The sequence below is a fragment of the Herbaspirillum sp. VT-16-41 genome (genome assembly GCF_001994935.1).
Lineage (GTDB): Bacteria > Pseudomonadota > Gammaproteobacteria > Burkholderiales > Burkholderiaceae_D > Herbaspirillum > Herbaspirillum frisingense.
In genome coordinates this window covers 56,400-171,742 of record NZ_MUXB01000168.1, presented here as the reverse complement: position 1 = coordinate 171,742, position 115,343 = coordinate 56,400, and the positions used below count along the sequence as shown (strand labels likewise).

General features: G+C 63.9%; 92 protein-coding genes and 2 tRNA genes (1 of these 94 only partly in view). 47 read left to right on the top strand and 47 right to left on the bottom strand.

Going from position 1 to position 115,343, the window contains the following annotated elements; genetic code table 11:
* Nucleotides 1-38 precede the first annotated feature (38 nt).
* Together BTM36_RS25195 and BTM36_RS25190 are read right to left on the bottom strand one after the other, a co-directional pair.
* Nucleotides 39-114, bottom strand: a tRNA-Thr gene (locus BTM36_RS25195).
* 111 nt (nt 115-225) lie between these two features.
* The gene (locus BTM36_RS25190) at nt 226-732 is read right to left on the bottom strand and encodes a hypothetical protein (RefSeq protein WP_006464390.1); all 507 of its coding nucleotides are present in this window, start codon (nt 730-732) and stop codon (nt 226-228) included.
* 320 nt (nt 733-1,052) lie between these two features.
* Here BTM36_RS25190 and BTM36_RS25185 point away from each other — a divergent pair, with 320 nt between their 5' ends.
* Nucleotides 1,053-1,376 carry a plasmid stabilization protein gene (locus BTM36_RS25185; RefSeq protein ID WP_077238396.1) on the top strand — a complete coding sequence of 108 codons (324 nt, stop codon included), beginning with the start codon at nt 1,053-1,055 and terminating at the stop codon, nt 1,374-1,376.
* 181 nt (nt 1,377-1,557) lie between these two features.
* Here the strand turns inward: BTM36_RS25185 and BTM36_RS25180 are convergent, their stop codons facing one another.
* Nucleotides 1,558-2,700, bottom strand: coding sequence for a branched-chain amino acid ABC transporter substrate-binding protein (locus BTM36_RS25180; protein ID WP_006464388.1), 1,143 nt, complete (start codon nt 2,698-2,700; stop codon nt 1,558-1,560).
* Between the two features lie 204 nt (nt 2,701-2,904).
* On the opposite strand from BTM36_RS25180, the gene BTM36_RS25175 reads away from it, so the two are divergent.
* The 3 genes from BTM36_RS25175 to rpiA all read left to right on the top strand — a co-directional run bounded on the left by BTM36_RS25175 (nt 2,905) and on the right by rpiA (nt 6,441).
* Nucleotides 2,905-3,417 carry an Lrp/AsnC family transcriptional regulator gene (locus BTM36_RS25175; protein ID WP_006464387.1) on the top strand — a complete coding sequence of 171 codons (513 nt, stop codon included), beginning with the start codon at nt 2,905-2,907 and terminating at the stop codon, nt 3,415-3,417.
* A gap of 498 nt (nt 3,418-3,915) precedes the next feature.
* Nucleotides 3,916-5,679 carry a cation:proton antiporter gene (locus BTM36_RS25170; RefSeq protein ID WP_077238395.1) on the top strand — a complete coding sequence of 588 codons (1,764 nt, stop codon included), beginning with the start codon at nt 3,916-3,918 and terminating at the stop codon, nt 5,677-5,679.
* Between the two features lie 81 nt (nt 5,680-5,760).
* Nucleotides 5,761-6,441, top strand: coding sequence for a ribose-5-phosphate isomerase RpiA (gene rpiA / locus BTM36_RS25165; protein WP_006464385.1), 681 nt, complete (start codon nt 5,761-5,763; stop codon nt 6,439-6,441).
* Nucleotides 6,442-6,562: 121 nt separating this feature from the next.
* Here rpiA and BTM36_RS25160 read toward each other — a convergent pair whose 3' ends face one another.
* From BTM36_RS25160 to argA, 3 genes are all read right to left on the bottom strand, one after another.
* Entirely contained in the window at nt 6,563-9,358 is a 2,796-nt protein-coding gene (locus tag BTM36_RS25160) for a pitrilysin family protein (protein ID WP_077238394.1), read from the bottom strand.
* Nucleotides 9,359-9,527: 169 nt separating this feature from the next.
* Nucleotides 9,528-9,800, bottom strand: a complete 273-nt coding sequence (locus BTM36_RS25155) for an oxidative damage protection protein (protein ID WP_006464383.1) — start codon at nt 9,798-9,800, stop codon at nt 9,528-9,530.
* A gap of 95 nt (nt 9,801-9,895) precedes the next feature.
* A complete protein-coding gene (argA, locus tag BTM36_RS25150; protein WP_006464382.1) occupies nt 9,896-11,209 on the bottom strand; it encodes an amino-acid N-acetyltransferase in 1,314 nt (437 codons plus the stop codon).
* Nucleotides 11,210-11,416: 207 nt separating this feature from the next.
* On the opposite strand from argA, the gene hrpA reads away from it, so the two are divergent.
* Both hrpA and dcd read left to right on the top strand, forming a co-directional pair.
* A complete protein-coding gene (gene hrpA / locus BTM36_RS25145) occupies nt 11,417-15,499 on the top strand; it encodes an ATP-dependent RNA helicase HrpA (protein WP_077238393.1) in 4,083 nt (1,360 codons plus the stop codon).
* A 120-nt stretch (nt 15,500-15,619) separates the two neighbouring features.
* Nucleotides 15,620-16,189, top strand: coding sequence for a dCTP deaminase (gene dcd / locus BTM36_RS25140; protein WP_006464380.1), 570 nt, complete (start codon nt 15,620-15,622; stop codon nt 16,187-16,189).
* A 99-nt stretch (nt 16,190-16,288) separates the two neighbouring features.
* On the opposite strand, the gene BTM36_RS25135 is transcribed toward dcd, so the two are convergent.
* Nucleotides 16,289-17,215, bottom strand: coding sequence for a LysR family transcriptional regulator (locus BTM36_RS25135; protein WP_006464379.1), 927 nt, complete (start codon nt 17,213-17,215; stop codon nt 16,289-16,291).
* A 106-nt stretch (nt 17,216-17,321) separates the two neighbouring features.
* On the opposite strand from BTM36_RS25135, the gene BTM36_RS25130 reads away from it, so the two are divergent.
* Together BTM36_RS25130 and BTM36_RS25125 are read left to right on the top strand one after the other, a co-directional pair.
* The gene (locus tag BTM36_RS25130) at nt 17,322-17,960 is read left to right on the top strand and encodes a chromate transporter (RefSeq protein ID WP_077238392.1); all 639 of its coding nucleotides are present in this window, start codon (nt 17,322-17,324) and stop codon (nt 17,958-17,960) included.
* Complete coding sequence (locus BTM36_RS25125; protein WP_077238391.1) at nt 17,957-18,487, top strand: chromate transporter; 531 nt, start codon at nt 17,957-17,959, stop codon at nt 18,485-18,487. Before BTM36_RS25130 ends, BTM36_RS25125 begins: the two co-directional genes overlap by 4 nt.
* A 147-nt stretch (nt 18,488-18,634) precedes the next feature.
* Here the strand turns inward: BTM36_RS25125 and BTM36_RS25120 are convergent, their stop codons facing one another.
* Nucleotides 18,635-20,887 carry an arginine/lysine/ornithine decarboxylase gene (locus BTM36_RS25120; RefSeq protein WP_006464376.1) on the bottom strand — a complete coding sequence of 751 codons (2,253 nt, stop codon included), beginning with the start codon at nt 20,885-20,887 and terminating at the stop codon, nt 18,635-18,637.
* A gap of 192 nt (nt 20,888-21,079) precedes the next feature.
* A complete protein-coding gene (locus BTM36_RS25115; protein WP_077238390.1) occupies nt 21,080-21,574 on the bottom strand; it encodes a dihydrofolate reductase in 495 nt (164 codons plus the stop codon).
* Between the two features lie 415 nt (nt 21,575-21,989).
* Between BTM36_RS25115 and BTM36_RS25110 the strand changes: the two genes are divergently transcribed.
* The 4 genes from BTM36_RS25110 (at nt 21,990) to BTM36_RS25095 (ending at nt 29,087) form a co-directional block, all read left to right on the top strand.
* Nucleotides 21,990-23,615, top strand: coding sequence for a glucan biosynthesis protein G (locus BTM36_RS25110; RefSeq protein WP_039876015.1), 1,626 nt, complete (start codon nt 21,990-21,992; stop codon nt 23,613-23,615).
* The gene (gene mdoH / locus BTM36_RS25105; RefSeq protein ID WP_077238389.1) at nt 23,588-26,236 is read left to right on the top strand and encodes a glucans biosynthesis glucosyltransferase MdoH; all 2,649 of its coding nucleotides are present in this window, start codon (nt 23,588-23,590) and stop codon (nt 26,234-26,236) included. Before BTM36_RS25110 ends, mdoH begins: the two co-directional genes overlap by 28 nt.
* An 85-nt stretch (nt 26,237-26,321) precedes the next feature.
* Nucleotides 26,322-27,533: an efflux RND transporter periplasmic adaptor subunit gene (locus tag BTM36_RS25100; RefSeq protein WP_174616917.1), complete on the top strand. Its 1,212-nt coding sequence runs from the start codon at nt 26,322-26,324 to the stop codon at nt 27,531-27,533.
* Nucleotides 27,534-27,608: 75 nt separating this feature from the next.
* Entirely contained in the window at nt 27,609-29,087 is a 1,479-nt protein-coding gene (locus BTM36_RS25095; RefSeq protein ID WP_039876010.1) for an efflux transporter outer membrane subunit, read from the top strand.
* Between the two features lie 10 nt (nt 29,088-29,097).
* Here BTM36_RS25095 and BTM36_RS25090 read toward each other — a convergent pair whose 3' ends face one another.
* The 8 genes from BTM36_RS25090 to BTM36_RS25055 all read right to left on the bottom strand — a co-directional run bounded on the left by BTM36_RS25090 (nt 29,098) and on the right by BTM36_RS25055 (nt 39,331).
* A complete protein-coding gene (locus BTM36_RS25090; protein WP_077238387.1) occupies nt 29,098-30,159 on the bottom strand; it encodes a nitronate monooxygenase family protein in 1,062 nt (353 codons plus the stop codon).
* 60 nt (nt 30,160-30,219) lie between these two features.
* Entirely contained in the window at nt 30,220-31,191 is a 972-nt protein-coding gene (locus tag BTM36_RS25085) for a thymidylate synthase (RefSeq protein ID WP_077238386.1), read from the bottom strand.
* Between the two features lie 140 nt (nt 31,192-31,331).
* Entirely contained in the window at nt 31,332-32,264 is a 933-nt protein-coding gene (locus BTM36_RS25080; RefSeq protein WP_006464368.1) for a 3-keto-5-aminohexanoate cleavage protein, read from the bottom strand.
* Between the two features lie 460 nt (nt 32,265-32,724).
* On the bottom strand, nt 32,725-33,654 hold the full coding sequence (locus BTM36_RS25075; protein ID WP_077238385.1) for a 3-hydroxyacyl-CoA dehydrogenase: 930 nt from the start codon (nt 33,652-33,654) through the stop codon (nt 32,725-32,727).
* 9 nt (nt 33,655-33,663) lie between these two features.
* On the bottom strand, nt 33,664-34,449 hold the full coding sequence (locus BTM36_RS25070; RefSeq protein WP_077238384.1) for an SDR family oxidoreductase: 786 nt from the start codon (nt 34,447-34,449) through the stop codon (nt 33,664-33,666).
* A gap of 38 nt (nt 34,450-34,487) precedes the next feature.
* Nucleotides 34,488-37,010 carry a branched-chain amino acid ABC transporter ATP-binding protein/permease gene (locus BTM36_RS25065; RefSeq protein ID WP_077238406.1) on the bottom strand — a complete coding sequence of 841 codons (2,523 nt, stop codon included), beginning with the start codon at nt 37,008-37,010 and terminating at the stop codon, nt 34,488-34,490.
* 28 nt (nt 37,011-37,038) lie between these two features.
* Nucleotides 37,039-37,914, bottom strand: a complete 876-nt coding sequence (locus BTM36_RS25060) for a branched-chain amino acid ABC transporter permease (protein WP_006464364.1) — start codon at nt 37,912-37,914, stop codon at nt 37,039-37,041.
* A gap of 94 nt (nt 37,915-38,008) precedes the next feature.
* On the bottom strand, nt 38,009-39,331 hold the full coding sequence (locus BTM36_RS25055; RefSeq protein ID WP_077238383.1) for an ABC transporter substrate-binding protein: 1,323 nt from the start codon (nt 39,329-39,331) through the stop codon (nt 38,009-38,011).
* Nucleotides 39,332-39,962: 631 nt separating this feature from the next.
* On the opposite strand from BTM36_RS25055, the gene BTM36_RS25050 reads away from it, so the two are divergent.
* Nucleotides 39,963-40,667, top strand: a complete 705-nt coding sequence (locus BTM36_RS25050) for a GntR family transcriptional regulator (RefSeq protein WP_077238382.1) — start codon at nt 39,963-39,965, stop codon at nt 40,665-40,667.
* 121 nt (nt 40,668-40,788) lie between these two features.
* A complete protein-coding gene (locus BTM36_RS25045) occupies nt 40,789-41,430 on the top strand; it encodes a DedA family protein (protein ID WP_039876006.1) in 642 nt (213 codons plus the stop codon).
* A 96-nt stretch (nt 41,431-41,526) separates the two neighbouring features.
* Here BTM36_RS25045 and BTM36_RS25040 read toward each other — a convergent pair whose 3' ends face one another.
* A complete protein-coding gene (locus BTM36_RS25040) occupies nt 41,527-42,645 on the bottom strand; it encodes an NADH:flavin oxidoreductase/NADH oxidase (protein WP_077238381.1) in 1,119 nt (372 codons plus the stop codon).
* 82 nt (nt 42,646-42,727) lie between these two features.
* Nucleotides 42,728-44,632 (bottom strand): ABC transporter transmembrane domain-containing protein, encoded by a 1,905-nt coding sequence (locus BTM36_RS25035; protein ID WP_077238380.1) that lies wholly within the window; start codon nt 44,630-44,632, stop codon nt 42,728-42,730.
* Nucleotides 44,633-45,093: 461 nt separating this feature from the next.
* Here BTM36_RS25035 and egtD point away from each other — a divergent pair, with 461 nt between their 5' ends.
* Together egtD and egtB are read left to right on the top strand one after the other, a co-directional pair.
* The gene (gene egtD / locus BTM36_RS25030) at nt 45,094-45,993 is read left to right on the top strand and encodes an L-histidine N(alpha)-methyltransferase (RefSeq protein ID WP_254427091.1); all 900 of its coding nucleotides are present in this window, start codon (nt 45,094-45,096) and stop codon (nt 45,991-45,993) included.
* 85 nt (nt 45,994-46,078) lie between these two features.
* Entirely contained in the window at nt 46,079-47,404 is a 1,326-nt protein-coding gene (egtB, locus tag BTM36_RS25025; RefSeq protein ID WP_077238405.1) for an ergothioneine biosynthesis protein EgtB, read from the top strand.
* A gap of 20 nt (nt 47,405-47,424) precedes the next feature.
* Here the strand turns inward: egtB and BTM36_RS25020 are convergent, their stop codons facing one another.
* The 3 genes from BTM36_RS25020 to leuA all read right to left on the bottom strand — a co-directional run bounded on the left by BTM36_RS25020 (nt 47,425) and on the right by leuA (nt 52,580).
* Complete coding sequence (locus BTM36_RS25020; RefSeq protein ID WP_077238378.1) at nt 47,425-49,176, bottom strand: methyl-accepting chemotaxis protein; 1,752 nt, start codon at nt 49,174-49,176, stop codon at nt 47,425-47,427.
* 223 nt (nt 49,177-49,399) lie between these two features.
* A complete protein-coding gene (locus BTM36_RS25015) occupies nt 49,400-50,608 on the bottom strand; it encodes an NnrS family protein (protein WP_077238377.1) in 1,209 nt (402 codons plus the stop codon).
* Between the two features lie 268 nt (nt 50,609-50,876).
* Nucleotides 50,877-52,580, bottom strand: a complete 1,704-nt coding sequence (gene leuA / locus BTM36_RS25010; protein WP_039876004.1) for a 2-isopropylmalate synthase — start codon at nt 52,578-52,580, stop codon at nt 50,877-50,879.
* Nucleotides 52,581-53,303: 723 nt separating this feature from the next.
* Here leuA and BTM36_RS25005 point away from each other — a divergent pair.
* Genes BTM36_RS25005 through BTM36_RS24990 form a run of 4 tightly spaced genes read left to right on the top strand, consistent with a single transcriptional unit; the run spans nt 53,304 to nt 56,896 of the window.
* Complete coding sequence (locus BTM36_RS25005) at nt 53,304-53,945, top strand: paraquat-inducible protein A (RefSeq protein ID WP_006464353.1); 642 nt, start codon at nt 53,304-53,306, stop codon at nt 53,943-53,945.
* A complete protein-coding gene (locus BTM36_RS25000) occupies nt 53,942-54,646 on the top strand; it encodes a paraquat-inducible protein A (protein WP_077238376.1) in 705 nt (234 codons plus the stop codon). Before BTM36_RS25005 ends, BTM36_RS25000 begins: the two co-directional genes overlap by 4 nt.
* Complete coding sequence (locus BTM36_RS24995) at nt 54,633-56,261, top strand: intermembrane transport protein PqiB (RefSeq protein WP_077238375.1); 1,629 nt, start codon at nt 54,633-54,635, stop codon at nt 56,259-56,261. Before BTM36_RS25000 ends, BTM36_RS24995 begins: the two co-directional genes overlap by 14 nt.
* Complete coding sequence (locus BTM36_RS24990; protein WP_174616916.1) at nt 56,261-56,896, top strand: membrane integrity-associated transporter subunit PqiC; 636 nt, start codon at nt 56,261-56,263, stop codon at nt 56,894-56,896. The genes BTM36_RS24995 and BTM36_RS24990 overlap by 1 nt, the downstream gene beginning before the upstream one ends.
* 91 nt (nt 56,897-56,987) lie before the next feature.
* Here the strand turns inward: BTM36_RS24990 and BTM36_RS24985 are convergent, their stop codons facing one another.
* Together BTM36_RS24985 and fabI are read right to left on the bottom strand one after the other, a co-directional pair.
* Nucleotides 56,988-58,532 (bottom strand): DEAD/DEAH box helicase, encoded by a 1,545-nt coding sequence (locus BTM36_RS24985; RefSeq protein ID WP_077238373.1) that lies wholly within the window; start codon nt 58,530-58,532, stop codon nt 56,988-56,990.
* Between the two features lie 389 nt (nt 58,533-58,921).
* Entirely contained in the window at nt 58,922-59,704 is a 783-nt protein-coding gene (gene fabI, locus BTM36_RS24980) for an enoyl-ACP reductase FabI (protein WP_077238372.1), read from the bottom strand.
* 325 nt (nt 59,705-60,029) lie between these two features.
* On the opposite strand from fabI, the gene BTM36_RS24975 reads away from it, so the two are divergent.
* From BTM36_RS24975 to BTM36_RS24960, 4 genes are read left to right on the top strand one after another with little or no spacing between them, the layout of a single operon-like run.
* Nucleotides 60,030-61,856: an extracellular solute-binding protein gene (locus BTM36_RS24975; protein ID WP_077238371.1), complete on the top strand. Its 1,827-nt coding sequence runs from the start codon at nt 60,030-60,032 to the stop codon at nt 61,854-61,856.
* A 58-nt stretch (nt 61,857-61,914) separates the two neighbouring features.
* Complete coding sequence (locus BTM36_RS24970; protein ID WP_077238404.1) at nt 61,915-62,985, top strand: microcin C ABC transporter permease YejB; 1,071 nt, start codon at nt 61,915-61,917, stop codon at nt 62,983-62,985.
* Nucleotides 62,982-64,028, top strand: coding sequence for an ABC transporter permease (locus tag BTM36_RS24965; protein ID WP_077238370.1), 1,047 nt, complete (start codon nt 62,982-62,984; stop codon nt 64,026-64,028). The genes BTM36_RS24970 and BTM36_RS24965 overlap by 4 nt, the downstream gene beginning before the upstream one ends.
* Nucleotides 64,025-65,614: an ABC transporter ATP-binding protein gene (locus tag BTM36_RS24960; RefSeq protein WP_006464344.1), complete on the top strand. Its 1,590-nt coding sequence runs from the start codon at nt 64,025-64,027 to the stop codon at nt 65,612-65,614. The genes BTM36_RS24965 and BTM36_RS24960 overlap by 4 nt, the downstream gene beginning before the upstream one ends.
* A 158-nt stretch (nt 65,615-65,772) precedes the next feature.
* Here BTM36_RS24960 and BTM36_RS24955 read toward each other — a convergent pair whose 3' ends face one another.
* Together BTM36_RS24955 and gloB are read right to left on the bottom strand one after the other, a co-directional pair.
* Nucleotides 65,773-67,305, bottom strand: a complete 1,533-nt coding sequence (locus tag BTM36_RS24955) for a transglycosylase SLT domain-containing protein (RefSeq protein WP_006464343.1) — start codon at nt 67,303-67,305, stop codon at nt 65,773-65,775.
* Between the two features lie 342 nt (nt 67,306-67,647).
* Nucleotides 67,648-68,442, bottom strand: coding sequence for a hydroxyacylglutathione hydrolase (gene gloB / locus BTM36_RS24950; protein WP_077238369.1), 795 nt, complete (start codon nt 68,440-68,442; stop codon nt 67,648-67,650).
* Between the two features lie 62 nt (nt 68,443-68,504).
* Here gloB and BTM36_RS24945 point away from each other — a divergent pair, with 62 nt between their 5' ends.
* From BTM36_RS24945 to BTM36_RS24925, 5 genes are all read left to right on the top strand, one after another.
* The gene (locus BTM36_RS24945; RefSeq protein WP_077238368.1) at nt 68,505-69,299 is read left to right on the top strand and encodes a class I SAM-dependent methyltransferase; all 795 of its coding nucleotides are present in this window, start codon (nt 68,505-68,507) and stop codon (nt 69,297-69,299) included.
* 76 nt (nt 69,300-69,375) lie between these two features.
* Entirely contained in the window at nt 69,376-69,810 is a 435-nt protein-coding gene (gene rnhA / locus BTM36_RS24940; RefSeq protein WP_077238367.1) for a ribonuclease HI, read from the top strand.
* Between the two features lie 59 nt (nt 69,811-69,869).
* Nucleotides 69,870-70,604, top strand: a complete 735-nt coding sequence (dnaQ, locus tag BTM36_RS24935) for a DNA polymerase III subunit epsilon (protein ID WP_006464339.1) — start codon at nt 69,870-69,872, stop codon at nt 70,602-70,604.
* A gap of 157 nt (nt 70,605-70,761) precedes the next feature.
* A tRNA-Val gene (locus BTM36_RS24930) sits at nt 70,762-70,836 on the top strand.
* Between the two features lie 129 nt (nt 70,837-70,965).
* On the top strand, nt 70,966-72,375 hold the full coding sequence (locus BTM36_RS24925; protein ID WP_077238366.1) for a DUF2130 domain-containing protein: 1,410 nt from the start codon (nt 70,966-70,968) through the stop codon (nt 72,373-72,375).
* Nucleotides 72,376-72,414: 39 nt separating this feature from the next.
* Here BTM36_RS24925 and xylB read toward each other — a convergent pair whose 3' ends face one another.
* From xylB to BTM36_RS24880, 9 genes are all read right to left on the bottom strand, one after another.
* Nucleotides 72,415-73,902: a xylulokinase gene (xylB, locus tag BTM36_RS24920; protein WP_077238365.1), complete on the bottom strand. Its 1,488-nt coding sequence runs from the start codon at nt 73,900-73,902 to the stop codon at nt 72,415-72,417.
* 29 nt (nt 73,903-73,931) lie between these two features.
* Nucleotides 73,932-74,813 (bottom strand): AraC family transcriptional regulator, encoded by an 882-nt coding sequence (locus BTM36_RS24915; protein ID WP_077238364.1) that lies wholly within the window; start codon nt 74,811-74,813, stop codon nt 73,932-73,934.
* The gene (locus BTM36_RS24910) at nt 74,749-75,969 is read right to left on the bottom strand and encodes an ABC transporter ATP-binding protein (protein ID WP_077238363.1); all 1,221 of its coding nucleotides are present in this window, start codon (nt 75,967-75,969) and stop codon (nt 74,749-74,751) included. Before BTM36_RS24910 ends, BTM36_RS24915 begins: the two co-directional genes overlap by 65 nt.
* A gap of 2 nt (nt 75,970-75,971) precedes the next feature.
* The gene (locus BTM36_RS24905) at nt 75,972-77,009 is read right to left on the bottom strand and encodes an NAD(P)-dependent alcohol dehydrogenase (RefSeq protein ID WP_077238362.1); all 1,038 of its coding nucleotides are present in this window, start codon (nt 77,007-77,009) and stop codon (nt 75,972-75,974) included.
* An 8-nt stretch (nt 77,010-77,017) separates the two neighbouring features.
* The gene (locus tag BTM36_RS24900) at nt 77,018-77,830 is read right to left on the bottom strand and encodes a carbohydrate ABC transporter permease (RefSeq protein ID WP_077238361.1); all 813 of its coding nucleotides are present in this window, start codon (nt 77,828-77,830) and stop codon (nt 77,018-77,020) included.
* Nucleotides 77,818-78,696 (bottom strand): carbohydrate ABC transporter permease, encoded by an 879-nt coding sequence (locus BTM36_RS24895; RefSeq protein WP_077238360.1) that lies wholly within the window; start codon nt 78,694-78,696, stop codon nt 77,818-77,820. The genes BTM36_RS24900 and BTM36_RS24895 overlap by 13 nt, the downstream gene beginning before the upstream one ends.
* Before the next feature lie 279 nt (nt 78,697-78,975).
* Nucleotides 78,976-80,247, bottom strand: coding sequence for a sugar ABC transporter substrate-binding protein (locus BTM36_RS24890; RefSeq protein WP_077238359.1), 1,272 nt, complete (start codon nt 80,245-80,247; stop codon nt 78,976-78,978).
* A 221-nt stretch (nt 80,248-80,468) separates the two neighbouring features.
* Nucleotides 80,469-81,863 (bottom strand): sensor histidine kinase, encoded by a 1,395-nt coding sequence (locus tag BTM36_RS24885; protein ID WP_077238358.1) that lies wholly within the window; start codon nt 81,861-81,863, stop codon nt 80,469-80,471.
* On the bottom strand, nt 81,856-82,527 hold the full coding sequence (locus BTM36_RS24880; RefSeq protein ID WP_006462850.1) for a response regulator: 672 nt from the start codon (nt 82,525-82,527) through the stop codon (nt 81,856-81,858). The genes BTM36_RS24885 and BTM36_RS24880 overlap by 8 nt, the downstream gene beginning before the upstream one ends.
* Before the next feature lie 166 nt (nt 82,528-82,693).
* Between BTM36_RS24880 and BTM36_RS24875 the strand changes: the two genes are divergently transcribed.
* The 5 genes from BTM36_RS24875 (at nt 82,694) to mdtD (ending at nt 88,328) form a co-directional block, all read left to right on the top strand.
* Nucleotides 82,694-83,749, top strand: coding sequence for an ABC transporter substrate-binding protein (locus BTM36_RS24875; protein ID WP_077238357.1), 1,056 nt, complete (start codon nt 82,694-82,696; stop codon nt 83,747-83,749).
* An 88-nt stretch (nt 83,750-83,837) separates the two neighbouring features.
* On the top strand, nt 83,838-84,851 hold the full coding sequence (locus tag BTM36_RS24870) for an ABC transporter substrate-binding protein (RefSeq protein WP_077238356.1): 1,014 nt from the start codon (nt 83,838-83,840) through the stop codon (nt 84,849-84,851).
* A gap of 125 nt (nt 84,852-84,976) precedes the next feature.
* Nucleotides 84,977-85,804: an ABC transporter ATP-binding protein gene (locus tag BTM36_RS24865; protein ID WP_006462847.1), complete on the top strand. Its 828-nt coding sequence runs from the start codon at nt 84,977-84,979 to the stop codon at nt 85,802-85,804.
* Nucleotides 85,805-85,891: 87 nt separating this feature from the next.
* Nucleotides 85,892-86,746, top strand: coding sequence for an ABC transporter permease (locus tag BTM36_RS24860; RefSeq protein WP_077238355.1), 855 nt, complete (start codon nt 85,892-85,894; stop codon nt 86,744-86,746).
* A gap of 142 nt (nt 86,747-86,888) precedes the next feature.
* The gene (gene mdtD / locus BTM36_RS24855) at nt 86,889-88,328 is read left to right on the top strand and encodes a multidrug transporter subunit MdtD (RefSeq protein WP_256385256.1); all 1,440 of its coding nucleotides are present in this window, start codon (nt 86,889-86,891) and stop codon (nt 88,326-88,328) included.
* Between the two features lie 30 nt (nt 88,329-88,358).
* Here mdtD and BTM36_RS24850 read toward each other — a convergent pair whose 3' ends face one another.
* Nucleotides 88,359-89,045 carry a Fe2+-dependent dioxygenase gene (locus BTM36_RS24850; RefSeq protein ID WP_077238354.1) on the bottom strand — a complete coding sequence of 229 codons (687 nt, stop codon included), beginning with the start codon at nt 89,043-89,045 and terminating at the stop codon, nt 88,359-88,361.
* A gap of 17 nt (nt 89,046-89,062) precedes the next feature.
* Nucleotides 89,063-91,303 carry a TonB-dependent siderophore receptor gene (locus BTM36_RS24845; RefSeq protein ID WP_077238353.1) on the bottom strand — a complete coding sequence of 747 codons (2,241 nt, stop codon included), beginning with the start codon at nt 91,301-91,303 and terminating at the stop codon, nt 89,063-89,065.
* Between the two features lie 360 nt (nt 91,304-91,663).
* Here BTM36_RS24845 and BTM36_RS24840 point away from each other — a divergent pair, with 360 nt between their 5' ends.
* The 9 genes from BTM36_RS24840 (at nt 91,664) to BTM36_RS24800 (ending at nt 101,686) form a co-directional block, all read left to right on the top strand.
* Nucleotides 91,664-92,326, top strand: coding sequence for a response regulator transcription factor (locus BTM36_RS24840; RefSeq protein ID WP_006462842.1), 663 nt, complete (start codon nt 91,664-91,666; stop codon nt 92,324-92,326).
* Between the two features lie 16 nt (nt 92,327-92,342).
* Entirely contained in the window at nt 92,343-93,737 is a 1,395-nt protein-coding gene (locus BTM36_RS24835) for a sensor histidine kinase (RefSeq protein WP_077238352.1), read from the top strand.
* A gap of 84 nt (nt 93,738-93,821) precedes the next feature.
* A complete protein-coding gene (locus BTM36_RS24830) occupies nt 93,822-94,040 on the top strand; it encodes a hypothetical protein (RefSeq protein WP_006462840.1) in 219 nt (72 codons plus the stop codon).
* The gene (locus tag BTM36_RS24825) at nt 94,037-94,570 is read left to right on the top strand and encodes a hypothetical protein (RefSeq protein WP_006462839.1); all 534 of its coding nucleotides are present in this window, start codon (nt 94,037-94,039) and stop codon (nt 94,568-94,570) included. The genes BTM36_RS24830 and BTM36_RS24825 overlap by 4 nt, the downstream gene beginning before the upstream one ends.
* Before the next feature lie 100 nt (nt 94,571-94,670).
* Nucleotides 94,671-95,330, top strand: coding sequence for a DUF1345 domain-containing protein (locus tag BTM36_RS24820; RefSeq protein ID WP_077238351.1), 660 nt, complete (start codon nt 94,671-94,673; stop codon nt 95,328-95,330).
* Nucleotides 95,331-95,602: 272 nt separating this feature from the next.
* Entirely contained in the window at nt 95,603-99,103 is a 3,501-nt protein-coding gene (locus BTM36_RS24815) for a response regulator (RefSeq protein ID WP_174616915.1), read from the top strand.
* On the top strand, nt 99,088-99,939 hold the full coding sequence (locus tag BTM36_RS24810) for a protein-glutamate O-methyltransferase CheR (RefSeq protein ID WP_006462836.1): 852 nt from the start codon (nt 99,088-99,090) through the stop codon (nt 99,937-99,939). Before BTM36_RS24815 ends, BTM36_RS24810 begins: the two co-directional genes overlap by 16 nt.
* Nucleotides 99,936-100,571 (top strand): chemotaxis protein CheB, encoded by a 636-nt coding sequence (locus BTM36_RS24805; RefSeq protein ID WP_077238349.1) that lies wholly within the window; start codon nt 99,936-99,938, stop codon nt 100,569-100,571. The genes BTM36_RS24810 and BTM36_RS24805 overlap by 4 nt, the downstream gene beginning before the upstream one ends.
* Nucleotides 100,568-101,686, top strand: coding sequence for a HAMP domain-containing sensor histidine kinase (locus tag BTM36_RS24800; RefSeq protein WP_077238348.1), 1,119 nt, complete (start codon nt 100,568-100,570; stop codon nt 101,684-101,686). Before BTM36_RS24805 ends, BTM36_RS24800 begins: the two co-directional genes overlap by 4 nt.
* Before the next feature lie 121 nt (nt 101,687-101,807).
* Here the strand turns inward: BTM36_RS24800 and BTM36_RS24795 are convergent, their stop codons facing one another.
* Together BTM36_RS24795 and BTM36_RS24790 are read right to left on the bottom strand one after the other, a co-directional pair.
* On the bottom strand, nt 101,808-102,047 hold the full coding sequence (locus BTM36_RS24795; RefSeq protein ID WP_077238347.1) for a 4-oxalocrotonate tautomerase family protein: 240 nt from the start codon (nt 102,045-102,047) through the stop codon (nt 101,808-101,810).
* Between the two features lie 30 nt (nt 102,048-102,077).
* Complete coding sequence (locus BTM36_RS24790) at nt 102,078-102,788, bottom strand: SDR family NAD(P)-dependent oxidoreductase (RefSeq protein WP_077238346.1); 711 nt, start codon at nt 102,786-102,788, stop codon at nt 102,078-102,080.
* 126 nt (nt 102,789-102,914) lie between these two features.
* Here BTM36_RS24790 and BTM36_RS24785 point away from each other — a divergent pair, with 126 nt between their 5' ends.
* Nucleotides 102,915-103,808: a LysR family transcriptional regulator gene (locus BTM36_RS24785; protein ID WP_077238345.1), complete on the top strand. Its 894-nt coding sequence runs from the start codon at nt 102,915-102,917 to the stop codon at nt 103,806-103,808.
* Between the two features lie 66 nt (nt 103,809-103,874).
* On the opposite strand, the gene mgtA is transcribed toward BTM36_RS24785, so the two are convergent.
* Nucleotides 103,875-106,637, bottom strand: coding sequence for a magnesium-translocating P-type ATPase (mgtA, locus tag BTM36_RS24780; RefSeq protein WP_077238344.1), 2,763 nt, complete (start codon nt 106,635-106,637; stop codon nt 103,875-103,877).
* Between the two features lie 863 nt (nt 106,638-107,500).
* Between mgtA and BTM36_RS24775 the strand changes: the two genes are divergently transcribed.
* The gene (locus BTM36_RS24775; protein ID WP_006462830.1) at nt 107,501-107,683 is read left to right on the top strand and encodes a hypothetical protein; all 183 of its coding nucleotides are present in this window, start codon (nt 107,501-107,503) and stop codon (nt 107,681-107,683) included.
* 272 nt (nt 107,684-107,955) lie between these two features.
* On the opposite strand, the gene BTM36_RS24770 is transcribed toward BTM36_RS24775, so the two are convergent.
* Complete coding sequence (locus BTM36_RS24770) at nt 107,956-109,161, bottom strand: diguanylate cyclase (RefSeq protein ID WP_077238343.1); 1,206 nt, start codon at nt 109,159-109,161, stop codon at nt 107,956-107,958.
* Nucleotides 109,162-109,504: 343 nt separating this feature from the next.
* On the opposite strand from BTM36_RS24770, the gene dacB reads away from it, so the two are divergent.
* The gene (dacB, locus tag BTM36_RS24765) at nt 109,505-110,950 is read left to right on the top strand and encodes a D-alanyl-D-alanine carboxypeptidase/D-alanyl-D-alanine-endopeptidase (RefSeq protein WP_077238342.1); all 1,446 of its coding nucleotides are present in this window, start codon (nt 109,505-109,507) and stop codon (nt 110,948-110,950) included.
* Between the two features lie 24 nt (nt 110,951-110,974).
* On the opposite strand, the gene BTM36_RS24760 is transcribed toward dacB, so the two are convergent.
* Genes BTM36_RS24760 through BTM36_RS24750 form a run of 3 tightly spaced genes read right to left on the bottom strand, consistent with a single transcriptional unit; the run spans nt 110,975 to nt 112,984 of the window.
* Nucleotides 110,975-111,502 (bottom strand): TPM domain-containing protein, encoded by a 528-nt coding sequence (locus tag BTM36_RS24760; protein ID WP_077238341.1) that lies wholly within the window; start codon nt 111,500-111,502, stop codon nt 110,975-110,977.
* Nucleotide 111,503: 1 nt separating this feature from the next.
* Complete coding sequence (locus tag BTM36_RS24755; RefSeq protein ID WP_077238340.1) at nt 111,504-112,370, bottom strand: YgcG family protein; 867 nt, start codon at nt 112,368-112,370, stop codon at nt 111,504-111,506.
* Nucleotides 112,371-112,390: 20 nt separating this feature from the next.
* On the bottom strand, nt 112,391-112,984 hold the full coding sequence (locus tag BTM36_RS24750) for a LemA family protein (protein WP_006462825.1): 594 nt from the start codon (nt 112,982-112,984) through the stop codon (nt 112,391-112,393).
* Nucleotides 112,985-113,149: 165 nt separating this feature from the next.
* Here BTM36_RS24750 and pyrF point away from each other — a divergent pair, with 165 nt between their 5' ends.
* Nucleotides 113,150-113,968, top strand: a complete 819-nt coding sequence (pyrF, locus tag BTM36_RS24745) for an orotidine-5'-phosphate decarboxylase (protein WP_006462824.1) — start codon at nt 113,150-113,152, stop codon at nt 113,966-113,968.
* Between the two features lie 88 nt (nt 113,969-114,056).
* Here pyrF and BTM36_RS24740 read toward each other — a convergent pair whose 3' ends face one another.
* From BTM36_RS24740 to thiL, 3 genes are all read right to left on the bottom strand, one after another.
* Nucleotides 114,057-114,539, bottom strand: a complete 483-nt coding sequence (locus BTM36_RS24740; protein WP_006462823.1) for a CinA family protein — start codon at nt 114,537-114,539, stop codon at nt 114,057-114,059.
* 132 nt (nt 114,540-114,671) lie between these two features.
* Nucleotides 114,672-115,217, bottom strand: a complete 546-nt coding sequence (locus tag BTM36_RS24735) for a phosphatidylglycerophosphatase A (protein ID WP_039874945.1) — start codon at nt 115,215-115,217, stop codon at nt 114,672-114,674.
* Nucleotides 115,214-115,343, bottom strand: partial view of a thiamine-phosphate kinase gene (gene thiL / locus BTM36_RS24730; protein WP_077238339.1) — the 3' end only. It continues 848 nt past the right edge of the window; the window shows 130 of its 978 coding nt (coding positions 849-978); its start codon lies beyond the right edge, outside the window — the gene reads right to left on this strand; the stop codon is at nt 115,214-115,216. Before thiL ends, BTM36_RS24735 begins: the two co-directional genes overlap by 4 nt.

Sequence of the window (115,343 nt, the reverse complement as noted above, 5' to 3'; positions counted from 1 at the left end):
AAAAAAGCGGCCTGCATCGCTGCAAGCCGCTTCTGTTCTGGTGCTGATGGGCGGAATCGAACCGTCGACCTACTGATTACGAATCAGTTGCTCTACCAACTGAGCTACATCAGCAAAAGTCCGCGATTATAGCGGTTTCTTTCCGCCAATTCCACTCCCCAAGGAAAATTCCCGCCCCTTCGCCCCAAGGGGCAGGACCGGCTATTTAGGGCGGGGAGTCAAGGATCAACCATCGATCTTCCGATCCTCTTCCTTGGCTTCTTTCATGGCATCCGGCTCCAGTTCTTCGGCGGAACGGTTGCAATAAATGAAATATCCCCATGCCGCCAGCAGTACGCCCGTGCCTGCCAACAGGGCTGCGGCGTAGACCAGGTCGGCGGCTTCTTCGTGTACCGCGCGGAAGGTCATGACCAGGCCTTCGATGGCCAGGGCGACGATCACCACCACGAAAAACCGCGACAGGAAGCGCCTTACGCGCGTAGGGGCGCTGATGTTGGCATCACGGACGACTTCTTCCTCGGTGATGGTCTCGGCGATCTGGAAGGCGACGACCGCGGCCGCCAGGATACCGATGGCCTCGATCAATGCCTGGGCTTGCGACAAGCCCATCCCCTCGACCACCGCCTCGTAGCCCATGCGGGCGGCAATGATGATGAGCGCCAGCGCGCCTAGCGCAAAAAGCACGGCAATCGTGCCGTGTACAACGCCAAATACTGCCGTGATCCGTTTCATCGCTTCTTCCCCTTCATCTTGTCATTGAGAGCGATTGGACTGATCAGGTGCGGAAAGGTTGTCTGCCTGTGAACGGTCTCAGAACAGGGGGCATGACTCGCGCAATGCAGGCGGCGCGGCGATATGGGCAAGGAAAATTGTTTCCTTGCAGCACCATCTGCCCGCACCGAAGGCTGGCTTCCAGATGTCTTACAGCGGGTTCAGTCGTTGTGGCATGGCTGGTGCGCGGGCCGGGGTCCTATCCTGACGTTGTCAGCTTCGGTCATGTTCAACTCGCCGGCGAGGTACTTTACTCGCGGGCCAGCGTCAAGGAGGTCATCATGCCCCAGTCAGCATGGAGCAATAAGCGGGAACGTCAGTATGAACACATCAAGTCGGGCGTCCTCAAGCGCGGCGCGAGTACCAGCCGTGCAGAGGAAATCGCCGCCCGTACGGTCAACAAGGAGCGCGCTCAGCACGGGGAATCCCGTTCTGCCAGTGCCAGCTCTCTGCACGATATGCCCGCCTCGCGCCGGGGCGGTCTGCGGTCGCACAAGGGTAGCGGTGGTCGCACTTTCAAGCAGCTTTATGCCGAGGCGGCGGCGCGCAACATCAAGGGGCGTTCGGGAATGAACAAAGCCCAACTGGAAAAGGCACTGGCCTAGCGCGGTATCCGATTTCCGCCCACGGCTCACGTACCGTTCGCGCTTGCGCCGGCATGCGCCGGCAGGAAGGACAACGCCCCCGATGTATCTCGGGGGCGTTGCTTATTGCGTGCTGCTGTTTTGCCCTGCAGTCTGCGGCCGTATCAGCGCTTCAGGCGGCAGGGCGGTGCAGCGATCTGGCTTACTTGGTCACTGCCAGCAGGGTACGTTGACCACCCTTGTAGGTGTACAGGGTCAGGGAGCCGTCCTTGATGTCACCCTTGGCGTCGAACGCGATCACACCGGTCACGCCCTTGTGGCTGATCTTGGCCAGTTCGGGCAGGTACTTCTTGGGATCGGCGGAGCCGGCCTTGGCCATGGCATCAGCCACGGTCATGGTGGCGTCGTAGGCATAGGCGGCGTTATAGACGACGTCGATGCCGAACTTCTTCTTGTAGGCCGCGCGGAAATCATCCATGCCCTTCTTGCCGGAATCATCCACGCCACCTGCTTCGGCGCAGACCACCTGGTCTTCGCCCAGGCCATCACCGGCCAGGCTGGGCAGGGAGCCGGTACAGATACCGTCGCCACCCATGAACTTGGCGTTGATACCCAGCTGCTTCATCTGACGCAGCATCGGACCACCGACCGCATCCATGCCGCCGAAGAAGACCACGTCCGGCTTCTTGCCCTTGAGCGAGGTCAGGATGGCGTTGAAGTCGGTGGCCTTGTCGTTGGTGAACTGGGTGCCGACGATGGTGCCACCGGCAGCCTTGGCGCCCTTGGCAAATTCTTCAGCCACGCCTTGACCGTAGGCGGTACGGTCGTCGATCACGGCGATATGCTTGGTACCCAGCTTCTGCACCGCATACTTGCCCAGTGCTGCGCCCAGTTGCGCATCGTTGGCTACCACGCGGAAGGTGGTCTTGAAGCCTTGTTGCGTGTACTTGGGGTTGGTGGCCGACGGCGAGACCTGCGGAATGCCGGCGTCGCTGTAGATCTTGGATGCCGGGATGGTGGTGCCGGAGTTGAGGTGGCCGATCACCGCGGCGACCTTCTGGTCGACCAGCTTGGTGGCCACTGCAGTCGCTTGCTTGGGGTCCGACGCGTCGTCTTCACCGACCAGTTCGAACTTGACCTTCTTGCCGCCGATGGTGAAGCCCTTGGCGTTCAATTCTTCGACTGCCATGCGGGCGCCGTTCTCGTTATCCTTGCCCATGTGGGCGTTAGGACCGGACAGCGGGCCGACGTGAGCGATCTTGACCACTTCCTGGGCATGCGCGGCGCCTGCGAATGCCAGACCGATAGCAGCAGTTAATGGAATAATGGCGCTCTTGAGTTTCATAGATTTCCTCTGTAGATTGGATTGACCACTTTTAATGTTTTGTCTCACTACACAGCTTTATTCAGATCCCTGTTGCGGTGACCTGGCGTCCCGCTTTGCTTTCGTCCCCGACTTTCTGAATAATGCAGACGGTACAACATAAGAATCGGCTAAGCCAAGTTTTTTTTGAGCGGCCTACCTGTAAATCATCCTCATATTTGTCCCATGCCTGCCAAACTTCATACGCTCGATAAGGTGGATCGCAAACTGCTCAACATGCTGCAGAAGGACAACCAGATTTCCACGCGCGTACTGGCGGAAAAACTGCACATCTCGCAACCCACCTGTCTGCGCCGCATCCGTGACCTGCGCGAGGCCGGCATCATCAGCGCCGAGGTGGCGATGGTCGATCCATTTGCGCTCGGCTACGGCATGCTGGCCTTCCTCGAAATCTCGCTGAACAACCAGTCGGACCAGCACATGCAGGACTTCGAGCAGCGCATGGCCAAGGAGGCCGAGGTCATGCAGTGCTACTTCGTCTCTGGCGAATATGATTACTTCCTGGCGGTGCATGTGATCGACATGGATGCCTACTATCAGTTCGTCAGACGTGTGATCTCTGGCTCCGGCAACGTGCGTCACTTCCAGTCGCGCTTCCCGATGAAGCGCGCCAAATTCACCACTCGCATCAGCTTCGATGAGAAGGCGGCCGAGGTGCAGGTGCGCGTGCCGGGCTGATCGGGCCTGGAGGCAGTAGGGGTGCAGCGGCGTTTCGTTAGGCCCGGCGAGCCGTCTTCATAGCATCCTGGCCTCACATTTACTAAGTTTACTTAGTTTCACCATTCCCTTCTTCGTCCCGCAGAATGGGTCTTGCCGTCAGGCTGGCACGCAGTTTGCATTGCGTGGCGGTTGTCAGTTGTGTTATTTTTGGGATATCCAGTGGTGTGCGTTGAAGATGGCCGCCCGCCGCTGCATCCTCGCCAAGGTGGCATCGCGGTCACAGGCAGCAAGAGCGGACACAGATCAGCATCCAGCGTCGGCGCGCGCCAGGCCGGCCACTCGGCAATACCCAGCAACCCCTATCATCCACCGTCTGCGGCCTGAGTCTGCAGGGCGCCGCATTGCCTGACCTGCCGTCTTTGTTGCCGGCCGCAGCAGATTGGCAGCCTGACTTGCCGCCGGATTGGGCTCAAGCCACCACTTCCGTCACACAGAACAGAAAGGAAAACCCGCACGATGCACGAAGTCGAGTTATTCATCCAGGACATGGCGATCATCATGCTGATCGCCGGCATCGTCACCGTTGTCTTCAACAAGTTGAAACAGCCGGTGGTGCTGGGCTATATCGTCGCGGGCGTGATCATCGGCCCGCATACCCCGCCGTACGACCTGATCCAGGATGAGAAGACCGTGCACATCCTTTCGGAGCTGGGCGTGATCTTCCTGCTGTTCTCGCTGGGGCTGGAGTTCAGTCTCAAGAAACTGGCCAAGGTCGGAGCCACCGCCTTCATTGCCGCCGCCGCAGAAATCCTGCTGATGATCTGGATCGGCTACGAGATCGGCCTGTATTTCGGCTGGAAGCGGATGGACGCCATCTTCCTGGGCGCCATGCTGGCCGTGTCCTCCACCACCATCATCGTCAAGGCCCTGAATGAGCTGGGCATGAAGAACGAGAAGTTCGCCCAGATCATCTTCGGCATCCTGATCGTGGAAGACATCCTGGCCATCGGCATGATCGCCTTGCTCTCCGGGGTGGCCACCAGTGGTTCGGTCGATTCCACCGAAGTCTTCACCACCGTGGGCAAGCTGGTGCTGTTCATGACCGTCTCGCTGGTGGTGGGCATTCTCGCGGTGCCGCGCCTGCTGAGCTTCATCGCCCGCTTCAAGAGCCAGGAGATGCTGCTGGTGGCGGTGCTGGGCATCCTCTTCGGCTTCTGCCTGCTGGTGATGAAGCTGCAATACAGTGTGGCGCTGGGGGCCTTCCTGGTGGGGGCAGTGATGGCCGAGTCGCGCCATCTGCATCGTATCGAACGCCTGGTCGAGCCGATTCGCGACATGTTCTCCGCCATCTTCTTCGTGGCCATCGGCCTGCTGTTCGATCCCAACGTGCTGGTCAAGTACTGGATGCCGATCACCGTCATCACCCTGGCCGTGGTCTTCGGCAAGCTCATCAGCTGCGGCCTGGGGACCTTCGTGGCCGGGCAGGGCGGGCGTACGCCGATGCGCGTGGGCATGGGCCTGGCGCAGATCGGCGAGTTCTCCTTCATCATCGCCGCACTGGGCCAGAGCCTCAAGGTCACCAGCGACTTCCTCTATCCCATCGTGGTGGCGGTGTCGGCGGTGACTGCATTGCTCACGCCCTACCTGATCAAGGCTGCCGACCCGCTCTCGGCCAAGGCGGTCACGCTGGTGCCGGCACGGGTATCCGCGCTGATGGGCATGTACTCCAACTGGCTGGAAAGCCTGCAACCGACCGGCGACCGTGCCGAACTCACGCGCATCATCCGCCGCATCCTGATGCAGGTGATGGTGAACCTGGCGCTGGTGATCGCCATCTTCATCGGCGGTGCCTTCTTCGTCGATGGCCTCTCGCGCCAGCTGTCGGCCTGGACGCCGGATTCCGACGTGCAGAAAGCCATCATCTGGGGTGGTGCGCTGGTGCTTTCCCTGCCGTTCCTGATCGCCACCTATCGCAAGCTGCAGGCCCTGTCGATGTTGCTGGCCGAGGTCAGCGTCAAGCCCGAGTTCGCGGGAGCGTATACTTCCGGCGTGCGCAAGGTGGTGTCGGAAGTCTTGCCCATCATGTCCATCGTCGGCATCATGCTGCTGATCTTCGTGTTGAGCGCCAGTATCCTGCCGCCGCTGAACCTGCTGGCCTTCGTGCTGGCAGCCGCAGCCGGGCTGCTGTGGTTACTCTGGAGCAAGCTTGTCAAGCTGCATTCACGGTTGCAGATCGCGCTGTTCGAGACGCTGGACGAGAAGCCGGATGATGTGCACTGAGCGGCAATCATCCCGCCATATAGGAATTTAGGGCTTCCGGAAACCGGATCCCAGGGTTTTATTTACGTTGGACGAAAGAAAATGACTCAAGACGAACTCAAGCTGGCTGTGGCCAAGGCCGCCATCGACTACGTGGTCGATGGCGAAATCATCGGTGTGGGTACCGGCTCCACCGCCAATTTCTTCATCGATGAACTGGGCAAGATCAAGCATCGCATCAAGGGCGCGGTAGCGTCTTCCGAGGCGACGGCCGAGCGCCTGCGGTCGCACGGCATCACGGTGTTCGATCTCAATGAGGTCGAGACCATGCCTGTGTATATCGACGGCGCCGATGAGATCAACGCCGGTGGCGCCATGATCAAGGGCGGTGGTGCAGCGCTGACCCGCGAAAAGATCGTGGCCTCGGTCGCGCAGAAGTTTGTCTGCATCGCCGATGGTTCCAAGCTGGTCGACGTGCTGGGCAAATTCCCGCTGCCGGTGGAGGTGATTCCCATGTCGCACGCCGTGGTGGCCCGCAAGCTGGCTGCGCTGGGCGGTGAGCCGCGTCTGCGCCTGAACAAGAATGGCGACGGCCAGCCGCTGGTGACCGACAACGGTTGCTACATCATCGACGTGCTGGGCCTGGCCATCACCGATCCGGCCGATATCGAAGACAAGATCAACAATATCGTCGGCGTGGTCACCAATGGTCTGTTTGCCCGCCAGGGTGCCAATGTCTGCCTGCTGGGCACCGCCGACGGCGTCAAGAAGCTGGAGTTCTGAGGCACCCGTTCTGAAGGACGAGCAGCAGTTTCTGCGCTCCTGCAAGACGCAAGAAAAAATGGCCGTGTCGCGAGACACGGCCATTTTCGTTGCTGCCAGTGCTGTGGATCAGTGCTGTGGATCAGGGCTGTACGGCCTTGGCCTTGACCTCGTCTCGCGCAATGACCACGGTCATGCGCGCCGGATCAAGATACTTGCGTACCGCCGCATTGAGTTGCGCCAGTGTCAGGTCGGCCAGTTTCAAATCCAGCTGCTGCTGCCACAGGAAGCTGCGGTCCAGGTTCATCAGCGCCGTCCAGCTGGTGGCGATGCCGCCATCACCGGCGCGCTGCTGGTTGCGTTGCTGCAGGATGCCGGACTTGGCGCGCAGCAGTTCTTCGTCCGTGAAGCCGTCCTTGATGAGGCGGGTGATTTCTTCGCGCACGGCGGCATCGACCTTGTCCAGGTTCTGCGGGGCCGCGATGGCGCGCACGCTGAAGTAGCCCGCATCACTGATGGCGCCCACCTGCAGCCCGCTGTTGATGCCGTAGGACAGCCCATCCTGCTGGCGGATGCGGTCGGCCAGGCGCGACTTGAGGCTGGAGCCGCCCAGCAGGTAATTGGCCACCGCCAGCGCCGGATAGTCGGGATCGTCATCGCGCAGGCGGATGTTCTGGCGCGCCAGATAGACGCCGTTTTCCTTGTCGGGAGTATCGATGACGATACGCTTGGCCGGAATATCGGCCCAGGTGTGCAAGACCCGTGCATAGGGGGCCGGGCTGGCCCAGCCGGCGAAGGCCTGGTCGATGGCGGCACGGGTGGCCTGGACGTCGAAGTCACCGACGATGGCCAGCTCGCCATGGGAAGCGCCATAGAAGCGCTGGTGGAAGGCCTTGACCTGTTCCAGCGTGACCGCCTGCACGGCGGCAATGCGCTGCTCCAGCGTTTGCGCGGCACGCCAGTCGCCGCTGGGGTAGTGGTCGAAGTGCAGTTGCAGGGCCTCGGCGGCGCGGGCGTCCGGCTCCTTGCGGGTGGCTTCCAGTGCCGCCAGCGTTTCATTCTTCAGTTGCGTGAATTCGGCCGGATCCATGCGCGGATGGCGCAGCACCTCGCCGGCCAGCGCCAGTGCCGGGACCAGATTGTCGCGGGTGGTCTGGAAGCGATAGACGTTGCCATTGATCTTCAGGCGCGTGAATTCATCGGCCAGCTGACGACGATCCAGTTTCTCCGTGCCGCGCAGGAGCATGGCAGCCGTCAACTGGGCCACGGCACGCTGGCCGAACAGACCCTGGGCATCGCCGAATTCCAGGTTCATGCTCACCGATACCGTCTGCCCACGCGACTTCTTGGGCAGCAGTGCCAGGTTCAGAGAAGCGTGCGGCGGCTGTTCCGGTGCGATGCGGGTGGTGCGCTGTTCGATGTTGCCGGGCGCCGGGTCGAAGGCTTCCCCGGAGGCGATGGCCGGGCGCGGCTGGTATTGGGCCAGCAGTGCCTCCACGCTGGGCGCGGCGGGGACCTCGCTGCGTTGCGGGTGATCTTCCGGCAGGTACAGGCCCACGGTGCGATTGTCGCGGCGGAAATACCTGGCGGCAGCTGCAGCGATGTCGGCACTGCCCAGGCGCTGCTCCAGGTCGCGGTCGATGAATACCAGCCGCCAGTCACCACGTGCAATCGCATTGGACATGGCCACGGCCATCTGTTGCGGATTGTTCTGCAGGGTCTCGAAGTTGTTCCCGCTCTCGCGATGCAGGCGCGCCACTTCCTCGGCCGTCGGCGGCGTGGTGCTGAAGGATTCTACGGCCGCGATCATGGCCTGCTTGACGGGTTCGATGTCGACTCCGGCCTTGAGCTGCGCCACGATCATCTGCAGCCCCGGTGCGAAGCCGCTGAGCTGCATCGAATAGACCGCCGTCGCCAGTCCGGTCTCCACCAGCGACTTGTGCAGCCGGCCGTTGGGCGTGTCGGCCAGGATGTCGCTGGCGAAGGAGAGGGCAGTCGCATCCGGGTGCAATGCGGAAGGCATCTTGTAGCCCAGCGCCACCAGTTGCAGGTCGCCGCGCCGGCGGATGGCGAACTGGCGTTCACCGTCCTGGGTCGGCTCCACGGTCCAGAATTCCGGCAGCTTGCGCTTGGGGCGCGGCAGGCGGCCAAACGTCTGGTTGACCCATTGCAGCACCTCGGCCGGCGCGAACTTGCCGGCGATCAGCAGCACCGCATTGTCTGGCTGGTAGTAGGTGCGATAGAAGGCCTGCAGGTTCTCGATGCGGACATTCTCGATGTCGCTGCGCGCACCGATGGTATTGCGGCCATAGCTGTGCCAGTCATAGGCCACGCTCTGCATGCGCTTCAACATCACCCGCGAGGGGGAGGTTTCGCCGGCTTCGAATTCGTTGCGCACCACCGTCATCTCGCTGTCGAGGTCCTTGCGCGCAATCCTGGAATTGACCATGCGATCGGCTTCCATGGCGATGGCCCATTGCAGGTTGTCCTGGCCGGCCTGGAAGGTCTCGTAGTAGTTGGTGCGGTCCAGCCAGGTGGTGCCGTTGAAGTTCATGCCGCGCTTGCTGAACTCCTGCGGAATGGCCGGATAGCGCGGCGATCCCTTGAACATCAGATGTTCCAGCAGGTGGGCCATGCCGGTCTCGCCATAGTTCTCGTGCCGCGAGCCGACCAGGTAGGTGATGTTGACGGTGACGGTGGGTTTGGAGTCGTCCGGCAGCAGCAACAGTTTGAAGCCATTGGCAAAACGGTATTCGCTTATGCCCTCGGCACTGGGCCCGGCGGTGACACCGGGCGGCAACGCCAGGGACGCACCGGTAGCGGCTGGGGTGGCGCTGGCCGGGGTGGCTGCGGCAGTGGCAGCGTAGGAAGCCGGGGCCGCGAGGGCCAGGCCCAGGCTGAGGGCGAGGAGGGCAAGGCGCAGATGACGCAAGGACAAGATGGACTCCAGCAGGAAGACGGATGCGAGGGTGGAATGGTAGACCCAGCCGCATTGTAGCCTCAGCGATACGGCCCCATGCGATGCGCGCAGGCAAAAAAATCGCCGCCGTGGCGGACCAGGGCGGCGCTGTGCGAGTGGGCAGCCCTCCAGGCCGCTGGCCCCGCGCTTATTCGCTGGGCGGTACGAAACCGGCAGCTGCATCGGCACCTTCACCGAAGAAGTGCTTTTCCATCTGTGCCGCCAGGTACTTGCGGGCGCGGGCATCGGCCAGCATCAGGCGGTTTTCGTTGACCAGCATGGTCTGGTGCTTCAGCCAGGCGGCCCATGCCTCCTTGGAGACGCTTTCATAGATGCGCTTGCCCAGTTCGCCCGGATAGGGCGGGAAGTCCAGGCCTTCGGCTTCCTTGTTCAGTTTGATGCAGTGGACCATGCGTGCCATGTCGATTCCTTGGTTCGTTAAGATGAAATGCCTGGGACGGGCGGGCCTGCGATGGGGGTCAGCGGTTGAGCCTGCTCACGTCCTGACGAAAAAATTCAATACAGGTTCTTGATCAGCACCTGTGATTTGCGTTGCCAGTTGTAGATCTGCTGGCGGTCCTGCGGCAGGTCGTTCACGCCTGCCAGCACGAAGCCGCGCTTGAGGAACCAGTGCGAGGTGCGCGTGGTGAGCACGAACAGCTTGGTCAGTCCGGCTTCGCGGGCGCGGGTCTCGATGTGCTTCAGGATACGGTCGCCATCGCCCTGGCCTTGCACTTCCGGGTTGACCGTCAGGCAGGCCATTTCGCCCATGCGTGCCTCCGGGAAGGGATAGAGGGCGGCGCAACCGAAGATGACGTTGTCGTGCTCGATCACCGAGAAGTAGTGGATTTCGCGCTCGATCAGTTCGCGGCCGCGCTTGACCAGCGTGCCATCGGCTTCCAGCGGTTCGATCAGTTTCAGGATGCCCCCCACGTCCTCGATGGTGGCCTGGCGTAGGCTCTCCAGGTTTTCGTAGGTGACCATGGTGCCTACGCCGTCGTGGGTGAACAGTTCCAGCAGGGCCGAGCCATCGGTGGCAAACGGCACGATGTGGGCACGCGAGACGCCCGCATTGCAGGCCTTGACCACGCTGGCGAGGTAGAACGCCGCATCCGATGGCAGGAAACCCGCCGACAGCACGGCTTCAGCCTGGTGCGAGGAGAGTTCGCGGATCTCGGCCCCGGCGGCGTCCTTCATCATCGGTGTTTCCGACAGGAAGATCAGCTTTTCCGCGCGCAGCGCGATGGCCGCCGAGACCGCCACGTCTTCCATGGTCAAGTTGAAGGCTTCCCCGGTGGGTGAGAATCCCAGCGGCGAGAGCAGGACGATGCCGCCCGCATTCATGATCGGCTGGATCACGTCGGCGGCAATCTTGCGCACCACGCCGGTCAGTTGCAGGTCCACGCCATCGTAGACGCCCATCGGACGGGCCGTGACGAAATTGCCGGAGATGACGCGGATAGCCGAATGCGCCATCGGTGTATTGGGCAAGCCCTGGCTGAAGGCGGCCTCGATATCCAGGCGCAGCTCACCTGCGGCTTCCTTGGCACATTCCAGGGCGGTGCTGTCGGTGACGCGCAGGCCATTGTGAAAGCGCGCCTCGACGTTGCGCAGTGCCAGTTGCTCGGCCACCTGCGGGCGCGAGCCGTGTACCACCACCACCCGGATGCCCAGGGCGTGCAGCAGCGAGAGGTCCTGGGCCAGTACCTGCAGGTCGCCGGCCGTGACCAGCTCACCCGGGAAGGCGACCACGAAGGTCTTGCCGCGGAAGGCGTGGACATAGGGCGCGACGGAACGCAGCCAGTTGACGAATTCGGTCTGTTTTTCCATGACGCGCATTATAACCAGCGTCGGCGCTGGGCGTAGGCTTGCGCGCTACCAGCGGCCAGATTTCTTGCAGGGATGTTGCAAAGCGGGACCAATGGCCCGACCAGCATGACCGGCAGAGCCTGGCCAGACTGCCCGAACTTGTACCATGGGCCCGGCAGCCGCCTGCAGCCTGACCGGGCGGGCCGTGGCAGGTATAATGTCGGCCTCATGTCCGTTACCAAAGCACCCACCACCACGCCCGGCGCCGAGCCGCAGAAGAACCCGCAGCAGGAGCGCCCGCGCAATGAGCGCAATGGCCGCGATGGCCGCACCCCGCGCCGCGCCGATCCTACCGCTGACGCCGCGCCACCAGTGCGCAACCCGCTGCCGCCGGTGACCTTCCCGGAAGAGCTGCCGGTCTCCGGCCGCCGCCACGAGATCGCCGAGGCGCTGCGCCGCCATCAGGTCGTCATCGTCAGTGGCGAGACCGGTTCCGGCAAGACCACCCAGTTGCCCAAGATATGCCTGGAGCTGGGCCGTGGCGAAAAGGGCTTGATCGGCCACACCCAGCCGCGCCGCATCGCCGCCTCGTCCACCGCCAAGCGCATCGCCCAGGAACTCAATTCCCCGCCCGGTGAGCTGGTGGGCTACAAGGTGCGCTTCAATGACACCCTGTCCAAGGGCGCCTGGATCAAGCTGATGACCGACGGCATTCTGCTGGCCGAGACCCAGACCGATCCGCTCTTGCGCCAGTACGACACCATCATCATCGACGAGGCGCATGAACGCAGCCTCAACATCGATTTCCTGCTGGGCTACCTCAAGCAATTGCTGCCCCGGCGTCCCGACCTGAAGATCATCATCACCTCGGCCACCATCGACGCCGACCGCTTCGCCCGCCATTTCGGCCGCGAGGTCCAGGGCGAGATCGTGCCGGCCCCGGTGATCGAGGTCTCGGGTCGTCTGTATCCGGTGGAAATCCGCTATCGGCCCATCGACAATGCCGACCGCAGCGGCGTCTCCACCGAGGTGGCGCAGGCCCGCGCCCGTGCCGAAGGGCGTGCCAGCCAGGCCCAGAAGGACCGCGAACAACGCGACCTGATGGATGCCGTGGTCGACGCCGTCGATGAGCTGGCCCGCATCGGTTCCGGCGACGTGCTGGTGTTCCTGCCCGGCGAGCGCGAGATTCGCGACGCCGCTGAAGCCCTGCGCAAACACCATCCGCCGCATGTGGAAATCCTGCCGCTGTTTGCCCGCCTGTCGGCACAGGACCAGGAGCGCGTCTTCAAGACCAGCAATGCCCGACGCATCGTGCTGGCCACCAACGTCGCCGAGACCTCGTTGACGGTGCCGGGCATCCGCTACGTGGTCGATGCCGGCCTGGCGCGTGTGAAGCGCTACAGCTATCGCAACAAGGTCGAACAGCTGCAGATCGAACCGGTGGCGCAATCGGCCGCCAACCAGCGCGCCGGCCGTTGCGGCCGGGTGGCAGCGGGGGTGTGTATCCGTCTGTATGACGAGCAGGATTTCCTGCAGCGCCCCAAGTTCACCGACCCGGAAATCCTGCGCTCCTCGCTGGCCTCGGTCATCCTGCGCATGAAGTCGCTGCACCTGACGGACGTGGAGAGCTTCCCCTTCATCGAACCGCCCCTGGGGCGCGCCATCGCCGATGGCTACCAACTGCTGCAGGAGCTGGGCGCGGTAGAAGAGCAGGACGGCGTGAACCGCCTCACGCCCCTGGGCAAGCAGCTGGCGCGCCTGCCGCTGGACCCGCGTGTGGGCCGCATGATCCTGGCCGGTCGCGACAATGCCTGCCTGACCGAATTGCTGATCATCGCCGCCGCCGTCTCCGTGCAGGACCCGCGTGACCGGCCGATGGACGCGCAGAACGCGGCCGACAACGCGCACAAGAAATTCGCCGATGAGAAATCCGAGTTCGCCAGCTACCTGAAGATCTGGAAATGGTTCGAAGACGCCATCGCCCACAAGAAATCCAATCGCCAGCTGCAGGAGCACTGCCGCGAGAACTTCCTGTCGCAGCTGCGCCTGCGCGAGTGGCGCGACGTCCACTCGCAACTGCTGACCATCGTCAAGGAACAGGGCTGGCGCCTGAACGAAGCCGCGGCCACCTATGACCAGCTGCACCTGGCGCTGCTGACCGGCCTGCTGGGCAATGTCGGCTTCAAGAGCGAGGACGATGCGCAATACCTGGGCGCACGCGGCATCAAGTTCAACATCTGGCCCGGCGCACACCTCACCAAGAAGCCCGGCCGCTGGGTGATGGCCGCCGAACTGGTCGATACCGCCCGCCTGTATGCCCGCTGCGTGGCCAACATCCAGCCCGAGTGGCTGGAAAAGCTGGGCGGCCACCTGCTGAAGAAATCCTGGGGCGAGCCGCGCTGGGAAAAGCGCGCCGCGCAAGTCACCGCCTCCGAACGCGCCACGCTCTACGGCCTGGTGGTTTACAGCCAGCGCCGCATCAACTACGGCAACATCAACCCGGCCGAGGCCCGCGAGATCTTCATCCGTGATGGCCTGGTCGGTGGCGACTTCGAGACCCGCGCCCCGTTCTTCGCGCACAACCAGAAGCTGGTCCGCGAGATTGAGAACCTGGAACACAAGTCGCGCCGCCTGGACGTGCTGGTGGATGACGAGCTCATCATCGGTTTCTACGACAAGCTGATCCCGCACGACATCTGCAACGGCGTGGACTTCGAGAAGTGGCACAAGCAGGCCACCGCCGCCGATCCCAAGCTGCTCTACCTGAACCGCGACGACCTGATGCGCCACGAGGCGGCCGGCGTCACCACCGAGCTCTTCCCCAAGACCATGAACGTGGCCGGCATCTCCATGGCGCTGTCCTACCACTTCGAACCGGGCGCCCCGCGTGACGGCGTCACCCTGACCGTGCCGCTGTATGCCCTGAACCAGGTCTCGGCGGACCGCTGTGAATGGCTGGTGCCGGGCATGCTCAAGGAAAAGGTGCATCTGCTGCTGAAATCCCTGCCGCAGAAACTGCGCCGCCACTGCGTGCCGCTGCCCGATTACGCAGCGCGTTTCTGCGAGCGCATGGAAGAGCGCAAGACCTTCGGACGCGGCAACCTGATCGACGCCATCATCGCCGACATCCGCGAACAGATCACGCTCCTGGTCAAGCCCAGCGACTTCAAGCAGGAGACGCTGTCGGCCCACCACGCGATGAACTTCAAGATCATCGACGAACATGGTCGTCAGCTGGAAATGGGCCGCAACCTCGCCGCCCTGCAAGCCGAGTTTGGCGGCCAGGCCCGCCAGCAGTTCCAGAAGCTGGCCGAGCAGGTGGCCATCGCACCGCGTGACGACAGCGACGACGAGGCTGCCGTGCCGACGACACAGAAGGGGGCGCCCAAGGGCGCCGCCACCTCCACCGCCGCGGCATCGACAAGCGCTGCACCGGCTTCCGCAGGCGAGTACAGCAACCTCACCGGCTGGAGCTTCGGCGAGCTGCCCGAACTGCTGGAAATCACCCGAGGCAGCGGCAAGCAGGCACAGACCCTGATCGGATTCCCGGCGCTGGTGGAGCGCAAGACGCATTGCGACCTTGAAGTCTTCGACGACCCGGCCGAGGCTGCGCGCTTCCATTACGCCGGCCTGCGCCGCCTGTTCGCGCTGCAGATGAAGGAGCAGCTGAAGTATCTGGAGAAGAACATTCCCGGCCTGCAGCAGATGGGCATGCAATTCATGGCCCTGGGTTCGCAGGAAGAATTGCGCGAGCAGATCCTGAATGCCGGCCTGGAACGCGCCTTCCTGCAAGACCCGTTGCCTCGCAATGCGGACGAATTCAATCGTCGGCGCGACGAAGGCAAGGCCCGCCTGGGTCTGCTGGTCAACGAGATCGCCCGCCTGTGTGGCCAGATCCTGGCCGAATATCATGCCCTGCCCAAGAAGCTGCAGGGCATCAAGGCCCACGCGCAGGCCGCGGCCGACATGCAGGCGCAGCTTTCGCAACTGGTGGGCAAGCGCTTCGTGGCCGAGACCGACTATGGCAACCTCAGCCACTATCCGCGCTACCTCAAGGCCATCAACGTGCGCCTGGACAAGCTGCGCGCCGACCCGGCCCGTGATACGCGCCTATTGGGCGAGTGGAACTCGGTGGCGCTGCCTTACCAGCGTGCCCTGAAGGACCGCGCCGGCCGGGCCGATCCCAAGATGACCGAGTTCCGCTGGATGCTGGAGGAATTGCGCGTATCGCTGTATGCGCAGGAGCTGAAGACGCCCATGCCGGTGTCGGTGAAGCGCTTGCAGAAGGTGTGGGAGAGCATGCAGCGCTAGGTACGTGATTGGCAGCGTGGCACGGCCCGAAAACCGCTTCCACGCTGCGATTCAGCCAATTTCCACCGATTTTCGCGTAAAATGCGTGATTCTTTGAATCAGTCGAGTACGTCGAACACCATGGCCATCAAGTCAGACAAGTGGATCCGCCGCATGGCGGAGCAGGAAGGAATGATCGAACCCTTCGAGCCGGGGCAGGTGCGCCAGTCGGCGGACGGGGCCAAGATCGTTTCCTACGGCACCTCGTCCTATGGCTACGATATCCGCTGCGCCGATGAATTCAAGATCTTCACGAACATCAATTCCACCATCGTCGATCCAAAGAACTTCGACGAGAAATCCTTCGTTGATTTCAAGGGCGATGTCTGCATCATCCCGCCCAACTCCTTCGCGCTGGCCCGTACCGTCGAATACTTCCGCATCCCGCGTAGCGTGCTGACCATCTGCCTGGGCAAGTCCACCTATGCGCGCTGCGGCATCATCGTCAACGTCACCCCCTTCGAGCCGGAATGGGAAGGCTACGTCACGCTGGAGTTTTCCAATACCACGCCGCTGCCGGCCAAGATCTACGCTGGCGAAGGCTGTGCCCAGGTGCTGTTCTTCGAGAGCGATGAAATCTGCGAGACCTCGTACAAGGATCGTGGCGGCAAGTACCAGGGCCAGCATGGCGTGACCTTGCCCAAGACCTGAGCGCGTCGCGTCGTAAAGTTTGTAAACGATTTACAAAGAAGGCTTCCTGCGGGAAGCCTTCTTTGTATGGATGGCGCTTCTGCCATATGTCGTACGTGTTTAACGGCGCTTACGGCCGGCGCTCAGTTTCAACGCCTCTTCCCGCATCAGCCGCGCCGCGCCGCTGATGCTGCCGGTCCGGTAGGCCAGGTGCAGCGGGGCTTTCAGGTCCGAGGCGCCGGTCAGCTTGAGATACACGACCCCCTCCGCATTGACCCGTGTCATCGACGCCGGGATCACCGCCACACCGACGCCTGCTGCGACCAGCGACAGCGTGGAGAGGTTCTTGCGCGCCTCCTGGAGCACCTGTGGCGAGAAGCCGGCCGCGTGGCAGGCGGCGATGATGGTGTCGTACAAGCCCGGGCCGTTGGGCCGGCGCGTCATGATGAAGGATTCCTCGGCCAGGGCGTGCAGGGCGATGCTCTTGCGCTTGCCGCCGTCGGCCAGCGGATGGTCGATGGGTAGCGCGGCGACCATGTCTTCCACCAGCATGGTTTCTATCGTCAGCCCGCTGGCGTCGCCCACCGGCGAGCGCACGAAGGCGAGGTCGAGCCGCTTGCCGCGCAGTGATTCGATCAGTTCGTTGGTATTGCTCTCTTCCACCGTCATGATCACGTCCGGCGCATCGGCGCGGAAGGCGCGGATCACCGAATGCACGAAGGGATGCAGCGAGGCCGATTCGGTGAATCCCACCGCGATGCGCCCCATCTTGCCCTGGGCGATGCGGCGCACGCTGGCCACCGTGGTATCCAGCTGGGCCAGCAGGGCGCGGGCGTCGACGAGCAGGGCGGCGCCGCTGTCGGTCAGCTCCATGCCGCGTGGCAGGCGATTGAACAGGGTCACGCCCAGCTCGCGCTCCAGCACGCGAATCTGCTGCGATAGCGGCGGTTGCTGGATGCCGATGCGTTCGGCTGCCTTGGTCAGGTGGCCCTCTTCGGCAACGGCGATGAAATAGCGCAGCAGGCGCAGGTCGATGGCAGGTGACATATCGTATGAATATGGATAGGCTATCTGACATATATTAGACAAAAACCCTCCCCAAGAGTAGCCTTTCATTCATGCGGCAATCACGCCGCGCCTGCATGAGACGACGATGAGCACTCCCGATCCCCTGGCCCCAGAGCGGCCTGTCCCCACTACCCGAGAACTGTTCCTGGGCTTCCTCGGCCTGGGCATGACCGCCTTCGGCGGTGCGCTGCCGCTGGCGCATCGCATGATCGTGGAACGGCGGCGCTGGCTGACCGACCCTGAATTCGTGGAACTGCTGGGGCTGTGCCAGTTTCTGCCGGGCGGCAACATCATCAACCTGTCGGTGGCGCTGGGCATGAAATTCCGCGGCTGGAAGGGTGCGCTGGCAGGCATCACCGGGCTGATCGCGGTGCCGTCCATGGTGGTGATCCTGCTGGGCATGATCTACCAGCACTTTCAGCATGACCCCAACGTCAAGCACCTCTTCGCCGGACTGGCCGCGGCTGCCGCCGGCCTGCTGATCCAGATGGCGGTGAAGATCGCGCTGCCGCTGCGCAAGAACCTGGTGCTGGCCGGGGTGGCCATCGTCTGCTTCGTGGCCATCGCCTTGCTGCGTATCCCGCTGCTGTGGGTGATGCTGGTGATGACGCCGATCAGCGTGATCCTGACCGCCCGTTACGGCGAGCGTTTCGCCGCCAGGCCGCAGGTCGCCGCCGCCAAGGATAGCGGCAAGGACACCGTCAAGAAGGAGGGCGCGCAATGAGCCAGACCCTGATCGCATTGGCCATCATCTTCACGCAGTTGTCGGTGCTGGCCTTCGGTGGCGGCAATACCATCCTGCCGGAGATGCAGCGCCAGGTGGTGGAGGTGCATCACTGGATGACGGCCGAGGATTTCAGTGCCCTGTTTGCCCTGGGCCAGGCCGCGCCCGGTCCCAACCTGATGGTGGTGACCCTGGTGGGCTGGCATGTGGCCGGCTTCTGGGGGATGCTGGTGACCAGCCTGGCCAAGTTCGGGCCGTCGTCCATCATCACCATCATCACGCTTCACGTGTGGGAGAGGTTCAAGGACAAGCCCTGGCGGCGTCACGTGCAGGCCGGGCTGCTCCCGGTGACCGGCGGATTGGTGGCGGCATCGGCGCTGCTGATCGCCCAGGCCTCGATCACCCATGGCTTCCTGGCGGCGATTACGGCGGCTACCGCCATCATCGCGCTCAAGACCAAGATCCATCCGTTGTGGTTATTGTTTGGCGGGGCCTTGGCGGGGTTCTTCTATCTCGGCACTTTCTGACCGCGCGGCTGGCGCGGAGTCCCTGCGCCTTCGATACGCGGCAGAGCCGCTACTCAGTCCGAACGGGAGTGGGTATGTCGATCCCGAAAAGAAAACAGCCGATGCCTTCGCAGGCATCGGCTGTTTTTTTACGTTCAGCGCTGAGGCTTATTGCTTGACGCAATCCACGAAGTAATCGCGACGGCCGTTGACTTCGCGCTTGACCAGACCGTGCACGTCGGTTTCGAAGCCAGGGAATTTCTCGTTGAAATCACGGGCGAACTTCAGGTAATCGACGATGGTCTTGTTGAAGATTTCGCCCGGGATCAGCAGCGGAATACCCGGCGGATACGGGGTCAGCAGGATCGAGGTGACGCGGCCTTCGAGTTCATCCAGGGGGACGCGGTCGATCTCGCGGTGGGCCATCTTGGCGAAGGCATCCGAGGGCTTCATGGCCGGTTGCATGTCCGAGAGATACATCTCGGTGGTCAGGCGGGCCACGTCGTAGGCACGGTAGGTCTCGTGGATCTGCTGGCACAGGTCGCGCAGGCCCAGGCGCTCGTAGCGCGGGTTGCGCTGGGCGAACTCGGGCAGGATGCGCCAGATCGGCTGGTTCTTGTCGTAGTCGTCCTTGAACTGCTGCAGTGCCGTCACCAGCGTGTTCCAGCGGCCCTTTGTGATGCCGATGGTGAACATGATGAAGAAGGAATACAGGCCGCACTTTTCCACGATCACGCCGTGCTCGGCCAGGTACTTGGTCACGATGGAGGCCGGGATGCCGGTCTCGCCGAACTGGCCGTTCAGGGCCAGGCCGGGGGTGACGATGGTGGCCTTGATCGGGTCCAGCATGTTGAAGCCCGGTGCCAGGTCGCCGAAGCCGTGCCAGTCGTCCTCGGCCTTGATGACCCAGTCTTCGCGCTCGCCGATGCCGTCGGCGGCGAAGCTGTTGGGGCCCCAGACCTGGAACCACCATTCATCGCCGAACTCCTGGTCGATCTTCTTCATGGCGCGGCGGAAGTCGAGCGCCTCGATGATGCTTTCTTCCACCAGCGCCGTGCCGCCGGGGGCTTCCATCATGGCCGCGGCGACGTCGCAGGAGGCGATGATGGAGTATTGCGGCGAGGTCGAGGTGTGCATCAGGAAGGCTTCGTTGAAGGCATCCTCGTCCAGCTTCACGGTTTCCGATTCGCGCACCAGGATCTGCGAGGCCTGCGACAGGCCGGCCAGCAGCTTGTGGGTCGACTGGGTCGAGAAGATCAGCGACTTCTTGGCGCGCGGGCGGTCCTTGCCGATGGCGTGCATGTCCTTGTAGAAGTCGTGGAAGGTGGCGTGCGGCAGCCAGGCTTCGTCGAAGTGCAGGGTCTCGATTTCGCCGTCGAGCATGTCCTTCAGGGTTTCGACGTTGTAGACCACACCGTCATAGGTCGACTGGGTGATGGTCAGGATGCGCGGCTTCTTGTTCTTGGCTTCGCGGGCGAAGGGGTTGGCTTCGATCTTGCGCTGGATGCTTTCCAGCGTGAACTCTTCCAGCGGGATCGGTCCGATGATGCCCAGGTGATTGCGGGTGGGCATCAGGAACACGGGAATCGCGCCGGTCATGATGATGGAGTGCAGGATGGACTTGTGGCAGTTGCGGTCCACCACCACGATGTCGCCGGGGGCGACGGTGGAGTGCCACACCATCTTGTTGGAGGTCGAGGTACCGTTGGTGACGAAGTAGCAGTGGTCGGCATTGAAGATGCGCGCCGCATTGCGTTCCGAATTGGCCACCGGGCCGGTGTGGTCCAGCAGCTGGCCCAGTTCTTCCACGGCGTTGCAGACGTCGGCGCGCAGCATGCGCTCGCCGAAGAACTGGTGGAACATCTGGCCCACGGGCGACTTCAGGAAGGCCACGCCACCGGAGTGGCCGGGGCAGTGCCAGGAATAGGAGCCATCCTGGGCGTAATCGACCAGGGCGCGGAAGAAGGGCGGGGCCAGGCCGTCCAGGTAGGACTTGGCTTCACGGATGATGTGGCGGGCCACGAACTCCGGGGTGTCTTCGAACATGTGGATGAAGCCGTGCAGTTCGCGCAGCACATCATTGGGGATGTGGCGCGAGGTGCGGGTTTCACCGTAGAGATAGATGGGGATGTCGGCGTTCTTGTGGCGGATCTCGCTGACGAAGGCGCGCAGGGCCTTGAGGGCGTGGTCGGTTTCCTCGTCGGAGCCGGCCCCCATTTCCTCGTCGTCGATGGACAGGATGAAGGCCGAGGCGCGCGACTGCTGTTGTGCGAACTGGGCCAGGTCGCCGTAGCTGGTCACGCCCAGCACTTCCATGCCTTCGGCTTCGATGGCGTCAGCCAGGGCGCGGATGCCCAGGCCCGAGGTGTTCTCGGAGCGGAAGTCTTCGTCGATGATGACGATGGGGAATCGGAATTTCATGGAATTCTCCAGGCTTCGCGCGCGTGGGGCGCCGGGTAGGCGGACGCGCGCAGGGGTGAAAAGAAGAGCGCCTGGGCTGGCAGTGCTTGCGCGCCGGAAAAAATGAAAGCGGGATTGTCGCAGATATGCGCTAAAGAGGTGCGCAGTTTAAGCAAAAACGGGAAAAAACAACAGCCGCTGTCCGGACCCGATTCAACGTCTTTGGTACGTCACAAAAGCGTAGTCCAATCCGGAAGTTTCGGAGTGGTGTTCCTCGCGTGCCGTCTCCTGCCAACGCTGCTCGTCGATGGCCGGGAAGAAGGCATCGCAGTCGAAACTGCCGGCGATGCGCGTGATGATCAGGCGGTCCACCAGCGGCAGGGCCTCGGCATAGATCTGGGCACCGCCGATGATGAAGGCTGGGGCGTCGCCGGCCAGGGCTGCAGCCGCCTGCAGCGAGGTCGCGGTTTCCACACCGTCGTGTTGCCAGTCGGCATTGCGGGTGATGACGATGTTGCGGCGATTGGGCAGCGGCCGACCGATCGATTCGAAGGTCTTGCGGCCCATCAGGATGGCATGCCCCGAGGTGGCGCGCTTGAAGTGGGCCAGGTCTTCCGGCAGGCGCCAGGGCAGGGTGTTGTTGATGCCGATGCCGTTGTTGAGGTCGGTGGCGACGACGATGGTGAGCTGGCCGGAAGGTGTGGTCATGCGGATGCGTTCTTGCCTGAATGGAGTGGAAGGTGGTCGAGGCCGCTCAAATCAGCCTGGACTGGTCTGATTGGCCTGGATGGCCCTGAATCGGTCGCAGCGGGCCGGCCATGGGCCGGTGACGATTTCTTCAGACGCATAATGTTACAGCAGCCATGCTGCGGCACGGAACTTTCTGCACCTGCACCTGCCCTTATACCTGACACCGGCAGCCGAACGAGCTCGTCAGCGGCCTGCCAGCCAGCAGTGATATTTTCATTCCGGAAACATCGCTGGCATTGTCCGGAAATGCCGGAACCATGCCAACGCCCTGCGAACTTGCGAACAATCCCCGCCACATTTGGGTAAACTAGCGCCTGCTTTCCAGTTCGGCGCAGCCCAGAGCGTCAGCCGGGGCTCTTAACCAGAAAATTGCATGTCAGACAAAACAATAATGCTGCTTCACACCACCTCCGGGCCTGGCGCGGGACCATCCTCCCCGTCCAGCACCACACGATCGACCTGGTGGCGCCGTCTGGCCGCGCCCGCGACCCTCGCCGGTCTGTTGGCCCTGGCTCTACCGCAAGCCGCCCTGGCCTTCGATTTCAATACCGTTGCCGCACGCGCCAAGGCGCTGGCCGGCAAGTCCTACAAGAAACCCTCCGATGACCTGCCCAAGTCGCTCAAGGACCTGAGCTACGAGCAGGCCAGCCAGATCTACTTCCGCGACGACAAGTCCTGGTGGCGTGCCCAGAAGCTGCCCTTCGAGCTGTCCTTCATCCACCTCGGTGCCAGCTACACCGAGCCGGTCAAGGTCAATGAAGTGGTCGGCGACGCCGTGCGCGAAATCCATTTCAATCCGGCCCTGTTCGACTACAGCGCCAATCGCAGCGTGGATCAGCGCAGCCTGCGCAATCTCGGCTTTGCGGGTTTCCGCATCCGTTTCCCGCTGAACTCGGCCAAGGTCAAGGATGATGTGCTGACCTTCCACGGCGCCAGCTACTTCCGCGCCATGGGCCGTGGCCAGAGCTATGGCCTGTCGGCGCGCGGCCTGGCGATCGATACGGCGCTCTATTCGGGGGAGGAATTCCCGCGCTTCACCGAGTTCTGGCTGGAGCGTCCCTCGGGGGATGCCAAGGAGCTGGTGATCTATGCGCTGCTGGATTCGCCCCGCGCCACCGGTGCCTACCGCTTCGTGCTCAAGCCGGGCGTCGATACCGTGATGGACGTCAAGGCCCAGCTCTACCTGCGCAGCAATGTCACCAAGCTGGGTATCGCGCCGCTGACCAGCATGTTCCTGTTCGGCGAGAATCAGCCCGGCCCGGCCGACGACTTCCGTCCGGAAGTGCATGATTCGGACGGCCTGTCGATGCAGTCCGGCACCGGCGAATGGCTGTGGCGTCCGCTGGTGAATCCCAAGCGTCTGCTGGTGACGTCCTTCTCCTTCGACAATCCGCTGGGCTTTGGCCTGATGCAGCGTGATCGCAGCTTCTCGCACTACGAAGACCTGGACTACAACTACCAGGCTCGCCCCAGCGCCTGGGTCGAGCCCAAGGGCAAGTGGGGTTCGGGCCGCGTGGAACTGGTGCAGATTCCCACGCCGGACGAGACCAACGACAACATCGTGGCCTACTGGATTCCGAACACCCTGCCCAAGCCGGGTCAACCCTTCAATGTGGAATACCGCCTGTCCTGGCAGAAGGACAATGAAAAGCGTCCGCCGCTGGCCTTCGTCACGCAGACCCTGTTCGGTCACGGCTACCGTCCCAAGCAGGAAGGCAAGGCCGACGAGGTGCAGCAACTGGCCATCGATTTCGACGGTGGCAGTCTCAAGAAGCTGCCGGCCAATGCACGCGTGGAAGGCGTGGTCGAGGCCGATGCCAACGGCAAGCTGGCCAGCGTGACCACACGCAAGAATGAAATGACCGGCGGCTGGCGCGTGGAAGTCAAGCTGCGCCGGCTGGAAGAAAACAAGCCCGTCGAGCTGCGCGGTTTCCTGCGCAATGCCAATGGCGGCACAACCTTGTCTGAAACGTGGAGCTACATATTACCCCCCAACTAAGGCAGACTTCGGCAGCCTCGCAGGCGCTCGAGGATTACCTCGCGCGCCTGCCGCTGTCGCCTGAACAACGCCAGGACCTGGCGGCGCGGGCGGGTGCGATCGGCTCCGGTGATCCGGTGGCCGACCTGCACCGCGTGCTGGCCGAGGCTTCCGGGCGTGATGTGCAACTTGTTGCAGCTGCAGCCCAGGCGTCGGTGGACGCACGCTTGCGCCTGATGTATCCGCAGTCCAATATCGACGGCGCGACCGATAGCACTGACCCTGCCGACGCCGGCAGCGTCGTGCCGCCCATCAGCCAGGAGCGCGGCCAACCGCACATTCCGGTCGGGCCGCCCATGCACCGCAAGTCCATGGTTCCGCGTCCCTGGGGTGAACTCAATCCCTTCTCGCGCTGGGTGGAGGAAGAAAACCGCCGCCTGGAGCGTCGCCCCAGCCGCTGGCGTCGCGCCCGCAAGGGCCGCGCCAAGCTGGCCGAGCCGGTGCCGGCACCGGTGGATGATGAACCGCGTTACATCGAAGATCACCTCGACCAGTCCGAGGCGCCTGATCCCAAGGGCCACTGGCAGCACACCGGCAACGTACGCCGCATCACGTTGCTGATCCTGATGGTGCTGCAGACCTCGATGGCCACCTATTTCATGAGCGACGTGCTGCCCTACCACGGCACCAAGCCGCTGGAGATGGTGGTGCTGTTCCTGTTCGGCCTGCTGTTCCTGTGGGTGTCGGCGGGTTTCTGGACGGCCATGACGGGCTTCCTGGTCCTCATGCGCGGTGACGACAAGTACCTCATCTCGCACGAGAAGGCCGGTCACACCGAGATCGCGAAAGAAGCGCGCACGGCCATCGTCATGCCCATCTGCAACGAGGACGTGGCACGCGTCTTCGCCGGCCTGCGGGCGACCTACGAGTCGCTGGAGCGCACCGGCCAGATCGCGCATTTCGATTTCTTCATCCTCTCCGACAGTGGCGAAGCCGATATCTGCGCCGCCGAAACCGCCGCCTGGAATCGCCTGTGCCGCGAGACCGGCGGCTTCGGGCGCATCTTCTATCGCCACCGCCGCCGCCGCGTCAAGCGCAAGAGCGGCAACCTGGACGACTTCTGCCGTCGCTGGGGTGCCGATTACCGCTACATGGTGGTGCTGGACGCCGACAGCGTCATGACCGGCGAATGCCTGACCAAGCTGACCCGCCTGATGGAAGCCCATCCCGGCGCCGGCATCATCCAGACCGCACCGCGCGCGGCCGGACGTGACACGCTGTATGCCCGCATCCAGCAGTTCTCGACCCGCGTCTATGGACCGCTGTTCACTGCCGGCCTGCACTACTGGCAACTGGGCGAGTCACACTTCTGGGGGCACAACGCCATCATCCGTCTGCAGCCCTTCATCAAGTACTGCGCGCTGGCGCCGCTGCCGGGCAAGGGCAACCTGTCCGGGCCGATCATGTCGCATGACTTCGTCGAGGCCTCGCTGATGCGGCGCGCCGGCTGGTCGGTGTGGATCGCCTACGACCTCGACGGCAGCTACGAGGAAATGCCGCCCAACCTGCTCGACGAACTGAGCCGCGACCGTCGCTGGTGCCAGGGCAATCTGATGAACTTCCGCCTGTTCCTGGCGCGTGGCATGCACATCGTGCATCGCGCGGTCTTCGTCACCGGCGTGATGGCCTATGTCTCGGCGCCGCTGTGGGGGCTGTTCCTGATCCTGTCCACGGTATTGCTGGCCGCGCATACGCTGATCGACCCGCAATACTTCACGGCGCCGCGCCAGCTGTTCCCGATCTGGCCGGAATGGCATCCGGAAAAGGCCCTGGCGCTGGTCTCGGCCACCGCCACCATCCTGTTCCTGCCGAAGATCCTGGCGGTATTGCTGTTTGCAGTGAAGGGCGCGCGGGGCTTTGGCGGAGCGCTGGCCCTGTTCCTGAGCATGGTGATCGAACTGCTGTTCTCGATGGCGCTGGCGCCGGTGCGCATGCTGTTCCACACCCGCTTCGTGCTGGGCGCCTTCCTGGGCTGGAATGCCGGCTGGAAGTCGCCGCCGCGCGCCGACAACGAAACCGGCTGGGGAGAGGCGCTGCGCCGCCATGGCTGGCATTCGTCGCTGGGCGTGGCCTGGGGCGCGCTGGTGTACTGGCTCAACCCGTCCTTCATCTGGTGGCTGATCCCGATCGCCGGCTCTCTGGCGGTGTCGGTGCCGGTGTCGGTGCTGTCCTCGCGGGTCAGCTTCGGCCGTGGCTTCCGTCGCGCCGGTCTGTTCAAGATTCCCGAAGAGACCTCGCCACCCTTCGAATTGCGCGAGACCGTGCGCCACCATGAAGAAACACCGGCGTTGCCGGGCTTCGTGGAAGCGGTGGTCGATCCCGCCTTCAATGCCCTGGTGTGTGCCACTGCGCATGCCCATCCGCAGGTGCCGCAACTGACGCAGCACCTGCGCGAGAAGCTGGTGCGCACGGCGCTCAAGGACGGGCCGGACGCGCTCAACGACAAGCAGAAGAACAGTATCCTGGAAGAGCCGGGTCTGCTGTCGCAACTGCACCAGGCGGTCTGGAGCGGCGTCCCGGAAGTCCATCCGGACTGGCGCGTCGCCCTGGCCCGGCAGGACGCACCGATGCTGGCCGCCTGAGGGGGCGGACAGGACCGGAGACGGCCGATGAAATTCGGCCGTCATCATTTTCTGACATCATCTTTCGCGTTTGCCACGAGCGACCATGACCGAGCCGCAAGATCAACTGCCCCACGCCATCCCGACTTCACACGCCCCTGCACGACAGAAGGCGTGGTGGAGCGGGCTGGCGCTGGTGCTCGTGCTGGGCGGCGGTTACTGGCTGTATTCGCGCCAGCAGCCGCCGCCAGCGGCGCCCAAGCCGATTCCGGTCAAGCTGGAGACGGTCACCGTCGAACGGGCCGACCTGGAACAGGTAGTCAATGCCACCGGCAATGTGGTGGCGCAGGATTATGTGGATGTCGGCTCCAAGGTGGCTGGCCAATTGTCGGATGTCGATGTGGTTATCGGTGAAGCCGTCAAGGCCGGTCGCCTGCTGGCCACGGTGGCACCGGCCGTGCAGAGCAGCCGCATCGAGAACAACCGCGCCACGCTGGCGCGCCTCAAGGCCGAGCTGGCCGGACAGAACGCCCAGCTGGACTTCGCCCAACTGCAGTTCCAGCGCCAGACCCAGCTCAAGGCCGAGAACGCCACCCGCGAGGAATCCTATGAATCCAGCCGCATGAACATGTATGCGGCGGCGGCCCGGGTGGACGCCACCAACGCGCAGATCCAGCAGACCGAGGCCTCCATCCGCGAAGATGAGGCGGTGCAGAAACAGACCCGCATCGAAGCGCCCGTCAGTGGCACCATCGTCATCCTCAACGCGCGGCCGGGCCAGATGGTGGGCGCCAACCAGGAAGCCCTGATGCGCATTGCCGACCTCTCGCGCATGACGGTGCAGGTACCGGTATCGGAAGAAGACGTCACCCGCCTGCAAAAGGGCATGACCGCCTACTTCACCACCCCCGGCTATCCCGGCAAGCGCTGGAGCGGCAAGCTGCGCCAGATCATGCTGCTGCCCACCGACGACTCCGGGCGGCAGGGCAAGAAGGCCTTCTACACCGTGCTCTTTGACGTGGCCAATCCCAGCCGGGAACTGATGAGCGGCATGAGTGCCGATGTCTATTTCGTGCTGGCGCGGGCCGAGCGTGTGCCCACCATCCCGCGCTCGCTGGTGACCAAGCCCGGCATGGATGGCACCCAGACCGTGAAGGTGGTACTGGAGGACGGCAAGCTGGAGAGCCGCAAGATCAAGATCGGCATCCGCGATGGCGAGCGCGCCCAGGTGCTGTCGGGCCTGAAGGAAGGCGAGCAGGTGCTGTTGCCAGCCAATCCACCGGCCCCTGCGGCCACCGCCGGCGCAGCCTCACGCTAGCCGCCAGGCATGCTGTACAGTAGAGTCTGCGCCGGGGAGGGCGGCCTCTTTTTCCTGTTTCGATGCACATGACCCATGAGATTGCCTAGCCCGACTCCGCCTGTTTCCGATCTGCTGCCCCGCCTGGCGCGGGTGGCGCTGGCCGTCTCGCTGGCGCTTGCCGTGGGGGCCTGCGTCACGCCCCAGGTGCAGACCGATCCCATCCTCGAAATGCAGGTGCCTGACAAGTGGGGCGGTGGTGCTTCCGCCGACGTGGCCCACGCAGAACAGTTGTGGCCCGATACTGACTGGTGGAAGCAGTTCGGCAGTGGCGAATTGTCCGAACTGGTGCAGGAAGGCCAGCGCAACAACTACGAAATCGCCGCCGCCTTTTCCCGCATCAAGCAGGCCGAGGCCCAGGCCCGCATCGCCGGTGCGCCGCTGTTGCCCAATGTCAGCCTGAATGCCGGGGCCAGCCGTGAAATGCCGATCTCAGGCGGCACCCCGGCCAATGCCGCCAACGCCAGCCTGCAGATCAGCTATGAGATCGACTTCTGGGGCAAGAATCGCGCCGGGGTCGAAGCCGCCGAAGCCACCCTGCGCGCCAATCGCTATGACCGCGAGACGGTGGCCCTGACCGTCACCAGCGGCATCGTTTCCACCTATCTGCAAGTGCTGTCGCTGCGCGACCGGCTGGAGATTGCGCGCCAGAACGTCAACAACGCCGAACGCGTGCTGCGCCTGGTGGAAGCGCAAAGCCGCGCCGGCTCGGCCTCGCCGCTGGACCTGGCGCGCCAGCGTTCGGCCCTGGCCAACCAGCGTCAGTTGATCCCCGACCTGCAGCAACAGGAGCAGGACGCCCAGACGGCGCTGGCCATTTTGCTGGGCCGTCCGCCGCAGAATTTCAAGGTCGAGGAAAAAGGCCTGGCCGGCATCCAGATGCCGCGCATCTCGGCCGGCCTGCCTTCCGAATTGCTGACCCGTCGGCCAGACATCCGTCGCGCCGAAGCCAACCTGGCGGCCGCCAATGCCAACGTCGCCGTGGCCCGGGCGTCGCTGTTCCCCAGCATCACGCTGACCGGCTCCACGGGCGCGCAGAGCAATGCCTTGCTGTCCCTGTTCGATGGTCCCAACCTGTTCGCCAATCTCGGTGCCGGCCTGATCGCGCCCATCTTCGATGGCGGCAACCTGCGCAACCAGCGCGCCCTGGCCGAGGCCCAGAAGGAAGAACTGGTGCAGGTCTACCGGCAGCGCGTGATCACCTCGTTGTCCGAGGTGGAGAAGGCCCTGGGTGCGATTCGCAGCCTGGAAGAACGGTATCGCCTGAAGGTAGGGGAAGTGGACCAGGCGCGCTTCGCCTTCGAGCTGGCCGAAATTCGTTATCGTGCCGGTGCCGAAGACCTGCTGGTGGTGCTCGATACCCAGCGCACTCTCTCCGAAGCCCAGAACCAGCTGGGCCAGATCAAGCTGCAGCGGCTGCAGGCGACCGTCTCGCTGTACAAGGCCCTGGGCGGCGGCTGGCAGGACAAGCAGGTGCCGGGCGACACCGGTACCGCCACCGGCACCGTATCCTGAACAGAGTGGCTCAGGCCGTGGCCTGCCACTCCTGCACCAGCACCTGGACCAGCTCGGCCACGGTCAGCCCGTCGCGGATGAGCGCCGCAGCTTGTCCGGCCCAGTGGGCGCCGAATTCGTGCACATCCCTGGCCACCGCCATCGCATTTAGCTGCTTGCCGGCGTCGTAGGCGGCCGGATAGCTCGGAATCGGCGGCGCGCCGGGTGTATCGATTTCCTGCATGAAGCGATTGACGATGCCGCGCGCGCGGCGGCCTGAAATGGCGGCCGTCACACGCGTGTGACGGGCGCGCTCGCTCTTGAGCAGGGCGCGATAGGCGGCATTGGCGCCGGATTCGCGGGTGAGCAGGAAGGCGGTTCCCATCTGCACCGCCTGCGCGCCCAGTTGCAGGGCGGCGGCCATGCCCTTGCCATCCATGATGCCGCCGGCTGCGATCACCGGCAGGCGGCTATGCTGCGCCAGCAGGCGCACCAGGGCGAAGGTCCCGATTTCCTCATCCTTGTCCTGGTCGAAGATGCCGCGATGGCCACCGGCCTCGATGCCTTGCGCGACGATGGCGTCGATCCCGGCGGCCTCGATCTGGCGTGCCTCGTCCAGGCAGGTAGCGCTGGCCATCAGGAACACCCCGGCCTGCTTGAGGGACTGGATCACTGCAGCCGATGGCAGGCCGAAGTGGAAACTGACCACCTTGGGCGGCTGTTCCAGCATCAGTTGCTGCATCCCGGTATCGACCTTGAAGCTCTGGTAGATCTCCTTCAAGGGCAGCGTGATGCTGCCGCCGAATTCATCCAGATGGCCTTGCAGATGCCGTAGCCAGGCCGCATCCCGGGTCGCATCCAGCTGCGCCGGCTGATGGCAGAAGAAATTGACGTTGAAGGGCTTGGCCGTGAGCGCCTGCAACTGTGCCAGCGCTTCGCGGGCCTGCGCCACGTTCGAGGCGCCCAGCGCCAGCGAACCCAGGGCGCCGGCATTGGAGGCGGCAGCGGCCATGGCCACGGTGGAACTGCCAGCCATGGGGGCCTGGATGATGGGATGGGCCAGGCCCAGTCGTTGCAGCAGGGGGGTAGGCATGCATCTCTCCCGAAGCGCGCACCGACCGGCGCACTGCCGGTGGCGGCATGCGCAGGTGGTTCAGACCGCCATGGGGGCGGTCAGGGGGGCGTGGTGCTGGTAGTTCTCCAGCGAGAAGTCGGAGGGCTCGATCTGCTCCAGCCATTGCGGTGCGTATTCGCCGGTCTTGGCGAACTCCGGCACGCGGTCGGAAATGAGCAGTTGCGGCAGCGGGTAGGGCTCGCGGGTCAACTGTTCCTTGACCATCTCGATATGGTTTTCGTAGATGTGGGCATCGCCCACGAAGTAGCTGAACCAGCGCGGCTTGTAGCCTGTCAGGCGCCCGACCAGATGCAGCAGTGCCGCCGCTTCGGCCAGGTTGAAGGGGGTACCCAGGCCGATGTCGTTGCTGCGCACGTACAGGCAGAGCGAGATTTCGCCGGTGTTCTGGTTGGGCAGGAACTGGTACAGCAGGTGGCAGGCGGGCAGGGCGATTTCGTCGAGCACCGCGCAATTCCAGCCATGGAACAGGATGCGGCGGCTGCCGGGGTTCTTGACGATGGTGTCCAGGCAGTCGCGCAACTGGTCCACCGCCTTGTACAGCAGCACCTTGTCCACGCCTTCATCCTGCAGCGTGGAGACGATGCTGAAACCCTTGCTGCGGGCCGCGTCGATCTGCGCGCTATGCGCGGCATCGATCAGCTTGTAGGCCGGCCACTGGCGCCATTGCACCCCATACACCGGACCCAGGTCGTCGGTGCCGGTACGGAAGGGATTGGCCAGCCAGTCGGCGTTTTCATTGGCGTTCTGGTCCCAGACCTTGCAGCCCAGGGCCCGGAAGTCGGCAGCGCTGCGCGTGGCGCGCAGGAAGCCGCACAGTTCGCCCACCACCGACTTGAAGGCCAGACGCTTGGTGGTCACCGCAGGGAAACCCTTCTGCAGGTCGAAGCGCATTATCGCGCCGGGGATGCTGAGGGTGCGGATGCCGGTGCGGTTGTCTTGCCAGGAGCCGTTCTCGAGCACGTCCTGGATGAGGTCTTGGTATTGTTTCATTGCAATGTTTCGGGTGCTGGCCACTGGCCGAGGGATGCGGGATTGTAGCGCATCGACAGGGCAAGCACCCGACCGGCGGGGAGCCTTGGCATGGCGTCAATGACGAAACGCCAAGGCCTGCCCGCTGCGGGCGGTGGCGCTCAGAAGCCGACGTTCTGGCCGCCCTTGAGTTTCAGCATGGCGCGGGCGTCGTCGGGGCTGGCCACTTCCAGGGAGAGCGCTTCGATGACCGTGCGGATGCGGCGGACCTGGTCGGCATTGCTCTTGGCCAGGTTGCCGGGGCCGTCCCAGAGTGAGTCTTCGAGACCCACGCGGGTGTGGCCGCCCATGGCCGCCGACATGGTGGCGATCGGGATCTGTCCGCGGCCGGCGCCCAGTACGGACCAGAAGTAGTCTTCGCCGAAGAGGCGGTCGGCGGTGCGCTTCATGTGCATCACGTCTTCGACGTCGTTGCCGATGCCGCCGCGCAGGCCGAAGACGGATTGGATCAGGAAGGGGGGCTTGATCAGGCCTCGGTCGATGAAGTGGGCGGCGGTGTAGAGGTGGCCGATGTCGTAGCACTCGATTTCGAAGCGGGTCTGGTTGGCGCTGCAGGATTCGAGGATGTAGGCGATGTCCTTGAAGGTGTTGCGGAAGATGCGGTCGTCGGAGCCTTCGAGGTAGGGGCGTTCCCAGTCGTATTTGAAGTCCTTGAAGCGGTTCAGCATTTCATACAGGCCGAAATTCATGGAGCCCATGTTGAGGGAGGCGACTTCTGGCTTGAGCTGCAGTGCGGGTTGCAGGCGTTCTTCTACGCCCATGGTGGGGGCGCCGCCGGTGGTGAGGTTGATGACGACGTTGGAGCGGGCTTTGATCTGGGGGAGGAATTTGCGGAATTCGTCGGGGTCCTGGGTGGGTTTGCCGTTGTGTGGGTCGCGGGCGTGGAGGTGGACGATGGCGGCGCCGGCTTCGGCGGCGGCCAATGCTTCGTCCCTGATCTGCTCGGGGGTGATGGGCAGGTGGGGGGACATCGAGGGGGTGTGGATGGCGCCTGTGACTGCGCAGGTGATGATGACTTTCTTGGGCTTGGCCATGGGGTGTGCTCCTTTGATGTTGGTTGTGCTTTTGGGGTGATTTGCTGTCTTGCTTTGTGTTGTGTTGTGTTGTTTTGTTTTGTTGCTTGGGTAGTCTGGTCTTGCTGACTATTTTCGCTCTAGCTTAATGCTTTTCTCTCTCCGGTCGCAGGGGAGCGCCGGGGGCGGCCCGGCAGCCGCTCACTTTCTTTGGCCCGCCAAAGAAAGTAAGCAAAGAAAACGGCCCCCAAGAGCCAGCCCTCCTGCGGAGGGTGCCCGCCAGAGTGAAGCAGCAAGTGGGAAAAATAGAGTCGCTTCGCTCCCACTATTTTTCTGATCCACTTGCCGCTTCACTCCGGCGGCTGGCTCCCAAGGGGGAAAGCGTGTCCGGCTCGCCTTCGGCCTCGCGGGGGGCTCGCCTTCGGCTTCGTGGTGCTCTTGCTTGCCTTGGGCTTTGGTTCTTTGTTTGCTTCTTTGTTTGCTATTTTTGCTTGCGCTTGTGCGCAATCAGTCCCATCAGTCTGTTGTCGCGCCAGCGGGCGCGTTCGCCTAGCTGGTCTGCGGGTAGGGCGGCCCGTCGCTCTGCTTCAATGCGTTCCAGGGTTTCGCTGTTCCATTCATTGGGGGCTTGTGTCTTCGCTACGTCGCGGTAGGTGTGGCCGTAGCGGCGGGCATAGTCCAGTACGCCTTCGGGGGCGTTCAGGTCGATGGTTTCGAATGGGCCCATGAAGGACCAGCGCAGGCCGAGGCCGTCCTTCAAGACCTTGTCGAGATCGGCAGCAGTGGCGTAGCCGTTTTCATAGAGGTTGAGCGCTTCGTTCAGTACCGCGCCCTGGATGCGGTTGAGCAGGAAGCCGGTGATTTCCTTGTTCAGGACCACTGGGGATTGGCCGGCGCGGGTGTAGATGTCGCGGGCGCGTTCGACCGTGGCAGCGGAGGTCCAGGGGGCCGGGGCGAGTTCGACCAGGGGGACCAGGTAGGGCGGGTTGACGGGGTGGGCGACCAGGATGCGGTCGCGTCCGGGCAGGTGCTCCGAGAAGGCGGATGTGGGGATCCACGAGGTGGAGCTGGTGAGGATGGTCTGCGGGGCGGCCAGGCTGTCCATCTCGGCGAAGATGGCGCGTTTGACGTCTACCGTTTCCTTGACGTTTTCCTGGACCAGGATGGCGTCGTGCAGGGCGGCGGCGAGGCTGTCTGCCGTGTGGATGCGGGCCAGTACGGTCTGCGGTGTTTCGTCGATCAGGCCATGGCTGGCGAGGTCGGCCAGGTTGTCTTGCAGCAGTTGCCGGCAACCCTGCAGGGCTTGCGGGACGGCGTCCCACAGGTCCACCCGGTAGCCGGCGCGGGCAAAGACGATGGCCCAGGCGCGGCCGATCAGGCCGGCACCGATGACGGCGATCTTTTCACTCATGGTGGCTCCTCAGCTCAGTACTTCGACATTGCCGCATACCGACAGGCTGCGTCCGCTGATGGAGGCGCCGGCCGGGGAGCAGATGAAGATGATCTGGTTGGCGATGTCTTGCGCCGTGACCATCTTGCGCAGCGAGACCTTGGAGAGCAGGCGCTGGCGCATTTCTTCATGTTCGATGCCATAGGCCTCTGCCTTGGCGGCGACGATGCGCTCCTGGCGGGCACCTTCGACTACGCCCGGCAGCACGGCATTGACGCGGATATTGGACGGCCCCAGTTCGATGGCCCAGGTTTCGGTCAGGCCGATGACGCCGTACTTGGAGGCCGAGTAGGGCGTGCGCAGGGCAAAGCCCAGGCGGCCAGCCACCGAGGAGATGTTGACGATGGAGCCGCCGCCGTTCTTCTTCAGCATCGGTACGGCGCGCCGGGTGCAGAGGAAGGGGCCGGTGAGGTTGACGGCGATGGTCTGGTCCCAGCCGGACAACTCGACGTCTTCCACCGGCAGGGTGGGGCCGGCGATGCCGGCGTTGTTGACCAGTACATCCAGTACTCCGCCCCAGCGCTGGCTGAGGTCGGCGAACATGGCATCGACCTGGGTCTCGCTGGTGACGTCGGTCAGGCTGTAGCTCACGCGGGCGCCGGCGAACTGGCTGCGGGCGCTGGCGAGGAAGTCTTCGCTGACGTCGCAGATGTGGACGTGGGCGCCGGCCTCGACGAAGGCGGCGGTGATGGCCAGGCCGATGCCTTGGGCGCCGGCGGTGACGATGACTTTCTGGTCTTTCAGATTCAGGTCCATGGTGCAGTGTCCTTGTTGCAGGGAGGGAGAGTGCTGGCTCAGAGCCAGAGGATTTTCTTGCGATAGGTAAGATCGTTGAGCAGCGGTTCGGCCGGTCCGGTGTGGAAGACGGCGCCGCGCTCCAGGGCGAAGACGCGGTCGGCCAGGGCCAGCACCAGGTCCAGGTTGTGTTCGACGATGACGATGGAAACCTCGCGCCGCAACTGGTCGAAGACGGTGAACAGTTCCTGCACCACGGCCGGGGCCAGGCCTTCGAAGGGTTCGTCCAGCAACAGCAGCTTGACGTTGCCCGACAGCGCCCGGGCTACCGCGACCATCTGCTGCTCACCACCGGAGAGGAAATCGGCATGGGTGTGCAGACGTTCCTTCAGGCGCGGGAAGTATTGCAAGATCTTTTCTTCACTCCAGGCCACGCCGTTGCTGCTGTCGTTCTTGCGCGCCAGTCGGCCCAGCGCCAGGTTCTCGGCCACCGTCATACCGGCGAACAGGCCGCGCCCCTGCGGTACGTAGCCGATGCCCAGGCGGGCGATGTCGGGGGCGGACAGTCCGGCGATGTCGCGACCGTCATAGCGGATGGTGCCGGAGGCCGGGCGCAGCAGGCCGGTGAGGGTCTTGAGCAGGGTGGACTTGCCGGCGCCATTGCGGCCCAGCAGGGCGACGATCTCGCCCTGCCGCACCTCCAGGCTGGCGTCATTGAGGATGTGGCTCTTGCCGTAGTAGGCATTGACGCCCTCGAAGGCCAGCAATTGCGCCCGCTCCTGCGCATCGCCGCTGCTGCGGCCGGTGACCGGCGGGGTGCCGTGACCGGTGTAGATTTCCTGCACGCGCTGGTCGGCGCGGGCCTGTTCGGGTGTGCCGGCCATCAGCACGCTGCCCTGGTTCATCACGGTGACCTGCTGCGAGAAACCCAGCACGCGGTCGATGTCGTGTTCCACGATCAGCACCGGGATGTTGGCGGCGATGATCTGCACCAGCCGCGAGACCCGTTCACGTTCGGCCGCGGCCAGGCCGGCCAGGGGCTCGTCCATCAGCAGCACCTGGGGCTTGGAGCCCAGGGCGATGCCCAGGTCCACCAATCGTTGCCCGCCGTAGGAGAGGGCGCCGCCTTCGATGTCGTCGATGCCCTTGAGCCCGAGGAAGCGCATCAGTTCGGCGGTCTCGGCATGGATCTCGGGATAGCTGTCGATGTCGCGCCACATGTTGTAGCGCGCCGCATGCCGGGCCTGCAGGGAGAGCCGCAGGTTTTCGTAGATCGACAGGCCCTTGAAGAGATTGGTGATCTGGAACGAGCGCGCCAGGCCGCGCTGGCAAATCTCGCTGGGCGGCAGGCCGTGGATGGGCTGGCCGTTGAGCAGCACGCTGCCGCCATGCGGGGCGAACATGCCGGAGATCAGGTTGAAGGTGGTGGTCTTGCCGGCGCCGTTGGGGCCGATCAGGGCGTGGATTTCACCTGCATGCAGCGCGAGCTGCGCGTTCTTGACCGCCTGGATGCCGCCGAAGCGGATTTCGATGTCGCGGGCTTCCAGTACCACGCCCTGCCGGGGTGGCGGTTGCAGGAAGTCCGGCAGCGGCAGGCCATCGACGATCTGGCGCGCGCTCATCGCGGCGCCCACTTCGGCCGGCGGCTTGAGGCGGCGCAGCAGCTGGCGCCAGATGCCGACCAGTCCGGTGGGCGAGAACAGGATGAAACCGACGAAGGCCAGGCCGAACCAGAGCAGCCAGTTCTCGGTCCAGATCGACAGGCATTCGCGGAACAGGATGTAGAACAGCGCACCCAGCGCCGGCCCGAGGAAGCTGCGCATGCCACCGATCACCACCATCGCCAGCAGTTCGCCGGAGAAGGCCACCGAGGTCGGCTCGGCCGAGGCGAAGCGGTGGTGGAAGGCCAGCAGAGCACCGGCCAGGCCGGTGACGGTGGCCGAGATGATGAACATCTGCAGCTTGTAGAGGATGGTGGCGTAGCCCTGGAAGCGCGCCCGCTGCTCGTTCTCGCGGATGGCCACGATGGTGTGGCCGAACGGCGAGCGGATCAGCCGGTGCAGGCAGTAGAGCACGGCGAAGGCGATCAGGCTGACGAAGACCAGGTAGGGCAGCGACTGGTCCAGGTCGATACCGGCGACCACCGGTCGCACGATGCCGCCCAGCCCCGATTCGCCGCCGGTGAAGTCGGTCCAGCGGAAGGCCACCGCGAAGGTCAGCGCCGACAGGGCCAGCGTGAGCAGCGAGAAATACACGCCGCGCCGGCGCAGGATCAAAAAACCCACCAGTGCCGCGCAAACCGCGATGAAGGCGATGGTGAACAGCAGCGGCAGCACGATCTGGCCGGGGAACCAGTATTTCTGTGACAGCGCGGCGGCATAGGCGCCCACCCCGAACCACGCGCCGTGACCGAACGAGGTCAGGCCGGTATAGCCCACCAGCAGGTTCAAGCCCATGGCGGCAATGGCGTAGATGACCACGTCGGTGGCGGAGGTGGTGGTCAGGCCCAGCAGTGGCAGCAGCAGGGGCGTGATGATCAGCGCGGCGGCGCCGATCCACAGGGATTGGTGTTTCGGATTCATGGAGAGCATAGGGTTCATGGCCGCGGTCTCATTCGAAGCGTTCGATGCGCTCGCCCAACAGGCCGCGCGGACGGAAGATCAATACCAGCAGCATCAGCAGGTACATCGAGGCCTCGCCGGCCGGGGCGTAGAACTGGATGGTGATGCCGCGTACCACGCCCACCAGCACGGCGGCCAGCACCACGCCCCAGAAGCTGCCCAGACCGCCGATGACCACCACCACGAAGGCGGCCGTCATGATCTCGGCCCCCATGGCCGGCTGTACCCCCGAGATCGGCGCGAACAGCACCCCGGCCAGTGCGGCCAGGCCGACGCCCAGCATGACGATGGCCGTCATGTAGGGCTGCAGGCGGATGCCCAGTACCGCCACCATGTCGGGCTTCTGCACCCCGGCACGCACCACGCGGCCGAAGGAGGTCTTGTTGAGCAGCAGCCAGATCAGCGTCAGCGCCACGATTACGATGGCCAGCATCAGCAGGCGATAGCGCGAGTACATGAAGTCACCCACCATGATCTGGCCCTTGAAGGCCGCCGGGATCGAAGCCGGGAGTGGCGATGCGCCCCACAGGATACGGATCAGCTGTTCCGCCACCATCGACAGGCCGAAGGTCAGCAAGAGTCCCAGGATGGGATCGGCCGAATAGAAACGGCGCAGCAGGAAGCGTTCGAACAGGATGCCCAGCAGTGCCACCAGCAGCGGCGAGATGAAGACCGCCCCGGTGAATCCCAGATGCCTGGTGATCTCCACGGCGAGATAGGCGCCGATGGCATAGAAGGCGCCGTGCGCCAGGTTGACGATGCCGCCCAGGCTGAAGATCAGCGACAGCCCCAGCGCGATCAGCAGGTAATAGCCGCCGACCAGCAATCCGTTGAGGATTTGTTCCAGCAGGAAAACGATTTGCATTGCAACTCCGGCCCGAGGCCTTGCGAAAGTGAGGCGACTGGCGGCCACGCCCGGGTCTCAGGCATGGCCGCGTGGCGGTATGGTCCGGGGAACTTCAGCTGAACTTGCAGGCGTTTTCCTGCATGGTCGGCGCGATCGAATCCAGCGGTGCGTTCGGTCCCGGCACGGCCGCGCCCAGTTGCAGGAAGTCCCACTGGTCCTTGGCGCGCCCCTTGGGTTTGGGCGAGAGGGTGTACATCTCCTGCATCAGCTGGTGGTCCCAGTCGCGATAGACGCCCTTGCGGCCCTTGAGGATGTCGATCTGCGCACCTTTCTCGAAGTACTCGATCAGTTTCATGGTGTCCAGCGACTTGGTCTCGGCGATCGCCTGGGCGACCGAGCGGAAGCCCACGTATTCGCCCCAGGCCTGGTTCTCGGGCGGCTTGCCGTACTTCTTGATGAAGGCCGCCACGAAGGCCTTGGAGGAAGGACTGTCGACATCGTGGTGCCAGGTGGTGGGCCAGGTGCCGGCGAAGTTGTCTGCGCCCGCACCCCAGGCTGCCACGGTATCGAAGCCGAAGCCGGCGATGGGGAAGGGCAGGCCGAATTCGGAATACTGCTTGATGAAGTTGGTGATCTGGTTGCCGGCCAGATTGGAGATCACCAGATCCGGTTTGGCCTGGCGGATCTTGAGCAGGTAGGGGCTGAAGTCGGTGGCATCGGTGGGCACCAGTTCATCGTTGGCAATCGTGCCGCCATTGGCGCCGACGAATGCCTTGGCGGTGCGCAGCAGGTCATGGCCGAAGGCATAGTCGGCGGTCAGGGCATAGAGCTTCTTGCCCTTGATCAGGCCGTTCTGCAGCAGTTGCTGGCCACAGGCCTTGACGTAGGTGGAGTTGGCGGCCTCAATGTGGAACATGAACTTGTTGCAGCTCTTGCCGCGCAATTCGTCGGAGTTGCAGCCGGTGTTCATGAAGAGCTTCTTGTTGCGCTGGGCGACCTGGGCGATGCCCAGCGCCGAGGCCGAGGAAATCTCGCCGATCAGCAGCGCCGCGCCATCGCGCTCCAGCAGGCGCTGTGCCTTGGAAGAGGCTGTGGGCGGATTGACCGAGTCTTCCGACAGCAGCGTCAGTTGGCGCCCCAGCAGGCCGCCGGCCTTGTTCTGTTCTTCCACGGCCAGGTTGATGCTCATGACCGCGTATTCGCCCATGGGACCGAGAAAGCCCGTGCGCGGCGTCAGGTGGCCGATGATGATCTTGTCGGACTGGGCGCGCACGATGGCCGGAAAGCCCATGGTCGAGGCGCCTGCGATGGCGGCAGCGCCGGCTTGCAGGATGCGGCGGCGGCGCGGGGAGGCGGGACTTGCAGTGCTGCTGGTGGTGCTGTCGTTGTCGTGGTTGATGCCGTTGTTGCCGGACGTGCTCTGGTCTTGCTCCATGGTGCGATCCTCCTAAATATCCGGCGGGCGCCGGTGTCTCCTGGGAACTGCGTTCTTTGTATCGAGCAGGGTGACCGGGGCGGTGGACTGGGATGGCGGCCGTCGGTCGTGTTCGCAGCAACATGCGCAGCGGCCGGGTGGGCCAGCGCAGAGAACCGGAGATGGGCGAGGTGTGCAGCGGCGAGCGGGCAGGGCAGGCAAGCCTGTCCTCACGAGGGGGATAGATGACGCAGGCGCTGTTGTCTGCGCTGTGCGTGCATCCGGTGCAACTGTCTCCTGGTGGCCGTCACCGCTGCGGGCCGGCCACCGCCGCAAGACTGTTGGCTGTGGGGTGGCGCCGCGCTGATCCGATTTTTTGTTCTGCTGATGTCATTAATTTGACATGTGATCAAATGTATTCGATAGAATCGGTAGCGTCAACCGATCATGCAGGCAGCGAAATGGGTGACGGGATCAGGAACGGATAGCTGTCGTCCTCTCGCCGGTCGGCCCCTCAAGGCTGCATGCGCCCTGCCTTGAGCAGCATCGGTCAGCAATGTGGGGCGCGTCCGCAGCTTGTGCCGGAGTGCTCCTAGACAGTGCTCGCGGGAAGTGCTCCGCTATAATCCGCAAAAAATTTTCATCTATCGCCATGGACCAGACACTGATTGCCGACCTCTCCACCGTGCGCAAGATCCAGCACGCCACGCTGTCCGAGCGGGTCTATCAGGACCTGTGCGAACTGATCCAGGCCGGCCAGGTGCGGCCCGGCCAGAAGCTCACGCTCAAGGGTCTGGCCGATGCACTGGGAACCAGCCCCATGCCGGTACGCGAGGCAGTGCGTCAACTGGCCGCAGAGGGGGCGCTGGAAATCCTGCCCAACCGCGCCATGCGCGTACCGCTGATGACCAAGGGCAAGTTCAGCGAACTGCTCAAGATACGGCTGGCGCTGGAGGGCCTGGCGGTGGAACACGCGGCCGGCCACATCCGTCCGGACGAGCTCGATGAAGTCGCCCGTCTGCACGAAACCCTGTCGGTGGAAATGCAGCGCAAGAAGCCCAATGTCGATGTGATCATCCGCCTGAACAAGGAACTGCATTTCGCCGCCTACCAGGGTTCGGGCATGCCAACCCTGGTGGACCTGATCGCCGGCCTGTGGCTGCAGGTGGGCCCGGTGATCAACCTCGACCTGCGCGCCGGTTCGCGCCGCCTGGCTGAAGCGCCGGCCCTGAAGCATCATGCGATCCTGCTGGAAGGCCTGCGCGAGGCCTCGCCGCAAAAGGCGCGCGAGGGGCTGCAGGGTGACCTGTTGAGCGCAGCAGAGATGATCCTGGCCGGCGATGGCCTGCCGGATTGACGCACACCCGGGAAGCTGAGCGCAGCTAGCCAGCGTGCATGCGGCGCTGCGTCAAATTTGGCGGGTATGGCTCAGGCTGTTGGTACAATGCCCACTTTCCGCCACTTCCCTTGCAGGCCTTATGGATATTCTCTTGTTCCTGGTCGATTTCATCGTCCACATCGACCGTCACCTGGCCGAGCTGGCCGCTTCCTACGGACCCTGGTTGTTCCTGATCCTGTTCCTGATCATCTTCTGTGAAACGGGCCTGGTGGTCACCCCCATCCTGCCCGGCGATTCGCTGCTGTTCGTCACCGGCGCGCTGGCTGCCACCGGTGCCTACGATATCCACCTGATGCTGCTGACCCTGATCGTGGCCGCGATCCTGGGAGACAGCACCAACTACCAGATCGGCAAGATGCTGGGCATCAAGGTGTTCGACAAGCCCAATTCACGCATCTTCAAGAAGGAGTACCTGGACAAGACCCATGCCTTCTTCGAAAAGCACGGCGGTAAGGCCATCATCATTGCCCGCTTCGCACCCATCGTGCGTACCTTCGCGCCCTTCGTGGCCGGCGTGGGTGCGATGACCTATCCGCGCTTCTTCCTCTACAACGTCATCGGCGGCATCGCCTGGGTGGCCAGCTTTGGCTATGCCGGCTACTTCTTCGGCAACCTGCCCATCGTGAAGCAGAACCTGAGCCTGTTGATCGTGGTGATCGTGATCCTGTCCATCCTGCCGGGGATCATCGAATACATCCGTCACAAGCGTCGTCCGGGCTGATCTGCGGTACGCAGACCCAGCTTCGGCGTCCCATAAAAAATGCTGCCCGGTCGACACCCGACCGGGCAGCATTTTTCTTTTTATCCACAGGAAATCTCAGTCGGCGTTGCGCCCGTACTGCACATCCGGTCGCAGCGGTGTCTTGCTGGAGGCGGCGCGCACGTATTGCGGCGGCCAGGCGATGTCTTCACGCAATTGCTGTGCCGCCTGCATGGGCCAGTAGGGGTCGCGCAAGAGTTCGCGCGCCAGCAGCACCAGGTCGGCCTGGCCGGTGCGCAGCACGTGTTCGGCCTGGATGGCGTCGGTGATCATGCCCACGGTACCGGTGGCGATACCGGCCTCGGCCTTGACGCGGGCGGCAAAGCCGGTCTGGTAACCGGGGCCGACCGGAATCGGCGCCGACGGCAGGTTGCCGCCGCTGGAGACGTCCACCAGGTCCACACCCAGCTCACGCAGGCGGGCTGCCAGGGCCACGGTGTCGTCCGGCGTCCAGCCGCCTTCGGCCCAGTCGGTGGCCGACAGGCGCACCAGCAGCGGCAGCTCGTCCGGCCAGACGGCACGGGTGGCGCGCACGGTTTCCAGCAGGAAGCGGATGCGGTTCTCGAAGGAGCCACCATAGTGATCGTTGCGACGATTGCTCAGCGGGGACAGGAACTGGTGGCCCAGGTAGCCATGGGCGCCGTGCAGTTCGATCAGCTTGAAGCCGGCCGCATGGGCGCGTCGGGCTGCATCGGCGAAGGCCTGCACCAGGGCGGCGATGTCCTCGACGCTGAGTGCCTGCGGCTCGGTGTAGCTGGTGTCAAAGGGCAGCGCGGATGGGGCCCGCGGCAGCCAGCCGCCCTCGGCCACGGCGACACTGCCGGCCGGGCCGTCCCAGGGTCGCAGGGAGCTGGCCTTGCGGCCGGCGTGCGCCAGTTGCACGCCCGGCACCGCGCCTTGTTGTTCGATGAAGCGGGTAATGCGGCGCAGGGGGGCGATGTGCTCGTCCTTCCAGATACCGAGGTCGGCCGCGGTGATGCGGCCTTCGGGGACCACCGCCGTGGCCTCCATGATGACCAGGCCGGCGCCGCCTACGGCGCGGCTGCCCAGGTGCACCAGGTGCCAGTCGTTGACGAAGCCGTCCTCGGCCGAATACTGGCACATCGGCGAGACCGCGATGCGATTGGGCAAGGTGATGCCGCGCAGGCTCAGAGGCGAAAACAATTGGCTACTCATGCGGAACTCCTGTCATGTCGATGGCTGGCGAAATGCGCAGTCTAGGGGATTTCAGGATTTCGCGTCGGCCACCGCCCACTGGCTACTTCTGGGTCTCGAACTGCAGGGCCGCCAGGCTGGCGTAGAGACCGTCGCGGGCCACCAGTTCGGCATGGGTGCCGGTCTCGACGATACGGCCGTGCTCCAGCACGATGATGCGGTCAGCGCGCTGCACCGTCGCCAGGCGGTGCGCAATGACCAGGGTGGTGCGTCCCACCATGGCGGCTTCCAGTGCGCTTTGCACCAGTCGTTCGGATTCGGCATCCAAAGCGCTGGTGGCCTCGTCCAGCAACAGCAGTGGCGGGTTCTTCAACAGTGCGCGGGCGATGGCGATACGCTGGCGCTGGCCGCCGGACAGGCGCACGCCGCGTTCGCCCAGGAAGCACTGATAGCCCTGCGGCAGGCGTTCGATGAATTCGTGGGCGGCGGCCATCTGGGCGGCGGCAATCACTTCCGCATCGCTGGCACCGGGCCGGCCGAAGCGGATGTTTTCCATGGCATTGGCCGAGAAGATGACGGTGTCCTGCGGCACGATGCCGATGGCGTTGCGCAGGTCCTGCAGGGTCAGGTAGCGGATGTCCACGCCATCGAGGTGGATGCTGCCCTGCTGCGGATCGTAGAAGCGCAACAGCAACTGGAACAGCGTGGTCTTGCCCGCGCCGGAGGGGCCGACCACGGCGACCGTTTCGCCTGGGCGGACATCGAGCGAGAACCCTGCCAGCGAGGCATGCTCCGGGCGCGACGGATAGTGGAAGTCGAGCTCGGCGATGTGCAGGGCCGCGCCGTTGGCGGTGCGCGGTGGCAGTTTTTCCGGCAGAAGCACCGACTGCACCGGTGAGTGTGCTGCCAGCAGGTCGAGCAGGCGATCGGTGGCGCCAGCGGCGCGCTGGGTGTCTCCCATCACTTCCGAGAGCGCGCCCAGGGAGCCCGCCACCAGCGAGGCATAGAGGATGAACTGGCCGAGTTCGCCGCCGCTCATGCCGCCGCGCATGACCGCATGCGCGCCCAGCCATAGCACGAAGACGATGGCGCCGAACACCAGCAGGATGGCCACCACCGTCAGCAGCGAGCGGGCGCGGATGCGCTCCATGGCGGTTTCGAAGGCGCGCTCCACCGACTGGCCGAAGCGGCGCGCTTCGATTTCCTCATGGGTGAAAGCCTGTACCGTTGGCATGGCGTTGAGGATTTCGCCGGCCATGGCCGAGGCGTCCGCCACGCGGTCCTGCGAGGCGCGCGAGAGCTTGCGCACGCGCCGGCCGTAGAACACGATGGGCAGGACCACGGCTGCCAGCATGACGATGATGATCGAGGTCAGTCGGGCGCTGGTGATGAAGAGCATGCTCATGCCACCCAGGAACAGCAGGATATTGCGCAGGGCCATTGAGATGCTGGTGCCGACCAGGGTCTGGATGAGGGTGGTGTCGGTGGTCAGGCGCGAGAGCACTTCACCGGTCTTGGTGGTTTCGAAGAACTCCGGGCTTTGCGTGACCACGTGCGCATAGACGGCGCTGCGCAGGTCGGCCGTAACGCGTTCACCCAGCCACGACACCATGTAGAAGCGCAGCGCGGTGGCCACCCCCAGCACGCAGGCCACGCCGAACAGGGCCAGGAAATAGAGGTTGATGTGGGCGGCGCTGCCGGCCGCGCCTGGGCCGGCCGCACCTGGGCCGGTCGCGCCTGGGCCGGCCGCTCCGAAACCCAGATCGATCATCTGCTTGAAGGCGTAGGGCACCGCCAGGGTCGCCGCAGCGGCCACCAGCAAGGCCAGGCCGGCCAGCAGGAACTGTTTCTTGTAGGGAGCGAGAAAAGGCAGCAGGCCGCGCAGCGCCGCCAGTGCCGACTTGCGCGCCGTGGCGCTGGCCTGGCTAGTGTCTGGATCGGTGTCGGCGGACTGGGTCGGGTGTGCAGAATGGGTGAGCGAAGGCGGCGGCGTGGAAGACATGGACAGGGATCAGGGTTTAGGGGCCAGCGCGCTGGAGGGATAACACTTGGGACCGTGGGCAACGATCCTGTTGCCATCGGGCTACGTCGGTGGGCGGGGCGAAAATCTCATTGCCGCGTTGAACCACCGCGCTGCGCCCTAGTCGGAACAGGCATCAGTATAAACAGTCCCGGAACAGCCCCGAGGATAGCCCCGGCAGCCCCGGACGATCTGACAAAGTGTATCGCAAAGTTGTCCGTCAGCCATTGCCTGACCGCCCCGGCCTGTTACAGTACCCAAGCCGGTAGCGCCCATCCGCAGAGAAGCAGCATCCACCCACCGTCATTGGCAAGGAGATACGCTTGGCCCAACCCGCACTGATCCCCACATGCTGGGATAGCTCCGATTCCGATTCCGATATCCGCGCCGACCACCGGCAGCCCCGTGCAGAAGCCAGTAGTGGGCACTGTAGCCAGCCCGGCGCCGAACTGGTGGCCGGGCTCAGCGCCCGCGAGGCGTATATCTCGCCCAAGTATTTCTACGATGCCTTGGGCAGCAAGCTGTTCGAAGCCATCTGCGATCTGCCCGAGTATTATCCGACCCGCACCGAGGCAGCCATCTATGCCACCCATCAGGACGCCATGGCGGCAGCAGTCGGTACCGGCTGCACCCTGATCGACCTGGGCGCCGGCAACTGCGCCAAGGCGGCGTCGCTGTTCGGGGCGTTGCAGCCTCGGCAGTACGTGCCGGTGGATATTTCCACCGACTTCCTGCACCAGTCGGTGCAGGGCTTGCAGCGTCGTTTCCCGGATATCCCGATGCAGCCGCTGGCGATGGATTTTTCCTCGACGCTGACACTGCCGTTGGAAGTGGATGCGCAACGGCGGCTGTTCTTCTATCCCGGTTCGTCGCTGGGTAATTTCGATCCACAGCAGGCGCTGGCCTTCCTGCGTCGTGTACGGTCGGCGCTGCCGAGCGGAGAGGGTGGCATCCTGATCGGGCTGGACCTGGTCAAGGATACGCACGTGCTGGAAGCCGCCTATGACGACGCCCTGGGCGTAACGGCGGCATTCAACCTGAACGTACTTAAGCACGTCAACGAGCTCATCGGTGCCGATTTCAATGCACGGGACTGGCGCCATGTGGCTTTCTACAATGCCCGCTTCCAGCGCATCGAAATGCACCTGGAGGCCAGGCGCGACCTCATCGTCCGCTGGCCCGGTGCGCGCCGTACCTTCCGTCAGGGCGAGCGCATCCATACCGAGTACAGCCACAAGTTCAGCGAGCAGGACATCCTGGGCCTGCTGGAGCAGGCCGGTTTCGGCGGCTGCCGGATGTGGTTCGATGCGCGGCGCTGGTTTGCGGTGTGTTACGCCCAGGCGCGCTGAAGAGCGCGTTGAGCCCTATCCCTTGAATTTCAGGCTTTTTGCAGGAGAGCGGATGCCCTCAGTCCTTACTACCCTGGACCAGTCCATGCGGCAGCTTGTCCCGGAATCCGCGGCGGCGGCCACCGCCGCCACCATCGATGCCGTGATCGACGCTGCCGTCCAGCAACTCAACCATCGCCCGCGCGAAAGGTTGGGCGACCGCTACCGTCGCCTGCGCCGTCAGTCGCAGCTGATCGCCGAGCCCCTGTCGGCCGAGGATTGTTGCGTGCAGGCCATGCCCGACGCCAGTCCGATCAAGTGGCATCTGGCGCATACCACGTGGTTCTTCGAGACCTTTTTGCTGGAGCGTTTCCAGTCCGGTTTTGCGCCGTTCCATCCGCAGTTCCGCATGCTCTTCAATTCCTACTACGAGGGCGTGGGCGCAAAATTCCCGCGCCCGCAGCGTGGACTGCTGACCCGGCCGGCGCTGGAGGAAGTGATGGCCTATCGGGCCCAGGTGGACGAACGCATGCTGTTGCTGATCGATGCGCTGGAGGCCGATGGCGCCGATCCCGACACGGGGCCGCAGCAGGCCCAGCTGAAGGATTTCCTGGCCCTGCTGGAGCTGGGCATGCAGCATGAGCAGCAGCACCAGGAGCTGATGCTGACCGACATCAAGGTGCTGTTGTCGATCAATCCGCTGCAGCCGGCCTACCAGCCACTGCCGGCCAGCATGCAGTTGAACGATCCGGTTGAGCTGGAATTGCAATGGCACCGCATCGACGCCGGCGTGGTGGAGATCGGTCATGCCGGCAGCGGCTTCTGCTTCGATAACGAGACGCCGCGCCATCGCCAGTTCGTCGAGGCTTATCAGTGCGCTTCGCGGCTGGTCAACAATGCCGAATACCTGGCCTTTGTCGAGGCCGGCGGCTATCAGGACGCCAGCTTGTGGCTGTCCGAGGGTTGGGAGTGGAAGAAGCAGCAGGACCTGAACTATCCGCTCTATTGGCGTCCCGCCGGAAACGGGCGATGGCGTGAGTTCACCGAGTATGGTCTGCAGCCGCTGCAACCGCATCGTGCCGTCGTGCACCTGTCGTATTACGAAGCCGACGCCTATGCCCGCTGGGCCGGGGCGCGTTTGCTGACCGAAGCCGAGTGGGAGCACGCGGCGGCCCGTCTGCAGGGCCAGGGGCGCGAGTTCTTCGGGGTGGCCTGGCAGTGGACCAGCAGCAGCTATGCGCCATATCCCGGCTTTGCTGCGGCACCGGGCGCGGTGGGCGAGTACAACGGCAAGTTCATGGTCAACCAGTACGTACTGCGGGGATCGTCATCGGCCACGCCGCTCAATCATGCCCGGCTGACCTACCGCAACTTCTTTCCCGCCATGGCGCGCTGGCAGGTCAGCGGCATCAGGCTGGCACGCCAGGCCTGATACCGCGCTCGGCGACAGGCTTAGAAGGTCTCCCACTCGTCCGACTTTTCCTCCTTGTGGCTGGCGGGCAGGGCCGGCCGGGCGGTGGGCGCCGCTGATGGCGCCGGACGTGCCGGCAAAGCCTTGGCCGGGCTTGCAGCGGCTGCCACCGCTACCGGCGGCGCCTTGCGCACGGCAGTGGCCTGGATAATGCGCGGGACACTGCTCATTTCCGGTGCTGCCCCCTTCTCGTCCAGACGGAACACACTGACCAGTTCCAGCAGACGCTGGGCCTGATCCTGCAGCGCCTGGGCCGCTGCGGCGGCTTCTTCCACCAGGGCGGCGTTCTGCTGCGTGGTGTTGTCCATCTGCATGATGGCCTGGTTGACCTGTTCGATGCCGTCGCTCTGTTCCCGCGTGGCCGCTGAAATCTCTCCGACGATGTGGCTGACCTGTTCGATGCTGTGGACCACCTCATCCATGGTACTGCCGGCCTGTGCCACCAACTCGGTCCCGGAGGAGACCTGGCTGACCGAGTCGTTGATCAGCTCCTTGATTTCCTTGGCGGCGGTGGCTGAACGCTGCGCCAGTCCGCGCACTTCGGAGGCCACCACGGCAAAGCCACGGCCCTGTTCGCCGGCGCGTGCCGCTTCCACGGCGGCATTGAGCGCCAGGATGTTGGTCTGGAAGGCAATGCCGTCGATGACCGAGATGATGTCTACGATCTTGCGCGAGGAATCATTGATGGCGCCCATGGTCTGCACCACCTGCTTGACAGCCTGGCCGCCCTGGTTGGCCACTTGCGTGGCGGTGCCGGCGAGCTCGCTGGATTTGCGGGTGTGGTCGGCGTTCTGCTTGACGCTGGAGGTCAGTTGTTCCAGCGAAGAGGCCGTCTCTTCCAGAGCGCTGGCCTGTTCCTCGGTGCGCGAAGAGAGGTCCAGGTTGCCAGTGGCGATCTGGGTCGAGGCGGTGACCATGGAGTCGGTGCCGCGTCGCACTTCGAGCACGATGGCCTTGAGCTTCTGGTTCATTGCCGCCAGTGCGTGCAGCAGGCGGCCGGTCTCGTCGGTGGAGCGGGAGTCGATCACGGCGGTCAGGTCACCGGCGGCGACGGTCTCGGCCACTTCGACGGCACGGCTGAGCGGCCGGGTGATGCTGCGCGAAATGGTCCAGGCGATGAAGGCGGCGAACAGGGCCGAGACCAGGCCGGAGGCCAGCATGATCAGGCGCGTGGTGTTGTAGGCGGCTTCAGCGTCGGTGACCGACTGGTCCATCATCTTTTGCTGGGTGTCGGCCAGGTTGTCCAGTTCACCGAAGTAGGCTTTCTGCAACGCGCCGACTTTGGTGATGAGCAGTTCGACAGCAGCATCGCGCTGGCCCTTGGCATTGAGTGTCTCGACTTCCCTGCGCTGGGCGGCATATTCGTCGCGCGCCTTCATGACCTTGGCCAGTTGCGCGCGGGCCGCGGGATTGAGCAGCATCTCGTCGAGGTCCTTCAGGTGTGCCGTGACCTGCTGCGAAAGATCTTTCACGACCGCCTGTTCCCGCGCTGCCTGCTCGGGACTATTGGTCAGCAACTGGTTGCGTACGGCGATGGCGACGTCGTCGATCTTGCCGGAAATGGTGTTGATGAGGGCGATCTTCTTGTAGCGGTCGTTGACCACCAGATCGAGTGCCTTGTTGATGTCTCCCAGGCGGATCAGGCCCAGGGTGACGATGGCGGCGATCACCAGGATCAGGACCGAAAAGGCGAAGGCCAGGCGTGTGGCAATGCTGAGATTACTGAAGCGCATTATTTTCCCCCCGAAAAATGTGATTGCGACTTGTCTGCTAAAGCAAAAGAACTGGTGTGATGACCAGCCATCGATGATAAGCCAGTTACGTGTAACGAGAACCTTCTCATCACGTAAATTCATGACGGAATATCTATCCTCGCGGCAATATTGGCTGGCCGACAATTCAAGCTGCAAGGCCGTGCGGGGGGACGCGGTCTTGCGGCGATCGGTGTCGCTGACCTCAGGCAGCGCGCGGCTGACTCAGGACAGCCGCGTAGCGTAGCACGAACAGCAGGAAGGCCAGCGACCAGCAGGCAGCAGAGATCGTCAGGAGCAAGTTGCCCGAGATGAACGTTGCTGCAATGCGACATCCAGCTGCCGCGCTGATGGCCGTATAGATGGCGACGGTGCTGCGATCGGCGCGCAGGGCACGGCCGGTATGCCCCAGCGATACCCGCGTCATCACCCCCAGCACCATGCTGCCCATGGCACCGGCTGTGAGCGCGTGGATGGCGCCGATTTCCAGCGTCGGTAGCGCCACCAGGCTCAGGCCCAACAGGGCTACGCCGGCGATCAGCCACAGATAGGCCAGGTGCAGCACGGCCAGCAGGGGTTCGGCCAGGGTGGCATGGCCGCGCCAGCCCAGCAGCCTGGCCAGGTTCAGCGCCGCCGCCAGTAACAGCAGGGCACCTACGGCAGTGGCGCGGGGCAGGCAGGCCCAGGCCAGCAGCGTGGCGTGCAGGCTGGCGGTGGCGGCCATGTCGAGCCAGCGATGGCTGGTGACTTGAAGCGGGCTGCGGTGTGCCGTGAGCCAGTTGCGCGTGAAGGCCGGGATGATGCGCGCGCCGATCACTGACATCAGGATGCAGACCGCCACCAGTGCCAGGCGCCAGTCCAGGCCCGGGGGCAGATCCACGCCGCCGACGCGCAGGTACATCAGCAGGTCGGCCACGCCCAGCAGGGCCACGGGGAGTGGCATGGGCAGGTTGCGGCGGTTGCGGGCGGCGATGATGTCGCGCCAGGCCACGGTGCACAGGGCCACCGGAAACAGCAGTTCAGCCAGCGCTGCCAGCCACAGCGGCAGCAGCGCGGAAACGGTGCCGACCACGCGGCCCAGCAGCCACAGGCCGGCCAATACCGCGAGCAGGGTGCCACGTACCGGAGTGCGGCCGGTCCAGTTGGGGATGGCAGTGAGCAGGAAGCCGGCGATGGCGGCCATGATCCAGCCGAACAGCATTTCGTGGATGTGCCAGCTCAGGGCATCGAAATGGGTGGGCAAGACCACGTGACCGTGCAGGATGCCGATCCACAGCACCATGCACAGGGCCGCCCACAGGCTGCCGGCCAGGAAGAAGGGCCGAAATCCCAGCGAGAACAGGGCCGGAGGGGTGTTTGCAGGACCCGGCTTGGACGATGTGGGGGCTGACGAGCGGACGCTGATCTGGATCATGGGATGTCCCGAGGTTGGCGGCCGACGGCATGGGAGTGCGGCGGCCTGAGCGGGGCATTCTAGGTCGGCAGCCCGGGCTTGCCTTTGCGATGAAACAAAGAGGGATGCTTTGCGACGGCAATGCGCCGTACGCGGAGAGAACGCGGGGTGGGATGCAGAAAGAGAAGCCTGAAAAGGGAGGCTGGACGAAACAGCGCCGACCTGTAGGTCGGCGCTGGAAGCGTTACGCTCACGGAAACAGGCCGGGATCGCCGGCGCTGTTCCGTTTTCAGGCAGCCTTGGCTTGCGAGGAGCCGGCCTGGTTGGCGCTCTCGCTGATGGCGATCTGGCGGTTCACGGCAGACAGCACGGCCTTGAAGGAAGCGGTGACGATGTTGGCGTCGATGCCCACGCCGAAGCCGGTCGGGGCTTCGTTCAGGCGCAGTTCGATGTAGCTGGCCGCCTTGGCGTCGGCACCGGCACCGATGGCGTGTTCATGGAAGTCCATCAGCTTGATGTCCAGGCCCAGGGCATGCACGAAGGCATCGATGGGGCCGTTGCCGCTGCCGCGCACGGTGACTGGCTGGCCATTGCGCACGATGTCGACTTCGATGTTGATCGACTCGGCCTTGGCCGTGTCTTCCGACATGCGGTGGGCGCGATAGACATAGGGCTCGCTGCGCTCCAGGTATTCACGCTGGAAGATGGCGTGGATGTCGGAGGCAGCGATTTCCTTGCCGGTGGCATCGGCCTCGCGCTGGATGGCGCGCGAGAATTCGATCTGCAGGCGGCGCGGCAGGGCCAGGCCGTATTCCTGTTCCAGCAGGTAGGCCATGCCGCCCTTGCCGGACTGGCTGTTGACGCGGATGACCGCATCGTAGCTGCGGCCCAGGTCGGCCGGGTCGATCGGCAGGTAGGGCACTTCCCAGATGGCGTCGGGCTGCTGCTTGGCGAAGCCCTTCTTGATGGCATCCTGGTGCGAGCCGGAGAAGGCGGTGAAGACCAGGTCGCCCACATACGGGTGACGCGGGTGCACCGGGATCTGGTTGCACTCTTCCACCACCTGGCGTACTACGTCGATGTCGGAGAAGTCCAGACCCGGGTTGACACCCTGGGTGTACAGGTTCAGGGCCAGGGTGACCAGGTCGACGTTGCCGGTGCGCTCGCCGTTGCCGAACAGGCAGCCTTCGACGCGGTCGGCGCCGGCCATCACGGCCAGTTCGGCCGAGGCCACGGCGGTGCCGCGATCATTGTGCGGGTGCACCGAGATGATGGCGCTGTCGCGGTGCTTCAGGTTGCGGCACATCCACTCGATCTGGTCGGCGTAGACGTTGGGAGTGGCGCACTCGACGGTGGAGGGCAGGTTCAGGATGATCTTGCGATTGGGCGTGGCGCCCCAGGTTTCGCAGACGGCGTCGCAGATGTCCTTGGAGAAGTCCAGTTCGGTGGTGCTGAAGGATTCCGGCGAATACTCGAAGCGCCACTCGGTGCCGGGACGCGCATCGGTCAGTTCCTTGACCAGCCTGGTGCCGGTGACGGCGATGTTCTTGATCTCGTCGCGCGACATGTTGAAGACGATCTTGCGGAAGGCTGGTGCCACCGAGTTATACAGGTGAACGATGGCCTTCTTGGCGCCTTCCAGCGATTCCACGGTGCGGCGGATCAGTTCTTCACGCGACTGGGTCAGCACGATGATGGTGACGTCGTCGGGGATGCGGTTTTCGACGATGAGCTTGCGCACGAAGTCGAAGTCGGTCTGCGAGGCCGAGGGGAAGCCGACTTCGATCTCCTTCAGGCCGGTCTTCAACAGCAGTTCGAAGAAGCGCAGCTTGCGCTCGGCGTTCATCGGTTCGATCAGGGCCTGGTTGCCATCGCGCAGGTCGGTGCTCATCCAGATCGGCGGGGTGTCGATCACCTTGCTGGGCCAGGTGCGATCCGGCAGGTCGATGGCGGGGAAGGGGCGGTATTTGGCGGCGGGGTTGTTCAACATCATGATGGACCTCTAAGTCTGAAGAATGCGTGGAATGCGGAAATGCTTCAATGCGTCAGATGTGGCGAATCGGGTTGCCTGGCTGCCACGGGCGCGTGGCCAGACAACCCGTCATAGAGCCAGAGGCGGCATCTCCTGCCGCGCGCAGGTCGGCTGGCATGCTTGCCGGCGCGGAGTATGGATGGTCCTGGTGTTCGAATGCATGATCGCTTCGCCTGATGCGGCTGCGACGTCGGCTTGGTACAGCTTACGCGTCACTGCCTGGTTTTACTGCCGGTATTGCTGGATTTGATTGGGGTTGCCGGATCGCGTGACATCAGCGGGAACGGCAGGAACTGCGGATTTTAGCGCGAGGCTAGTAGTAGCGACACCGGTAGCAACGCTAGCGGGGCGCTGGCGCTGTTGTGGCGTAGGGAGAAGTTTGCTGCGGAAGTCATCTGAGCAATGTAGAAGATTGGCCGCAAGCTTGTCAAGCGCTATCTGCCGGAGCCGAGGAAAAGCCAGGTAAAAGCCTGCCGGATTGAAATAAATTTGTTGCTACAATCGTCTGGCAAATGACCATTAGGTCATTTATCTTCACGCGGCGGGCCCGCAAACGGTGGTGCGGATGGAACGCCGCTGCCCGATTGCGCTCCAACGCAAGCCCTGCAATGGTGCCACCATGCCCGTCAGTTGTCCTTGCAGAAACCATAACAACAGCACCCGCCCGCGGGACTATCCTCATCCATGCAGAAACGCCCGGACCTGATCGTTTGCGAAGAATGCGACGCCGTCTACCAGCGCATGCCGCTCGGGGAGCGCGAGATCGCCCGTTGCCTGCGCTGCGGCGCCGAGCTTGAGCGCGATACCGGCAAGCGCCTGCAGCACCTGCTGCCGCTGACGGTGGGCGCGCTGATCCTGTTCGTGATCGCCAATGTCTTCCCCATCGTGACCATCGAACTGCAGGGATTGTCCAGCCAGACCACCCTGATCGGCGCGGTGGTCGCGCTCACCCGTGATGGCATGTCGGAAGTGGCGCTGCTGGTGCTGGCCACGACCCTGCTGTTCCCGCTGATCCAGCTGGGCGTGCTGCTTTACCTGTTGCTGCCGGCCGCGCGTGCGACCCGGCCGCCCGGTTTCGTGCTGCTGCTGCGGCTGATGCAGGCAGCGCGGCCGTGGGGCATGATCGAAGTCTTCATGCTGGGCATCCTGGTGGCGCTGATCAAGCTGTCCAACATGGCCGAGGTGATTCCCGGTCCGGCGCTGTGGTCCTTCGGCGGCCTGACGGTGCTGCTGACGGTGGTGGTGTCGTTCAATCCGCGCTATCTGTGGCATCTGTGGGAGCAGCAGCAGGCCGAGCAGTTCGGTGACCAGGGAGCAGGCGCATGAGCCGCGCCCATGAACCGGCCAGCGCCACCCTGGCCGAAGATGAAGACCTGCAGGTGGCGGACGCCGCCTCGCAGGGCGTCATCGGCTGCCACCACTGCGGCACGGTCTGGCAAGGCGCCACCGAGCACGAGCACTGCGGCGTATGCCACGCGCCGCTGCACGTGCGCAAGATCGACAGTCTCACCCGCACCTGGGCGCTGCTGATCGCGGCCTGCATCATGTACATCCCGGCCAACATGATGCCGGTGATGGTCACCAGTACCCTGCTGGATGAACAGCGCGACACCATCCTCTCCGGCGTCATCTATTTCTGGACCTCGGGCGAATGGGGACTGGCGCTGGTGGTCTTCGTGGCCAGTTTCCTGGTGCCGCTGTTCAAGCTGGTGGCGCTGGGCATCCTGGTCATCTCGGCGCGCCGCCGCAGCCGCTGGCAGCGCCTGCAACGGGCCAAGCTGTATCGCCTGGTGGAAGCCATCGGACGCTGGTCCATGCTGGACGTGTTCGTGGTCTCGGTGTTGACCGGGCTGGTCAAGATCCACGGTTTCGCCAACGTCCACGCCGGCATCGGCATTGCCGCCTTCGGTGCGGTGGTGGTGCTGACCATGCTGGCCTCGCTCTCCTTCGATCCTCGCCTGATCTGGGACGATGCCCCCCGATTTCAACTGTCAACAAGAAACAGGAACCCGCATGACCCCACCTGACACCCCCCAGGACAAACCGGCGCTGCTGCAGCCCCGGCGCACGCGCCAGCGCAACTGGCTGCCCTCGCTGGTCTGGCTCATTCCCATCATCGCGGCCATCGTCGGGCTGACGCTGGTGGCCAAGATCCTGGTCGAGCGTGGCCCGGTGGTCACGGTCAGCTTCCGCTCGGCCGAGGGCCTGGAAGCCGGCAAGACCAAGGTCAAGTACAAGGATGTGGAAATCGGCCAGGTGCAGACCCTGAAGCTGGCCGCCGACCGCTCGCATGTGCTGGTGGGCATCCAGCTCAATCAGGAAGCCTCCGGCTTCAATGCCGAAGACACCCGTTTCTGGGTGGTGCGCCCGCGCATCGCCGCCTCGGGCATCTCGGGGCTGGGCACCTTGCTCTCGGGCGCCTATATCGGTGCCGATGCCGGTGTCTCGGAAGAGACCAAGAAGGAATTCGTTGGTCTGGAGCAGCCGCCCATCGTCACGCGGGATGCCTCGGGTCGCCAGTTCGTGCTGCATACGGACGACCTGGGCTCGCTCGATATCGGTTCCCCCATCTTCTACCGGCGTATCAAGGTGGGTCAGGTGGTGGCCTATGACCTCGATTCGGATGGACGTGGCGTGACCCTGCGCATCTTCGTCAATGCCCCCTACGACAAGTTCGTCACCCAGGCTTCGCGCTTCTGGCATGCCAGCGGCTTCAACATGGAACTCAATGCCAGCGGCTTCAAGCTGCATACCCAGGCGCTGTCGACGGTGGTGCTGGGGGGCATCGCCTTCCGTGACCGCGATGAAGATCGCGTCAGTGCACCGGCCAAGGAAGGTTCTGAATATCCGTTGGTCGAAGACGAAAGCGCTGCCATGAAGGAGCCCGATGGCGTGCCGCAGACGGCCTTGCTGTATTTCGACCAGTCCCTGCGTGGCCTGCAGCCGGGCGCCACCGTCGACTTCCGTGGCGTGGTGCTGGGCGAGGTCAAGAGCATCGGCGTCGAGTACGACCGCGAGCGCCGCGAATTCCGCATGCCGGTGCTGGTGCAGATCTATCCGGACCGCCTGGGTCGTCGCTTCCACGAAGAGACCGGCGAGGAGCGCCGTTCCAATGCGCAACTGCTGCGCCTGCTGGTCAAGCGCGGCCTGCGCGCCCAGCTGCGCAACGGCAATCTCCTGACCGGCCAGTTGTACGTGGCGATCGACTTCTTCCCCAAGGCCAAACCGGCGCAGATCGATACTGAGAAAGTGCCGCTGGAGTTGCCGACCATTCCGGGCAGCCTGGATGCATTGCAGCAGCAACTCTCGGATATCGCCGGCAAGCTCTCCAAGGTACCGTTCGACGAGATCGGTCGCGATCTGCAGACCACCCTGAAGACCTTGAACAAGACCTTGTCGACCGCCGAGCAGACCGCTGCGCGCATCAACAACGACATCGCGCCCGAGATGCAGGCCGCCATGAAGGACGCCCGCAAGACCCTCAATGCGGCCGAACGCACCTTGTCCGACGACGCGCCCCTGCAGCAGGACATTCGCCAGACCATGCAGGAACTGTCCAAGGCCGCGGCCTCGATCCGCGTCTTGACCGATTACCTGCAACAGCATCCGGAATCGCTGATCCGGGGCAAACAGGAGCCATGATGCACAACAGGAACAGCCTCTCTCCCAAGACCCTGGCCGCCGCCGCCCTGGTGGCGTCACTGCTGGCCGCTTGCGGCAGTTCGCCGCCCGCGACGTTCTATACCCTGGCCAGCCCGGCCGACAGCGCGCCGGCGGTACGCACCGCCAGCCAGGGGCCGCAGACCTTCATCGAGGTGATGCCGGTGGCGGTGCCCGACCGCCTGGCCCGTCCGCAACTGGTGGTGCGCAGCGATGCCACCCGACTGGAGGTGCTGGAGCAGGACCGCTGGTCCTCGCCCTTCAACAATGAGTTGCGCGATGCCCTGGCCGCCGGCGTGGCCGCGCGCCTGGGCGCCATCGACGTCTCGCGGGGCGGTCGCCCGGCTGACCAGGCCAGCTATCGGATCAATGTCGAACTACGCGACTTCGATGCCGCCCGCGGTGGACGCGTCCAGGCCGCCTTCGGCTGGACCATCACCCGCTCCGACGACCGCCGCAGCGGCGCCTGTCGGCTGACGGTCGTGGAGCCGGTCAGCGGTGGCGCCAATGCCGACGTGGTCGCCGCCACCCAGAAGGCCGTCGCGCAGGCAGCGCAGGCGATTGCCGATGGCGTGCGCGCTTTGCAGGCGGGGCAGGGTGGGCAGTGTTCGGGGTGAGATCGTCCGGATCGATCGAGCACCCAAGAAAAAGCCGCTTCCTCGGAAGCGGCTTTTCAACATCTCAAGACCGGTCAGTGATCAGTAGCGATCAACGATCACCGTAGGAGCGACGCGGGCCGTCGGCGCGGAAGCCGCCACCGTTGTTACCCTTGTAGCCACCGCCAGCACCGCCTTCGCGACGCGGACCACCGGCCGGCTTGGCGCCGCCGAAGCTGCGACCTTCGCGGTTGCCGCTGTAGCCGCCGCCTTCGCGATTGCCACCGAAGCCACCTTCACGGTTGCCGCCTTCGCGGTGACCGGCGAAACCACCTTCGCGATGACCGCCGCCTTCACGGTTGCCGGCGCCGTAGCGCGGGCCGTTGTTGCTGCGGCCGTCGCCCGGACGCCAGCCACCCGGCTTGCGCGGGCTGCGCGGTGCAGCCGACTTCTTCGGTTCGAAACCTTCCACCACATCGACCGGGATGGTCTGCTTGGTGAAGCGCTCGATGCGCTTGACCTGCATGCCTTCAGCGTGATTGACCAGCGAGATGGCCACGCCATTGCGGCCGGCACGACCGGTACGACCGATACGGTGCACGTAGTCTTCGGCGAACTTGGGCAGGTCGTAGTTGAACACGTGGGTGATGCCCGGCACGTCGATGCCGCGGGCGGCCACGTCGGTGGCTACCAGCATGCGCACCTGACCGCGGCGCAGGCTGTTCAGGGTACGGTTACGGGCACCCTGGTGCATGTCGCCATGCAGTGCGGCGGCAGCGAAACCGGCGATGTTCAGGCGATCGGCGATGGTGTCGGCGTCACGCTTGGTGGCGGTGAAGATCACGGCCTGGTCGATGCTGGTGTCGCGCAGCAGGTGATCCAGCAGGCGATTCTTGTGCGACAGGTCATCCACGAAGTGCACGCGCTGCATGATGTTTTCATGACGGGTCGACGAGCTGGCGATCTGGATGGTCAGCGGGTTGTTGGTGATGCGCTTGGCCATGTTGCCGACGACGCCGTCCAGCGTGGCCGAGAACAGCATGGTCTGGCGGGTGGTCGGGGTAGCGGCGACGATCTTTTCGATGTCGTCGATGAAACCCATGTCCAGCATACGGTCAGCTTCGTCCAGCACCAGGATCTGCAGCTGCGAGAAATCGATCTTGCCCGATTCCATGTGGTCGATCAGACGACCCGGGGTGGCCACCAGGATTTCAGGATTGCGCGACAGCAGTTGCATCTGCTTCGGGTAGGGCATGCCGCCCAGGATCGACACCACGCGCACACGGCGCATGTAGGAGCCGTACTTGTCGGTGGCGGTGGTCACTTGCAGGGCCAGTTCGCGGGTCGGGGTCAGCACCAGCATCTTCGGCTGTGCCGGCTGGTAACGCGGACGCTCGCCACGGGCACGGGTGGCCTGGCGTTCCTGGTTGGGAGTACGGGCGGCCTGCGGCGCCTGCGGCAGGTCTGCCAGCTGGTGCAGCGAGGGCAGCATGAAAGCGGCGGTCTTGCCCGAACCGGTCTGCGAGGACACCAGCAGATCCTGGCCGCTGATGGCGGCGGGGATGGCTTTTTCCTGGACCGGGGTCGGGGAGGTATAGCCTGCTTCGGTCAGGGCTTTGATGATCGAAGGGTTCAGGCCGAGTGCTTCAAAAGTCATAATCTCTTTCGTGAATGTGATACGCCAGGCACGAGACGGGCGCACGCAAGCGCGCCGGACATCGAGTGTCTGAACGAAAAAAAGCAACGCCAACCGACGAAATGACTATGAAAAATACAAAGAAATTTCGGCACAAAAGCTTTGCGCCGGGACGGCATCATCAAGGGATGCCAGGGGCGGGGGGCTTTTACGGGGAACTTGTCGTTATGACAGGTAAGGCTTGCGAAGCTGCTTGGGCGAATCTGGCTGGAAATCCTGGAGGCCAGGGTTCACGTCCGATTCGCCTGTGCATCGGTTATTGCAATGCACAAGGCGAATCATACAGTAAAACATCGAAATTAGCACCAAAGGTTTTCGATAACTGTCTTTTATTTGTGGATGAGGCTTGCTTATTCCGCCATTCCGCCAACTACGCGCGAAAAGCCGCCGTCCACGTAGGTGATTTCACCGGTAATACCCGAGGCCAGGTCGGAGAGCAGGAAGGCCGAGGCATTGCCGACGTCTTCGATGGTCACGTTGCGGCGCAGCGGGGCATTGGCAGCCACGGCACCCAGGATCTTGCCGAAGCCCTTGATGCCGCTGGCGGCCAGGGTCTTGATCGGACCGGCGGAGACGCCGTTGACGCGCACGCCCTTGGGACCAAGCGATTCGGCCAGGTAGCGCACCGACGCCTCCAGCGAGGCCTTGGCCAGGCCCATGGTGTTGTAGTTGGGGACCACGCGCTCCGAGCCCAGATAGGTCAGGGTCAGCAGGGCGGCGTTGGGCGACAGCAGCGGCAGGGCGGCCTTGGCCATGGCCGGGAAGCTGTAGGCCGAGATGTCGTGGGCGATCTTGAAGCCTTCGCGCGAGAAGCCTTCCAGGAAGTCGCCGGCGATGGCGTCGGCCGGGGCGAAGCCGATGGCGTGGACCAGGCCGTCCAGCTGGCTCCAGGACTTGCCCAGGTCGGCGAACAAGGCATTGATCTGCTCATCGCTGCCGACGTCGCAGTCGAAGATCAGCTTGCTGTCGAACTCTTCGGCGAACTTGGTGATGCGGTCCTTGAAGCGCTCACCAACGTAGGTGAAGGCCAGTTCGGCGCCTTCGCGCTTGCACGCCTGGGCGATGCCGTAGGCGATGGAACGGTTGGACAGCAAGCCGGTGATCAGAATTTTTTTGCCTTGCAGAAATGCCATGATGACTCCGTATGGTCCGCCGCGTCCTGCGTAGGGCCGCCTGGCAGGCGGGCGCGCGGGGCGGCCGATGGTGATGGCGACGGTCGCATCGTGCGGCCCCCGCGCTGGAACAGACCCGGATTGTAGGGGCTTGCGGCAGGCGCGGCAACCTTTGCCGGGCGTTCGCATTGCGCAGCCATGCTATGAACTTAGTTGCTTTAATTGCTTCCCTGTAATCGTTCCTCTATTTACAATGCCCCGGAACAAAATCGTTTCCAGGCCGGTGGGCACGGGACTTGCCTGCCCCCAGACATCAACGCCCGCGACAGCGCAGACAGACAACCGCATGGTCAAGCCCCTGAAGACATCCCGGATTTTCCTTACCTCCCTGCTGGCCGCCACGCTGGCTTACGCCGCTCCGGCCCACGCCGAGCATGCCTTTTCGCTGTACGACACGCCCAAGTATCCGGCCGGTTTCAGCCATTTCGACTACGTCAATGCAGATGCGCCACGTCGCGGCACGCTCTATCTGGCCAATCCCGATCGCCGCACCAGCTTCGACAAGTTCAATCCCTTGTCCTTGAAGGGCGTGGCCGCCGCCGGGCTGGACCAGCTGATGTTCGAGACCCTGGCCGTGTCTTCCGCCGACGAGGTCGCGACCGTCTATGGCTTGCTGGCCGACGACATGAAGTTGGCGCCGGACCGTATGTCCATGACCTTCCACTTGAATCCCAAGGCGCGCTTCAACAATGGCGACAAGGTCACGGCCGAGGATGTGAAGTATTCCTACGACACCATCCTGGCCAAGGGTGCGCCACAATTCAAATCGATCTTTGCCGATGTGAAGGGTTGCGTAGTGGTCGATGCGTCGACGGTGCGCTTCGACTTCGCCAGCAGCAACCATGAATTGCCGCTGATCGTAGGCAGCGTACCGGTGTTCTCCAGGAAGTGGGCGCAGGGCACCCCCTTCGACCAGATCCAGCTGACCCCGCCCATCAGCACCGGCCCCTACCTGATCGAGAGCTACGACACCGGCCGCAGCATCACCTACCGCCGCAATCCCGACTACTGGGGCAAGGAGGTGCCGGCCCGGCGCGGCATGTTCAACTTCGAGCGTATCGTCTACCGTTTCTACAAGGATGACCTGGCGCGGCTGGAGGCCTTCAAGGCCGGTGAGTTCGACGTGGTGGTGGAGTACAGCGCCAAGAACTGGGCACGCAGCTATACCGGCCCGCAGTTCCGCGACGGCCGCATCATCAAGAAGGAATTCAAGCACTCCAATGGTGCCGGCATGCAGGGTTTCGTGATGAACCTGCGGCGTGACCAGTTCAAGGATGTGCGCGTGCGCCAGGCCATCGGGCTGGCGCTGGACTATGAATGGATGAACCGCCAGCTGTTCTACGGCCAGTACACCCGCATCTACTCCTTCTTCAACAACAGTCAGCTCGCCGCCACCGGAGAGCCGCAGGGTGACGAGCTGGCCTTGCTGAAGTCGCTGCAGGCCAAGGGCCTGAAGATCGATCCGGCGGTGTTCGGCCCGGCACCCATCCCGCCCTCGACCAATCCACCCGCCTCGCTGCGTGCCAACCTGCGCCAGGCCCGAGAACTGCTGGCCCAGGCCGGCTGGGTCTATCGCGATGGCGCGGTACGCAATGCCCAGGGCGTGGCGCTGTCCTTCGAGATCCTGGATGACCAGAGCTCCATGTCGCGCGTCATCAGCGTGTTTGCGCGCAACCTGCGCACGCTGGGCATCGATGTGGTCCAGCGCAGCGCCGACTACGCGCTGGTGGCCAAGCGCATGGAAGACTTCGACTTCGACATGACCAGCATCCGCTTCCCCGACACCAGCAGCCCGGGCAATGAACTGTTCGACATGTTCGGTTCCAAGGCGGCCGATGAAAAGGGCTCCAACAATGCCTGGGGTCTGAAGGACCCGCTGGTGGACCAGCTGGTGCAGGCCGTAGTGGCGGCCGATACCCGGGTCCGGCTGACTGCCGCGGCGCGGGCGCTGGACCGGGTGCTGCTGCACAAGTACATCGTGGTGCCGCACTGGTATTCGTCCACCCATCGCATCGCCTACCAGAACCGGTTCGGCATCCCGCAGGTGGCGCCGCTGTATTACCAGGCCGATCCCTATGTGATCAGCACCTGGTGGGAAGAGAAGGGGCGTTGAAGATGAAGCACGCAACGATGTCCGGCCAGGCCGGTCTTGAACGAGGATGCCTGCAGTCATGAATATCTGGTCCTACATTTTGAAACGGGTGCTGTTGATGATCCCCACGCTCTTCGGCGTGGTCGCCATCACCTTTGCCGTGATCCAGTTCGTACCGGGTGGCCCGGTGGAACAGGCCATGCTGGAGATGAAAGGCCGTGGCGGCGGCGGTGAGGCCTCCGGCGGTGGCGCCGCCAGCGGTGCCTCGGCCTATCGCGGCCGGCAGGGCATCGACGAACAACGCATCGAGGAAATCAAGAAACTCTACGGTTTCGACAAGCCCCCGGTAGAGCGCTTCTGGCGCATGCTCAAGGGCTTCCTCACCTTCGACCTGGGCAAGAGCTTCTACCACCATGGCGATGTCTGGACCCTGGTCAAATCCAAGCTGCCGGTCTCCATCAGCATCGGCCTGTGGACCTTCTTCCTGAGTTACCTGATCTCGGTGCCGCTGGGTATCGCCAAGGCGGTGCGCGAGGGCAGCCGTTTCGATGTCGCCACTACCGGCCTGGTGCTGGTCGGCTATTCCATTCCCGGCTTCGTGCTGGGGGTGTTCCTGCTGGTGGTGTTCGCCGGCGGCAGTTTCGTGCAGTGGTTCCCGCTGCGGGGACTGACCTCGGACAACTGGGCCAGCCTGTCGCTGGTGGGCAAGGTCACCGACTATCTCTGGCATATCACGCTGCCGGTGGCGGCCTCGGTGATCGGCGCCTTTGCGGTCATCACCATGCTGACCCGCAATACCTTCCTCGAAGAAATCCGCAAGCAGTACGTCCTGACCGCACGGGCCAAGGGACTCTCCGAGCGCAAGGTGCTCTACAAGCACGTCTTCCGCAACGCGCTGATCCCGCTGGTGACCGGTTTCCCCTCGGCCTTCATCGCTTCCTTCTTCGCCGGCAGCCTCCTGATCGAGACCCTGTTCTCGCTGGACGGCATGGGTCTGCTGGCCTATGAATCGGCGATCCGGCGAGACTATCCGGTGGTGATGGGCACGCTCTATCTGTTTACGCTCATTGGCCTGGTGGTCAAGCTGCTGGGCGACCTCTGCTATGTGTGGGCCGACCCGCGCGTTCAATTCGAAAGCCTGGCGAAATGAGCATGACCCCTTCCTTGGCCCCGTCCATCTCGCCCAGCCGCCGCATCTGGCTGCGCTTTTGCGCCGACCGTACCGGTTACTGGAGCCTGGTGCTGTTTTCCATCCTGTTCGTGCTGAGCCTGGGCGCGGAACTGATCTCCAACGACAAGCCGCTGGTGGCCGGCTACCAGGGCAAGCTGATGTTCCCGATGCTGCAGGATTATTCGGACAAGAGCTTCGGCGGTGATTTCGATTCACCGGCCGACTATCTCGATCCCTTCATCGAGCAGCAATTCCACAAGGACGGCAACTGGGTCATCTACCCGCCCAATCGCTACAGCTACAACACGCTGAACTACTTCGCAAAGCAGCCCAACCCGGCCGAACCCTCCGGCGAGAACTGGCTGGGTACCGATGATCGCGGACGCGATGTGTTTGCCCGTCTGCTCTACGGCTTCCGGGTGTCGGTACTGTTCGGCATGGCGCTGACCTTCATCGGCGTGGTGCTGGGTGTGGCCGCAGGTGCCGTGCAGGGCTACTTCGCCGGGCGCACCGACCTGATCACCCAGCGCCTGCTGGAAATCTGGGGCTCCATGCCGGAGCTCTACCTGCTGATCATCTTTTCCTCGATCTTCCAGCCCAGCCTGGGGCTGCTGCTGGTGTTGCTGTCGCTGTTCGGCTGGATGAGCCTGTCGGATTATGTGCGCGCCGATTTCCTGCGCAACCGCAATCTCGAATATGTGCAAGCTGCCCGCGCCCTGGGCTTGCCGGACCGCCTGATCATCTGGCGTCACGTCCTGCCCAATAGCATGACGACGGTGGTGACCTTCCTGCCCTTCCGCATGAGCGCGGCCATCCTGGCACTGACCAGCCTGGACTTCCTCGGCCTGGGCGTGCCACCTTCCACACCCAGCCTGGGCGAGCTGCTGGCGCAGGGCAAGAACAATCTCGATGCGTGGTGGATCGCGCTGTCCACCTTCGTGGTGCTGACCGTGACCCTGCTGCTGCTGACCAATATCGGCAATGCCCTGCGCAATGCCCTGGATGTGCGGAGGAAGGCATGAGCGGCCCCCTGCTGGAAGTGAAGGACCTGACGGTGCGCTTCGGCGACGCCGTGGTGGTGGACCGCGTCAGTTTTTCCATTGCCCCTGGCGAGAAGTTCGCGCTGGTGGGGGAGTCGGGTTCCGGCAAGACCGTCTCCTCGCTGGCGGTGCTGCAACTGAACCAGGATGCGCGCTATGAGGGCAGCATCCTGCTCGACGGCCAGGACGTGCTGCAGAAGAGCGAGCGCCAGATGCAACAGGTGCGCGGCAACGATGTGGCGATGATCTTCCAGGAGCCGATGACGGCCCTGAACCCGCTCTTCACCATCGGCAACCAGATTGCCGAGGTGTTGATGCACCACGAAGCCATCGACGCCCGCGAGGCCGCCCGGCGTGCCGTAGCCTTGCTGGAAAAGACTGGCATCCCGGAGCCGGCGCGCCGGGCGCTGTCCTACCCGCACGAGCTCTCGGGCGGCCAGCGCCAGCGCGCCATGATCGCCATGGCCCTGGCCTGCAAGCCCAAGCTGCTCATTGCCGATGAACCGACCACGGCGCTGGATGTGACCATCCAGGTGCAGATCCTGGCCCTGCTGAACCAGTTGCAGCGCGAGGAAAACATGGCCGTGCTGATCATTTCGCACGACTTGAACCTGGTGCGCCATTTCGCCGACCGAGTGGGCGTGATGGAGAAAGGCAAACTGGTGGAAAGTGCCAGCGTGCCCGAACTGTTCGCCAACCCCCAGCAACCGTACACGCGCAAGCTGCTGCAAAGCCGGCCGCAGCGCAATGCCGCCGATGTCCCCGGGGACGCGCCGGTGGTGTTGCAGGCCGAGAAATTGCGCTGCACCTACCAGATCAAGCAGGGCTGGTTCGCCAAGCGCGCCTTCCATGCGGTCGACGGTATCGACCTGCAATTGCGGCGCGGCGAGACCCTCGGCATCGTCGGTGAATCCGGTTCCGGCAAGTCCACGCTGGGGATGGCCCTGCTGCGGCTGTCGCCGGCCAGCGTGGCGGGCAGCATCCGATTTGACGGCGTGCCCATCTCCGAGCGCAGCAGTCGCGACCTGCGGCCCTTGCGCGCGCGCATGCAGGTGGTGTTCCAGGACCCGTTCGCCTCGCTCTCGCCACGCCGTACCGTGGAGCAGATCGTCGGCGAAGGCCTGGCCCTGCATCATCCCGGCCAGAGCCTCGAACAGCAGCGCCAGGCGATCGTCGCCGCGCTGGAAGAGGTGGGCCTGACGGCGGCGGTGCTGGAACGTTATCCCCACGAATTCTCCGGCGGCCAGCGCCAGCGCATCGCCATTGCCCGCGCGCTGGTGCTGCAGCCGGAACTGCTGCTGCTGGATGAACCGACCTCGGCGCTGGATGTGACCGTGCAGCAGCAGGTCTTGCAATTGCTGGCCGACCTGCAGCGCCGACATGGCCTGGCCTATCTCTTCATCACCCATGATCTGGCGGTGGTGCAGGCCATGGCGCATCAGGTGATCGTGATGAAGGACGGCAAGGTGGTCGAGAGTGGTGATACCGCCGAGGTACTGCAACGACCGCAGCAGGAATACACGCGTCGCCTGGTGGCGGCCGCCACCTACGCCGAAGCGGCGGGCTGACGCGGCGATCACACCCCAAAAAAAGAAAACCCGAAGTCCGGATCAGCTCCGGGGCTTCGGGTTCATACGGACTACCGTTGTTTTTCTTTTCTCGTGCTTGAGGCGCGTTTTTGTTATGGGCGGTCAAGCCGCCCGGGTCTCCTCCGGCATCCTCCGGATTATTGCTTGCGTGCGCCGTTGCCCGAGGCCAGGGTGAGCGGCTTGCCGGCCACCTTGCGGGCTGGCGCCGGCGCGGCCTTGCGTACCGGTGCCTTGGCGGCAGCGACCTGGCGGCGCACCGGTGCAGCACGATGATTGGCGGCGACCCGTGTGGGCGCGGCATGCGCGGCCACATTGGGGACGTGCAACTGCAGGCTCTGGCCGGCGGCCAGGGTGTCGCGCTTCAAGCCATTCCATTCCTTGATCTGTGCCACGCTCACACGATAGCGACCGGCGATGCCGGCCAGGGTGTCGCGCTTGCCGGCCTTGACGTAGATGCGGCGGGTTTCCGGCGCATCCGGAGCAATGGCCAGGCGGGCGTTGTCGGCGATTTCCGGGGTCAGGTCGGTATCGAGCGCAGCGGTTTCCTCGGTCTTGGGCACGAGGATGGTGGAGCCGGCCTTGAGAACCATGCGCGGCGGAATCTGGTTGACGCTGCGGATCACTTCAGGGGTCGTGCCGAACTTGCTGGCGATGGTCTCGATGCGCTCGCGGGCGCTGGAGACGGTGTGTGCGGTCCAGGTCGAGAAGGCCTGGGTCCACTTGGACATGTTGGCCTTGAACTTCTCGGCATTGCTTTCCGGCAGGAGGATCTTGGTGTCTTCGCCGCCGATGATGACCGGGCGGTTGAACTGCGGATTGAGCGCCTTGAATTCGTCCAGCGACAGCTCGGCCAGTTGCGCTGCAACCTTGACGTCGATGTTGCGGGTCTTGCCGATGGTCACGAAGTAGGGCTGGTTATCGACCTTGGGCAGGGCGATGTCGAAGCTGGCCGGGTTGGCGATGATGTTCTTGACCGCCTGCAGCTTGGGCACGTAGTTGCGGGTCTCATTGGGCATCTGCGCCGACAGTGTGTTGAAGTCGATCGGCAGGCCGGCGGCCAGGTTGCGGTTCACGGCGCGCTGCACCGAGCCTTCGCCCCAGTTATAGGCGGCCAGCGCCAGTTGCCAGTCGCCAAACATGCCGTAGAGCTTCTGCAGGTAGGTCAGCGCTGCATCGGTCGAGGCCAGCACGTCGCGGCGCTCGTCGGTGAACATGTTCTGCTTGAGGTTGTAGTCGCGCCCGGTGGAGGGGATGAACTGCCACATGCCGGCCGCCTTGGCGGTAGACAATGCCTCCGGATTGAAGGCCGATTCGATGAAGGGCAGCAGCGCCAGTTCGGTTGGCATGCCGCGCTTTTCCAGCTCCTGCACCACATGGAACAGATAGCGAGAAGCGCGCACCGTGGTGCGCTGGATGTAGTCGGGACGGGAGCTGTACCACTGGGTCTGGCTCTCCACCAGTGCATTGTCCAGATCAGGAATCCCGAAGCCCTTGCGAATGCGTGTCCAGATGTCGATGTCGTTCATCCCCGGCAGGGCATTGCCGGCCAGTTCGGGATTGATCGCATTGAAGGGAGCGGGGTAGATCGAGATATCGTTGGCGTAGGAGAGCAGCGGGGTGCCAGCGCAGAACAGGGCGGCAATGGCAAGTTGTTTCAAAGTACGCTGCATGTGGGCGATATCCTGTGCCAGAGGCAAAAGTTTGCGTGCGGCGCTTCCGTTGCAGAGCTGTGATTGAAGCTCGACACCTCCTGCCGGCGGGATCCGGATCAGTCCGATCACGGTCGCGTGCAGGTTGACGGTAATGCAAGGTCGGAAGCTGCGAGTTTCCCCGGCGTGGTGCAGGGAGGACACCGGTTCGTAAAAAATCGTAAAAACGCTGGTGCCCAAATTGGGGAATTGGAGGAGTGTACGGAAGACCCTTTTTCGCAGTCAAGTAAAAATTGGTCCCTGTTACAAAGCCAAGTCCTTGATTTGCAGGGAATTGCGCCCTAATTTTCCCCCAACGTCGGTCTATCTGTAGGTATTTTTCCATTCGCGCAGCGCTGCAAAGCTGCTAACTTCGTCCAACTGCGCCAAACGGCCCGCCTTCTGCAAGGAATGCTGGATTTCCGGCGAGCTCGCCCGCAGGAAAGGATTGGTCTCGCGCTCCAGCCCGATGGTGCTGGGCACGGTAGGCAGACCTTGCTCACGGCGGGCGCGCTCGCGCACGATGCGGGCCGCCAGCTCGGCATTGCCCGGTTCCACCTCGGCGGCGAACTTCAGGTTCGACAGGGTGTACTCGTGGGCGCAGTAGACCTGGGTGGCGGCGGGCAGGTCGGCCAGTTTCCCGAGAGAATCCAGCATCTGCTGCGGACTGCCCTCGAACAGCCGGCCGCATCCCCCGGCAAAGAGCGTATCGCCACAGAAGAGCATCTGCTGCTGCGCGGTGTAGTAGGCGATGTGACCCAGGGTATGACCCGGCACCTCGATGACCTCCAGTTGCAAGCCCAGTGCGGCGATGTTGATCTGTTCGTTCCCGTGCAGCGGGACGGTGATCCCCTTGATGCGGGATTGTTCACGTGCTGGACCATAAACCGGAACGACAGGGAAGTCGTCACTCACCGCCTGCCTCGCCAGCTCGACCACGCCGCCGACATGGTCAGCATGGTGATGAGTCAGTAGAATAGCGGCCAACGTCAGGCCTTCGGCCTGCAATGCGGCCAGTACGGGCGTGGCATCGCCGGGATCGACCACGGCGGCGTAGCGCCCGTCGTGGATGATCCACAGGTAGTTGTCGTCGAACGCCGGTACGGCCAGGACGTCCAATGAAGTTTTCTGATCTGCTTGAGCTGGCTTGGCTGGCTGGGTCATGAGGCGCGAAAGAAGAGATGGCTGACAAGGCTGAACATGCCCACAATGCTGGCAATCCCGAAATTATAGACCTGGCCACCTGGTTGCAGACGCCCATCGGCAATTACCTGCGCCAGTGGGAGCAGCACCATCTCAATGCCTTGACGGCCGACATCTTCGGTTTCAACGCGGTGCAGATCGGCTCTCCGCAGATCCACGCCCTGCAGGCCAACCGCATGCCGTATCGCTGGCTGGCCGACAAGCACATGCCGGTGGAAGGTCAATCCGAGCTGGAAGTGCCGCAGGTCGTCACACCCGACTTCGGCGAACTGCCCTTCGCCAGCCAGAGCCTGGACCTGGTGGTGCTGCCGCACGTACTGGAGTTCGCCGCCGAGCCGCACCAGGTGTTGCGCGAGGTAGAGCGTGTGCTGATTCCGGAAGGGCAGGTCATCATCTGCGGCTTCAACCCCAGCAGCCTGTGGGGCATGCGCCAGGCAGCGGGGCGCCTGACCGGCGCGCACTTCCTGCCGCAGGACGGCGAATTCATCCGCCTGCCGCGCCTGAAGGACTGGCTCAAGCTGCTGAACATGGAAGTCAACCGCGGCCACTTCGGTTGCTACGCCCCGCCTTGCGAGACCAGCCAGTGGCTGGACCGCTTCGGTTTCATGGAAAAGGCGGGTGACCGCTGGTGGCCCTACTTCGGTGCGGTCTATATCGTGCAGGCGATCAAGCGCGTCCCCGGCATGCGCCTGATCGGCCCGGCCCTGCAGCGGCAGAAACTGAAGGCGCCGCGTGGCGTGCCGGTGACCAATCGCATTCACAAGACTGACTGACACCGACAAAACCGGCTGGTGCTGCGCGATCAGGTATCATCGCGACCCGCCCACCCGAGCAAATAGATGGAAGAGCATGGACAAAGTAGAGATTTATTCCGATGGCGCCTGCAAGGGCAATCCTGGTCGTGGTGGCTGGGGCGCGTTGCTGGTGGCTGGTGGACAGGAGAAGGAAATCTTTGGTGGCGAGCCCAACACCACCAATAACCGCATGGAGCTGATGGCGGTGATCCAGGCGCTCAATGCCTTGAAGCGCCCCTGCGAAGTCGTGGTGCATACCGACAGCCAGTACGTGCAGAAGGGTATCAGTGAATGGATCCACGGCTGGAAGGCACGCGGCTGGAAGACCGCCAGCAAGGAACCGGTCAAGAACGCCGACCTGTGGCAGGCGCTGGACGCCGCCCAGCAGCAGCACCAGGTGGAATGGCGCTGGGTACGCGGCCACAACGGCCACGCCGGCAATGAGCGCGCCGACCAGCTGGCCAACCGCGGTGTGGACAGCATCCGGTAGGCGACCCTCCTTCGATTTTCAGTACACTCGTATCAGCATCAACACCAGCAGGAGCAAGCATGCGTCAGATCATTCTCGATACCGAAACCACGGGCCTTTCGCCGCGCAACGGCAACCGCATCCTGGAAATCGGTTGCGTGGAAGTGCTCAACCGTCAGTTGTCGGGCAAGAACCTGCACTTCTACATCAACCCCGAGCGTGACTCCGAAGAAGGTGCGCTGGCCGTCCACGGCCTGACCACCGAATTCCTGGCCGACAAGCCGACCTTCAAGCAGATCGCCGCCGAGTTCCTGGACTATGTGCGCGGCGCCCAGATCATCATCCACAACGCTCCCTTCGACGTCGGCTTCCTGGATGCCGAACTGGCCCTGCTGGGCTTGCCGCCCTTCAAGGAGCACATCGCCGACGTGGTGGACTCGCTGCAGATGGCCAAGGAGCTGCACCCTGGTCGTCGTAATTCGCTCGATGCGCTGTGTGACCGTTATGGCATTTCCAACGCTCACCGCGTTCTGCACGGCGCCTTGCTGGATGCGGAACTGCTGGCCGAGGTCTATCTCTCCATGACGCGAGGCCAGAACTCGCTGACCATGGACCTTGGCACGGAGGAAGAAGTCAGCGCCGGTGACGGCAAGCTGGAACTGGCCCCGCTGTCCGAGGTGATCGTGCTGGCCGCCAGCGAAGACGAACTGGCCCTGCACGAAGATGTGCTCAATCAGCTGGACAAGGAAGCCCGCGGCAGTTGCGTCTGGCGCTTCGAACCGCCGCCACCCGAGGCCGCCGCCGAAGCCGCCTGAGCCGGCGAAGCTGGCCACAGAATGTGGCCGGACTGCCTGCAGGATTTTGCATGGCGATAAAAATGAAGAATTATTTACCAAGCGCTTGCGCACCGTGAAAAAGATTGGCATAATCTTGTCTCTCGATTGGCGCTGCAGTAAAAAGCCGGTCAGGTACGGAAGGTTAGCTCAGTGGTAGAGCACTGCATTCACACTGCAGGGGTCGCAAGTTCAAACCTTGCACTTTCCACCAAATTCAGAAAAGCCCGCCTAGTGCGGGCTTTTCGCTTTCCTGCTTCCGTTTTCCATTTTCCCTTCATCGCCCCCATTCGCTATCCGTTAAGCTAGCGGGCATTCGGAAAGTACAAGGAAACGAACCCTCATGCACGACATCATCTGCCCCCACTGCGGAAAAGCCTTCAAGATCGACGAAGCCGGTTATGCCGACATCCTGAAGCAGGTTCGTGACAGCGCCTTCGAGCAGCAATTGCATGAACGTCTGGAACTGGCCGAGCAGGACAAGCGCAACGCCATTGAACTGGCCCGCGCCCGGGCCGAGGGCGAGCTGCAGAAGGCCGCCGCCGCCCGTGATGCCGAAATCCAGGAATTGAAGGCTCGCCTGGAGGCCGGCGAGCTTGCCCAGAAGATGGCTGTGGCCGAGGCCATGGCCAATGTAGAAAGAGAACGTGACCGGCTGGCCCATGACCTGGAGCAGGCGAAAAAGGAAAAGCTGTCCGACCTGCAACTGGCCGAGGCCCGCCTGGCCCAGCAACTGCAGCAGACCGTCAGCGAAAAGGATGCCGAGATCCAGGCGCTCAAAGCCAGGATGGAATCCATTGCCATCACCCAGAAACTGGCCGTCAACGAAGCGGTCGGCGTGGTGGAAAAAGAGCGTGATGAACTCAAGAGCAGCCTGGTGCGCGCCGAACTGGAAAAGCAGCTGGCCGAGAAATCACTGAAGGACAAATACGAAACTCAGATCAAGGACCGCGAAGACATGATCGAGCGCCTGCGTGACATGAAGGCGCGGCTCTCCACCAAGATGGTCGGCGAAACCCTGGAGCAGCACTGCGAGACCGAGTTCAATCGTATCCGTGCCACTGCCTTCCCGCGCGCCTACTTCGAGAAGGACAACGATGCCCGCAGCGGCAGCAAGGGCGACTACATCTTCCGCGATACGGACGAGGCGGGTACCGAGATCGTCTCCATCATGTTCGAGATGAAGAACGAGAGCGATCGTACCGCCACCAAGAACCGCAACGAAGACTTCCTCAAGGAACTGGACAAGGACCGCCAGGAAAAAGGCTGCGAATACGCCGTCCTGGTCTCGCTGCTGGAACCTGAGAGCGAGCTGTACAACACCGGCATCGTCGATGTCTTCCACCGCTACCCGAAGATGTACGTGGTCCGCCCGCAGTTCTTCATTCCCATCATCACCCTGCTCAGGAATGCTGCACTCAATTCCTTGAAGTACAAGACCGAGCTGGCGCTGGTGAAGGCGCAGAACATCGACATTACCAACTTCGAATCCGAACTCGATACCTTCAAGGCCGCCTTCGCCAAGAACTACGACCTGGCGTCGCGCCGCTTCCAGACCGCGATAGAGGAAATCGACAAGTCCATCGACCATCTGCAGAAGACCAAGGAAGCCCTGCTCGGCACCGACCGCAACCTGCGCTTGGCCAACGACAAGGCGCAGGATGTCACGATCAAGCGGCTCACGCGGGGTAATCCGACCATGGCAGGGAAGTTTGCGGATCTGAAAAAGGACGGCTCCGATAGTGAGCAGTGATGCCTAGGAGCGGATCTTCGCCTCTACTTGCTGGCATGCCTAAGTTCGCACTGCCGTGAAGGTAGAAAATGCATCCCGCAACGCTGCATACAGACTCCGATACTGCTGCAATCTATGGGCTATCTGGGTCTGTTTTGTGAGGTCGGGTTGATACACTTCCAGAATCTCCGGCGCCACGCAGACTTTCGCCACATCCTCCCCCCTATGCGCCAGGCGCCCCAAGCGCGCTGCCCCCAGTGCTGCGCCGACTTCCGCCCCCGCATGTCGCCGCAAGGGAATCCCCAGCGCCGTGGCACACAACTCCCCCCAGAATGCACTGCGCGATCCGCCGCCGACGAGGGCGGCGCTCTGCAGCACGGTACCCGCCGCCTGCAGCGCTGCATAACCATCCGCCATGGCAAAGGCCACACCCTCCATCACGGCATAGGCCAGGTGGGCGGCGTCGTGCGCCGGTGTCATGCCGAACAGCACTCCCTTGGCATTGGCATCGTTGTGCGGGGTGCGTTCGCCGTTCAGATAGGGCAGGAAGATCGGCGCCTGTGCCTGTTGCGTCGCGCTCAGGTGTTCGGCACCGGCGACCAGTTCGGCCACCTCGCGACCGACCACGCCGGACAGCCAATGCAGGCTGGCAGCGGCTGACAGGATCACGCTCATCTGGTGCCATTGCCCGGGCAGGCAGTGGCAGAAGGCATGCACGCCCTGTTGCGGGTTGGGGGCGTGCCGCGCGGTGGCGGCAAACAGGACGCCCGAACTACCCAGCGAGAGGAAGGCGTCGCCCGCCTGGATCACGCCGATGCCCACGGCGCTGGCGGCATTGTCACCGGCGCCGCCGGCCACCACCACCGGGCCGTCGATGCCCCATTCGCGGCGCAATTCCTCGCGTAGCTGGCCGGCCACGGCGCTGCCTTCCACCAGGCGCGGCATGTGGCTGCGGTCCAGTCCGGTGGCGGCGAGCATGCGCTCGGACCAGTCGCGTCGCGCCACGTCCAGCCAGAGCGTGCCGGCCGCGTCCGACATCTCGGAGACAAACTCGCCGGTCAGCTTCCAGCCCAGGTAATCCTTGGGCAGCAAGACCTTGTCGATGGCACGGTAGACCGCCGGTTCGTACTTCGACAGCCACAGCAGCTTGGGCGCGGTAAAGCCGGGCATGGCGCGATTGCCGGTGATGAGGGCGGCGTCTGGCACCAGTGCTTCCAGCTCCACGCACTCGGCGTGGGCGCGCATGTCGTTCCACAGGATGGCCGGGCGCAGGACGTTGCCGTTGCGGTCCAGCAGGGTGGCGCCATGCATCTGGCCGGAGATGCCGATGCCGCGCAGCGCCGAGAAGGCCTGCGCGGCATCGGTGCGCAGCGCGGCGATGGCGTCCTGCGTGGCGTTCCACCACGATTGCGGCGCCTGTTCTGACCACAGCGGGTGCGGGTTGTCCACGCGCAGCCTGGCGCCGGTGGTGGCGATGACGCGGGAGTCGTCGTCGGTGAGGACGAGCTTCACTTCGGAAGTGCCGAGGTCGATGCCCAGATAGCTCAAATCAATTTCCTTTGCTTGCGGAGTAGGGGTCAGGCCACTGCCCGGACGTCGTCATTGAGCCGGTGCAGCGAGCGGAAACGCGAGGGCGGCATGCCCTTGCAGGCCAGGAACTGGCGATTGAAATTGGATAGGTTGTTGAAGCCCACCCGGTAGCACACCTCGGTCACGCTCAGTTCGGTACACATCAGCAGTTCGCAGGCTTCGTTCAGGCGCAGGCCGTTCTGGTACTGGATGAAGGTGCAGCCTGTATGGCGCTTGAAGAAGCGGGTAAAACTGCTCACGCTCATGCCGGCCAGCTCGGCCACATCTGTCTCGCGCAGGTTGCCGCCCAGATTCTGGCGGATATAGGACAACACCTGGTTGATGGTGGACGACATGTGGCGCTGGGCATTGAGGTCGTAACCCGGGCCGGCCAGCGGCCTGCGCTCGGGGCAGGACGCCAGTTGTTCCAGCACCGACATCATCAGCACCACGCGTCGTGCACCACTGGCCTGTGCCAGTTCCTGCATCAGCGGCGTGATCGATATCCCCAACGCATCGGGAAACTGCAGACCACGCGCTGCGCCATCGAGCAGTTCCTGCAAGGGGGCCAGTTCGGGAATGGCGCCCACCATGCGCTCGACGAAGGGGCGCGAGAACTGCAGCACCAGATCGCGCCCCGCCAGGTGCTGATCCGGCCCCAGGTTGCTGACCCAGTTGTGCGGCAGGTTGGGGCCGGTCAGCACCAGGTTGCCGGGGCCGAAATCGTCGATGCAATCGCCCACGAAGAACTTGCCGCTGGAGGCGGTGATGACGTGGATTTCATATTCGGGATGGAAGTGCCATTTGGCCACCGTGTGCGGGTAGTCATGCACCCAGGCCCTGAACGATTCGTCCTGGCGGGTATGCACCAGTTCCAGATCCGGACTCATGCTTGGTCTCCTTGCCATGCGGGCCGTCGTCATGCCAGGGGGCCGGCAGGGTGCCCTCGGGCAGCGACAGGTTCTCTCCGCTTGCTACATCGAACACATGCAGGTCATGCTGATCGAAGGCCAGTGTCAGCGGCGCGCCCGTTTGCGGCAGGCGCTCGGCAGGGACCAGTGCGGTCAGCGTCTCTTCGCCGCAGCGGGTGGTCAGCAGTGCGTCGGCACCGAGAATCTCGACCAGTTCCACGCTGACCGGGCAGGTCAGGCTGGCGGCTGTGTCCCGCTGGCCGGCAATGCGGACGTAGTCGGGACGTATCGCCAACTTTACCGCCATTCCATGGCGCAGGCGTGAAAACCTTTCACCTTTGAGTGTCCAGCGCTGACGGGCTGTGTCGATGACCACGTCCTGATCTTGTCTCTGCACCACGCCCGAGAGGAAGTTCATCGCCGGAGTGCCGATGAAGCCGGCCGCAAACAGGTTGCGCGGGTAGCGGTAGAGCTCGGCCGGGCTGCCGGCCTGGACGATGCGGCCCTCCTGCATCAGGACCACGCGATCGGCCAGGGTCATCGCCTCCAGCTGGTCGTGGGTGACGTAGACAGTGGTGGTGCGCAGGCGCTGGTGCAGGCGCTTGATGTCGCCGCGCAACTGGGCACGCAGCTTGGCATCCAGGTTCGACAGCGGTTCGTCGAACAGGAACACCGAGGGCGTCTTGATGATCGCTCGGGCAATCGCAGCGCGCTGCTGCTGGCCGCCGGACATGGCGCGCGGCTTGCGTTCCAGCAGGGTGTCCAGGTTCAGCATGGCGGCCACCTCGCGCACCCGGCGGTCGATCTCGGCGGCCGGTCGCTTGAGCCGCCGCAGGCCGAAGGCGATGTTGTCGTAGACATTCATGTGCGGGTAGAGCGCATAGTTCTGGAACACCATGGCCACGTTGCGATCCCGCGCCGGCAGCGCGTTGACTACCTGGCCGCCGATGGCGAGGGTGCCGCCGGAGATGTCTTCCAGGCCGGCGATCATGCGCAGCATGGTGGATTTGCCGCAGCCGGAAGGGCCTAGCAGGACCACGAATTCACCGTCGCCGATATGCAGGTCCAGCGGGTGCAGCACCGGCGGGCCACCGGCATAGTGCTTGGCCAGTCCCTGGCAGTGGATGTCAGCCATGGTCAGCCTTCCATCTCGATCTGGATCTTGACGTCCTGGGGACGTCCGCTGGCGGCTTCCTCGAAGGCGCGGATGCTTTGCGAGAAGGGGAATTTGCGTGAAATAAAAGGCTTCACATTGATCATGCCGGAGCTGATCAATGCCAGCGCCCTGGGGAAGATATTGGCATAGCGGAAGACCGATTCCAGCCGCACTTCCTTGGTCTGCATGGCCACCACGTCCAGCGCCACCGGTTCCGGCGGCATGCCCACCAGCACCGCGCAGCCGCCCGGGCAGACCAGGTCCATCAGGCTCTGATAGACTCCGCCATGGCCGGAGGCCTCGAACACCACATCCGCGCCCCAGTCGCCGGTGAGCTGGCGCACTACGTCCACCAGCGAATGTTGCGACACATCGACCGTGGTGACGGCACGGTTGCCGGCGAAGTGCGCCAGTTTCTCCGCCACCACGTCGGCCAGGATCACCCGCGCCGCGCCGCCGGCCAGGGCAGCCAGGGCCGTCATCGCACCGATGGTGCCGGCGCCGATCACCACGGCGGTGTCGCCCGGTTTCATGCGCGCCTTGGTAGCGGCTTGCAGACCGATGGACAGCGGTTCGACGATGGCGCCCTCGGCGAAGCTGACATTGTCCGGCAGGCGATAGGTGAAGGCGGCGGGATGCACCACGCTACCGGTCAGGCAGCCATGGATCGGCGGCGTGGCCCAGAAGCGTACCGCCGGGTCGAGGTTGTACAGGCCGCGCAGCGTGGCCGGCGAATCCAGGCGCGGGATGCCCGGCTCCATGCAGACGCGGTCGCCCACCTTCAAATGGGTGACCTCGGCCCCGACCTCGGCTACCGTGCCGGAGGCTTCATGGCCCAGCACCATCGGCGCTTCCACCTTGAAGGGGCCGATGCTGCCGTGGGTGTAGTAATGCAGGTCGCTGCCGCAGATGCCCACGGTATGGATGCGGATGCGTACATCCTGCGGTCCCACCTGTTGCGGCAGGTCGATTTCGCGCAGCTTCAGTTCGCGGGTGGCTTCGAGTACGAGGGCTTGCATGGGGTCTCCTATTTTGCTTTGAGCATGGAATTCAACAGCCGGCTCAATACGCCGACGAAGATCAGGGGCGGTAGCGCCAGCAGCACGGTAGAGGCATTGATCACGCCCCACGGCACTTCCTGGCCCATCGAGGTAAAGGCCGAGGCCACCACCGGCAGGGTGGCGCTGGCCGACGAGGTCAGGGCCAGGGCGATCATCAGCTCGTTCCAGACCAGCACGAAGCTGAAGATGATCCCGCCCAGCAGGGTGCCGGCGCAATTGGGCAGGGCGATCTTCCAGAACACGGCATAGGGGCCGTAGCCGTCGAGGGTGGCGGCTTCCTCGATCTCGCGCGGCATGCGCTGGAACACCGGGATCGACAGCCAGGTGATGGTCGAGAGCGTGGTCAGCAGATAGGTCACGATCATCGAGAAGCGCGTGTCGTACAGACCCAGGTCGACCCAGATCGCAATGAGCGGGATGGCCACCGCCACTGGCGGCAGGAAGCGCAGCGACAGCAGGAAGAACTGGATATCGCGCTTGCCCGGCACGTGATAGCGGGCAATCACATAGGCCGCCGGTACGCCCATGAGCGTGCCCAGCAGTACCGCGCTGCCGACGATGACGGCGCTGTTGGTCAGGCCGGTCAACACTTCCGGGCTGCCGATGACCTGCTGGTAATTCTCCAGCGTGGGCGTAAAGAGGAAGCGCGGCGTGGGTGTGACGATGTCCAGCAGCGTCTTGAGCGAATTGAGCAGCGCCCACAGCAGCGGGAACAGCGCCACCAACACCAGCAGGATACCTACGCCCCAGACGGCGCAGCGTGCGATCAGTCTTCCCATTTGCTCACCCGCTTCCAGATCAGGGTAAAGATCAGCGTGGTCGCCACCATCATCAGTACTGCCATGGTGGAGGCATACGAGACCTTGCCGGACAGCCCGATCCCTTGCGCATAGGCATACATGTCCAGCGTCTCGGTGGTGACGCCGGGGCCGCCCTTGGTCATCACGTAGATCAGGTCGAAGGAACGCAGCGACTCCACCATCTTGATGAAGACCAGGCTCATCAGTGGGGCCTTCAGCATCGGCAGGGCAATGTAGGCGTACACCTGCCAGGTGCGGGCATAGTCCAACCTGGCCGCTTCCAGTGGTTCAGGGGGGAGCGTTTCCAGCAGCTTCAACACGATCACGGCGAAGAACAGGCCCCATTGCCAGATATCGACCAGCGCCACGGCGTACAGCGCCATCACCGGGTCGGACAGGAAGGCCGTGTCATGGATGCCCACCAGTCCCAGCAGCCAGCCCAGGATGCCGGTCAGCGGCGAATACATGAACTTCCAGATAAAGGCCGCCGACACCCGGGGCAGCAGTACCGGCGTGATCAGCAGCACGCACATGGCGTGCCGCCACTTGCCGTGGACGTTTTCGAAGAGATAGATGGCGATGAGCACACCCGCCACCACGGCGCCGAGCACGGTCACCACTTCCCAGATCGCCGAGACTTCGATGGCGTTGAGGAAGCGCCGGTCCGACAGCAGCCTTTCCACATTGCGCAGCCAGACATAGTCGCTGTCGGGATAGCGCAGCACGCGGTTCTTCAGGGCCAGATTGATGGCCGCCACCGTCGGCACCAGGCCCAGCACCAGCATCACCAGCAGCGAGGGCCCCAGGAACAGGTAGGGTAGCGAGGTCTTTCCACGATTGAACATGCAGGACTCCGGAAGCCGCCGCGACCCAAGGATAGGGCCTCGGCGGTGACTTCTTCTAAGCGAGGCGTAGCGTCGGCGCCACGCCAGTACGTTCCGATTCCTTGGCGACCGTTCGTCCTGAGTAGGCCCGCAGGGCCGTATCGAAGGCGCGCGGTGTCTGCGCCAGTCGTGCAAGTTCAGCAAAGAACCGGCGACAAGTACAGTTGCGCCTTCGATACGCGGCCATGCCGCTACTCAGTCCGAACGGTGCTCGGGGTGGGATCGAGGTTTGGCTTGCCGCTATTTGCGCGCATGTTCCATGGCATCCTGCGCATATTGCGCAGCATCGTTGAGCGCGCGAGGAATGTCCTTCTGCGTGCCGGTGAACACTTCCTCCAGCGCCACGCCCAGGTTGTCGCCGATGTCCGGCCATTGCGGGCTGGGCCAAATGGTCAGCTTGGAGACCGGGGTGGTGTCCTTCAGACCGGCCAGGATCTGCGGCTTGACGTTCTTCTGGAAGTAGTCGCTCTGGACGGTGCTGTTGCGGTTGTAGTCACTGAAGACCTTTTCGCGCAGGCGGGCCTGTTCCTGTTCCTTGCCGGTGGCGAAGGCGATGAACTTGCCGGCTGCCTGGCGCGTGCATTCATCCTTGGCGCCGACGGCCGAGATGGCCAGGCCGTGGCCATAGGCGGCAGAGGGCAGGGGAGCAGGCGGACGGGCGTAACCTACCTTGTCGGCCACGCTGGACTTGCTGCTGTCTTCCATCCAGTCGGCAAAGGGCGTGGACTCGATCATGAAGGCCACCTTGCCGGAGCGGAAGGCTTCCAGCGCGTTGCTCCAGTCGTAGGTGGCCGCGCCCGGTGGCGCGTACTTGAAGAGTTCGGCATAGAGCTGCGTGGCCTTCACTGCCGCTGGCGAATTGAAGGCCGGCTGGTTGTTCTTGTCGGTCCAGCTGCCGCCCTGGGCCAGCATGAAAGGCGCCCAGCGCCACACGTTCATGCCCGAGCCGCGCTGGCCGCGTGCCACCCAGCCATAGACATTGGGCGGGGAATGCAGCTTCTTGATGTCGGCCACCAGTTCGTCCAGCGTGCGCGGTACCGGCAGGCCGGCCTTCTCCAGCAGGTCGCGGCGATAGAAGAGGAAGTCCGAGCCGCCGATCAGCGGCGCGAAGTAGGCCACATCCTTGTAGCTGGCCACGGCACGGCGGCCGGGCAGGAAGTCGTCATAGTCGGCTTCCTTGGGGAAATACTTCAGCAGCGGCACGATCCACCCGGCCGAGGCGAATTCGGCCACGTTGGCCTCATCGACGTAGTAGACCTGATACGAACCGGCCTTGGTAGAGGCATCCAGGCGCGACTTGGCGCGACGGTCGTTCTCGCCGAAGTAGCTGATCTCGACGCGGGTACCGCTGCGCTTCTGGTAATCGGCCAGCGATTTTTCCATCACGGTCAGTCCCAGACTCTTCTGGGCCAGCACCTTCAGCACGGGGACGTTGCAGGACTGCGCCGATACCGACAGCGGCAGCGCAGCACCAAGGACGGCGCACGCAGCGCCCAAGTAGAACCTGTTCACGATTTGTCTCCTGATATTTTTTATCGATCACCTGTCACGTGTCTCGGCGTGCGCGCAACCGCATCGGGGAACATAGCGCAGTGCGAACACAGCCTGTCTGACGGCCAGGCCAAGAGTACGAGCCCAGGGCGCGGCGCTCCACGCCAAAAGCGTGAAGGCCGGTGATACTTTTTGCTCAGGTTTTATGTGCGCTGCAGGATTTTGTATTGCCGCTGGCGCGCCTAGGACGCAGTGGGCGGGGCAGCCACGGCCGGCAGGCTGACCACCACCACCAGACCGGTGCCGATGGCCGGCACTTCCAGCCGTATCGCGCCCTGCGAGGCCTGCACGATCTCGCGCACGATGGCCAGGCCCAGGCCGGAGCCTGGCTGGTCCGGGCGGGCATTGCGATAGAAGCGTTCAAACACGCGCTCGCGCACTTCAGCCGGGATGCCGGGACCATTGTCGGTCACCGTGACGATGACCTCCTTGCGCCTGTGCTCCAGCCCCACGGTGACCTTGCCGCCCTCCGGGGTGTAGCGCAGGGCATTGTCGATCAGATTCATCAGCATGCCGCCCAGCTGGGCTTCGTTGCCGGTGACCATGGCACGCTCCAGGGTGGTCTCCAGGCCGAGGTCGATGTTCTTTTTCAGGGCCAGTCCGGCCAGTTCTTCCAGTACCGTTGCCGCCACCGACAGCAGGTCCACCGGCCCGCGCGGGAAGGCGCTGCCGTTGGAGGCTTCGGCCTGCGACAGCAACAGCAGCTTGTTGGTCAGGTCGGTCATGCTGCGACTGCCCTCCTGCAGCGAGGCCAGCACCTGGGCCACCCGCTGCGGATCGTCGAGCTGGCGGGCGAACTGGATCTGCGAGTCGATCACCGCCAGGGGCGTACGCAACTGGTGCGCGGCATCGGCCACAAAGCGCTTCTGCACCGTGACCTGGGCATTGAGGCGGAAGATGTACTGGTTGATCGCCTCCACGATGGGCCGCAGTTCCTGCTGCAGGCCACCAGCCTGCAGGGGCGTGAGCGAATCGGGCTGGCGCGTGGCCAGCGCGTCCTTGAGCGCCAGGATAGGCCGCAATTCCATGGTCAGGCCCAACACCACCAGGCTGATGGCCAACAGCAGCAATACGATCTGGCGTCGCAGCGAGGCGTGCCACTGGTCGTCGATCATCTGCTGGCGCCCCTGCATGGTCTGGCCCACCGAGACCGCCACCATGCGCAGCGTCCCTTCGTCGAACAGGGCGCGGATATAGCTCACCACACGCAGCGGCCGCCCTTCGAAGGTGGTGGTCGTATAGACCGGGTAGAGCGCCGCAAAGTCGGGTTGGGCGGGGAAGTCGGGGCGGCCGGCCAGGAGCGTGTCGTCATCCATCAGTACCTGGTAATAGACCGCATCCTGCGCTGGCGAGGCGAACAGTTCCAGCGCCGCCGGTGGCACCGAGACCACCGGCGCGCCGTCGTTCCAGCCGACCTGGCCGGCCATCATGCGGGCCGAGGCCAGCAGGGCGCGATCCTGCACCAGGGTAGCGCTGGAGACGGCGTTGTCGTAGGCGTCGCTGGTGGACAGGCCCACATAGACCGCCATCGGGATCAGCAGCCACCACAGCAGCCGCAGGCGCAGGCTGTCAATCATCTTTCTGGCGCAACAGGTAGCCCAGCCCGCGCAGCGTCATGATGGCGGCCGAGGAATGTTCCAGCTTCTTGCGCAGGCGCGAGATGTAGATTTCGATGGCGTCCGCGCTGGGTTCTTCGGAGAGGCTGAAGACGCCCTTCATCAACGCCGTCTTGGAGACCGTCTTGCCCTGCTTGAGCATGAGCACTTCCAGCACGTCGTGCTCGCGCGCCGGCAGCGCCAGGGTGGTGCCGGCCACTGCGAACTGGCGCGTGTTGCTGTCGTAGACCAGGTCTCCACAGTGGATTTCGGCGGCCTTGTCGGGCGTCTGGCGGCGCACCAGTACCTTGATGCGGGCCACCAGTTCGCGGATCTCGAAGGGTTTGACCAGATAGTCGTCGGCCCCGGCGCCCAGGCATTCCACCTTTTCGTCGATGGAGCCGCTGGCGGTGAGGATCATCACCGGCACGCCGTTGTGACGCTCGCGCAGGCGGCGCAGCACGTTCTTGCCATGCATCTTGGGCAGCATCAGGTCCAGCAGCACGACATCGTAGTTCTCGTCGCGCAGCACCTGGTCGGCGATCTCGCCATCGGCGGCGATATCGACCTTGAACTTGTGTTCCTTGAGAATCTGCTCCAGCCAGTGGGCAAGCTGGGGATTGTCTTCGATCAGGAGCAATTTCATGCGGTAGTCTCGTGTTTCTTTGGCATCTTTTTTGTTGCGCTGCAAATAAAAAAGCCGTTTTTTGGAAAGCTGGATGAAGGTTTCGGCTTCTTAGAATAGGCCCGCAGATCAATAAAAAGTGAAGATGGCGACAGACCATCCCACCCATAATCAGGAGGCAATCATAATGCGTCACGCCGTTCGTGTGTTTTCGTCAGCCCGCGCCACCCCTTTACGCCGTACCCTCATCGCCGCTGGCGTCACCGCCATCACCGCCTGCGCCCTGACATTGGCCGCGCCACAGGCCCATGCCGCCGACAAGATCATCATCATGGTCGGCGGCATCAACAAGCTCATCTACCTGCCGCCCAAGCTGGCCGAAAGCCTGGGCTACTTCAAGGAAGCCGGCCTGGACGTGGAACTGCAGTCGCAGCCGGCCGGGGTCGATGCCGAGAACGAGCTGCTGGCCGGCGCCGTGCAGGCCGTGGTCGGCTACTACGACCACTCCATCGACCTGCAGAGCAAGGGCAAGGAAGTCACCTCCATCACCCAGTTGTTGCTGGTGCCGGGCGGCATGGAAATGGTGCGCGCCGACCTGGCCGACAGCGTACGCAGCATGGCCGACCTCAAGGGCAAGACCCTGGGCGTGACCGGGCTGGGCTCGTCTTCCAGCTTCCTGGCCCAGTACCTGGCCAGCCGCGCTGGCCTGAAGTCGGGTGACTACTCGATGCTGCCGGTCGGCGCCGGCAATACGCTCATCGCCGCCATGAAGCAAAAGCGCGTGGACGTGGCCTGGACCACCGAACCGACCACCTCCATCCTGCTGTCCACGGGCGCGGCCAAGGTGCTGGTGGACATGAGCAGTGTCGATGGCACCCGCGCCGCACTGGGCGGGCTCTATCCGGCTTCCAGCGTCTACGTGCATCGCTCCTGGATGAACAGCCACAAGGCCGAGTCGCAGAAGCTGGCCACCGCCTTCGTCAAGACCCTCAGGTACATCCAGACCCATTCGGCCGAAGAGATCGCCGACAAGATGCCCAAGGATTACTACGGCGGCAACAAGGCCATCTACGTGCAGGCTCTGAAGGCGTCGCTGCCCATGTACTCGCCCGACGGCAAGATGCCCGCCGGTGGCCCCGAACAGGTGTTGAAGGTGATGGCCGGCTTCAACCCCAACATCAAGGGCAAGAACATCGACCTGTCCAAGACCTATACCAACGAGTTCGTCGATCAGGTGAAGTAAGGCCTCCCTGCACGCACGCGCCGAACACCCTAGAATCCGCTGCATCCGCTGCATCCGCATCACCCCGATTCGACCAACAGGAGACATCGTGAACAAGAACATTCGCCAAACCTTGCTATCGCTGGCCGTGGCCGGCGCAACCCTGGCCGCTTTCCCCGGCCAGGCCTCGGCTGCTGCCAAGATCACCATCATGGTGGGCGGCATCAACAAGATGGTCTATCTGCCTGCCAAGCTGGCCGAGCAACTGGGCTACTTCAAGGAAGAGGGCCTGGACGTCGAGCTGCAGTCGCAGCCGGCCGGCGTCGACGCCGAGAACGAACTGCTGGCCGGTGCCGTGCAGGCCGTGGTCGGTTTCTACGACCACTCCATCGACCTGCAGACCAAGGGCAAGGAAATCACCGCCATCACCATCCTGGGCCAGGTGCCGGGTGAGGTGGAGCTGGTCTCCACCAAGGCCGCGCCGCACTTCCAGAGCATGGCCGATGCCAAGGGCAAGACCCTGGGTGTGACCGGGCTGGGCTCGTCCACCAACTTCCTGACCCAGTACCTGGCCTCGCGCCATGGCATCACCTCCAAGCAGTTCTCGGTGCTGCCGGTGGGCGCGGACAATACCTTCATCGCTGCCATGAAGCAGGGTCGCATTGATGCCGGCATGACCACCGAGCCGACCGCCTCGCAATTGCTGAAGACGGGTGACGCCCAGGTGCTGATCGACATGCGCACCGTGGAAGGCACGGTCAAGGCGCTGGGTGGCCTGTATCCGGCGTCCAGCGTCTATGTGCAGCGCAGCTGGCTCAACAGCCACAAGGACGATGCGCAGAAACTGGCGCGTGCCTTCGTCAAGACGCTCAAGTTCATCAACACCCACAGCGCCGAACAGATCGCCGACAAGATGCCCAAGGACTACTACGGCAACAACAAGCCGCTGTACGTGCAGGCCTTGAGCAACTCGCTGCCCATGTATTCGCAGGACGGCAAGATGCCCAAGGGCGGGCCGGAAACCGTGCTGGCGGTGCTCTCGGGATTCAATCCCAACGTCAAGGGCAAGCATGTGGACCTGTCCAAGACCTATACGGATGAATTGGTCGACACCGTGAAATAGGACCCCGTCCGATAGCCCCGGGACGGCGTTGTCGCCGGTCCCGCTTTCCGAACCATGCTTGACGCCATGATGCGAAATATCGCGTCAGGGCGGTACTCAACCTCCAGCCCCGAAAGAGCCATCCGATGAATGCGATCAACCAGCACGCCTTCACCCCCGCCGGCAACGCCGCCCAGGAAACGCCAGCCATCGAATTGCGCAACGTGACCTGCCGCTTCATCACTGCCGACGGCAAGGCTACCGTGGCCCTGCGCGACTTTTCCATGAGCGTGGCCCGGGGCGAATTCGTGGCCGTGGTCGGCCCCACCGGCTGCGGCAAGTCGACCACGCTGTCGCTGATCACGGGTCTGCTGAAGCCCACCATGGGCGAAGTGCGCGTGATGGGGCAGCCGGTCAACGGCATCGATCCGCGCATCGGTTTCGTGTTCCAGAACGATGCCGTCTTCCCCTGGCGCAGCGTGCGCGACAACGTCGCCGCCGGCCCCATGTTCCGTGGCCAGTCCAAGGCCCAGGCGCATGCGCTGGCCGATGAATGGATACGCCGCGTAGGCCTGGACAAGTTCGGCGACCACTATCCGCACCAGCTCTCCGGCGGCATGCGCAAGCGCGTGGCGCTGGCCCAGACCTTCATCAACAGCCCCGAAATCCTGCTGATGGACGAACCCTTCTCGGCCCTGGACATGCAGACCCGCACCCTGATGCAGGACGAACTGCTGCGCCTGTGGTCGGCCCATTCCGGCTCGGTGGTGTTCGTCACCCACGACCTGGAGGAAGCCATCGCCCTGGCCGACAAGGTCTATGTGCTGACCGCCCGCCCGGCGACCCTGAAGAGCGTCTATCCCATCGACCTGCCGCGTCCGCGGGTGATGGAAGAGGTGCGCTACGAGCAGCGCTTCATCGACATTTCGCGCCGCATCTGGGCCGATCTGCGCGAGGAAGTCCATATCGCCTGAGGGATCAGGCATCTGGCACCAGGTAGCCACCAGCGACCTTTCCCGACAACGAATCTGAATAACGAAATCCGACCACAGGTGAGCAACATGACACAAGCACAAGCAAGCCATTCCGCCGCGACGATGGATATCGCTGCCGTCGAAGCCGAGGCGCAGCGCAAGATTCGCGGCCGCCGCAACCTGGTCATCGGCCTGCGTATCGCCATCCTGGTGATCGTGCTGGGCGGCTGGGAAGTCTGCGCCCGCATCGGCTGGATCGATCCCTTCTTCTTTTCCCAACCTTCGCTGATCGTGATCCAGATCTATGACTGGATGGTTGAAGGCACTTCCCAGGGCTCGCTCTGGACCCAGGTACTGGTCACGCTGGAAGAAACGGTGCTGGGCTTCTTGATCGGCTCGGTGGCCGGCGTCATTGCCGGCATCGTGCTCGGTCGCAACAAGCTGCTCTCGGATGTGTTCAGCCTCTACATCCAGATCGCCAACTCGATTCCGCGCGTGGTGCTGGGTTCCATCTTCGTCATCGCCTTCGGCCTGGGCATGGCTTCCAAGGTGGCGCTGGCGGTGGTGATGGTGTTCTTCGTGGTGTTTGCCAACGCCTTCCAGGGCGTGCGCGAGGCGGACCGCTACATGATCGCCAATGCCCAGATCCTGGGTGCCTCGCGCCGCCAGGTGACCATGGCGGTGGTGATCCCTTCGGCGCTGTCGTGGATCCTGGCCAGCCTGCATGTGAGCTTCGGCTTTGCGCTGGTGGGTGCGGTGGTGGGAGAGTTCCTGGGTTCCAAGCAAGGCATCGGCCTGCTGATTTCCACCGCCCAGGGTGCCTTCAATGCCAGCGGCGTGTTCGCGGCCATGATCGTGCTGGCGGTAGTGGCGCTGGCGGCGGACTGGTTGCTGCACGCGGTGGAAAGGCGCCTGCTGAAGTGGCGTCCGCAGGCCTTCTGATGGGCCGGCCATAAAAGTCTTAGAATGATGAAGTGATGCGGGGACACGGTTTCGTGTCCCCGCCGCTTTTTGTCATTGCATTGTCCATTGTCCATCGTCCGTCGTCCGTCGTGTTGCCTTCTTCTTTCAGCCGCCTTCCACCATGTCCGCCGACCAGCCGCAACGCCTGAGCGAGTCTCCCGCCACTTCTTCCCTGAATGATCCCGGCAGTGATCCCCGTAGTGATCCGATCACCCAGCGCGCCTTGCTCTGGATCGTCGCCTCCGGCTTCTTCATGCAGACGCTGGACACCACCATCGTCAACACGGCCTTGCCGGCCATGGCGCGCAGCCTGGGTGAGCCGGTCCTGAACATGCACCCCGTGGTGGTGGCCTACACCCTGACGATGGCCTCGCTCACGCCCGCCTCGGGCTGGCTGGCCGACCGCTTCGGCACGCGCCGCATGTACTTCGCGGCGATCCTGCTGTTCGTGGTGGGTTCCATCCTGTGTGCCATGGCGCCCACCTTGCCCATGCTGCTGGCGGCGCGGGTAGTGCAGGGGCTGGGGGGCTCCATGCTGTTGCCGGTGGGGCGCCTGGCGGTGCTGCGGGCCGTGCCGGGGGCGCAGTACATCGCTGCGCTGGCCTCGATCTCGATTGCCGGGCAACTAGGGCCGGTGGTGGGGCCGGTACTGGGCGGCTGGCTGGTGCAAAGCCTGTCCTGGCACTGGATATTCCTGATCAATGTGCCCATCGGCGTAGTCGGGATGGCGGCGGTGCTGCGCTTCCTGCCCGACGACAGCCTGGCCGATACGCCGCGCTTCGACCTGCTGGGCTGTGCCTTGCTGTCGGCCTGCATGGTGGCGTTCTCGCTGGCGCTGGATGTGCCCTTCGATACGCAGCGCGGAGCCTGGAGTGCCGCCCTGTTCCTGCTGGCGGCGGCCACCGTGCTGGGCTACTGGTGGCATGCGCGCGGCCATGCGCGGCCGCTGTTCCGGCTGGGCCTGTTCGGTGAGCCCAATTTCAGCATCGGCCTGGCCGGCAATCTGGTCTGTCGCATCGGCTCATCGGCCGTGCCTTTCCTGTTGCCTTTGCTGCTGCAGGTGCGCTTGGGGTATTCGCCCCTGCATGCGGGCATGCTGCTGCTGCCGGCGGCCATCGCCGGCACCATCGCCAAGCCGTGGATCGCGCCGCTGGTCAAGCGCCATGGCTATGACCGCTTCCTGCTGGTCAATACCGCTATCGTGGGCGTGTCCATCGTGTCCTTCGCCCTGATCACGCCGGACTGGCCCGTGGTGGCGGCCATTGTGCAACTGGCCGTCTTCGGTGCATCGAACTCGATGCAGTTCGCGGCCATGAACAGCGTCACCCTCAAGGGCTTGCGCAAGGATGATGCGGGTAGCGGCAACAGTCTCTTTTCGATGGTGCAGATGCTGGCCATCGGTCTGGGCGTGACCATCGGCGGCACCATGGTCAATGCCTTCAAGAGCCCCGAGGGGGCGGCCACCAATGCCAGCTTCCAGATCACCTTCGTGATCGTGGGCGTGATCACCCTGGTCTCTGCCTGGGTGTTCCGCCGGATGGACCCGCGTTATTTCAAGTAAGGACCGCAAGAATGGGCAGAGCGGCAGCGCTCAGGTATCGCTCCACTGCCGCAGCAGGTTGTGGTAGCAGCCCACCAGCGTGCGCCGCGCCTGGGCGTCGGCGTCGGTCTGGTTCAGGCGCTGGATGGCATTGTCCATATCGAACAGCATCTGGCGCTGGCCGTCGTCGCGCACCAGGCTCTGTACCCAGAAAAAACAGCCCATGCGCACGCCACGCGTAACCGGGGTCACGCTGTGCAGGCTGGTGGCCGGGTAGAGCACCATGTCGCCAGCGGCCAGCTTGACGCTGTGCATGCCGTAGCTGTCTTCGATCTGCAATTCACCCCCGTCATACTCGGCCGGTTCCGCCAGGAACAGCGTGGCCGAGACATCGGTACGCAGCTTGCGGCCCGTGTGCGGATGGATGCGCACGCTGCCGTCCACGTGCGCCCCGAAGCCCATGCCCTCGCCATAGCGGTTGAACATGGGCGGGTAGATCAGGTTGGGCAGCGCCGCGCTGATGAAGCGCGGATGCCGTTCCAGCGCAGCCACGATGAGGTGCTGACACTGCAGGGCTACCTCGGCGCGCTCGTCGATCTGCTGGTTGAACTTCAGCGGCGCGCCCTGGTAACCGGCGGTCACGCGGCCATCCACCCAGGCCGGACCGGCGGCCTCCAGCAGCCCGCGTACCGTCTGCAGGGTGGCCGGGTCCAGCAACTGGGGGATGGTGATGAGCATCGGGGTTTCCTTCGGCCTTACATGCGATAGGTCAGCGACAGTAACGCGGTACGACCCGAACCCGGGACCGAACGACCGCCGTCGGACTGGATCAGCGCATCGTAATACATCTTGTCGGTCAGGTTGTACAGGTTCAGGCGGATGTCATAGGCCTTGGTGGTGTAGGCCAGCATGGCGTCATAGCGGGTGTAGCCACCGACCTGCACCGTGTTGGTGGCATTGGCATAGCGCTGCGACATGTAGGTCGCGCCGCCGCCGACCTGCCAGTGCGGGGCCAGGTCGTAGGTGGTCCAGGTGGTGAGGGTGTGCTTGGGCGTATTGACCGGCACCTTGCCGACCGAGGTATCGCCCACGGCACCGCCGATGACCTGGGCATCCAGGTAGGTGTAGTTGGCGGCGATCTGCCAGTCACGCGTGATGCGACCGGTGGCACCGGCGCGCGCACCGTTCACGCGGACCGTGCCGGCCAGGGCATAGACGCCGGTGGTGACCAGGCTGCGGGCGTTTTCCTTGGTGATCTGGAAGGCCGCTGCGCTCAGGGCCAGGCCATTGTCCAGGTCCCATTTGCCGCCCACCTCATAGGAGCGGTTCTTTTCCGGATCCAGGTTCTGCTGGCCCAGGGTACCGGTCAGCTGTTCCAGCGAGGGATTGAACGAGGTGCCATACGAGACGTAGTAGGCCTGCGCTGCGCTGGGCTGCCAGATCGCGCCCGAGCGCACGCTCAGGAAATTGACGGTCTGGTCGGCCGAGGCCAGTGCGGTGGAGCCTGAGGTGTTGCCGGCGTTGATCGAGTTGCTGATGCTGGCGATGTAGCGGTCATAGCGCAGGCCGCCGACCAGCTTGAACTGCGGCACCAGTTCGATGGTGTCGCCCACGTAGGCGGCGATGGTGTTGGCACTGCCACCGGCGTGGTTGCCGGCAGTATCGGCCACGCTGCTGCCGGCAGCGCTGTAGCTGGGGCTGACGACGCTGACGCAATCCATGTAGCCGGTGGTGGCGCCTGCGGCATTCAGAGAGCGGCCGTTGCAGCTGCCGTTGCGGTAGTAGTTCTGGTTGTCGTAGCCGTCATGACCCACTTCCACGCCCACCAGGGCATCGTGCTTGATGCTGCCGGTGGCGAACTTGGCCGCCAGTTCGGTCTGGTTGAAGATGGAGTAGTCGCGGATGTCGCGGTCATGGCTCTGGCCGCGCACGTAGAGGCTGGATAGCGGCAGGTTGCTGGTGGCATTGGTCAGCGCCGTGAAGCCGCTGGAAGAGACCGTGCCGATGGTATTGGGCGCGGTTTCCACGGCATCGGTATGCACGTAGTTGAACTGCGTCTGGCTGCGCAAGGTCACGTCGGGAGCGATCTTGTGCTTGATGCCGGCATTGAAGGAGGCCACGTCCTGGTTGGTGCGGTCGCTGTTGAGACCATAGGCGGTGTTGCGGTCGACATTGACGGGATGGCCGTTCAGCGGCGGCAGGCCGTAATCGGGCTGGTCGTGGTTGTGCTGCAGCAGGGCCGAGAGGGTGATCTCGGTGGACGTACCGATGCCCCAGACGTAGGAGCCGGCCAGGCCGAAGTCCTGCACGTCGGTCTGGTTGCGGGTGCTGGCCGCGCCGTTCTGGGCCATGGCTTCGATGCGCAGGGCGGAGGTATCCGACAGCGCGCGGTTGACGTCGGCGGTGCTGCGCACCAGGCCGTTGGTGGTGACCGAGGCCGAGACTTCGGTGGCCGTCTTCAGGTTGGCCTTCTTGCTGACCTGGTTGATGATGCCGCCGGTGGAGCCCCGTCCGAAGAGCATCGAGGACGGGCCCATCAGCACTTCCACTTCCTCGATGGCGAAGGTGTCCCGGTAGTACTGGCCACGGTCGCGGAAGCCGTCCAGGTAGATGTCGGTACGCGCCGAGAAACCGTTCAAGTTGATGTTGTTGCCGATCTGGCCGCCTTCGGCGCCACCCAGTGTGATGCCGGACACATTACGCAGCGCGTCGGCCAGCGAGCTCACCCCCTGCGATTGCATCTGCGCCTTGTTGACCACCGTCACCGATTGCGGCACGTCGTGCAGGTCGGCGGGCAGTTTGCTGATGGCGGTGCCGGTGCTGGCGAAATCGTCGCGGCGGCCTTCCACCGTGACCGGGGCCAGCTGGTTGCTGGCGGTCGCAGAAGTGGATGCAGAGGTGGATGCAGAAGCGGGCGCAGTCTGTTGCGCCAGCAGCGGCAGGGGAGCCGCAAAGGTGGCCAGCAATGCGGCGGCGATCGGCGTGAGACGGTTCATGTTCGTGTCGAGGAGAGTGGAGTAGAGAAACGAGAAGCCAATCCGGCTCGCGCCGGATTGGCTCCAATGGCTGGCTACTCCGTCCTTCGACATGGAAGACCGTTTGGCTGGCTGATGACCAGTATTGTTGTTCTGTATGCCAATGATTTTTATTCACTGGCATGGCTGGCAAGATTAAGCACGCAAGCTGACAAATGACTGTCAACAAGCTGACGTAAAACTGAGTGTGACAAAAAAGTAACACCGCCTGCCGGCCCCGGGCTGTCTCGGGCAATCCCCGATTTGCAGCATTGGCGCGGCTGCAATACGATGCAGCGTCACGCAGAGGTTTTGCGCTGTTTTTTCTCTTTCGAAGTTCCTATGAATGTTCTGCTGGTCGAAGACGACCCGGTGCTCACCGACGGCCTGTCGCGCGTGCTCAATTCGCATGGTTTCACCGTGCATACCGTCAACAACGGACATGATGCCCTGTCGCAGCGTTTCAACGCGGCCGTGCTGGTGCTGGACATCGGCCTGCCCGGCATCGATGGTTTCGAGGTCCTGCGGCGCATGCGCGCGGCCGGCAACAATACCCCGGTGCTGCTGCTGACGGCGCGTGACACCATCCCCGACCGCGTACACGGCCTGGAGCTGGGCGCTGACGATTACCTGGTCAAGCCCTTTGCCACGCCCGAGCTGGTGGCGCGTATCAAGGCGCTGATCCGCCGCAGCGCGCCGCAGCCGGCACAGCTGACCGTGGGCGGCCTGTCGCTGGACAACGCCACCAAGCGCGCCGACATCGATGGTCGCAAGATCGAACTGTCCCTGCGCGAATGGACGGTGTTGGAATACCTGATGCAGCACGCCTCGCGGGTGGTCTCCAAGCAGCAGATCATCGACGCCGTACTGCCCTGGGGCGAGGATTTCACCATCAACGCGGTGGAAGTCTACGTCTCGCGCATCCGCCTCAAGATCGCCGACTCCGGGGTGGTGATCCGCACCATCCGCGGCTTTGGCTACATGCTCGAAAAGAGCGAGACCTGATCCCGGCCGGCAGCGCATGTCCGACACCGCCGCGGCCAGTCCATCGCCGACCCACGCCAGCATCCGGCGCGACCTGCTCAGGTGGCTGATCGCGCCCTTGCTGTTGCTCAACCTGGTCGGCGCCGGCCTGACCTACTGGCTGGCCTGGCTGCCGGCCCAGCACGCCTTCGACCAGAACCTGATGGATTCCACCTGGGGCCTGTACGCCCAGGTGCGCCACCGGCAGGAACGCACCACTGCCGAACTGACCCAACAGGCCGAGCAGATCCTGCGCAGCAACCATTCCGACACTACCTTCTTCGCCGTGCGCAATACCGAAGGCCAGATCGTGGTGGGCGACAAGGGCTTCCCCCGCTTGCCGGAAAGTGATGTCTTCGACCGTCCCATCAACTTCGATGGCGAGATGCGCGGCGAGCCGGTGCGCATCGCCGCCATGCAGGTGCGCGTCAAGAACGGCATCATTTCGGTGGCGGTGGCCGAGACCATCCGCAAGCGCGACCGGGCGCACTACACCATCCTGCTGTCCTTCCTGTTGCTGGACGGCGCACTGACCTTCGGTTCGTTGTCGGTGGTGCTGATCGCCGTGCGGCGCGGCCTGCGCCCGCTCAAGAGCCTGCAGCGCAACCTGGAGCAACGCGGTCATGGCAAGCTGGGCGCCATCGATGGCACCGGCGCACCGGTCGAACTGCAGCCGCTGATCGTGGCCATGAATGAACTGATGGCGCGCATCAACAAGGGTGAGCAGGCACAGCAGAATTTCATGGCCGATGTCGCCCACCAGTTGCGCACCCCCCTGACGGGACTCAAGCTGCAACTGGAGCTGCTGCACGACAAGCATCAGGACCAGCCCGATACAGCCCGTTCCCTGGCGATGATGAATTCCTCGGTGGAACGCATGATCCGCCAGAGTCGCCAGTTGCTGGCCCTGGCGCGTTCCGAGCCGGGCCTGTTCGAGAGCCGCAAGCTGGAAGAGCTGTCGCTGGACAAGTTGCTGGAAGAGTCGGTCCAGCACTTCATCGAAGAGGCCGACAAGAAGCGCATCGACCTCGGCTTCGACCTGCAGCCGGCGCGAATGCGGGGCGACCGCTTCCTCCTGAGCGACCTGATCGACAACCTCATCGATAACGCTGTGCGCTATTCGCCCCCGCATGGCACGGTCACCGTCCGTTGCATGGAGCAGGATGGTGCCGCCGTGCTGACGGTAGAGGATTCCGGGCCGGGTATTGCGCCCGAGCATCGCGAGCTCATCTTCGACCGCTTCTACCGCGCCAACGACAAGGTGGCCGGCAGCGGCCTGGGCCTGGCCATCGTGCGCGAGATCGCGCATGACCATGGCGGCGTGATCAGCGTTGATAGCGGCGAGCACGGGCTGGGCACGCTCTTTACAGTGCGCTTCCCGCTGGGTGGCTGATGGCAGGGGCCCCTTGCGCCGCTGCCGAACCTCGCTCTCCCGGTTCTGTCTAAACGCCTTCTTCGTGACAATCCAGGAGGCAACATGACGGACAAGGTCCTGCAAAGCGGTACCCACATCGCCCGCTATGAAGCGGTGGAAAAGCCCGACGAGGGATTCGAGGCGCAGGTCTTCGTGCGCCTGGCGCGCGAGCCCGAGATCGCCGAGACCTATATTCCCGTGGGCCTCTTCCCGACCGAGGAAGAGGCGCTGGCCAGCGCCCGCGAACGCGCCCAGCGCGCCTTGAAGGAGCACGAATTTTGAGCGCCCCCGAGTTCTCCCTCACCCCCGGTGCCCTGTATCTGGCATCGCCGCGCCGCCGCACCCTGCTGCTGGGCGCGGCCGCCGGTGCCGCACTGGTGCTGGCCGGTTGCGCCTCCAGCGGCATGCAGGGTGGTGCGGCGCCGTCTTCCTCGACCCTGTTCGAGCTGCGCGGCGCTACCACGGTGCCGACCCAGGGCTGGATCAAGGCGCAGATCAGCGATCCCCCGGGCGGCGACATCTACCTTGCGCCGCGCGTGGCCCTGGATGCCAGCGACGTGCAGCGCGCCAGCGCGCAGAAGGACGCCGCCGGTCGCGCCATTCTGGTGTTGCAGTTCTCGCCGGTCGGGACGGCCAGGCTGGCGGCAGCCTCGCGGGAATTCATGGGCCGCCAGCTGGCGGCCGTGCTGGAAGGTCGTGTCACCAACGTGGCCAGGGTGGAGGGGCCGATGACCATCAACACCATGGCCTTGACCGGCTTGTCCAGTTTCGAGGAAGCGGTGCGTCTGGCGCGTCTGTTCCCCAGCCGCTAGGGCGCAAAGGCGGCAGGGCGCTGGCCGGGCGGGGCAGGGCATGCTAATGTCCTGCCCATTGCACGCCACCGCGGCTTCACGCACCAGCCCAACAATAACAATGTCCGTCGCCCGCCACATCGTCCAGGTCCACCCACGCTTGCTGATCGGCATGGCTGTGGGTATTGTCGCCGCGGTCTTCATTCCCACCTCCACCTGGATCAGTCGATGCCTGATCGGCTGGAACGCCGGTGTCTGGTTCTATCTTTTCAGCCTGTGGCTGATGATGGTGCGAGCCGATGCCAAGGCCGTCAAGCGCCTGGCCGAAACCGAGGATGAAAGTGCCCAGGTGGTACTGGTCATGGTCTGCGTGGCGGCCATCGCCAGCCTGCTGGCGATCCTGCTGGAACTGGCCGGGGTCAGCCACCACAGCGAGGGCGGGCGCCTGCTGCGGTATGTCTTCACGGCCTCTACCGTCTTCGGTTCCTGGGCCCTGATCGGGACCATCTTCACCTTGCACTATGCGCGGCTGTTCTATGCCGATGATGACGATCCCGACGCCCTGCCGCTGCGCTTTCCCGAGGGGCAGCGCAATCCCGACTACTGGGATTTCCTCTATTTCGCCTTCACCATCAGCGTGGCGGTGCAGACCTCCGATGTCGGCGTGGCTTCGCGCTCGCTGCGCAAGTCGGTGCTGGTCCATTCGCTGATCTGCTTCATCTTCAATGCCGCCATCATCGGACTGTCCATCAATATCGCTGCCGGGCTGGCCGGCAACTGAGCTGCTTGACGCTATCGGCTGTCGGCGCCTGGATGTCAGCGGGATGGAACTGAACCGGCGGCCGTCTGTCCTAGCCGGGTTCGTGCAGTCCCAGGCAGTTCCAGGCCGGGCGCAGCGTGAACCGGAAGGCCCCCGTATAATGGCCGGCTTTCCGTGTGGCAAAAGGCAAGACCAGGGGAGGGGGGCAAAGAACCCCCGCAGCTCGACCAACGATTCGAACAACGGAGCGCACCGTGCGGGTTTATTCCAGCCAAGCAGAAGAACGTATTGCCATGTTGAAGCGCCAGGGCAAGGGCGCATTTTCCGGCCCACCACTACCGATGGGACCCTTGATCGGGTTTTCGGTGGCGATCGTGGCGGTCGTCCTGATCGCCCTGTTCACCTACGAAGCCTCGGTCAGCCGTGGGGAAGCGGCCAATGCTGTCTCGCACACCATGCAGGTGCGCGAGCAGTTGCAGAATCTGGTCTCCACCCTCAAGGATGCCGAAACCAGCCAGCGCGGCTTCCTGCTGACCGGCACCGAAAGCTATCTCAGTCCCTACAACCAGGCGCGGGCCGCCTTGCCGGGCGAGATCACACGCCTGCGCGAGCTGATCGTCGACAACCCCGACCAGGTCAAGCGCCTGTCGCAGGTGGAACGGGTGGTCAACGACAAGATGGAAGAACTGGCCGAGACCATCACCCGACGCCGCAATGGCGATGCCGCTGGCGCGCTGGCGGTGGTGCAATCGGATCGCGGCAAGATGTCCATGGACCGCGTGCGCACCCTGACCCGCGACATGGAAGAGCAGGAGCGCGACCTGCTGACCGCACGTCAGTCCGACTGGCGTGATGCAGTCGCCTTTTCCACCGCCGTGGCCTGGGGTGGTTCGGCCCTGCTGCTGGTATTGATCGCCGCTGCTGCCGTCACCACCTCGCGCGACTATCGTTCGCGGGAGAAGCAGACCTGGATCCGCGCCGGACAGATGGGCCTGGCCGAGCGCCTGCAGGGCGAGCAGCGCCTGAGCGCCCTGGGCGAAAACACGCTGGCCTTCCTCACGGCCTACCTGAACGCGCAGGTCGGCGCCATCTACCTGCGCACCGATGGCGGCGATTTCCAGCGCTTCGCAGCCTATGCCCTGGAAGATGAGGGCGAGCAGCAGATCCAGCCCAATCTGCGGGACGGCCAGGGTCTGCTGGGCCAGGCGGCCAAGCTCAATCGCGCCATGCATGTCAAGGATGTGCCTGAGCACTATCTCACCGTCTCCTCGGCCGTGGGGCGTCATCAGCCGCGTGAGTTGCTGATCGTCCCGGCCTCGGTGGATGGCACGGTGCAGACCGTGTTCGAGCTCGGCTTCCTGCGCCGGGTGCGCGCCGAGGAAGAAGAATTGCTGGCCCGCCTGTCGGACCAGATCGCCATCGCCGTGCGCTCCTCCAAGGACCGCACCCGCCTGGAAGAACTGCTGGAAGAGACCCAGCGCCAGTCCGAGGAATTACAGGCCCAGCAGGAGGAACTGCGGGTCAACAATGAAGAACTGGAAGAGCAGGGACAGGCCCTGAAGGCCTCGCAGCTGCGCCTGGAAACCCAGCAGGCCGAGCTGGAGGAAACCAATGCCCAGCTGGAAGAGCAGGCCCAGTTGCTGGAACTGCAGAAGGACGACCTGGCCAAGACCCAGGTGGTGCTGGTGGACAAGGCCACCGAACTGGAGCGCGCCAACCAGTACAAGAGCGAGTTCCTGGCCAACATGAGCCACGAACTGCGCACCCCGCTGAACTCCACCCTGATCCTGGCCAAGCTGCTGGCCGACAACAAACAGGGCAACCTGACCGACGAACAGGTGCGCTTCGCCCAGACCATTTCATCGGCCGGTAACGACCTGCTGGCGCTGATCAACGATATCCTCGACCTTTCCAAGATGGAGGCCGGCAAGCTCGATATCGTCTCCGAATCCTTCGTGGTGACCAAGCTGGCCGAGGAACTCAAGGCCAGCTTTGCCATGACCGCCCAGCAGAAGGGCCTGGGCTTCAAGGTGGAGGTGGAGCCGGGCGTGCCGCAGCGCATGGAAACCGACATGCAGCGCCTGGGCCAGATCCTCAAGAATCTGCTCTCCAACGCCATCAAGTTCACCGAGAAGGGCGAGGTCAGCCTGCGCGTCTATGCCGACGCCCAGAACCGCATCGCCTTCGCCGTGCGCGATACCGGCATCGGTATTGGCGAGGACCAGCATCAGTTCATCTTCGAAGCCTTCCGTCAGGCCGATGGCAGCACCCACCGCAAATACGGCGGCACCGGTCTGGGCCTGTCGATCTCGCGTGACCTGGCACAGCTGCTGGGTGGCGATATCACCGTGCAGAGCCGGCCGGGCGAGGGCAGCATCTTTACGCTCTCGCTGCCGCAGGTCTACAGCGGTGACCAGGCCATCCTGCGTGCACCGGCGACGGCGCCGAAGTCGGCAAATGCCGCTGCCGCAGCCTCGACACTGCAGGCGGCCCAGGTGGCCACGGCGCCGGACGTGCGCGTTGCCAGTGCCTCGGCGACGGCTGCCACACCGACACGCCTGCAGGAGATCGCCATCGACGACGACCGCCACCGGATCGAGGCCACTGCACGCCTGATCCTGGTGATCGAGGACGATCCGGCCTTCGCCATGATCCTGCGCGACCTGGCCCATGAGATGGGTTTCCAGTGCGTCGTCACGCACTCCGCCAACGAAGGCGTGGCCGCTGCCGAGATGTATCGTCCCAGCGCCATCCTGATGGACATGAACCTGCCCGACTTCTCCGGTCTGGGTGTGCTGGACCAGATCAAGCGCAATCCCAAGACCCGCCACATCCCGGTGCACGTGGTGTCGGTGGCCGACTATTCGCAAGAGGCCATGGAGCGCGGCGCCATCGGTTACGCACTCAAGCCGGTGCAGCGCGAAGAACTGATCGGCGCCATCCGCAAGCTGGAAGCCAAGTTCCTGCAAGGCCTGCGGCATGTGCTGGTGGTCGAGGACGATGCCCGCCAGCTCGACAGCATCCGGCAGTTGCTGGCCGGCGAGAACATCAACCTGGTCGGTGTGCGTACTGCCACGGACGCCCTGGCGCGCCTGCGCGAGACCACCTTCGACTGCATGGTGATGGACCTGAACCTGCCCGACCTGTCCGGCTACCAGTTGCTGGAAAAGATGGCCGAGCAGGAGCATGTGGCCTTCCCGCCGGTGATCGTCTATACCGGCCGCTCGCTCTCGGCCGAGGAAGAGCAGAACCTGCGCCGCTTCTCGCGCTCCATCATCATCAAGGATGCGCGTTCGCCGGAGCGCCTGCTGGACGAGGTGACGCTGTTCCTGCACCAGGTGGAAACCACACTGCCGCCGGAAAGCCAGCGCCTGCTCAAGGTGGCGCGCGACCGCGAGACGGTCTTCGAAGGCCGCCGCATCCTGGTGGTGGAAGACGATGTGCGCAACATCTTTGCGCTTTCCTCGGTGCTGGAGCCCAAGGGCATGAAGGTCGAGATCGCCCGTAACGGCCGGGAGGCCCTGGATGCGCTGCAACGCAGCCAGGACAAGCCCGGCGCCGTCATCGACCTGGTGCTGATGGATATCATGATGCCGGAGATGGACGGCCTGACCGCCATGCGCGAGATCCGCAAGCAGGCCATCTGGAAGCGCCTGCCCATCATCGCGCTGACCGCCAAGGCGATGAAGGATGACCAGGAGAAATGCCTGGCCGCCGGCGCCAACGATTACATCGCCAAGCCCCTGGATGTGGAAAAACTGCTGTCCCTGGTACGTGTATGGATGCCCAAATAAACCAGGCCCTGGCCAACCGGCATTTCGATATCGAGATGCAGTTGCTGCTGGACGCCATCTACCTGAAGTATCACTGCGATTTTCGCGGCTATGCCGGCGCCTCCCTGAAGCGTCGCCTGGCCACGGCCATGATCCGTTTCGGTTGCGACACCCTCTCGCAGCTGCAGGACAAGGTGCTGCATGATGCCACCGTCTTCCCGGCGCTGATGGACTACCTCACGGTGCAGGTCAGCGAGATGTTCCGCGATCCTGGCTACTTCAAGGCGCTGCGCGAGAAGGTGATGCCGCTGTTGCGCACCTATCCGTCGCTAAAGATCTGGGTGGCCGGCTGCAGCAGTGGCGAGGAAGTCTATTCCCTGGCCATCCTGTTGCGCGAGGAAGGCCTGCTTGAACGCAGCATCATCTACGCCACCGACATCAACCAGACTGCGCTCAAGAAGGCCGAGGCCGGCGTCTACGAGCTGGACCGCATTCCCGGCTTCACCAGCAATCACCAGAAATCCGGAGCAAGGACTTCGCTTTCGGATTACTATACGGCGGCTTATGGTGCCGTCGTGTTCGACAAGTCTTTGCGCCGGAATGTGGTCTTTTCCGACCACAGCCTGGCCACCGACAGTGTGTTTGCAGAGATGCACCTGGTGTCTTGCCGCAACGTGCTGATCTATTTCAACCGCCATCTGCAGGAGCGCGCCCTCGGGCTGTTCCGCGAATCGCTGGTGCGCAAGGGCTTCCTCGGCCTGGGCTCGAAGGAGTCGCTGCGCTTCTCCTCGCATGGCGTGGCCTTCGACGAGGTGGACCGCGAGGAACGCCTGTTCCAGAAGAAGGGCGAGCTGTGAGTACCGCCACCTTGCCTTCGCTGGAGGGCCGCAACATCGAGGCCGTGGTCATCGGTGCCTCCGCCGGCGGCGTAGAGGCGCTCTCGGAAATCCTCCCGGCGCTGCGTCGTGGCGCGGCAGTGGCGACCATGGTGGTGCTGCACCTGCCGCGCGAACGGCCCAGCCTGCTGCCGCAGATCTTTGCCGACCGTTGTGCCCAGCCGGTGGTGGAAGCGCAGGACAAGCTGCCAGCCCAGCCCGGCGTGATCCATTTTGCGCCGCCGGATTATCATCTGCTGGTCGACCGCGGCGAGGAAGGGCCCTTGCTGGCCATGTCCAATGATGAACTGGTCAACTTTTCGCGACCGGCCATCGACGTATTGTTCGAGTCGGCTGCCGATGTCTACCGCGAGCGCTTGCTGGGCATTGTCCTCACCGGTGGCAACCACGATGGCGCGGTCGGCTTGCAGGCCATCGGTCGCGCCGGCGGCATGACGGTGGTGCAAAGCCCGCAACAGGCGCAGGTGCCTTACATGCCGGCACAGGCACTGGCGCTGGGCAAGATCGACCATGTGCTCACGCTCTCGCAGATCGCCGATCTGCTGCGTACCCTGGGCGTACAGGGGAATGACCAGGAAAAGGAACGCAGGTGATAGAACAACAGAAACAAAGAGACCTGCCACGGGTGAAATTCCTGCTGGTCGATGATCTCGAAGAAAACTTGCTGGCCTTGTCGGCGCTGTTGCAGCGTGACGATGTCGAACTGCTGCTGGCGCGCTCGGGCATGGAAGCCCTTGAGCTGCTGCTGCAGCACGAGGTGGCACTGGCCTTCATTGACGTACAGATGCCGGTCATGGACGGCTTCGAACTGGCCGAACTGATCCGCGGCAGCGAGCGCACCCGCAACGTGCCTCTGATCTTCGTGACGGCTGGCGTGCGAGACGAACGCCGTCTGTTCAAGGGTTACGAGAGTGGCGCGGTGGATTTTCTCTACAAGCCCATCGAACCGCACATCCTGCGCAACAAGGCGGAGGTGTTCTTCCAGCTGTATCGTCAGAAGCAGCAACTGGCGCTGGAACTGCGGGCGCGCACCGAGACCTTGCGCATGAACGAGATGTTCGTCGCCATCCTCGGCCACGATCTGCGCAATCCGCTCAGTGCCGTGGTGATGGCGGCCACGTTGATGCAGCGGACCTACAAGGAAGAGGTGGCGCAAAAGGCCTCGCAGCAGATACTCAACGGCGGCAAGCGCATGGCCAAGCTGATCGAGAACATGCTGGACCTGGCCCGCGCCCGCCTGGCAGGCGGCATTCCGCTGGTGCGCGCCAGTGCCTGCCTGGGCGAGATCACCGAGCGGGTGGTGCAGGAATACCAGGCCACGTATCCGGGCAGCGTCATCGAACGTCGCATCGAGGGTGACGACAATGGCTACTGGGACGGCGACCGCCTGGGCCAGGTAGCGGCCAACCTGCTGGGCAATGCCCTGCAGCATGGCGAGCCGGGCCATCCGGTCTGCATCGGCATCGATGGACGCAGCGAGCACGAGGTGGTGATGGTGATCGCCAATCGCGGCGTGATCCCGGAGGCACTGCTGCCGGTGATCTTCGATCCCTTCCGCGGTGGCGAGCGCGAGATCGGACGCAAGGAAGGACTGGGACTGGGTCTCTTCATCGCCCAGCAGATCGTCAAGGCACATGGCGGCAGCATCAGCATGACCTCCGATGACCAGGTGCAGACCATGGTGACGGTGCGCTTGCCGCGTCGTTGAGCGATACCGGCGCTACGGACGTAAAAAGCCAGCTCCTCGGAGCTGGCTTTTTCTTTGCACGCCTGAATACTGCCAAAGAGCGGGTTATGGTGATCGCTCCTCAAGCCAGGCGCATTTCCCTTCAATCAGCGTGTTTGGCGGCTTCTTGCGCCCGATATTCCTTGGTCGGGAGACCACCGACGCCCCAGCTGTCGATATCGACTTCGTCGATCACGACAAAGGTACTGCCGTGTGGTTTTCCCATGACCTCGTACAGGAGGTCGCTGACACCCTTGATCAGCGCCTTCTTCTGCTCGGGCGTTGTCGAGGACGCGCCCGCTACCGTACCTTCCCTGGTCACCTTGATGTTCACATATGGCATGACGGCTCCTTCGATGAGATGGTCAGTGGATCAGTGGCCGGCCACCTGGCCGCCATCCACGTGCAGGATTTCGCCGGTGACGAAGTTGGCATCTTCCAGATAGAGAACCGCCTGGGAAATGTCACTGATTTCGCCTATGCGCTTCACAGGATGCAGGCTGGCCAGGCCGGCGTGGGTTTCCGGAGCGTGCATCGGGGTCTTGATGATGCCGGGTGACACTGCGTTTACGCGGATGTTGCGGGTGGCGTATTCGATCGCCAGGCTGCGCGTGGCGGCCGCCAGACCGCCCTTGGTCAGCGATGCCAGCACCGACGGGACATTCGAATTGGCCTGGTCCACCAGGGTGGTGGTGATCTGGACAATGTGGCCGCTGCCTTGCTTGAGCATCGGCCCGATAGCGTGCTGGGTGGTGTGGAAGAAGCCGTTCAGGTTGGTCGACAGGATTTCCTGGTACTGCTTTTCCGAATAGTTGGTGAATTCGCTGGCGATGAAGATGCCCGCGTTGTTCACCAGCGTATCCACGCGGCCGAAGCGCTCCAGCGCCAGTTCGACGACCTTCCTGCCGGTCTCCGGGTTGCCGATGTCTCCGGCGAAGGTCACGTAGTTCGGATTCTGCGACGGCTTGATGGAGCGCGACGTACCGACCACACGGTAGCCGCGCGCCAGGAACGCATTCACGATGCCCTCGCCCAGACCTTGCGATGCGCCGGTCACGATGGCCACTTTTTGCTGATTGCTCATGTTCACTCCTTCAGATGGTTACGCAGTGCGCCAAGTCGATGCTTGCGCGCTGTCGGGCCAGTGCGTCTGGCTTGAACCGAATCTTAGGTGCTACCCATCTGGGTGAGAATTAGCTATTCTTCATCAATGACTGAGAAAAAACGCACAGAGCCAGACTGGCAGGATATCCGCATCTTTCTTGCGCTGGGACGCTACGGAAGCCTCTCGGCGGCAGCCAGGGCGCTGTCCGCAACACACTCGACGATTTCGCGGCGCTTGCGCTCCCTGGAAGCGACCCTAGGAGAGAAGCTTGTCGAACGGCGCCCCGAGGGCTATGTCCTGACCGAGGCGGGCACACGCGCACTGGCGGCAGCCGGGGATATGGAAGCGGCCGTACAGACCCTGGGGCGTGGCAGTGAAGATGGCTCCGTACGCGGACTGGTACGCGTGAATGCGTCGCCGGCGATTTCCCAGGGATTCCTGGTTGCAAAACTGGCGCGGCTGCCGCTGCTGTACCCCGGATTGGACATCGACCTGGCCTCTGATCTGCGCGCGGTCAGCCTGGAACGTCATGTCACTGACATTGCCGTACGCCTTGGCCGGCCCAAGGATGGCGACGTCATCGCGAAACCGCTGGGCCAGATGGGATTCGGTTTCTATGGCACCAAGGCCGTCTGCAAAAGGATTGCAGACGGTGCCGAGCCGGTATTTATCGGCTTTGACGAAGCCAACGCCTATATCCCGGAGGCTGAGTGGCTGGCGCGGCACTTCCCTCAGGCGCGTGTGGTGTTTCGGGCCAACAACCAGGTTGCCCAGGCAACAGCGGCGTTGACGGGTGTGGGCGTCGCCCTTCTGCCGCACTATATCGGTCGCTCCACCCCCAAACTGCTGCCCTGCGATCTGGCTCCTGCGCCATCCCCGCCGCCACGCGAGATATGGCTGATTACGCGGGGCCAGGACCGCAAGGACCTGCCGATTCGCACCGTCGTCGACTATCTTCTCGAGACGTTTGCCAGTGAGCGCGCCCTGTTCGACGAGTGATCTTCACGCTTCGCAAAGGGCCGCTCCTGGGAGGAGCGTGCGGCGTTGCAGAACGGATGAGCGGACCTACTGCCAGCCATACCGCCGCGCATACCAGCCCTTCATCGCCTGGATCAGCACCGCATAGGCCACCAGGATCGCCACCAGCCACGGGAAGTAGGACAGGGGCAGCGCTTCCAGCTTGAAATAGTGCGCCAGCGGCGTCATCGGGATGGCGATGCCGATGGCCATGATCGCCAGCGTCATTCCCATCAGCGGCCAGGAGGCGCGGCTCTGGAAGAAGGGGATGCGACGGGTGCGGATCATGTGCACGATCAGGGTCTGCGAGAGCAGGCCTTCGATGAACCAGCCGGACTGGAACAGGGTCTGGTGTTCCGGCGAGCTGGCGCCGAAGACGAACCACATCAGTGCGAAGGTGCTGATGTCGAAGATCGAGCTGATCGGACCGAAGAAGACCATGAAGCGACCGATGTCGCCGGCATCCCAGCGTTGCGGTTTTTCCAGGAACTCCTTGTCGACGTTGTCGAAGGGGATCGAGATCTGCGAGACGTCGTACAGCAGGTTCTGCACCAGCAGATGCAAGGGCAGCATCGGCAGGAAGGGCAGGAAGGCACTGGCGATCAATACCGAGAAGACATTGCCGAAGTTGGAGCTGGCCGTCATCTTGATGTACTTCAGCATGTTGGCGAAGGTCTTGCGGCCTTCCAGCACGCCTTCTTCCAGCACCATCAGGCTCTTTTCCAGCAGGATGAGATCAGCCGCTTCCTTGGCGATATCGACGGCGGTATCGACCGAGATGCCGATGTCGGCCGCGCGCAGGGCCGGGGCGTCGTTGATGCCGTCGCCCATGAAGCCGACCACGTGACCACGATCATGCAGCACGCGCACGATGCGCTCCTTGTGGGCCGGCGAGAGCTTGGCGAAGACGGTTACGGTTTCCACCGCTTCGGACAATTCGGCGTCGCTCATCTTTTCCACATAGGAACCGAGCAGCATGCCCTTGACCTCCAGCCCGACCTCGCGGCAGATCTTGGCGGTCACCAGTTCGTTGTCGCCGGTGAGGATCTTGACCTTCACGCCATGGGCGCGCAGGGCGGCCAGCGCCGGTGCGGTGGATTCCTTGGGCGGGTCGAGGAAGGCGATGTAGCCGATCAGGACCAGGTCCGATTCATCGGCCAGGCTATAGACCTCCTTGGTCGGCGGCAGATCGCGGGCGGCCACGCCGACCACGCGCAGGCCTTCGGCGTTGAGGCTGCCGGTGGTGGCGCGGATTTCTTCCAGCAGTTCGGCGGTGAGCGGCACGATCTGGCCGTTCACGCGGGCGTGCGAGCAGACCGAGACGATCTCTTCCACCGCGCCCTTGCAGATCAGCTCATGGTGGTCTTCGCGCTCGGAGACCACCACCGACATGCGGCGGCGCTGGAAGTCGAAGGGAATCTCATCGACCTTGCGATAGGCCGAGGCGATCGACATCTCGCGCTGCAGTTCTGCGTGTTCCAGAACGGCCACGTCCAGCAGGTTCTTCAGGCCGGTCTGGTAGTAGCTGTTGAGGTAGGCGTACTGCAGCACTTCGTCATCGGGCTCGCCGTGGATGTCGGTGTGGCGTTCCAGGAAGATCTTGTCCTGGGTCAGGGTGCCGGTCTTGTCGGTACACAGCACGTCCATGGCACCGAAGTTCTGGATCGCATCAAGCCGCTTGACGATCACCTTCTTGCGCGACAGCGCCACGGCGCCCTTGGCCAGGGTCGAGGTGACGATCATGGGCAGCATTTCGGGCGTCAGTCCCACCGCCACCGACAGGCCGAACAGGAAGGCCTCGACCCAGTCACCCTTGGTGAAGCCGTTGATGAAGAACACCACCGGGGTCATCACCAGCATGAAGCGGATCAGCAGCCAGCTGACCTTGTTCACGCCCGCCTGGAAGGCAGTGGGGGTGCGGTCGGTGGCGGTGACGCGCTCGGCCAGGGCACCGAAATAGGTGCGCTTGCCGGTGGTCAGGACCACGCCGCTGGCCGAACCACTGACCACGTTGGTGCCCATGAAGCACAGGTTGTCCAGCTCCAGCGGGCTGCTGGTGTTGAGGTTGCTAGGAGTGACGAACTTCTCCACCGGCAGCGATTCGCCGGTCATCGCCGCCTGGCTGACGAACAGGTCCTTGGCCGACAGCAGGCGCAGGTCGGCCGGGATCATGTCGCCGGCCGAGAGCAGCACGATGTCGCCCGGCACCAGATTGCGGATCGGTACTTCGACGCGACGCGCGCCCTTGGGATGCAGGGTCACGTCGAAGTAGCGCTGGGCTTCGGCGGCGATCTCCTCGACCTGGTCGTGACGCATCACCGTGGCGGTGTTGCTGACCATGGCCTTGAGCTTGTCGGCAGCGGTGTTGGAGCGGGCTTCCTGGACGAAGCGCAGCAGCGTGGAGACCACCACCATGGTGCCAATGACGATGGCCGCCTTCATGTCTTCGGTGTAGAAGGACACGGCCGCCAGCAGGGTCAGCAACAGGTTGAAAGGGTTCTTGTAGCAGTGCCACAGGTGGACTGGCCAGGTCAGCGGCTTTTCGTGTTCGACTTCATTGGGGCCGCTGTGGACGCGGATGGCGTCGGCTTCGGCCTCGGTGAGGCCATCAGGGCGCGATTGCAGGCGCTGCAGCAGGGCCTGTGCCTCGCTGCGGGAGGCCTCGCTCAGTTGTTCGGCCAGGGTCTGCGGGACTTCGCGGGTGACCGGGGCGCTGCGGAACATGTCCATGCCCAGGCGGCGGAAGTGACGATCCATGCCGCGTGCGCGGATGAAGCTGGCAAAGGTTTCTTTCAGCAGGTTCAGATTCATGACGTGCTTCTTTTCTTGTTGGTCTTCGTCCCGGGGACGAAGGATGTGCATCGCACCGGCAAGCGCTTGGACTTGCCGGCCTCGGATCAGCGCCGTGGCCGGTCCCCGCCGGCAAGGGTGGGGGCGAGCGGGCAGGGCGCGCTGGGTCTTCGCGTGTTCATGGAATGTGCATAGCCTCCGCCTGGTTGAGCGGAGCCCCTGTCATCGGCGCCTGATGGCGCAAGCAGAGCAGGCCGCGCGTGGCGATGAGCCAGGCGGGCATGCATGCGGCATGTGGCAGGCAAAAGCCGTCCCGGCGCTGCGCAGGGCAGGCAAGGCGTGGTGATGCATGCGTTGTGCCGCCGTGTCTGCGGCGGTCGATCGTCGATCTGTCGTTGTGAGGGAATATCGCTGTCGCCAGGGCGCGGGGAAACCCGTCAAACAGGCTGCGCGCTACCGACATGAGATGCCGTCATCTGCCTTGTGCAAGATGACGACAGGAAGAAGTCCTGCTGAAATCCTTGCTGAGGCTTAACCCGGAATTAACCGGCAACAACTGTCACCCGAACAAGTGCCCATGAGAGGGACTCCAGAAAATGAGAACGGGCGAATTCTACGCCCGCGCAGAAAACAGGGTCAAGGCAATTCACCCGATCTTGCCAAAAATTTGTGCATGTGCAACAGATGCGGTGTGGGCTGTCAGCCCTTTGTCAGGGCCGCCCGGCGGGCATCTCCGGGCGGTGCCTGCGCTGCTGTGCAGCACCGATTGTTCCCGCCGTTGCCTTGTCTTCCATGATGTGCGACCTATACTCGAAACGAGGCAAGCCCCATCAAGAGTACGCGAACCAAGCGCAAGACCAAGAAACTCGACCAGGAGACGCATCATGCCCAACCTCATCATGAACAACCTCATGTTCTTCATCCCGATGGCCCTGGCGGGCTTGTTGTTGTGCGGGGAGGTACCGGTGGCGTCACGAATGGTCCGTACCAGTTTGAGAGCAGTGGGCGCGGTCTTTGGCGCGCTGCTCGCCCTTTTAGTACTGGAGGCACTGCCAGTGCTAATTTAGCGGGCTTTCTGCGGCCCGCTTTGCCGCTCGTTGCGGCAATGGCCGGGGCATCGGTGCAGGCATTTCCAGGGAACCAGCCTATTCTTTGAGTTTGCCGATCGCCCCGCCTTGATTTCCCTAGGTCGATGTTTTCACAGTGGTCTCGTGGCGGCCCCGAAAACATCGGCCTTTTTTGCGTCTGCTTTTCTCGCCTGCCAGCGCCCTCGGGCAGATGCCCCCCGGTCACTCCATCGACCTACCCTTCCTGCAACATCGTCGCCGTTGGTCGCTGATCAGGGCGCTCCGTTCCTGCGCGCCAGGCTGGCATCCCACACCACCAGGCGATCGCGACCACTTTCCTTGGCGCAGTACATGGCGTGGTCAGCGCGCTGCAACCAGACGAAGTGGGCTTCCATGTCCGCCGAGAAGGGCACCAGCCCTGCGCTGACGGTGCAACCGTATAAATTGTTTTCATCATTTGTGCTGCGCGCCGCCTCGACCAGGCGCTGCGAGAGCTGCAGCGCTTCGGCGGGGGCGATGTCACGCAGGATGACCACGAATTCTTCGCCCCCGTAGCGACCGATGAGGTCGTCTGCCCGCAGTGCAGCACGCAGCAGGCGCGAGAAATTGCGCAAGACTTCGTCGCCCGTGAGGTGGCCGTGGGTATCGTTGATGCTCTTGAAATGGTCCAGGTCCAGCAACAGCAGGAAGGCCTGGTGACTCCCCGCGCCGCCCTGGCTGCGCTGTTCGAATTCCGCGATCAGCAGGCTTTCCCAGTAACGCCGATTGAACAGCCGGGTCAGGCCGTCGGTCTGGCTGACGATCTCGAATTCCCGTGAGCGCTCGGCCAGCTTCTTGGACATTTCATAGGTGGACTTGCCCAGCGCCAGCGGATACAACGCCATCATCGGCAGGCAGGCGAGGACGGTGGTCAGGTCGGACTGCGGCAGGAAGCGCGCATCCAGCAGCCACCAGCCCAGCGCGCAGGCGGCGATGCTGGCATACAGTCCGCGCATGAACAGGCGCAGCCCGCCGGCGGCGATATTGTCCATCGACAGCATGGAGATGATGACCGCGCAGGGGATCAGGTTGCCGTTGAGGGCGGCGATCCAGAAGCCGCCGATGGCGGCATCGATGACCAGGTTGCGCCGCTCGGCGCGATAGGGGATGGCGCTGTTGAGCGCCCAGTGGCGCGCCACGTGCGGCCACAGGTAGCCGTGGCCGAACAGCGCCAGCCAGAGTGGCCAGATCACCGGATTCTGCATGAAACCGGCTGCCACGCAGAAGAAGCCGACCCCCAGGCCGATCACGCGCAGGCGATAGATGCGCTGTACGAAGCGCACTCCCTTGCCGATCAATGCCTCCGGCGGCATGTCGTCAGCCCGCCCCGGGCGCTGGCGGTAAAGTGCCACCGGATCGACCAGCTCGCGCAGCCTACGCAGCAGCGTCGGCGGCGAGCGCGATCCGGCGCGCTGCTCGTTGTTGGAACGGGATGGCATGGTGTGCTGTTGTTCTTTCGATCCGGTCCACCCGGGGCTGGCCATCCCGGCGTAACGGCAGGGCCAGTGCGATGACGTACGTACCGATTCAAAAAAGGGGTCCGCAAGCGTAACCCCACTACCACATTGCAGGCAAGCCTGGATCGACCCGGTGTGCGCGAGCCTTGATCTGGAGCAGGGCGGGAACCCGCGCCGATGATCGTTTGTCAGTGGGATGGCAGTGTCGCACGGCGGTATGACGCCCTGATGTCCCGATGCAGCAGGGGTGACCCCTGCCACCCCCGTCGGCGCAAGCGACATTGTCGATCCCCTATAATGCCTGCTTCCCGTCGACCCGCCGATCATGTTCCGTTTCTCATCTCCTGCGCTGCGCCGCCTTTCTCTCTCGTCCTTCACGCTGGCCATCGCGCTGCTGGCGCCTGCATCGCCGCTGTTTGCGCAAGGCCTGCCGCCACCGGTGGTGGGCGCGCTGCGCGTGGCGCATATCCCGCAGCAGAACACCGGCGTGGTGGTGGTCGATGCCGAGAGCGGCAAGCGCCTGCTGGCGTCCAGCAATGTCGGCCAGCCCTTCAACCCTGCCTCGGTCATGAAGCTGGTGACCACCGATGCTGCGCTGGAGATGCTGGGCCCCACCTACACGTGGAAGACCCAGGCCTACATCGATGGCAGCCTGGCCGGTGGTGTACTCAATGGCGACCTGATTCTCAAGGGCGGTGGCGACCCCAAGCTGGTGCTGGAAAATTTCTGGCTTTTCCTGCGCCAGCTGCGCGCGCGCGGCATCAAGGACATCCGCGGCAATCTGGTGCTGGACCGCAGCTATTTCGCCGAGTCCAGTTATGACCCCTCGCAGTTCGACGGCGATCCGCAGAAGCCCTACAACGCCGGCCCCGATGCCTTGCTGCTGAACTACCGTACCCAGGCCTTCCGCTTCGAGCCGGATGCCGCCGCCGGTGTGGTCAATGTCAGCATGGACCCGCCCATGGCCGGTTTCACCATCACTCCCCCGCGCCTGTCGCAGGAGCCTTGCGGTGACTGGCAGGGCAAGCTGATGCTCAACAACGACATCAATGGTGCCAGCTTCGGTGGCACCTACGCTGCCGACTGCGGGCCGCGGGTGTGGTACGTGCACCCCTACCGCATGAACAATGCGCAGTATGTCGGCGCCAGTTTTGTCCAGATGTGGGCCGAGATGGGTGGCAGTTTTTCCGGGCGCGTGGTCAACGGGGTGGTCACGCCCTCGGCGCGGCTGATGGTGGAGGTGCAATCGCCGACGCTGCCGGAAGTCATCCGCGACATCAACAAGTACAGCAACAACGTCATGGCGCGCCAGGTGCTGCTTACGCTGGGCGCCGAGATGACCGGGCAGCCGGGCGATACCGTCAATGCCGCACGCGTCGTGCGCGGCTGGCTCAACGACAAGGGCATCGATACCAATGGACTGGCCATCGAGAATGGTGCCGGCCTGTCGCGGGTGGAGCGGGTCACGCCCTCGCTGCTGGCCAGCGTGCTGGTGCAGGCCTACCGTTCGCCGCTGATGCCGGAGTTCATTTCCTCGCTGCCGCTGGTGGGCTATGACGGCACCATGCGTCGTCGTCTGAAGACGCAGAGCGTGGCCGGCCAGGCACACATCAAGACCGGTACCCTGAACGATGTGCGCTCGATCGCCGGCTACGTGCAAGCGGCCTCGGGCAAGACCTATGTGGTGGTATTCCTGATTAACCACGCCGCCGCTCCCAATGGCCAGAAGGCGCAGGATGCCTTGCTGCAGTGGGTGTACGAGAACGGCTGAGGCGCCGGCCCCAAGGCGGCTTGTCTACAGCAGCAGGGGTTTGTCGGAGAGTTCGTTGTGGTCGCGGTCGTCATCCTGGCGCGGCATCGCCGTCTGTAGCAGCGCATGCAGGGCGGCCAGCGCTTGCAGGGTACTGGCTTCGTAATCACCCCTGGCATAACCCGCCGTCATCAGGCGGCACACCTCTCGCCACTGCTCGCGGGTGACATGTCGATTGATGCCACGATCAGCGACGATTTCCACCTTGCGGTCGGCCAGGTTGATGTAGACCAGCACGCCGCAGTTTTCTTCGGTATCCCAGATGCGGTAGTGCGAAAACAGTTCGTGGGCGCGCTGTCTGGCGCTTTCGCCGCGTCGCACGGCACCCAGTGACAAAGCGGCTTCGACAATCACGCGGACCTGCGCCCGGTGTCGTTGCTCCCCTTCGCCGATGCTGGCCTGGATGGCCTTGAGCGTGGTCGAGGGGAAGGCACGCCGCGCCGTGGTGCGGGTGCTGCACAGATGACGCAGCAGGCGCACCGGCAGGGAAGGGGATGGGGTGTTGTGAGGCATGTCACCAGTCTCCTGAAGCGCCGCCACCATCGAAGCTGCCACCACCGCCGGAGAACCCGCCACCGCCGGAGGAGCCGCCAAAGCCGCCACCGCCACCACCCCCCGAGCGCGGCCAGCCGCGTCCGGAGGCGGCCTGGCGTGCCGCTTCGTCGAGGATGCTGCCGATGATGACGCCGGCCGTGGTGGCGCGTCCCCGGCCTCGGCCCCAGTCGTTGTTGTCCAGTGTGTTGCGGGCGCCGCGGCGCGACTTCAGCAGCATGGCAAAGAACACCACCAGGAACAGCACGATCACCATCAGCGTCAACCAGCCACCACCGTCATCGGTCTGCACAGGCCCGGTGTGGCGCTGGGCGGCAGGCAGTTTTTCCTGTTCCAGCAGGGTGGTGATGGCGGTCACGCCGGCGGCCAGGCCGCCGTAGAAATCGTTCTGGCGGAAATGCGGTGCGATCACGTCTTCCAGGATGCGCTTGGATTGGGCATCGGTGAGGCTGCCCTGCACGCCGCGTCCGGCTTCGATGCGCAGGCGCCGCAGCGACTTGGGATTGTCGCGGGCGACGATGAGCAGCACACCGTCATCCACACCCTTGCGGCCGAGTTGCCAGGCATCGGCCACGCGGATGCTGTATTGCTCGATGGCTTCCGGCGCAGTGGAGGACATCAGCAGTACCGCGATCTGGCTGCCGGTGCGCTGCTCGATCTCGGCCAGCACGCCTTCCAGGGCCTGCTGCTGTTGCGGCTGCAGCAGGTGGATCTGGTCGATGACGTGGGACGACAAGGGCGGCACGGCCACCAGGCCGTCATCGGCCCGGGCCAGGCCAGCCAGGGGCAGGAGGATCAGCAGCCAGCAGGTGATGAGCAGCTTGCGCATGGTGGATCAGGGTGGGCAGATTACTTGCCGAAGTTGACCGCAGGGGCGGTCGAGATGGCTTTTTCGTTATCCACCGTGAAGGACGGCTTGACCTCGTAGCTGAACAGCTTGGCGGTGAGGTTGGTGGGGAAGCTGCGCGCCAGGATGTTGTAGTCCTTGACCGCTGCGATGTAGCGCTGGCGGGCCACGGTGATGCGGTTCTCGGTGCCTTCCAGTTGCGATTGCAGGTCGCGGAAGCTGGCGTCGGCCTTCAGCTGCGGGTAGTTCTCCGACACCACCATCAGGCGCGACAGCGCCGAGGACAGCTCGCCCTGCACCTGCTGGAACTTGGCGAAGGCCTGCGGATCATTGAGCACCTCCGGCGTGATCTGGAAGCTGGTGGCAGCGGCGCGGGCGCGGGTGACGGCTTCCAGGGTGTCCTTCTCGTGCGAGGCATAGCCCTTGACGGTGTTGACCAGGTTGGGGATCAGGTCGGCGCGGCGCTGGTACTGGTTGACCACTTCGCCCCAGGCGGCCTTGGTGGCCTCATCCTTGGCCTGGAACTCGTTATAGCCGCAGCCGGAGAGGGTCAGGGCCGTCATGGCGACGGCCAGCCAGGCGAAGAGTTTTTTCATGTTGTCTTTCCTCGTAGCAAAAGTGAAGCAATGAGAGCGCATGAGACCGGAAAATCCGCGCCAAGTGCCCGATGTTCCGGGAAAACCGCTGAACATCAGTCAAATATCGAGATCGGGCCATGCCGGCGCGCTACAATAGCGCATCTTTCAGTTAAAGGCACCACCGTGACATTCATCGAGAAACTCAACGCTGCGTGGACTTCGCGCAATTCCCTGCTGTGCGTGGGCCTGGACCCCGACCTCAAGAAATTCCCGGCCGAGCTGCAAGGCCGCCCGGACGCGATCTTCGAATTCTGCCGCGCCATCATCGATGCCACCGCCGAGGCCGCCTGTGCCTTCAAGCCGCAGATCGCCTATTTCGCCGCGCTGGGCGCGGAAGAACAGCTGGAGCGCATCTGCGCCTATCTGCGCAGCAACTATCCCGAGATCCCCCTGGTGTTGGATGCCAAGCGCGGCGATATCGGCGCTACCGCCGAACAATACGCCCGCGAAGCCTTCGAGCGCTATGACGCCGATGTCGTCACCGTCAGCCCCTACATGGGCTGGGACTCGGTCTCGCCCTACCTGGAGTGGAAGGATCGCGGCGTGATCGTGCTGTGCCGCACCTCCAACGCCGGTGGTTCGGACCTGCAGTTCCTGGAAGTCGATGGCAAGCCGCTGTACCAGCACGTGGCGCGCCTGGTGGCCGAGAAGTGGAATACCAACGGTCAGTGCGGCCTGGTGGTGGGTGCGACCTTCCCGCACGAGCTGGCGCAGGTACGCGCCATCATCGGTGACATGCCCCTGCTGGTTCCGGGCGTGGGCGCCCAGGGCGGTGACGTCGAAGCCACCGTGAAATCCGGCAGGACCGCCGCCGGCACCGGCATGATGATCAATTCCTCGCGCGCCATCCTGTACGCCAAGCCGCAGGAAGGTGAAGACTTCGCCGCGGCCGCGCGCCGGGTGGCCATCGAAACGCGTGACGCGATCAACCGCTTCCGCTGATCCTGAATCGACGGTGCAATGAAAAAGGCGGCGACTCCGATGGAGCGCCGCCTTTGTCTTGATGGGGCCGGATTCAGTCCGACCGCATTCAGTCTGCCAGCAACTTGAGCAAGCCCTTCAGCGCATGGTCCACCGTCTGCGCGCGTACCTGCTGGCGGTCGCCCTTAAAGACCAGGCGCTCGGTATAGGTCTTGTCGCCTACCCGCCAGCCGAAGCAGACGGTGCCCACCGGCTTGCCCGGCACCGCGCCACCGGGGCCGGCGATGCCGGTGGTGGAGACGGCCAGGTCCGAACTGCTGTTGGCCACCGCGCCCTCGGCCATGGCGCCGGCGATCTCCTCGCTGACGGCACCATGCTGGGCGATCAGGGCTTCGGAAATGTCCAGCAGTTCATTCTTGGAAGCGTTCGAATAGGTGACGAAACCGCAGTCGAACCATTCCGACGATCCGGCGATCTCCGTGATGGCGTGGGCAATGCCGCCGCCGGTACACGATTCTGCAGTGGCGAGCAGCAGGCCCTTGGCTTTGAGAGTCTGGCCCACGCGGGTGGCTAGGTCTATCGTGCTGTCCATGAGTGTCATCCTCGGCTGTGCCGCAGTCTCGGCCCGTCGTGCGGGGCGGACCACGGTCGGTTGATCAACTTGCGCGAACTAGCATACTCCGATGTCGGCCCTTGTTGTATCGGACAAGCGCTGATTGTTCACTTACCAGTAGGCGCGCCAGAAGGCAAAGACCAGCAGGGTATAGAAGGCGGCCAGGATGTCGTCCCACATCACGCCGAAGCCGCCCTTGAAGCGGCGGTCGAACCAGGCGATCGGCGGCGGCTTGACCATGTCGAAGAAGCGGAACACCACGAAGGCCGCGAACTGCGTCTTCAGGCTGGCCGGCGTCACCAGCACCAGCACCAGCCAGAAGGCGATGATCTCGTCCCACACCATGCTGCCGTCGTCGGGCGAGTTCAGCGCCTGGCCGGTGCGATGGCAGGCCCAGATGCCGATGATGAAGCCGGCCACGATGATGGCCAGCCAGTTGCCGGCCGTGAAGACATGCGGCCAGCGCGTGGAGAGCACTGCGAAGGAGAGCCAGGCGAACAGCGTGCCGGCGGTACCCGGCATGATGGGCGAGAGGCCGCTGCCGAAACCCTGGGCGATCCAGTGGGCCGGATGGGCCAGCATGAAATGCGCGGTCGCTTTACGTTTCTTCGGGGCGGGTGGGGGCGGCGGGGGGAAGGGCGTGGCAGCTTGGTTCATGAACGGAAATGGTCGAAGGAATCCGGCGTGTCCTGCAGGGGTTCGCCTGCCGCATCCAGCAGGCGCAGGCCGGCAGCCGCATCGATGCTGCCGATGCGGGTGACCGGCGTGCCGGCGGCCTGGGCG

Bases quoted from the DNA above. Each gene is read 5' to 3' on its own strand.
- BTM36_RS25100 (WP_174616917.1), top strand. From the start codon at position 26,322: ATGACCGAGCCGCAAGATCAACTGCCCCACGCCATCCCGACTTCACAC.
- BTM36_RS24965 (WP_077238370.1), top strand. From the start codon at position 62,982: ATGAGCATGACCCCTTCCTTGGCCCCGTCCATCTCGCCCAGCCGCCGC.
- BTM36_RS24910 (WP_077238363.1), bottom strand. From the start codon at position 75,969: ATGGCTGACATCCACTGCCAGGGACTGGCCAAGCACTATGCCGGTGGC.
- BTM36_RS24960 (WP_006464344.1), top strand. From the start codon at position 64,025: ATGAGCGGCCCCCTGCTGGAAGTGAAGGACCTGACGGTGCGCTTCGGC.
- BTM36_RS24880 (WP_006462850.1), bottom strand. From the start codon at position 82,527: ATGAAATTGCTCCTGATCGAAGACAATCCCCAGCTTGCCCACTGGCTG.
- BTM36_RS24760 (WP_077238341.1), bottom strand. From the start codon at position 111,502: ATGCCTCACAACACCCCATCCCCTTCCCTGCCGGTGCGCCTGCTGCGT.
- BTM36_RS24900 (WP_077238361.1), bottom strand. From the start codon at position 77,830: ATGGGAAGACTGATCGCACGCTGCGCCGTCTGGGGCGTAGGTATCCTG.
- BTM36_RS25090 (WP_077238387.1), bottom strand. From the start codon at position 30,159: ATGCCTACCCCCCTGCTGCAACGACTGGGCCTGGCCCATCCCATCATC.
- BTM36_RS25060 (WP_006464364.1), bottom strand. From the start codon at position 37,914: ATGCAAATCGTTTTCCTGCTGGAACAAATCCTCAACGGATTGCTGGTC.
- BTM36_RS25095 (WP_039876010.1), top strand. From the start codon at position 27,609: ATGAGATTGCCTAGCCCGACTCCGCCTGTTTCCGATCTGCTGCCCCGC.
- BTM36_RS24875 (WP_077238357.1), top strand. From the start codon at position 82,694: ATGCGTCACGCCGTTCGTGTGTTTTCGTCAGCCCGCGCCACCCCTTTA.
- BTM36_RS25180 (WP_006464388.1), bottom strand. From the start codon at position 2,700: ATGAAACTCAAGAGCGCCATTATTCCATTAACTGCTGCTATCGGTCTG.
- BTM36_RS25050 (WP_077238382.1), top strand. From the start codon at position 39,963: ATGGACCAGACACTGATTGCCGACCTCTCCACCGTGCGCAAGATCCAG.
- BTM36_RS24850 (WP_077238354.1), bottom strand. From the start codon at position 89,045: ATGCTCATCACCATCCCCCAGTTGCTGGACCCGGCCACCCTGCAGACG.
- fabI (WP_077238372.1), bottom strand. From the start codon at position 59,704: ATGGCATTTCTGCAAGGCAAAAAAATTCTGATCACCGGCTTGCTGTCC.
- BTM36_RS24795 (WP_077238347.1), bottom strand. From the start codon at position 102,047: ATGCCATATGTGAACATCAAGGTGACCAGGGAAGGTACGGTAGCGGGC.
- BTM36_RS24885 (WP_077238358.1), bottom strand. From the start codon at position 81,863: ATGATTGACAGCCTGCGCCTGCGGCTGCTGTGGTGGCTGCTGATCCCG.
- BTM36_RS25045 (WP_039876006.1), top strand. From the start codon at position 40,789: ATGGATATTCTCTTGTTCCTGGTCGATTTCATCGTCCACATCGACCGT.
- BTM36_RS25080 (WP_006464368.1), bottom strand. From the start codon at position 32,264: ATGGCCAAGCCCAAGAAAGTCATCATCACCTGCGCAGTCACAGGCGCC.
- BTM36_RS24775 (WP_006462830.1), top strand. From the start codon at position 107,501: ATGCCCAACCTCATCATGAACAACCTCATGTTCTTCATCCCGATGGCC.
- BTM36_RS25075 (WP_077238385.1), bottom strand. From the start codon at position 33,654: ATGAGTGAAAAGATCGCCGTCATCGGTGCCGGCCTGATCGGCCGCGCC.
- BTM36_RS24785 (WP_077238345.1), top strand. From the start codon at position 102,915: ATGACTGAGAAAAAACGCACAGAGCCAGACTGGCAGGATATCCGCATC.
- BTM36_RS25115 (WP_077238390.1), bottom strand. From the start codon at position 21,574: ATGACCACACCTTCCGGCCAGCTCACCATCGTCGTCGCCACCGACCTC.
- BTM36_RS24835 (WP_077238352.1), top strand. From the start codon at position 92,343: ATGTCCGACACCGCCGCGGCCAGTCCATCGCCGACCCACGCCAGCATC.
- BTM36_RS25020 (WP_077238378.1), bottom strand. From the start codon at position 49,176: ATGCGCTTCAGTAATCTCAGCATTGCCACACGCCTGGCCTTCGCCTTT.
- BTM36_RS25125 (WP_077238391.1), top strand. From the start codon at position 17,957: ATGAGCCAGACCCTGATCGCATTGGCCATCATCTTCACGCAGTTGTCG.
- BTM36_RS25175 (WP_006464387.1), top strand. From the start codon at position 2,905: ATGCCTGCCAAACTTCATACGCTCGATAAGGTGGATCGCAAACTGCTC.
- BTM36_RS25120 (WP_006464376.1), bottom strand. From the start codon at position 20,887: ATGAAATTCCGATTCCCCATCGTCATCATCGACGAAGACTTCCGCTCC.
- argA (WP_006464382.1), bottom strand. From the start codon at position 11,209: ATGGAAAAACAGACCGAATTCGTCAACTGGCTGCGTTCCGTCGCGCCC.
- mgtA (WP_077238344.1), bottom strand. From the start codon at position 106,637: ATGAATCTGAACCTGCTGAAAGAAACCTTTGCCAGCTTCATCCGCGCA.
- BTM36_RS24990 (WP_174616916.1), top strand. From the start codon at position 56,261: ATGCACAACAGGAACAGCCTCTCTCCCAAGACCCTGGCCGCCGCCGCC.
- BTM36_RS25005 (WP_006464353.1), top strand. From the start codon at position 53,304: ATGCAGAAACGCCCGGACCTGATCGTTTGCGAAGAATGCGACGCCGTC.
- mdtD (WP_256385256.1), top strand. From the start codon at position 86,889: ATGTCCGCCGACCAGCCGCAACGCCTGAGCGAGTCTCCCGCCACTTCT.
- BTM36_RS25015 (WP_077238377.1), bottom strand. From the start codon at position 50,608: ATGATCCAGATCAGCGTCCGCTCGTCAGCCCCCACATCGTCCAAGCCG.
- BTM36_RS24755 (WP_077238340.1), bottom strand. From the start codon at position 112,370: ATGCGCAAGCTGCTCATCACCTGCTGGCTGCTGATCCTCCTGCCCCTG.
- BTM36_RS24750 (WP_006462825.1), bottom strand. From the start codon at position 112,984: ATGAAAAAACTCTTCGCCTGGCTGGCCGTCGCCATGACGGCCCTGACC.
- BTM36_RS24810 (WP_006462836.1), top strand. From the start codon at position 99,088: ATGGATGCCCAAATAAACCAGGCCCTGGCCAACCGGCATTTCGATATC.
- BTM36_RS24975 (WP_077238371.1), top strand. From the start codon at position 60,030: ATGGTCAAGCCCCTGAAGACATCCCGGATTTTCCTTACCTCCCTGCTG.
- BTM36_RS24735 (WP_039874945.1), bottom strand. From the start codon at position 115,217: ATGAACCAAGCTGCCACGCCCTTCCCCCCGCCGCCCCCACCCGCCCCG.
- BTM36_RS24955 (WP_006464343.1), bottom strand. From the start codon at position 67,305: ATGCAGCGTACTTTGAAACAACTTGCCATTGCCGCCCTGTTCTGCGCT.
- BTM36_RS24865 (WP_006462847.1), top strand. From the start codon at position 84,977: ATGAATGCGATCAACCAGCACGCCTTCACCCCCGCCGGCAACGCCGCC.
- BTM36_RS25110 (WP_039876015.1), top strand. From the start codon at position 21,990: ATGTCAGACAAAACAATAATGCTGCTTCACACCACCTCCGGGCCTGGC.
- BTM36_RS24895 (WP_077238360.1), bottom strand. From the start codon at position 78,696: ATGTTCAATCGTGGAAAGACCTCGCTACCCTACCTGTTCCTGGGGCCC.
- dacB (WP_077238342.1), top strand. From the start codon at position 109,505: ATGTTCCGTTTCTCATCTCCTGCGCTGCGCCGCCTTTCTCTCTCGTCC.
- BTM36_RS25085 (WP_077238386.1), bottom strand. From the start codon at position 31,191: ATGAAACAATACCAAGACCTCATCCAGGACGTGCTCGAGAACGGCTCC.
- BTM36_RS24915 (WP_077238364.1), bottom strand. From the start codon at position 74,813: ATGAGTCCGGATCTGGAACTGGTGCATACCCGCCAGGACGAATCGTTC.
- hrpA (WP_077238393.1), top strand. From the start codon at position 11,417: ATGTCCGTTACCAAAGCACCCACCACCACGCCCGGCGCCGAGCCGCAG.
- BTM36_RS25170 (WP_077238395.1), top strand. From the start codon at position 3,916: ATGCACGAAGTCGAGTTATTCATCCAGGACATGGCGATCATCATGCTG.
- egtB (WP_077238405.1), top strand. From the start codon at position 46,079: ATGCGGCAGCTTGTCCCGGAATCCGCGGCGGCGGCCACCGCCGCCACC.
- BTM36_RS25040 (WP_077238381.1), bottom strand. From the start codon at position 42,645: ATGAGTAGCCAATTGTTTTCGCCTCTGAGCCTGCGCGGCATCACCTTG.
- BTM36_RS25055 (WP_077238383.1), bottom strand. From the start codon at position 39,331: ATGGAGCAAGACCAGAGCACGTCCGGCAACAACGGCATCAACCACGAC.
- BTM36_RS24770 (WP_077238343.1), bottom strand. From the start codon at position 109,161: ATGCCATCCCGTTCCAACAACGAGCAGCGCGCCGGATCGCGCTCGCCG.
- leuA (WP_039876004.1), bottom strand. From the start codon at position 52,580: ATGATGTTGAACAACCCCGCCGCCAAATACCGCCCCTTCCCCGCCATC.
- BTM36_RS24905 (WP_077238362.1), bottom strand. From the start codon at position 77,009: ATGCAAGCCCTCGTACTCGAAGCCACCCGCGAACTGAAGCTGCGCGAA.
- BTM36_RS24995 (WP_077238375.1), top strand. From the start codon at position 54,633: ATGACCCCACCTGACACCCCCCAGGACAAACCGGCGCTGCTGCAGCCC.
- BTM36_RS24820 (WP_077238351.1), top strand. From the start codon at position 94,671: ATGTCCGTCGCCCGCCACATCGTCCAGGTCCACCCACGCTTGCTGATC.
- BTM36_RS24970 (WP_077238404.1), top strand. From the start codon at position 61,915: ATGAATATCTGGTCCTACATTTTGAAACGGGTGCTGTTGATGATCCCC.
- rpiA (WP_006464385.1), top strand. From the start codon at position 5,761: ATGACTCAAGACGAACTCAAGCTGGCTGTGGCCAAGGCCGCCATCGAC.
- BTM36_RS25065 (WP_077238406.1), bottom strand. From the start codon at position 37,010: ATGAATCCGAAACACCAATCCCTGTGGATCGGCGCCGCCGCGCTGATC.
- BTM36_RS25130 (WP_077238392.1), top strand. From the start codon at position 17,322: ATGAGCACTCCCGATCCCCTGGCCCCAGAGCGGCCTGTCCCCACTACC.
- BTM36_RS25155 (WP_006464383.1), bottom strand. From the start codon at position 9,800: ATGGCACGCATGGTCCACTGCATCAAACTGAACAAGGAAGCCGAAGGC.
- BTM36_RS24945 (WP_077238368.1), top strand. From the start codon at position 68,505: ATGGCTGACAAGGCTGAACATGCCCACAATGCTGGCAATCCCGAAATT.
- BTM36_RS25000 (WP_077238376.1), top strand. From the start codon at position 53,942: ATGAGCCGCGCCCATGAACCGGCCAGCGCCACCCTGGCCGAAGATGAA.
- dnaQ (WP_006464339.1), top strand. From the start codon at position 69,870: ATGCGTCAGATCATTCTCGATACCGAAACCACGGGCCTTTCGCCGCGC.
- BTM36_RS25185 (WP_077238396.1), top strand. From the start codon at position 1,053: ATGCCCCAGTCAGCATGGAGCAATAAGCGGGAACGTCAGTATGAACAC.
- BTM36_RS24845 (WP_077238353.1), bottom strand. From the start codon at position 91,303: ATGAACCGTCTCACGCCGATCGCCGCCGCATTGCTGGCCACCTTTGCG.
- BTM36_RS25190 (WP_006464390.1), bottom strand. From the start codon at position 732: ATGAAACGGATCACGGCAGTATTTGGCGTTGTACACGGCACGATTGCC.
- BTM36_RS24985 (WP_077238373.1), bottom strand. From the start codon at position 58,532: ATGACTTTTGAAGCACTCGGCCTGAACCCTTCGATCATCAAAGCCCTG.
- BTM36_RS24790 (WP_077238346.1), bottom strand. From the start codon at position 102,788: ATGAGCAATCAGCAAAAAGTGGCCATCGTGACCGGCGCATCGCAAGGT.
- BTM36_RS24840 (WP_006462842.1), top strand. From the start codon at position 91,664: ATGAATGTTCTGCTGGTCGAAGACGACCCGGTGCTCACCGACGGCCTG.
- rnhA (WP_077238367.1), top strand. From the start codon at position 69,376: ATGGACAAAGTAGAGATTTATTCCGATGGCGCCTGCAAGGGCAATCCT.
- BTM36_RS25070 (WP_077238384.1), bottom strand. From the start codon at position 34,449: ATGGACCTGAATCTGAAAGACCAGAAAGTCATCGTCACCGCCGGCGCC.
- BTM36_RS24740 (WP_006462823.1), bottom strand. From the start codon at position 114,539: ATGGACAGCACGATAGACCTAGCCACCCGCGTGGGCCAGACTCTCAAA.
- BTM36_RS24860 (WP_077238355.1), top strand. From the start codon at position 85,892: ATGACACAAGCACAAGCAAGCCATTCCGCCGCGACGATGGATATCGCT.
- BTM36_RS24830 (WP_006462840.1), top strand. From the start codon at position 93,822: ATGACGGACAAGGTCCTGCAAAGCGGTACCCACATCGCCCGCTATGAA.
- dcd (WP_006464380.1), top strand. From the start codon at position 15,620: ATGGCCATCAAGTCAGACAAGTGGATCCGCCGCATGGCGGAGCAGGAA.
- BTM36_RS24815 (WP_174616915.1), top strand. From the start codon at position 95,603: ATGTTGAAGCGCCAGGGCAAGGGCGCATTTTCCGGCCCACCACTACCG.
- BTM36_RS25135 (WP_006464379.1), bottom strand. From the start codon at position 17,215: ATGTCACCTGCCATCGACCTGCGCCTGCTGCGCTATTTCATCGCCGTT.
- BTM36_RS24925 (WP_077238366.1), top strand. From the start codon at position 70,966: ATGCACGACATCATCTGCCCCCACTGCGGAAAAGCCTTCAAGATCGAC.